The sequence below is a fragment of the Neisseria sp. RH3002v2f genome, assembly GCF_014596375.1.
In the GTDB taxonomy this organism is placed as follows: Bacteria; Pseudomonadota; Gammaproteobacteria; order Burkholderiales; family Neisseriaceae; genus Neisseria; species Neisseria cinerea.
The window spans coordinates 114,947-230,289 of record NZ_MAYZ01000020.1; the positions used below are offsets into that span (position 1 = coordinate 114,947).

104 protein-coding genes, 2 tRNA genes and 5 pseudogenes (2 of these 111 running past the window's edge) are annotated in these 115,343 nt (G+C 51.0%); 70 read left to right on the forward strand and 41 right to left on the reverse strand.

Annotated elements, in window-relative coordinates; translation table 11 throughout:
* Positions 1–677, forward strand: partial view of a lactoferrin/transferrin family TonB-dependent receptor gene (locus tag BBW69_RS04515; protein ID WP_188210549.1) — the end only. It extends 2,053 nt beyond the left edge of the window; only the last 677 of its 2,730 coding nucleotides appear in the window; the start codon falls outside the window, past its left edge; its stop codon occupies positions 675–677.
* Positions 678–784: 107 nt separating this feature from the next.
* Here the strand turns inward: BBW69_RS04515 and BBW69_RS04520 are convergent, their stop codons facing one another.
* Entirely contained in the window at positions 785–1,927 is a 1,143-nt protein-coding gene (locus BBW69_RS04520) for an extracellular solute-binding protein (protein ID WP_036492029.1), read from the reverse strand.
* Positions 1,928–2,225: 298 nt separating this feature from the next.
* Here BBW69_RS04520 and rpsT point away from each other — a divergent pair, with 298 nt between their 5' ends.
* The 5 genes from rpsT (at position 2,226) to BBW69_RS04545 (ending at position 6,947) form a co-directional block, all read left to right on the forward strand.
* Positions 2,226–2,489, forward strand: coding sequence for a 30S ribosomal protein S20 (rpsT, locus tag BBW69_RS04525; RefSeq protein ID WP_003676672.1), 264 nt, complete (start codon positions 2,226–2,228; stop codon positions 2,487–2,489).
* 171 nt (positions 2,490–2,660) lie between these two features.
* Positions 2,661–3,797, forward strand: a complete 1,137-nt coding sequence (locus BBW69_RS04530; RefSeq protein ID WP_188210550.1) for a phospholipase A — start codon at positions 2,661–2,663, stop codon at positions 3,795–3,797.
* Between the two features lie 145 nt (positions 3,798–3,942).
* Positions 3,943–4,644 (forward strand): DUF502 domain-containing protein, encoded by a 702-nt coding sequence (locus BBW69_RS04535; protein WP_111727309.1) that lies wholly within the window; start codon positions 3,943–3,945, stop codon positions 4,642–4,644.
* A 60-nt stretch (positions 4,645–4,704) separates the two neighbouring features.
* Complete coding sequence (gene aspS, locus BBW69_RS04540; protein ID WP_107960617.1) at positions 4,705–6,513, forward strand: aspartate--tRNA ligase; 1,809 nt, start codon at positions 4,705–4,707, stop codon at positions 6,511–6,513.
* Between the two features lie 149 nt (positions 6,514–6,662).
* Complete coding sequence (locus BBW69_RS04545) at positions 6,663–6,947, forward strand: PepSY domain-containing protein (protein WP_039854296.1); 285 nt, start codon at positions 6,663–6,665, stop codon at positions 6,945–6,947.
* A gap of 81 nt (positions 6,948–7,028) precedes the next feature.
* Here BBW69_RS04545 and BBW69_RS04550 read toward each other — a convergent pair whose 3' ends face one another.
* Complete coding sequence (locus BBW69_RS04550) at positions 7,029–8,045, reverse strand: L,D-transpeptidase (RefSeq protein ID WP_188210551.1); 1,017 nt, start codon at positions 8,043–8,045, stop codon at positions 7,029–7,031.
* A 63-nt stretch (positions 8,046–8,108) separates the two neighbouring features.
* Here BBW69_RS04550 and rlmD point away from each other — a divergent pair, with 63 nt between their 5' ends.
* From rlmD to BBW69_RS04590, 8 genes are all read left to right on the forward strand, one after another.
* Entirely contained in the window at positions 8,109–9,461 is a 1,353-nt protein-coding gene (gene rlmD, locus BBW69_RS04555; protein WP_188210552.1) for a 23S rRNA (uracil(1939)-C(5))-methyltransferase RlmD, read from the forward strand.
* Between the two features lie 237 nt (positions 9,462–9,698).
* Positions 9,699–11,120 (forward strand): 23S rRNA methyltransferase, encoded by a 1,422-nt coding sequence (locus tag BBW69_RS04560; protein ID WP_188210553.1) that lies wholly within the window; start codon positions 9,699–9,701, stop codon positions 11,118–11,120.
* Positions 11,121–11,143: 23 nt separating this feature from the next.
* Positions 11,144–12,241: a response regulator gene (locus BBW69_RS04565; protein ID WP_188210554.1), complete on the forward strand. Its 1,098-nt coding sequence runs from the start codon at positions 11,144–11,146 to the stop codon at positions 12,239–12,241.
* 10 nt (positions 12,242–12,251) lie between these two features.
* Entirely contained in the window at positions 12,252–12,788 is a 537-nt protein-coding gene (locus BBW69_RS04570) for an ATP/GTP-binding protein (protein ID WP_003676651.1), read from the forward strand.
* A 1-nt stretch (position 12,789) separates the two neighbouring features.
* Positions 12,790–13,434, forward strand: coding sequence for a peptidase M23 (locus tag BBW69_RS04575; RefSeq protein ID WP_107960621.1), 645 nt, complete (start codon positions 12,790–12,792; stop codon positions 13,432–13,434).
* 18 nt (positions 13,435–13,452) lie between these two features.
* Positions 13,453–13,812 (forward strand): roadblock/LC7 domain-containing protein, encoded by a 360-nt coding sequence (locus BBW69_RS04580; RefSeq protein WP_003676648.1) that lies wholly within the window; start codon positions 13,453–13,455, stop codon positions 13,810–13,812.
* 84 nt (positions 13,813–13,896) lie between these two features.
* Positions 13,897–13,972 (forward strand) — tRNA-Asn (locus tag BBW69_RS04585).
* A gap of 261 nt (positions 13,973–14,233) precedes the next feature.
* Complete coding sequence (locus BBW69_RS04590; RefSeq protein ID WP_159069844.1) at positions 14,234–14,389, forward strand: hypothetical protein; 156 nt, start codon at positions 14,234–14,236, stop codon at positions 14,387–14,389.
* Positions 14,390–14,445: 56 nt separating this feature from the next.
* Here the strand turns inward: BBW69_RS04590 and pntB are convergent, their stop codons facing one another.
* The 3 genes from pntB to BBW69_RS04605 all read right to left on the reverse strand — a co-directional run bounded on the left by pntB (position 14,446) and on the right by BBW69_RS04605 (position 17,824).
* Positions 14,446–15,831 carry a Re/Si-specific NAD(P)(+) transhydrogenase subunit beta gene (pntB, locus tag BBW69_RS04595; RefSeq protein ID WP_188210630.1) on the reverse strand — a complete coding sequence of 462 codons (1,386 nt, stop codon included), beginning with the start codon at positions 15,829–15,831 and terminating at the stop codon, positions 14,446–14,448.
* A 64-nt stretch (positions 15,832–15,895) separates the two neighbouring features.
* Positions 15,896–16,279 (reverse strand): MAPEG family protein, encoded by a 384-nt coding sequence (locus BBW69_RS04600; protein ID WP_188210555.1) that lies wholly within the window; start codon positions 16,277–16,279, stop codon positions 15,896–15,898.
* A 3-nt stretch (positions 16,280–16,282) separates the two neighbouring features.
* On the reverse strand, positions 16,283–17,824 hold the full coding sequence (locus BBW69_RS04605) for a Re/Si-specific NAD(P)(+) transhydrogenase subunit alpha (RefSeq protein WP_188210556.1): 1,542 nt from the start codon (positions 17,822–17,824) through the stop codon (positions 16,283–16,285).
* A 399-nt stretch (positions 17,825–18,223) separates the two neighbouring features.
* On the opposite strand from BBW69_RS04605, the pseudogene serB reads away from it, so the two are divergent.
* The 3 genes and pseudogenes from serB to purH form a co-directional block, all read left to right on the forward strand.
* A pseudogene (gene serB, locus BBW69_RS04610) lies at positions 18,224–18,886 on the forward strand (phosphoserine phosphatase SerB); the annotation flags it as partial.
* Between the two features lie 65 nt (positions 18,887–18,951).
* Complete coding sequence (locus tag BBW69_RS04615) at positions 18,952–20,175, forward strand: chloride channel protein (RefSeq protein WP_188210558.1); 1,224 nt, start codon at positions 18,952–18,954, stop codon at positions 20,173–20,175.
* A 163-nt stretch (positions 20,176–20,338) separates the two neighbouring features.
* On the forward strand, positions 20,339–21,919 hold the full coding sequence (gene purH, locus BBW69_RS04620) for a bifunctional phosphoribosylaminoimidazolecarboxamide formyltransferase/IMP cyclohydrolase (protein ID WP_188210559.1): 1,581 nt from the start codon (positions 20,339–20,341) through the stop codon (positions 21,917–21,919).
* A gap of 72 nt (positions 21,920–21,991) precedes the next feature.
* Here the strand turns inward: purH and BBW69_RS04625 are convergent, their stop codons facing one another.
* Complete coding sequence (locus tag BBW69_RS04625) at positions 21,992–23,788, reverse strand: aminopeptidase P family protein (RefSeq protein WP_188210560.1); 1,797 nt, start codon at positions 23,786–23,788, stop codon at positions 21,992–21,994.
* Between the two features lie 316 nt (positions 23,789–24,104).
* Here BBW69_RS04625 and BBW69_RS04630 point away from each other — a divergent pair, with 316 nt between their 5' ends.
* Complete coding sequence (locus tag BBW69_RS04630) at positions 24,105–25,358, forward strand: NRAMP family divalent metal transporter (RefSeq protein WP_188210561.1); 1,254 nt, start codon at positions 24,105–24,107, stop codon at positions 25,356–25,358.
* A 154-nt stretch (positions 25,359–25,512) separates the two neighbouring features.
* Positions 25,513–27,024, forward strand: coding sequence for a lysine--tRNA ligase (gene lysS / locus BBW69_RS04635; RefSeq protein ID WP_188210562.1), 1,512 nt, complete (start codon positions 25,513–25,515; stop codon positions 27,022–27,024).
* Between the two features lie 76 nt (positions 27,025–27,100).
* On the opposite strand, the pseudogene BBW69_RS09985 reads toward lysS, so the two are convergent.
* Positions 27,101–27,220, reverse strand: a pseudogene (locus BBW69_RS09985) (oxidoreductase); the annotation flags it as partial.
* On the opposite strand from BBW69_RS09985, the gene BBW69_RS04640 reads away from it, so the two are divergent.
* Positions 27,180–27,377, forward strand: a complete 198-nt coding sequence (locus BBW69_RS04640) for a hypothetical protein (RefSeq protein WP_188210563.1) — start codon at positions 27,180–27,182, stop codon at positions 27,375–27,377. The pseudogene BBW69_RS09985 and the gene BBW69_RS04640 sit on opposite strands and share 41 nt — an antisense overlap.
* A 153-nt stretch (positions 27,378–27,530) precedes the next feature.
* On the opposite strand, the gene BBW69_RS04645 is transcribed toward BBW69_RS04640, so the two are convergent.
* Positions 27,531–28,904 carry a DEAD/DEAH box helicase gene (locus BBW69_RS04645; protein WP_188210564.1) on the reverse strand — a complete coding sequence of 458 codons (1,374 nt, stop codon included), beginning with the start codon at positions 28,902–28,904 and terminating at the stop codon, positions 27,531–27,533.
* A 214-nt stretch (positions 28,905–29,118) separates the two neighbouring features.
* On the opposite strand from BBW69_RS04645, the gene dusB reads away from it, so the two are divergent.
* The 12 genes and pseudogenes from dusB to BBW69_RS04705 all read left to right on the forward strand — a co-directional run bounded on the left by dusB (position 29,119) and on the right by BBW69_RS04705 (position 38,483).
* A complete protein-coding gene (gene dusB, locus BBW69_RS04650; protein ID WP_188210565.1) occupies positions 29,119–30,129 on the forward strand; it encodes a tRNA dihydrouridine synthase DusB in 1,011 nt (336 codons plus the stop codon).
* Between the two features lie 29 nt (positions 30,130–30,158).
* Positions 30,159–30,398, forward strand: a complete 240-nt coding sequence (locus BBW69_RS04655) for a Fis family transcriptional regulator (protein WP_002213092.1) — start codon at positions 30,159–30,161, stop codon at positions 30,396–30,398.
* Positions 30,399–30,400: 2 nt separating this feature from the next.
* Positions 30,401–30,937: a crossover junction endodeoxyribonuclease RuvC gene (gene ruvC, locus BBW69_RS04660; protein ID WP_101144344.1), complete on the forward strand. Its 537-nt coding sequence runs from the start codon at positions 30,401–30,403 to the stop codon at positions 30,935–30,937.
* Between the two features lie 49 nt (positions 30,938–30,986).
* Positions 30,987–31,874, forward strand: a complete 888-nt coding sequence (locus tag BBW69_RS04665; RefSeq protein WP_188210566.1) for a lipid A biosynthesis lauroyl acyltransferase — start codon at positions 30,987–30,989, stop codon at positions 31,872–31,874.
* Between the two features lie 725 nt (positions 31,875–32,599).
* Positions 32,600–33,394 (forward strand): 3'-5' exonuclease, encoded by a 795-nt coding sequence (locus tag BBW69_RS04670; protein ID WP_004463709.1) that lies wholly within the window; start codon positions 32,600–32,602, stop codon positions 33,392–33,394.
* A gap of 138 nt (positions 33,395–33,532) precedes the next feature.
* Positions 33,533–36,136: an aminopeptidase N gene (gene pepN / locus BBW69_RS04675; protein ID WP_188210567.1), complete on the forward strand. Its 2,604-nt coding sequence runs from the start codon at positions 33,533–33,535 to the stop codon at positions 36,134–36,136.
* 21 nt (positions 36,137–36,157) lie between these two features.
* Positions 36,158–36,366: pseudogene (locus tag BBW69_RS10125) on the forward strand (HNH endonuclease).
* A gap of 2 nt (positions 36,367–36,368) precedes the next feature.
* Positions 36,369–36,758 carry a hypothetical protein gene (locus BBW69_RS04685; RefSeq protein ID WP_188210568.1) on the forward strand — a complete coding sequence of 130 codons (390 nt, stop codon included), beginning with the start codon at positions 36,369–36,371 and terminating at the stop codon, positions 36,756–36,758.
* Positions 36,759–36,915: 157 nt separating this feature from the next.
* Entirely contained in the window at positions 36,916–37,188 is a 273-nt protein-coding gene (locus BBW69_RS04690) for a hypothetical protein (RefSeq protein ID WP_188210569.1), read from the forward strand.
* Positions 37,170–37,322 (forward strand): hypothetical protein, encoded by a 153-nt coding sequence (locus BBW69_RS04695; RefSeq protein ID WP_188210570.1) that lies wholly within the window; start codon positions 37,170–37,172, stop codon positions 37,320–37,322. The genes BBW69_RS04690 and BBW69_RS04695 overlap by 19 nt, the downstream gene beginning before the upstream one ends.
* Positions 37,309–37,854, forward strand: a complete 546-nt coding sequence (locus tag BBW69_RS04700; RefSeq protein WP_188210571.1) for a suppressor of fused domain protein — start codon at positions 37,309–37,311, stop codon at positions 37,852–37,854. Before BBW69_RS04695 ends, BBW69_RS04700 begins: the two co-directional genes overlap by 14 nt.
* A gap of 80 nt (positions 37,855–37,934) precedes the next feature.
* Complete coding sequence (locus BBW69_RS04705) at positions 37,935–38,483, forward strand: suppressor of fused domain protein (RefSeq protein WP_188210631.1); 549 nt, start codon at positions 37,935–37,937, stop codon at positions 38,481–38,483.
* A gap of 61 nt (positions 38,484–38,544) precedes the next feature.
* Here BBW69_RS04705 and BBW69_RS04710 read toward each other — a convergent pair whose 3' ends face one another.
* Positions 38,545–40,758, reverse strand: coding sequence for a bifunctional (p)ppGpp synthetase/guanosine-3',5'-bis(diphosphate) 3'-pyrophosphohydrolase (locus tag BBW69_RS04710; RefSeq protein ID WP_188210572.1), 2,214 nt, complete (start codon positions 40,756–40,758; stop codon positions 38,545–38,547).
* On the opposite strand from BBW69_RS04710, the gene BBW69_RS04715 reads away from it, so the two are divergent.
* Both BBW69_RS04715 and BBW69_RS04720 read left to right on the forward strand, forming a co-directional pair.
* Positions 40,748–41,062, forward strand: a complete 315-nt coding sequence (locus tag BBW69_RS04715; protein ID WP_188210573.1) for a hypothetical protein — start codon at positions 40,748–40,750, stop codon at positions 41,060–41,062. The two genes, BBW69_RS04710 and BBW69_RS04715, sit on opposite strands and share 11 nt — an antisense overlap.
* On the forward strand, positions 41,059–41,700 hold the full coding sequence (locus BBW69_RS04720; RefSeq protein ID WP_188210574.1) for a GrxB family glutaredoxin: 642 nt from the start codon (positions 41,059–41,061) through the stop codon (positions 41,698–41,700). Before BBW69_RS04715 ends, BBW69_RS04720 begins: the two co-directional genes overlap by 4 nt.
* A gap of 85 nt (positions 41,701–41,785) precedes the next feature.
* Here the strand turns inward: BBW69_RS04720 and BBW69_RS04725 are convergent, their stop codons facing one another.
* Positions 41,786–42,436 carry a site-2 protease family protein gene (locus BBW69_RS04725; protein ID WP_188210575.1) on the reverse strand — a complete coding sequence of 217 codons (651 nt, stop codon included), beginning with the start codon at positions 42,434–42,436 and terminating at the stop codon, positions 41,786–41,788.
* Positions 42,437–42,683: 247 nt separating this feature from the next.
* Between BBW69_RS04725 and BBW69_RS04730 the strand changes: the two genes are divergently transcribed.
* The 3 genes from BBW69_RS04730 (at position 42,684) to BBW69_RS04740 (ending at position 44,697) form a co-directional block, all read left to right on the forward strand.
* Positions 42,684–43,532, forward strand: coding sequence for an energy transducer TonB (locus BBW69_RS04730; RefSeq protein ID WP_188210576.1), 849 nt, complete (start codon positions 42,684–42,686; stop codon positions 43,530–43,532).
* Between the two features lie 66 nt (positions 43,533–43,598).
* Positions 43,599–44,258 carry a MotA/TolQ/ExbB proton channel family protein gene (locus BBW69_RS04735; RefSeq protein WP_003677893.1) on the forward strand — a complete coding sequence of 220 codons (660 nt, stop codon included), beginning with the start codon at positions 43,599–43,601 and terminating at the stop codon, positions 44,256–44,258.
* Between the two features lie 4 nt (positions 44,259–44,262).
* A complete protein-coding gene (locus BBW69_RS04740) occupies positions 44,263–44,697 on the forward strand; it encodes a biopolymer transporter ExbD (protein ID WP_107960641.1) in 435 nt (144 codons plus the stop codon).
* Positions 44,698–44,761: 64 nt separating this feature from the next.
* Here BBW69_RS04740 and BBW69_RS04745 read toward each other — a convergent pair whose 3' ends face one another.
* Entirely contained in the window at positions 44,762–45,196 is a 435-nt protein-coding gene (locus BBW69_RS04745) for a TIGR01244 family sulfur transferase (protein ID WP_188210632.1), read from the reverse strand.
* Positions 45,197–45,260: 64 nt separating this feature from the next.
* The gene (locus BBW69_RS04750; protein WP_188210577.1) at positions 45,261–47,009 is read right to left on the reverse strand and encodes a M61 family metallopeptidase; all 1,749 of its coding nucleotides are present in this window, start codon (positions 47,007–47,009) and stop codon (positions 45,261–45,263) included.
* 327 nt (positions 47,010–47,336) lie between these two features.
* Between BBW69_RS04750 and ccoN the strand changes: the two genes are divergently transcribed.
* The 6 genes from ccoN to recC all read left to right on the forward strand — a co-directional run bounded on the left by ccoN (position 47,337) and on the right by recC (position 55,998).
* The gene (gene ccoN / locus BBW69_RS04755; protein ID WP_188210578.1) at positions 47,337–48,770 is read left to right on the forward strand and encodes a cytochrome-c oxidase, cbb3-type subunit I; all 1,434 of its coding nucleotides are present in this window, start codon (positions 47,337–47,339) and stop codon (positions 48,768–48,770) included.
* A gap of 26 nt (positions 48,771–48,796) precedes the next feature.
* Complete coding sequence (gene ccoO, locus BBW69_RS04760; RefSeq protein ID WP_003677881.1) at positions 48,797–49,408, forward strand: cytochrome-c oxidase, cbb3-type subunit II; 612 nt, start codon at positions 48,797–48,799, stop codon at positions 49,406–49,408.
* Positions 49,409–49,412: 4 nt separating this feature from the next.
* Positions 49,413–49,583, forward strand: a complete 171-nt coding sequence (locus BBW69_RS04765) for a cbb3-type cytochrome oxidase subunit 3 (protein WP_107860229.1) — start codon at positions 49,413–49,415, stop codon at positions 49,581–49,583.
* 23 nt (positions 49,584–49,606) lie between these two features.
* Positions 49,607–50,938, forward strand: coding sequence for a cytochrome-c oxidase, cbb3-type subunit III (gene ccoP, locus BBW69_RS04770; protein WP_188210579.1), 1,332 nt, complete (start codon positions 49,607–49,609; stop codon positions 50,936–50,938).
* A gap of 344 nt (positions 50,939–51,282) precedes the next feature.
* Positions 51,283–52,692 (forward strand): PepSY domain-containing protein, encoded by a 1,410-nt coding sequence (locus tag BBW69_RS04775; RefSeq protein ID WP_188210580.1) that lies wholly within the window; start codon positions 51,283–51,285, stop codon positions 52,690–52,692.
* A gap of 99 nt (positions 52,693–52,791) precedes the next feature.
* The gene (gene recC / locus BBW69_RS04780; RefSeq protein ID WP_188210633.1) at positions 52,792–55,998 is read left to right on the forward strand and encodes an exodeoxyribonuclease V subunit gamma; all 3,207 of its coding nucleotides are present in this window, start codon (positions 52,792–52,794) and stop codon (positions 55,996–55,998) included.
* Between the two features lie 71 nt (positions 55,999–56,069).
* Here recC and BBW69_RS04785 read toward each other — a convergent pair whose 3' ends face one another.
* Entirely contained in the window at positions 56,070–56,705 is a 636-nt protein-coding gene (locus BBW69_RS04785) for a TetR family transcriptional regulator (RefSeq protein WP_188210581.1), read from the reverse strand.
* A 250-nt stretch (positions 56,706–56,955) separates the two neighbouring features.
* Between BBW69_RS04785 and mtrC the strand changes: the two genes are divergently transcribed.
* Genes mtrC through mtrE form a run of 3 tightly spaced genes read left to right on the forward strand, consistent with a single transcriptional unit; the run spans position 56,956 to position 62,865 of the window.
* Positions 56,956–58,194: a multidrug efflux RND transporter periplasmic adaptor subunit MtrC gene (gene mtrC / locus BBW69_RS04790; protein ID WP_188210582.1), complete on the forward strand. Its 1,239-nt coding sequence runs from the start codon at positions 56,956–56,958 to the stop codon at positions 58,192–58,194.
* Positions 58,195–58,205: 11 nt separating this feature from the next.
* Positions 58,206–61,409, forward strand: coding sequence for an efflux RND transporter permease subunit (locus BBW69_RS04795; RefSeq protein ID WP_188210583.1), 3,204 nt, complete (start codon positions 58,206–58,208; stop codon positions 61,407–61,409).
* Positions 61,410–61,461: 52 nt separating this feature from the next.
* Positions 61,462–62,865: a multidrug efflux transporter outer membrane subunit MtrE gene (gene mtrE / locus BBW69_RS04800; RefSeq protein ID WP_188210584.1), complete on the forward strand. Its 1,404-nt coding sequence runs from the start codon at positions 61,462–61,464 to the stop codon at positions 62,863–62,865.
* 111 nt (positions 62,866–62,976) lie between these two features.
* On the opposite strand, the gene BBW69_RS04805 is transcribed toward mtrE, so the two are convergent.
* The 3 genes from BBW69_RS04805 to BBW69_RS04815 all read right to left on the reverse strand — a co-directional run bounded on the left by BBW69_RS04805 (position 62,977) and on the right by BBW69_RS04815 (position 69,342).
* Positions 62,977–65,133: a TonB-dependent siderophore receptor gene (locus BBW69_RS04805; protein ID WP_108044073.1), complete on the reverse strand. Its 2,157-nt coding sequence runs from the start codon at positions 65,131–65,133 to the stop codon at positions 62,977–62,979.
* A 252-nt stretch (positions 65,134–65,385) separates the two neighbouring features.
* Entirely contained in the window at positions 65,386–67,518 is a 2,133-nt protein-coding gene (locus BBW69_RS04810) for a TonB-dependent receptor domain-containing protein (protein WP_188210585.1), read from the reverse strand.
* Between the two features lie 180 nt (positions 67,519–67,698).
* Positions 67,699–69,342 carry a lactate permease LctP family transporter gene (locus tag BBW69_RS04815; RefSeq protein WP_188210586.1) on the reverse strand — a complete coding sequence of 548 codons (1,644 nt, stop codon included), beginning with the start codon at positions 69,340–69,342 and terminating at the stop codon, positions 67,699–67,701.
* A gap of 342 nt (positions 69,343–69,684) precedes the next feature.
* On the opposite strand from BBW69_RS04815, the gene BBW69_RS04820 reads away from it, so the two are divergent.
* Entirely contained in the window at positions 69,685–70,464 is a 780-nt protein-coding gene (locus BBW69_RS04820; protein ID WP_107860239.1) for a FadR/GntR family transcriptional regulator, read from the forward strand.
* A gap of 135 nt (positions 70,465–70,599) precedes the next feature.
* On the opposite strand, the gene gdhA is transcribed toward BBW69_RS04820, so the two are convergent.
* A complete protein-coding gene (gene gdhA / locus BBW69_RS04825) occupies positions 70,600–71,934 on the reverse strand; it encodes an NADP-specific glutamate dehydrogenase (RefSeq protein WP_188210587.1) in 1,335 nt (444 codons plus the stop codon).
* A 436-nt stretch (positions 71,935–72,370) separates the two neighbouring features.
* Here gdhA and BBW69_RS04830 point away from each other — a divergent pair, with 436 nt between their 5' ends.
* Positions 72,371–73,165, forward strand: coding sequence for a thymidylate synthase (locus BBW69_RS04830; RefSeq protein WP_188210588.1), 795 nt, complete (start codon positions 72,371–72,373; stop codon positions 73,163–73,165).
* 9 nt (positions 73,166–73,174) lie between these two features.
* Positions 73,175–74,200 (forward strand): FAD:protein FMN transferase, encoded by a 1,026-nt coding sequence (locus BBW69_RS04835; protein ID WP_188210589.1) that lies wholly within the window; start codon positions 73,175–73,177, stop codon positions 74,198–74,200.
* Between the two features lie 65 nt (positions 74,201–74,265).
* On the opposite strand, the gene BBW69_RS04840 is transcribed toward BBW69_RS04835, so the two are convergent.
* The 13 genes from BBW69_RS04840 to BBW69_RS04900 form a co-directional block, all read right to left on the reverse strand.
* Positions 74,266–75,603, reverse strand: coding sequence for a sodium-dependent transporter (locus tag BBW69_RS04840; protein ID WP_188210590.1), 1,338 nt, complete (start codon positions 75,601–75,603; stop codon positions 74,266–74,268).
* Between the two features lie 233 nt (positions 75,604–75,836).
* Complete coding sequence (locus tag BBW69_RS04845; protein WP_188210591.1) at positions 75,837–76,901, reverse strand: glycosyltransferase family 4 protein; 1,065 nt, start codon at positions 76,899–76,901, stop codon at positions 75,837–75,839.
* Positions 76,902–77,660 (reverse strand): glycosyltransferase family 2 protein, encoded by a 759-nt coding sequence (locus BBW69_RS04850; RefSeq protein ID WP_111727678.1) that lies wholly within the window; start codon positions 77,658–77,660, stop codon positions 76,902–76,904.
* Between the two features lie 74 nt (positions 77,661–77,734).
* Positions 77,735–77,810, reverse strand: a tRNA-Ile gene (locus tag BBW69_RS04855).
* Between the two features lie 53 nt (positions 77,811–77,863).
* Complete coding sequence (locus tag BBW69_RS04860) at positions 77,864–79,066, reverse strand: beta-ketoacyl-ACP synthase (protein ID WP_111727286.1); 1,203 nt, start codon at positions 79,064–79,066, stop codon at positions 77,864–77,866.
* Positions 79,063–79,587 carry a hypothetical protein gene (locus BBW69_RS04865; RefSeq protein ID WP_111727285.1) on the reverse strand — a complete coding sequence of 175 codons (525 nt, stop codon included), beginning with the start codon at positions 79,585–79,587 and terminating at the stop codon, positions 79,063–79,065. The genes BBW69_RS04860 and BBW69_RS04865 overlap by 4 nt, the downstream gene beginning before the upstream one ends.
* Before the next feature lie 42 nt (positions 79,588–79,629).
* A complete protein-coding gene (locus BBW69_RS04870) occupies positions 79,630–81,936 on the reverse strand; it encodes an MMPL family transporter (protein WP_188210635.1) in 2,307 nt (768 codons plus the stop codon).
* A gap of 16 nt (positions 81,937–81,952) precedes the next feature.
* Entirely contained in the window at positions 81,953–82,546 is a 594-nt protein-coding gene (locus tag BBW69_RS04875; protein ID WP_188210592.1) for an outer membrane lipoprotein carrier protein LolA, read from the reverse strand.
* A 58-nt stretch (positions 82,547–82,604) separates the two neighbouring features.
* The gene (locus BBW69_RS04880) at positions 82,605–83,045 is read right to left on the reverse strand and encodes a thioesterase family protein (RefSeq protein WP_188210593.1); all 441 of its coding nucleotides are present in this window, start codon (positions 83,043–83,045) and stop codon (positions 82,605–82,607) included.
* Positions 83,042–83,974: a glycosyl transferase family 2 gene (locus BBW69_RS04885; RefSeq protein ID WP_188210636.1), complete on the reverse strand. Its 933-nt coding sequence runs from the start codon at positions 83,972–83,974 to the stop codon at positions 83,042–83,044. The genes BBW69_RS04880 and BBW69_RS04885 overlap by 4 nt, the downstream gene beginning before the upstream one ends.
* A complete protein-coding gene (locus BBW69_RS04890) occupies positions 83,971–84,696 on the reverse strand; it encodes a glycosyltransferase family 2 protein (protein WP_188210594.1) in 726 nt (241 codons plus the stop codon). Before BBW69_RS04890 ends, BBW69_RS04885 begins: the two co-directional genes overlap by 4 nt.
* Before the next feature lie 2 nt (positions 84,697–84,698).
* Positions 84,699–85,784, reverse strand: a complete 1,086-nt coding sequence (locus tag BBW69_RS04895) for a class I SAM-dependent methyltransferase (protein ID WP_188210595.1) — start codon at positions 85,782–85,784, stop codon at positions 84,699–84,701.
* A complete protein-coding gene (locus BBW69_RS04900; RefSeq protein WP_188210596.1) occupies positions 85,781–87,496 on the reverse strand; it encodes an AMP-binding protein in 1,716 nt (571 codons plus the stop codon). The genes BBW69_RS04895 and BBW69_RS04900 overlap by 4 nt, the downstream gene beginning before the upstream one ends.
* Positions 87,497–87,525: 29 nt before the next feature.
* Here BBW69_RS04900 and BBW69_RS04905 point away from each other — a divergent pair, with 29 nt between their 5' ends.
* The gene (locus BBW69_RS04905; RefSeq protein ID WP_188210597.1) at positions 87,526–88,152 is read left to right on the forward strand and encodes a 4'-phosphopantetheinyl transferase superfamily protein; all 627 of its coding nucleotides are present in this window, start codon (positions 87,526–87,528) and stop codon (positions 88,150–88,152) included.
* Between the two features lie 59 nt (positions 88,153–88,211).
* Here the strand turns inward: BBW69_RS04905 and BBW69_RS04910 are convergent, their stop codons facing one another.
* From BBW69_RS04910 to BBW69_RS04920, 3 genes are read right to left on the reverse strand one after another with little or no spacing between them, the layout of a single operon-like run.
* Positions 88,212–89,450, reverse strand: coding sequence for a beta-ketoacyl-ACP synthase (locus BBW69_RS04910; protein WP_188210598.1), 1,239 nt, complete (start codon positions 89,448–89,450; stop codon positions 88,212–88,214).
* Positions 89,444–90,172, reverse strand: coding sequence for a 3-oxoacyl-ACP reductase FabG (gene fabG, locus BBW69_RS04915; RefSeq protein ID WP_003677799.1), 729 nt, complete (start codon positions 90,170–90,172; stop codon positions 89,444–89,446). The genes BBW69_RS04910 and fabG overlap by 7 nt, the downstream gene beginning before the upstream one ends.
* Before the next feature lie 37 nt (positions 90,173–90,209).
* Entirely contained in the window at positions 90,210–90,701 is a 492-nt protein-coding gene (locus BBW69_RS04920; RefSeq protein WP_188210599.1) for a thioester dehydrase, read from the reverse strand.
* A gap of 189 nt (positions 90,702–90,890) precedes the next feature.
* Here BBW69_RS04920 and BBW69_RS04925 point away from each other — a divergent pair, with 189 nt between their 5' ends.
* From BBW69_RS04925 to ubiD, 8 genes are all read left to right on the forward strand, one after another.
* On the forward strand, positions 90,891–91,646 hold the full coding sequence (locus tag BBW69_RS04925; protein ID WP_188210600.1) for a beta-ketoacyl synthase chain length factor: 756 nt from the start codon (positions 90,891–90,893) through the stop codon (positions 91,644–91,646).
* The gene (locus BBW69_RS04930; RefSeq protein WP_188210601.1) at positions 91,639–92,397 is read left to right on the forward strand and encodes a 1-acyl-sn-glycerol-3-phosphate acyltransferase; all 759 of its coding nucleotides are present in this window, start codon (positions 91,639–91,641) and stop codon (positions 92,395–92,397) included. The genes BBW69_RS04925 and BBW69_RS04930 overlap by 8 nt, the downstream gene beginning before the upstream one ends.
* Positions 92,394–92,654: a phosphopantetheine-binding protein gene (locus BBW69_RS04935; RefSeq protein WP_003677788.1), complete on the forward strand. Its 261-nt coding sequence runs from the start codon at positions 92,394–92,396 to the stop codon at positions 92,652–92,654. The genes BBW69_RS04930 and BBW69_RS04935 overlap by 4 nt, the downstream gene beginning before the upstream one ends.
* Before the next feature lie 11 nt (positions 92,655–92,665).
* Complete coding sequence (locus tag BBW69_RS04940) at positions 92,666–92,911, forward strand: acyl carrier protein (protein WP_002222119.1); 246 nt, start codon at positions 92,666–92,668, stop codon at positions 92,909–92,911.
* Between the two features lie 74 nt (positions 92,912–92,985).
* On the forward strand, positions 92,986–93,531 hold the full coding sequence (locus BBW69_RS04945) for a hypothetical protein (RefSeq protein WP_188210602.1): 546 nt from the start codon (positions 92,986–92,988) through the stop codon (positions 93,529–93,531).
* Between the two features lie 6 nt (positions 93,532–93,537).
* The gene (locus tag BBW69_RS04950) at positions 93,538–94,047 is read left to right on the forward strand and encodes a DUF2199 domain-containing protein (RefSeq protein WP_111727272.1); all 510 of its coding nucleotides are present in this window, start codon (positions 93,538–93,540) and stop codon (positions 94,045–94,047) included.
* 7 nt (positions 94,048–94,054) lie between these two features.
* The gene (locus BBW69_RS04955) at positions 94,055–94,339 is read left to right on the forward strand and encodes a hypothetical protein (RefSeq protein WP_111727271.1); all 285 of its coding nucleotides are present in this window, start codon (positions 94,055–94,057) and stop codon (positions 94,337–94,339) included.
* A 43-nt stretch (positions 94,340–94,382) separates the two neighbouring features.
* Positions 94,383–95,861 (forward strand): 4-hydroxy-3-polyprenylbenzoate decarboxylase, encoded by a 1,479-nt coding sequence (gene ubiD / locus BBW69_RS04960; RefSeq protein WP_188210603.1) that lies wholly within the window; start codon positions 94,383–94,385, stop codon positions 95,859–95,861.
* A 64-nt stretch (positions 95,862–95,925) separates the two neighbouring features.
* Here ubiD and BBW69_RS04965 read toward each other — a convergent pair whose 3' ends face one another.
* A complete protein-coding gene (locus tag BBW69_RS04965; RefSeq protein WP_188210604.1) occupies positions 95,926–98,046 on the reverse strand; it encodes an AsmA family protein in 2,121 nt (706 codons plus the stop codon).
* 274 nt (positions 98,047–98,320) lie between these two features.
* Here BBW69_RS04965 and folP point away from each other — a divergent pair, with 274 nt between their 5' ends.
* The 8 genes and pseudogenes from folP to BBW69_RS05005 all read left to right on the forward strand — a co-directional run.
* Positions 98,321–99,178: a dihydropteroate synthase gene (folP, locus tag BBW69_RS04970; protein ID WP_118783461.1), complete on the forward strand. Its 858-nt coding sequence runs from the start codon at positions 98,321–98,323 to the stop codon at positions 99,176–99,178.
* A 129-nt stretch (positions 99,179–99,307) separates the two neighbouring features.
* On the forward strand, positions 99,308–100,642 hold the full coding sequence (gene glmM / locus BBW69_RS04975; protein WP_188210605.1) for a phosphoglucosamine mutase: 1,335 nt from the start codon (positions 99,308–99,310) through the stop codon (positions 100,640–100,642).
* Positions 100,643–100,832: 190 nt separating this feature from the next.
* Positions 100,833–101,516, forward strand: coding sequence for a DedA family protein (locus BBW69_RS04980; RefSeq protein ID WP_107860264.1), 684 nt, complete (start codon positions 100,833–100,835; stop codon positions 101,514–101,516).
* Positions 101,517–101,797: 281 nt separating this feature from the next.
* The gene (locus BBW69_RS04985) at positions 101,798–102,790 is read left to right on the forward strand and encodes an asparaginase (RefSeq protein ID WP_188210606.1); all 993 of its coding nucleotides are present in this window, start codon (positions 101,798–101,800) and stop codon (positions 102,788–102,790) included.
* A 7-nt stretch (positions 102,791–102,797) separates the two neighbouring features.
* Positions 102,798–103,577, forward strand: coding sequence for a TatD family hydrolase (locus BBW69_RS04990; protein ID WP_188210607.1), 780 nt, complete (start codon positions 102,798–102,800; stop codon positions 103,575–103,577).
* 104 nt (positions 103,578–103,681) lie between these two features.
* Complete coding sequence (prfA, locus tag BBW69_RS04995) at positions 103,682–104,758, forward strand: peptide chain release factor 1 (protein WP_188210608.1); 1,077 nt, start codon at positions 103,682–103,684, stop codon at positions 104,756–104,758.
* A 682-nt stretch (positions 104,759–105,440) separates the two neighbouring features.
* The gene (locus BBW69_RS10070; protein WP_370628314.1) at positions 105,441–105,644 is read left to right on the forward strand and encodes a helix-turn-helix domain-containing protein; all 204 of its coding nucleotides are present in this window, start codon (positions 105,441–105,443) and stop codon (positions 105,642–105,644) included.
* A pseudogene (locus BBW69_RS05005) lies at positions 105,601–105,969 on the forward strand (aminotransferase class I/II-fold pyridoxal phosphate-dependent enzyme); the annotation flags it as partial. The gene BBW69_RS10070 and the pseudogene BBW69_RS05005, both read left to right, overlap by 44 nt.
* 50 nt (positions 105,970–106,019) lie before the next feature.
* Here the strand turns inward: BBW69_RS05005 and BBW69_RS05010 are convergent.
* From BBW69_RS05010 to BBW69_RS05025, 4 genes and pseudogenes are all read right to left on the reverse strand, one after another.
* Entirely contained in the window at positions 106,020–106,955 is a 936-nt protein-coding gene (locus tag BBW69_RS05010) for a phosphatidate cytidylyltransferase (protein ID WP_065243853.1), read from the reverse strand.
* A 6-nt stretch (positions 106,956–106,961) separates the two neighbouring features.
* The gene (locus tag BBW69_RS05015) at positions 106,962–107,594 is read right to left on the reverse strand and encodes a lysophospholipid acyltransferase family protein (protein WP_188210610.1); all 633 of its coding nucleotides are present in this window, start codon (positions 107,592–107,594) and stop codon (positions 106,962–106,964) included.
* 11 nt (positions 107,595–107,605) lie between these two features.
* Entirely contained in the window at positions 107,606–108,211 is a 606-nt protein-coding gene (locus BBW69_RS05020) for a CDP-alcohol phosphatidyltransferase family protein (RefSeq protein WP_188210611.1), read from the reverse strand.
* A gap of 77 nt (positions 108,212–108,288) precedes the next feature.
* Positions 108,289–108,402, reverse strand: a pseudogene (locus tag BBW69_RS05025) (GTPase Era); the annotation flags it as partial.
* Between BBW69_RS05025 and BBW69_RS05030 the strand changes: the two are divergent.
* Complete coding sequence (locus BBW69_RS05030; protein ID WP_188210639.1) at positions 108,398–108,598, forward strand: hypothetical protein; 201 nt, start codon at positions 108,398–108,400, stop codon at positions 108,596–108,598. The pseudogene BBW69_RS05025 and the gene BBW69_RS05030 overlap by 5 nt on opposite strands.
* Before the next feature lie 138 nt (positions 108,599–108,736).
* Here BBW69_RS05030 and serS read toward each other — a convergent pair whose 3' ends face one another.
* Positions 108,737–110,032 carry a serine--tRNA ligase gene (gene serS / locus BBW69_RS05035; RefSeq protein ID WP_188210612.1) on the reverse strand — a complete coding sequence of 432 codons (1,296 nt, stop codon included), beginning with the start codon at positions 110,030–110,032 and terminating at the stop codon, positions 108,737–108,739.
* An 81-nt stretch (positions 110,033–110,113) separates the two neighbouring features.
* On the opposite strand from serS, the gene BBW69_RS05040 reads away from it, so the two are divergent.
* Together BBW69_RS05040 and parE are read left to right on the forward strand one after the other, a co-directional pair.
* Positions 110,114–110,722, forward strand: a complete 609-nt coding sequence (locus tag BBW69_RS05040) for an RNA pyrophosphohydrolase (protein ID WP_370628313.1) — start codon at positions 110,114–110,116, stop codon at positions 110,720–110,722.
* A gap of 68 nt (positions 110,723–110,790) precedes the next feature.
* Positions 110,791–112,776: a DNA topoisomerase IV subunit B gene (gene parE / locus BBW69_RS05045; RefSeq protein ID WP_188210614.1), complete on the forward strand. Its 1,986-nt coding sequence runs from the start codon at positions 110,791–110,793 to the stop codon at positions 112,774–112,776.
* A 112-nt stretch (positions 112,777–112,888) separates the two neighbouring features.
* On the opposite strand, the gene BBW69_RS05050 is transcribed toward parE, so the two are convergent.
* Complete coding sequence (locus tag BBW69_RS05050) at positions 112,889–113,299, reverse strand: ProQ/FINO family protein (protein ID WP_107860273.1); 411 nt, start codon at positions 113,297–113,299, stop codon at positions 112,889–112,891.
* A 91-nt stretch (positions 113,300–113,390) separates the two neighbouring features.
* A complete protein-coding gene (aroC, locus tag BBW69_RS05055; protein WP_107860274.1) occupies positions 113,391–114,491 on the reverse strand; it encodes a chorismate synthase in 1,101 nt (366 codons plus the stop codon).
* Positions 114,492–114,633: 142 nt separating this feature from the next.
* Between aroC and trmA the strand changes: the two genes are divergently transcribed.
* Positions 114,634–115,343: the 5' portion of a tRNA (uridine(54)-C5)-methyltransferase TrmA gene (gene trmA, locus BBW69_RS05060; protein ID WP_111727263.1), read on the forward strand. The gene runs 394 nt beyond the window's last position; 710 of the gene's 1,104 nt are visible here — the first part of the coding sequence; it begins with the start codon at positions 114,634–114,636; its stop codon lies off the right edge, out of view.

Consider the following 115,343-nt stretch of genomic DNA (forward strand, 5'->3'; position numbering starts at 1 on the left):
TGGAAGCCAGCTATTTCAACAATGCCTATCGCGACCTGATTGCATTCGGTTATGAAACCCGAACTCAAAACGGGCAAACTTTGGCTTCTGGCGACCCCGGATACCGAAATGCTCAAAATGCACGGATAGCCGGTATCAATATTTTGGGTAAAATCGATTGGCACGGTGTATGGGGCGGGTTGCCGGACGGGTTGTATTCCACGCTTGCCTATAACCGTATCAAGGTCAAAGATGCCGATATACGCGCCGACAGGACGTTTGTAACTTCATATCTTTTTGATGCCGTCCAACCTTCACGATATGTATTGGGTTTGGGTTACGACCATCCTGACGGAATATGGGGCATCAATACGATGTTTACTTATTCCAAGGCAAAATCTGTTGACGAACTGCTCGGCAGCCAGGCGCTGTTGAACGGTAATGCCAATGCTAAAAAAGCAGCATCACGGCGGACGCGGCCTTGGCATGTTACGGATGTTTCCGGATATTACAATATCAAGAAACACCTGACCCTGCGCGCTGGCGTGTATAACCTCTTCAACTACCGGTATACCACTTGGGAGTCTGTAAGGCAGACTGCCGAAGGAGCGGTTAATAGGCACAATAATGTCGGCAGGTATAACCGCTACGCCGCACCGGGACGAAATTACACCCTGACTTTAGAGATGAAGTTTTAACCTAAGCAACCGTGCATCAAGGCAATAGATAAACGGCACGGATATTTCGGTAAAATTAGAAATGCCGTCTGAAATTCTGTTCAGACGGCATTTTTCAATATTCCGGATTAATTGGAACCGACTTTGATTTTTTGCCACAAGTTGACAGACAGTTTTTTCGCATCTGCGCTCATTTGAGGCATCACGAAACCGTCTTTCATGTCTTGCTCGTTCGGGAAAATAGAGCGAGTGTTCACAAGCTCGGCAGGCATTTTTTCGCGTGCAGGTTTGCTGGCCGGTGCGAAGGTTACGGCAATACCGTTTTTCGCAGCCACTTCGGGATCGAGCGTGTAGTTGATGTATTTGTGGGCATTGGCGATGTTTTTCGCATCGGCCGGAATCAACCAAGATTCAATCCAGAAGCCCATACCTTTCGGCGTCAACACTTCGATGCCGACATTGTTTTTCACTTCTTCGGAACGCGCTTTGGCCAAGTTCAAGTCGCCGCCGTTACCTGCCGCCAAGCAGATGTCGCCGCGCGCCAATTCGTCAATGATGGAAGGGCTGAAACGTTTCACGTCAGGACGGATAGACTTTAACACTTCCGCCGCCGCTTTCAAATCTTCAGGATTCGAGCCTTTAGGATCTTTACCCAAGTAGTTCAACAAGATTGGGAACATTTCGCTCGGAGTATCCCACAAAGCGATGCCGCAAGATTTCAGCTTGTTGGTGTATTCGGGTTTAAACAGCAAATCCCAGCCGTTTTCAGGCAATTTTCCACCCAAAAGCTCCTTGCCCTTCGCCGTAATCGCAATCGTATTCACGCCTGAGAAGTATGGAACGGCATACTGATTGCCCGGGTCGGCAGTTTCCAACATTTTCAGCAATTCAGGGTCGATGTTTTTGTAGTTCGGAATCAGATCCTTGTTGATTTTTTGGTATGCACCTGCCTCAATTTGGCGCGGCAGGAAGGCAATACCTGGCACAACCAAGTCATAGCCGGATTTACCGGTCAGCATTTTGGCTTCAAGGGTTTCGTTGTTTTCATACAAATCGTAAGTCAGCTTCAAATTGTTGGCTTTTTTGAAGTCTTCGACGGTACTTTCGTCAACGTAGTTTGACCAGTTGTATATATTCAAAGTATCGGTGGCGGCTGCCTCGGCATTGGCAGCAGGCGCGCTGCCTGCTTGAGGTTGCTCGGCTTTTTTCTCGCCACCGCCGCACGCGGCCAAAGACAATGCGGCCAATACGGCTAATACAGATTTTTTCATACGGGCAGATTCCTGATGAAAGAGGTTGGATAAAAAAAGAAACCAAGCGCCCCATTGATACCCCGGCGCAAGGCGCGGCTATTGTAAAGTAAATTTTTGCAAAACCAAAGCGCATTGAACTGATTTTTCTAAAAAATTGCCTTGTTTGCGAAAGGTTCGCCAAATGGGTTGCAGTTTTGACCGTTTTTACGGGCTGTGAAACCTTCCTGTGTAATAATAAGGAGAAAAGACTTGCATATAATGTAAACCCTCTTTAAAATTGCGCGTTTAGAGAATTTATTTTTCAGGAGATTCCAACATGGCAAACAGCGCACAAGCACGCAAACGTGCCCGCCAGTCCGTCAAACAACGCGCACACAATGCTAGCCTGCGTACCGCATTCCGTACTGCAGTGAAAAAAGTATTGAAAGCAGTCGAAGCAGGCGATAAGGCAGCTGCACAAGCGGTTTACAAAGAGTCTGTTAAAATTATCGACCGTATCGCCGATAAAGGCGTATTCCATAAAAACAAAGCGGCACGTCACAAAAGCCGTTTGTCTGCAAAAGTAAAAGCCCTGGCTTGATTTTTGCAGAACCGCCAAGGCGGTTTTTTATATGTAATAAGCAAAAAACCCTGAGGCCTGACGGTTTCGGGGTTTTTCGCATTGGGAAGGCCAAAGCTTAAAATATCGGAAAATGTACGGTTTTTTATTTGAACACGCTATAAAATACCGTCTTAAAACAATGTGTCGGCAATGGGGATGGAGATGAATAAACAGAAAATGCGTTATATTTTTTTGATAGGTTTGCTACCGGTTGCGTCTGCCTTCGCCGAGACTGCGGTGCAATGTCATAATTTGAAAGACGATGCTTTACGCTTGGCGTGTTATGACAGAATATTTGCGGTACGGTTGCCGGATATGCCGGGAAAATCCGGGCAGCATGAGGCAAAATCTGTACTTAATCTTACCGAAACCGTACGAAGCAGCTTAGATAAGAAAGAGGCTGTAATCGTGGTTGATGAAGATGTGCCGTCCGGCGATCAAGCGGGAGCTACAGAAGCTACATATACGCCGTTGAGCCTGATGTATGATTTAGATAGAAACGATACGCGAGGGCTTCTGAGTGTACGCGAGCATAATCCAATGTACCTTATGCCGTTTTGGTACAACAGTTCGCCCAACTATTCTCCGAGTTCACCGACGCGCGGCATAACCGAACAAGAGAGATTCGGGCAGCAAAAGCGTGCGGAAACCAAACTTCAGATTTCGTTTAAAAGCAAAATCGCTGAGGATTTGTTCAAAAGCCGTGCGGATTTGTGGTTCGGTTATACGCAGAAATCAGACTGGCAGATTTTCAATCAGGGCAGGAAATCCGCACCGTTCCGAAATACGGATTATAAGCCTGAAATCTTCCTGACCCAGCCTGTGAAGGCTGACTTGCCTTGGGGCGGTAGGCTGCGTATGCTCGGTGCTGGTTTTGTTCACCAGTCCAACGGGCAAAGCCGTCCGGAGTCGCGTTCGTGGAATAGGATTTATGCTGTGGCGGGGATGGAATGGGGAAAGTTGACCGTGGTGCCGCGTGTGTGGATGCGCGTATTTGATCAAGGAGGTGATCAAAACGACAACCCGGATATTGCCGACTATATGGGTTATGGCGATGTGAAAGTTCAGTACCGTTTGAATGACAGGAAGAATGTGTATTCAGTGCTGCGTTACAACCCTAAAACGGGTTATGGCGCAGTAGAGGCTGCCTATACTTTTCCCATTACAGGCAAGCTTAAGGGTGTAGTGCGCGGCTTTCACGGTTATGGAGAGAGCCTTATCGACTATAACCGCAAACAGAGCGGTATCGGTTTCGGTTTGATGTTTAATGATTGGGACGGTATCTGAACCGTGTTCGGGTAAGTAATATCAAGTCGGCGGTGCCGTCTGAAGTCATCGGGGGCTTTACGGTGTATGAGATAAAAAGCTCGTTTGAATTCTGGCAAGAGCGTATAATGCGCAGTTTGCACAAACTTTGTCGGAATCAAGCAAGATGACGGAACCTGCAGCCGAAGGCGGTAAAACTGCCAAGGCGTTAAAAAAATATCTGATTACAGGCATTTTGGTCTGGCTGCCGATTGCGGTAACGGTTTGGGTTATTTCCTATATCGTTTCCGCATCCGACCAACTCGTTAACCTGCTTCCGAGACAATGGCGTCCGCAATACGTTTTGGGGTTCAACATCCCCGGACTCGGCGTTATTGTTGCCATTGCAGTATTATTTGTAACCGGATTATTTGCCGCAAACGTATTGGGCCGGCAGATTCTTGCCGCGTGGGACAGCTTGTTGGGTAGGATTCCGGTTGTGAAATCCATCTACTCGAGTGTTAAAAAAGTATCCGAGTCCCTGCTTTCCGACAGCAGCCGTTCGTTTAAAACACCGGTACTTGTACCGTTTCCCCAGCCCGGTATTTGGACGATTGCTTTCGTGTCAGGGCAGGTGTCGAACGCACTTAAGGGTGCATTGCCACAGGATGACGATTATCTTTCCGTGTATGTTCCGACCACGCCAAATCCGACCGGCGGTTACTATATTATGGTTAAGAAAAGCGATGTGCGCGAACTCGATATGAGCGTGGACGAAGCATTGAAATATGTTATTTCTTTAGGTATGGTCATGCCTGATGACCTGCCCGTTAAAACATTGGCAGAACCTATGCCGTCTGAAAAGGCGGATTTGCCCGAACAACAATAACGCCGTCGTTCAGACGGCATTTCCTGTTTTCAGTTCAAATCAATAATAAAAGGTGATTTTATGCGTACCAACTATTGCGGTCTGATTAGCGAGCAATACTTAGACCAAACCGTTACCGTCAAAGGCTGGGTACACCGCCGACGTGACCACGGCGGTGTAATTTTTATCGACCTGCGCGACCGCGAAGGCATCGTCCAAGTCGTGATTGACCCTGACACTCCGGAAGCATTCGCCGCTGCCGATTCCGCCCGCAACGAATACGTTTTGAGCATTACCGGCCGCGTACGCAATCGTCCAGAAGGTACGACCAACGACAAAATGATTTCCGGCAAAATCGAAATCCTTGCCAAAGAAATCGAAGTCTTGAACGCTGCCGCTACGCCTCCGTTCCAAATTGACGATGAAAACATTAGCGAAAACGTTCGCCTGACCAACCGCGTTATCGACTTGCGCCGTCCTGCCATGCAACGCAACCTGCGCCTGCGTTACCAAGTCGCCATGGGCGTTCGCCGCTACTTGGACGCACAAGGCTTCATCGACATCGAAACCCCGATGCTGACCCGCTCCACGCCTGAAGGCGCGCGCGACTACCTCGTGCCGAGCCGCGTTCATCCGGGCGAATTCTTCGCTCTGCCGCAATCTCCGCAATTGTTCAAACAATTGCTGATGGTAGCCGGTTTCGACCGTTACTATCAAATCACCAAATGTTTCCGTGACGAAGACTTGCGTGCCGACCGTCAACCTGAATTCACTCAAATCGACTTGGAAACCTCGTTCTTGAACGAGGATGAAATCATGGACATCACTGAAGGCATGGCCAAACAAGTCTTCAAAGATGCCTTGAATGTAGATTTGGGCGACTTCCCACGCATGCCTTACTCTGAAGCCATGTTCTACTACGGCTCTGACAAACCGGACATGCGCATCAACTTGAAATTTACCGAATTGACCGATCTGATGAAAACGGAAGAATTCAAAGTCTTCCGTGGTGCAGCCGACATGAAAGGCGGCCGCGTAGTCGCTCTGCGCGTGCCTAACGGTGCGAAATTCAGCCGCAAAGAAATCGACGAATACACTAAATTTGTCGGCATCTACGGTGCGAAAGGTTTGGCATACATCAAAGTAAACGATGTGAGCAACCTTTCCAACGGCGAAGACAGCGGCCTGCAATCTCCAATCGTGAAATTCCTGTCTGAAAACGCCCTGAAAGAAATCATTGCGCGTACCGGCGCGCAAAACGGCGACATCATCTTCTTCGGCTCAGACAAAGCCAAAGTCGTGAACGAAGCCATCGGCGCTTTGCGTATCAAAGTCGGCTTGGAACACGGCAAAGATAACGGCTACTTCGTAGACGAATGGAAACCTTTGTGGGTTGTCGACTTCCCAATGTTCGAATACGACGAAGAAGCCGACCGCTACGTTGCCGTACACCATCCGTTTACCGCGCCTAAAGAAGGTCATGAAGACCTGATGGTTTCCGACCCTGCAAACTGCTTGGCTCGTGCCTACGACATGGTATTGAACGGCTGGGAAATCGGCGGCGGCTCTATCCGTATCCACCGCGCAGACGTACAAGAGAAAGTATTTGCCGCACTGAAAATCAGCCCTGAAGAGCAACAAGAGAAATTCGGCTTCCTCTTGGACAACCTGAAATTCGGTGCGCCTCCTCACGGCGGCCTTGCATTCGGCCTCGACCGTCTGGTTACACTGATGACTGGTGCCGAATCTATCCGTGACGTGATTGCCTTCCCGAAAACACAACGTGCACAATGTCTACTGACCAATGCACCTAACAGTGTGGATGACAAGCAGCTGCGCGAATTAAGTTTGCGTTTGCGCCAGAAGGCAACCGAAACTAAAGAAGTGTAAGAAAAACAGAGCCGTTTACGGCTCTGTTTTTTTAGACGGCATTTTACGCTTTTTAACTTTTTGCTAATTTGAACCTAATTTGGCTGTGTTTTAATAGCGGCATTGAAAAACACTTCTTGTTCAATAAGTCGATAAAGAAAGGACTGAAAATGAAAAAATTGTTATTGGCCGCTGTTATTTCCCTGAGTGCCGCTGCTGCATTTGCCGGTGACCATGCAGAGCGTCAGATTTACGGTGATCCCAATTTTGAACAGAACCGCGTAAAAGCTGTGAAAATGTTGGAACAGCGCGGTTATCAAGTTCACGATGTCGATGCCGACGACCATTGGGGTAAGCCTGTTCTGGAAGTAGAGGCCTATAAAAACGGTCGTGAATACGACATCGTGTTGTCTTATCCTGACTTGAAAATTATCAAAGAGCAGGTTGATTACTGATTTCTTTGATGGGAAGATGAATACGAAATGCCGTCTGAAAGACAGTTCAGACGGCATTTTGTTTTTGCTGGAAAGAATGGTCTAGAACAGCAGGTCGACCGTTTCAGAATCAGTATTTTCAAGGGTTTCTGTTTCTGCCTGAGGTACGGATTCGACAGTAGGCCTTCTATTGGACGGCAGGATGGGAACGGGGCGGATGCTTTGAGTCGGCTGTTTTTCTTCAGTCTGCGGGACAGACGGTTCGGCAGGATTGGATTGGATGACTTGGGCCGGTGTTTCGGGTTGGCTGTATGCGGAAGAACCCTGCATCCATGCCAGCGACCTGAGTGGCATCTTTAGCTTGCCGTTTTTGCCGCAGGTCAGGCAGACGGGCGCGCCGGTACGTGCTTTAAGTACGGCATCGATTTTTCCGGATGCGATGGTTTTACCCTGTGTTTTTGCCCATTGCGCAATACTTTTTTTCAGCGAGGCAATGTCAAGGTTGTTCTTACCGTAAGGGTCGTGGAAGGCTGCAAGCCAAAGGTTGTTTCCTGCATCTTCGTTGAGACTGGCCATTTGATAGATGACAGATGCAGGCGAGCCTGTGGCGATGGTTTTGGCAAATTCGAGCGCATCGGGCGATTTCATGCGGACGCAGCCGTGGCTCCGGACTCCGGGAACGCTGGCCGGTGCATTGGTTCCGTGTATGCCCAAACCTAGTTTCGGGTCGCCTAAGCGGACAAAAACCGGCCCTAGAGGGTTGTCCGGACCTGCGGCTATGGTTTTCACGCCGTCGCCGCGTTCTTTTTGTATGGATTTGGGGATGTGCCAAACGGGGTTGTAGGCTTTTGCACCGATTTTATGTTCACCTAAGTTGGTCTGAGTCATGGCTCGTCCTACTGCAACGGGATAGACCTTGGTCAGGTTGCCGTCAGTGTAGAGGAACAGGCGTTGCTGAGGGATGTTGATGAAGACATGTTGACCTTGTGCAATGGGGGAAACATCGGGAATAACTGTATGCGCGTATGAAAAACTGGTTATAGACAGTACGGCGGTGAGGCAGATTGTTTTATTCATATCAAAATATAGTGTGTGTTCGATGGTGTTTTGGCAAATCATACCTGAAACCGTGAGGTTTTGTGCGAAAATATGCGTTTCGGTACAGTACGGACGGATTTGGGAATGGAGATGGAAGTAAATGTTGCGGAAATTTCCGCCTTGGATTATGAAGGCAGGGGCGTGGCAAAGGTCGGCGGTAAAACGGTTTTTATTAAAGGGGCATTGCCGTCTGAAAGAGTCGGTTTTCAGATTACCAAACAGAAAAAGCAGTTTGACGAAGCGGAAACGGTAGCGATATTCAAAGTTTCGGATGAGCGTACCGTCCCGCAGTGCCGTTATTTTGAACGCTGTGGCGGTTGTTCCCTGCAACATATTTCTCCGACAGCACAGGTGGCGTTCAAACAAAGGATTATGGAAGAGCAGCTCGAGCGTATCGGCAAGGTCAAACCGAAGCAGATATTGCCGCCGATTTACGGACATGTATGGCATTATCGGGATAGGGCGCGGTTCAGTGTGTCATTAGACAAATCATGCCGTCTGAAACTGGGGTTTCAGGCAAAGAAAACGAATGATGTGGTGGGCATTTCGTCATGTATGCTGATTCCGAAGCCTGTTTCAGACAAGCTGCCGGCCATCAGGGAGCTTTTGCAGGATTTGGCGGAAGAGGGAAGTATTGCCCGTTTTGCCGAGTTTTATCGCGGCAGTGAAATCACCGTATTGAACATCGCGTTCAAAAGCAAACTTCGGCAGAATGATGAAAACCGGATTAGGCAGTGGTTTGATTCGGAATTGTCGGATGACTGGCAGATTTGGCTGCAAATCGAAGGAAAGGTATCGGAACCGTTTTATCCCCAAAAGGATACGACATTAAAATATACATTACCGGAATTCGGCATTGAAATGCCGTTCCGGCCGGGAGATTTTACGCAAATTAATACAGATACCAACCGGCTGATGGTTTCACGCGCCGTAAAAATGCTCGACATACGTCAGGGTGAGCGAGTTGCAGACCTGTTTTGCGGTTTGGGCAATTTCAGTCTGCCCATAGCTAAGAGCGGAGCGAGTGTGGTTGGTGTCGAAGGTGCGGAAAATCTGGTCGGACGTGCCCGGCAAAATGCACGGTTAAACGGTTGCGGCGGACAAACAGATTTTATTGCTGCCAACCTCTTTGATTGCACCGAGAATACGGTGGCCTCATGGGGAAAATTTGACAAAATGTTGATAGATCCTCCCAGAAGCGGTGCGTATGAAGTTGTTAGGTCATTGAAGCCGCCTTATCTCCCGAAAAAAATCGTTTATGTGTCCTGCAATCCTTCTACTTTAGCACGGGATGCGGGCGTATTGGTTGAAAAAGGCTATATCCTCGGCCAGGTGGGAATAATGAATATGTTTGCCCATACATCCCATGTTGAGTCTATCGCAGTATTTGAACTGACATCGGAAATCCGCAAGGCAGGATTTAAGGATAAAAAGTAAAGCTTAATGAAGGTGAAAAAGACAAGGTGGAATAAAATTAAATATATTTAAATATATAAAATATAAAGTGGAATGTAATAAAACTTGTATCTTAGGCATATTGCCCAAAGTTAAATTATGGTATGATTCTGCTCCTTTAAGTCTATTTCAGTTAATTGTTAATAATAAAAGCGGGCGGCTGCCGTCTCGGACGGTTTAACCATTCATGCTTGCTCATTACGGTATTGGGAGTATCCTTTGGAAAACTCATTAATTATCGGCTTGGCACTGGTAGCTGTGTTACTGGTGCTTTTGGTCATGCGTGCGAAACAAGGTAAACAAATACCGAAGCACAAGTCACAAAGCGGTGGCAATTCAAAAGGACAATCATCTGATCATAATGATACGGACTGGATTGGTCAGGTAGACCGTTCAGTATCAGACGGTGCTCAGTCGGACTGGTCGTGGAATGAAAGTGCTGAAACCGCATCTGCAGCCGTGTCTGCGCAAGAAGTCGATCCACTGACAGAATATCAGGTTTATAAACAATTCGGGTATCAGGGTAAGGCAGCCGAATCCCTGGCTGCTTATTTGAACAGTATTCCGGACGATGAAGACAAGCCTGAAAACCTTATCTGCGAATTGCTCGATACCAACCTTGAAGTGGGGGATGTAGATGTTTTGGCAGATAATTTGCAGAAGTACGGTAGTCTGATACCTCCCGGACTTCTGGCAAAATATGTTCAACAGGCATTACAGCTCGATCCCAACCATTTGCGTATACGAGTTTTGGCTGAAGAAGGTTTGGGTTGGAGCATCCAAGAGATTGAGAAATGTACAGAGGATGGTGCTGTAACGGCGGATTCTGCGTCTGTGCTGCCGGATGCGGCTGTTCAAGAGCGTGAAGCAGGAGAAGTCAAGCGTATTCCGATTGTTCGGGGTAAAAAAGACGTTTCCGAAATTAGCCAGGAGGAGGTTGGTGCAATTGCTGGTTTGGTACGTGCAGATCAAGGTGCAAAAATCCTTAAAGGCAAAGTTAGTTACGAAACGGCATCAAAACAATATGACCGTGCTATTCAGGCTTCTGAGAAACCTGCCAACCTGATTATTGATGCACTCAAACTTGATTACCAACATGCAGACATCGATCGTTTTGCCGGGCATCTGTGGAAGCTTTATCAAGCATTGGGAAACTATGGCAGACAGGTAAAAGAGAGAATGCTGGGGTGGGGATACAGCCTGGGCTACCATGAAGTCTTCGATGATTTGGAAAAAGGACCGGACGATCAGCAAATTAAAGACATCGGTATGGGGCATGGGTATCTGCCACAAAATATACAGAAATCAAAAGCACAATATCGGGACTTGGTACTTCAAGATTCTTCATTAATCAATGCCAATGTATCTCCGGCAGACGATGCGATTAAAGAAGTAGAATCGTTGCTGATGTATGGTCAACTGGATGCGGCAATGGATGTGTTGGAGCAGGCGGTATTGAAATATCCGGACGAATCCCAGCTGTATATTACGTTAATCGATATTTATGAACGTACCGAAGATTGGGATAGATTGGGGCAGTTTTTAAGGGTGCTGAGGGAGCGTGCCGACAGATTGCCGGAAGAAGTCGTCATGCTGATGAGCCGGCTGCTGCAGCGTATGAATCGAAATATAAAAAAATAAAACGGTACGGGGAATAATAAAAAATGGAAGTACAAATACCGAAAATTAAAACAGTACGCGTTATGTTGGCGGGGATGACGGCGCATCAGGAATCCATTTTTAAAATGGCATTCAAAATGCACAATACCACCCGTTATGAAACGGTACCTTCTTCAGACGGCAGTATCGTACCTGATTTGGTTTTAGTGGATACTGATGCAGAGGGCGGCCTGGATCTTTGGAAGGAGTTTGGTGAACGTTATAAGGATATACCTGTTACTGTATGTTCCGAGAAAGCCCCTGATGCTGAAGTTCCCTACCTGCCTAAACCAATCCGGTTTGAAACATTGTTTCCCATGCTCCGCAAATTATTGCAGGGAGAAAATGTTTATGGGAAATCGTTTACTGCGCCTGTAGGTCAGTCTCCAAAAGGCAGTGGCAATGAGCAACGTACGACAACAATACGCCGCTTCAATCCGAATAAAGGTTTATTGGGAGCGTTGCGATTCGCAGAAAAGAACGGGCAGGATATTGCCATTTTACACGGCGGAAAGCCGGTTCTTATCGTTTTTCCCTCAATACAACGGGTTCTTCTGACAGAAAGTGCGGAAAAACTTGAGCAGTTGTGTAAGGACGATAATTTGCAGGTGGGCTGTAAAGTCGTTCCTGATAATCCCCAGTGGCGTGAAAAAGCAAAAGTCAGCATCATGTCCTGTATGTGGCAGCTTTCTATTTGGACGGCACAGGGTAGGTTAATTTATCCGATCTCTCCGGATACCTTGTTTACGTTGAGGTCTTGGCCGAATTTGACTAGGTTGGCGCATGTGCCGGAATCGATACGGCTATCGGCGTTTTTAACTAAAACATCCGTTAACCTTAATGTGTTGTATAAAGTTATGCCTTTGAGTATTAATGACATTTTGAATTATATTGCGGCAACCTATGCAACAGGGTTCTTATCTGTAGATTTGAAGACGGTCTCCCAGCATTCATATCATGATACGGTAGATAAGATAGATATCGGAGTCAACTCTGCCTCAGACAGTGAAATGGCAAAAGAAGCGGTAAAAATGACCGCACCATCACAAACACAGCCGCGAGGTCTTCTTCAAAGGCTGATGAAAAAACTGTTGGGTAATTAGGAGCGGAGATATGAGAGAAAATAAAATTATTTTCACCGGTCCTGTCGGTGTGGGAAAAACCACGGCTATCGCAGCTATTTCAGACGACCCTCCCATTCAGACTGATGCTTCGGCATCTGATATGACTTTGGATAGAAAAAGGAACACGACCGTAGCAATGGATTATGGCGTAATCTATCTGGATGAAGATACCAAAGTTCACCTGTATGGTACCCCGGGTCAGGAACGATTTAACTTTATGTGGGAAATTCTGAGTCAAGGCAGTATGGGCTTGGTTTTGCTTTTAGATAATGCACGGACTAATCCGTTGAAAGATTTGGAATTTTTCTTGGATTCGTTTCAAGGATTGCTGAAAACGGCGCCGGTCGTTATAGGTATTACTAAAATGGATATACGCTCACAGCCCGGTATCGACGTATATCACAAATATCTTGCAAAACATAATCTTAATGTTCCGGTTTTCGAAATTGATGCCCGTAAGGAAAATGACGTAAAACAATTGGTTAGTGCAATGTTATTTTCTATTGATCCGGGACTGGAGGTTTAACATGGAATCAACACTTTCACTACAAACGAATTTATATCCCCGCCTGACACCGGCCGGCGCATTCTATGCAGTATCCAGCGATACTCCGAGTGCCGGCAAAACTTTGCTGCACGGTTTGCTGAAGGCAGACCCTGGTGAAGTGGTTAGTAGCGAGAAACTGCTTGCTTGGGCAGATACCTCCGACATTGATACCGCTTTAAATTTGCTGTACCGTCTGCAAAAACTTGAATTTCTCTATGGTGATGAAAATGGTGATTCTGACGGTATTAATTTTGCAGACGAACAATTGCCGTTGTTGATGGAACAGTTGTCCGGCAGTGGTAAGGCATTATTGGTCGATCGGAATGGTCTGTATCTTGCCAATGCCAATTTTCATCATGAGGCGGCTGAAGAATTAGGGTTGCTGGCGGCAGAAGTCGCACAGATGGAAAAGAAACACCGGCTATTGGTTAGGAATAATCTATATATTAACAATAATGCTTGGGGGGTTTGCGATCCTTCCGGTCAGAGCGAACTGACATTTTTCCCATTGTATATTGGGTCAACCAAGCTTATTTTGGTTGTCGGTGGCATTCCGGACTTGAGTAAGGAGGCATTTGTTACTCTAGTAAGGATTTTATACCGCCGTTACAGTAACCGTGTGTAAAGCAGGACAGGAGGGGTTATGCAGCAATTATTGATTTCAATCCTTGAAGATTTAAACAATACATCTACGGATATTATCGCGTCTGCCGTTATCTCAACCGATGGATTACCGATGGCGACTATGTTGCCTTCGCATTTGAATTCGGATAGGGTGGGTGCGATTTCTGCTACTTTGCTTGCTTTGGCCAGTCGTTCGGTAAATGAGCTTGCCTGCGGTGAGTTGGAGCAGATTATGATTAAGGGAAAATTGGGCTATATCCTTTTGAGCCAGGCGGGCAAAGATGCAGTGTTGGTGCTGATGGCAAAAGAGAGTGGCAAGCTTGGTTTGATTCTGTTGGACGCAAAACGTGCGGCAAGACATATTGCAGAAAGTATATAAGGGCTGTACATTCAAAGGCTGAGTACAATCAGTTGTAAATATATGTTGACATAGTCTGCATTTTGAATTAATATTCAAAGCTATTCCCCGATAGCTCAGTCGGTAGAGCGACGGACTGTTAATCCGCAGGTCCCTGGTTCGAGCCCAGGTCGGGGAGCCAAATTTTAAAACCCTCTAAGTATTACTTAGAGGGTTTTGCTTTACCGACGTCAGAAATGCCTTTCTGAGATGCTTGTATATATCAGGACTACCATCAAATCAACAAGCTGGCGAGTATTTATGGCAGGAATAATGCTGCAAAGGCATTCAAGGAATGGGCTGAAGAAGGATTATTGAGATATATCGCTGATACGAAAAACCGTCCGCTGCTTAAATCCTTCGGGCTACAATTTTGCCCACGGAAAAGTCAACGAACGGCTGGATGAGGAATGTATTCTTGCAGTATTCGCTTGTCAACACTTCAGACGACATACTGTTCAGCATTTATTCCGATATAGATAAAAGCGTGGTTTGGCACTTTGGCTGGTGGTGCGGATATGGTCACGCTACTTGGCAGCTGAGTGATTTAAAACTGTGATTTGTGTAAAAATGCCGTCTGAAGCATTGATTTTCAGACGGCATTTTGTTGTGTGTTTATTTTTTCAGTTCGGAGAGAATATCGTCTATGGTTTTTTTCGCATCTCCGAAACACATTACGCTGTTTTCGTTGAAGAACAGCGGGTTTTGTACGCCCGCGTAGCCAGTGTTCATCGAGCGTTTGAATACGACGACTTCTTTTGCCTTCCACACTTCCAACACGGGCATGCCGGCAATCGGACTGTTCGGGTCGGTTTGGGCGGCCGGGTTGACGGTGTCGTTCGCGCCGATAACCAAGACTACATCGGTTTCGGGGAAGTCGTCGTTGATTTCGTCCATTTCCAAAACGATGTCGTAGGGGACTTTGGCTTCGGCAAGCAGTACGTTCATGTGACCGGGCAGACGGCCGGCGACGGGGTGGATGCCGAAGCGCACTTCTGTGCCGTTTTTACGCAAAAGCTCGGTGATTTCGGCAACGGGGTATTGCGCTTGTGCGACTGCCATACCGTAGCCCGGGGTGATAATGACACTGTTTGCGCCTTTCAGCATTTCGGCAACATCGGCAGCTTTGACTTCTCGGTATTCTCCTATCTCTTGGCTGCCGGAAGATGATGTGCCGCTGTCGCTGCCGAAACCGCCGGCAATCACGGAAACAAACGACCGATTCATGGCTTTGCACATAATGTAGGATAGAATTGCGCCGCTTGAGCCGACCAGTGCGCCGGTGACGATGAGCAGGTCGTTGGAGAGCATAAAGCCTGCCGCTGCGGCTGCCCAGCCGGAGTAGGAGTTGAGCATGGATACGACCACGGGCATATCCGCGCCGCCGATGGAGGCGACCAAGTGCCAGCCGAATGCGAGAGCAATCAGGGTCATTATCAGTAGGATGAAGCCGCTGCCGTTAATACCGACAAATACGAGCAGCAACACAAACGATACGCCAAGTGCCAGTGCGTTGAGCTTGTGTTTGGCGGGCAGTTGCAGCGGGCTGCTGCTGATTTTGCCGTTGAGCTTGCCGAATGCGACCAGTGAGCCGGTAAAGGTTACTGCGCCGATGAAAATGCCCAAATAGACTTCGACCAGATGGATGGTGTGCATATCGTGCGAAACGTTGCCCGACTCAATGTAGCTGTTGAAGCCGACCAAAACCGCCGCCAAGCCGACGAAGCTGTGCAGCAGGGCAATCAGTTCGGGCATTTCGGTCATTTCTACTTTTTTTGCTTTGTAGATGCCGATTGCCGCGCCAATGAGCATGGCGATGATGATCCAGCCCAGTCCGTGGGTGTTTTCGGAAAACACGGTAACGAACAAGGCAACCGCCATCCCGGCGACGCCGGAATAGCAGCCCTGTTTGGCGGTTTCCTGCTTGGACAGCCCCGCCAGCGAGAAGATAAATAAAATTGCGGCAACGATATACGCCGCTGTCACTAATCCTGAAGACATGGAAATTCTCCGATTTTCGATGATTTGTTTTTGATGCCGTCTGAACTGTTCAGACGGCATCTGTTTAGGCGGCAGCCACAAACAGCCCGACGGTACAGATAAATCCGCCTGCCCACATCAGTGAGCGCATGGCTGCTTTGTCGGCGATATAGCAATAGATAAAGGCAAGGCGGAACAGGATGAATAGGCCGGCAAGCGTGTTGACGGTTGCTTGTTCGGCATTGCCGGTTGCGTGTGCCGTCAAAACGGCGGCTGCAAATGGCGCAAATGCTTCAAAACTATTTTGCTGCGCGGCATGGGCACGGGCAGCGGCACCTTGGGTACGCGCCAGAAAATCACGGGGATGATGATTGTCGCTGAAGCGGAATCCGCCTGTTTTTTTGGCATACGCTGCACAAAAAAGCGGCAATAAGCAGGCAATCAGGATGGACCAATAGGCAAAAGTCATGCTTTATCCTTTCCTAAACATATTCAACATGCGGCGCGTTACGAAGAAGCCGCCGAAGATATTGATGCTGGCAATCAGGATGGCGATGAAGGCAAGCAGGGTAACGAAACCGTTGCCTTGGCTGATTTGCAGCAGTGCGCCGACGACGATGATGCCGGAAATCGCGTTGGTCACGGACATCAGCGGGGTATGCAGCGAGTGGCTGACGTTCCAAACGACGTAGTACCCGATGACGCAGGCGAGGACGAACACGATAAAGTGGTTCAAGAATGCTGCGGGTGCAACCGCGCCGACCCACAGTACCAATACGGCGGCGATGACGGCGGGCGCGAGTTTTTTCCACAGGGGAACGGGTTTCGGCTCGGGCTTGGCGGCAGGCGCGGCTTTTTCAGACGACGTTTGCTGCGGCTGGGCGGAAACTTGAATCGGCGGAGGCGGGAAGGTGATTTCGCCGTCGCGGGTAACGGTCATGTTGCGGATAATCACGTCTTCGAAGTCCAACGTGATTTCGCCGTCTTTGTTCGGGCTTAACAGCTTGGTCAGGTTGACCAAGTTGGTGGCGTAAAGCTGGGAAGACTGTCCGGCAAGGCGGTTTGCCATGTCGGTGTAGCCGATGATTTTCACGCCGTTGTCGGTTACGAACAATTCGCCCGGTTTGGTGAGTTCGCAGTTGCCGCCTGTTGCTGCCGCCAAATCGACGATGACGGAGCCGGATTTCATGCTTTCGACCATTTCTTTGGTAATCAGCTTGGGCGCGGGTTTGCCCGGAATGGCGGCGGTGGTGATGATGATGTCCACTTCTTTCGCCTGCTCGGCAAAGAGTTTCATCTCGGCGGCGATAAATTCGTCGCTCATCACTTTGGCATAGCCGTCGCCGCTGCCGCCCGATTCTTGCGGGAAGTCGAGTTTCAGGAATTTACCGCCCATCGATTCGATTTGTTCCGCCACTTCCAAGCGGGTATCGAACGCGCGCACCACTGCGCCGAGCGAGTTTGCCGTACCGATTGCCGCCAAACCCGCCACACCGGCGCCAATTACCAAAACCTGCGCGGGCGGCACTTTGCCGGCGGCGGTGATTTGACCGGTGAAGAAACGGCCGAAGGCGTTGGCGGCTTCAATCACGGCGCGGTAGCCGCTGATGTTTGCCATTGAAGACAAAGCGTCTAAAGCCTGCGCACGGGAAATGCGGGGCACCATATCCATTGCCAGCGCGTTCACTTTCTTGGCACGCAAGGCTTCGACCAAAGCCTCGTTTTGGCGCGGCCACAGGAAGCTGACGATGGTTTGTCCTTCTTTGAGCAGCGGCAGCTCGCCTTCGGACGGAGCGTTGACCTTATAAATTAAAGGGCAGGCCCAAACCGCCACTTTGTCGGCAACGGTCGCGCCTGCTGCTTGGTAAGCCGCATCATCCAAACTTGCTGCCAAACCTGCGCCGCTTTCGACAACGGTTTCAAAGCCCAGTTTGCTCAACAGGGCAACGGTGGCAGGCGTACAGGCGACGCGGGTTTCGCCGGATAATGACTCGCGTGGGATACCGATTTTCATCTCTGAATCCTTTTGGTTGAGGCAGGCGGGAGTTTGAGGAAATTGTCGTCCGCACCTGATTGTTATATACGAAACAGCAGCCATCGGTTATAGCGAATTTTGTTCGATATGGCAATAGCGCACATGGTGCACTATCTGAGGCGGCAGGCTATTCCTGACGGGATGGTTTGTATTTATTGTCTGTGTTTTTTTGTTGCGACTATAATGTCCCTTTTGTCGGGAAGAAGGGGCGGTATGGATAAGGTCTTGGTGTTGCAGGGTAATGAGGAAGCCTTGTGTGTGGTGTCCCGTTGTCTGGCAAACAAACCGGAAAATCAGGGCGGGCGTATCAGGATGCCGGTTGGCGGCGATTTTTCCCCAACTGCCGAAATGCGTGAAAATATGAGACGGATGGAAACGGATTTCGCCGTTTTGCCGGATATGGATTTTGGCGAACTCGGTTTAATTGTCAGCGACATGGATTCGACGCTGATCACCATCGAATGCATCGATGAAATTGCGGCGTGTGCCGGCTTGAAGGAACGCGTGGCGGAAATTACCGAGCGTGCTATGCGCGGAGAGTTGGATTTCGAGCAGTCGTTGCGCAGCCGCGTCGCTCTGTTGGCCGGATTGGACGAACGGGTTTTGGCGGATGTTTATGAAAACGTTTTGAAGCTCTCGCCCGGTGCGGAATTTTTGTTGGACGAATGCAAAAGGCACAATGTGAAATTCCTGCTGGTGTCCGGCGGGTTCACATTTTTTACCGAAAGGCTGCAACAACGACTCGGTTTCGAATACCAACACGCCAATATTTTGGAAATTGAAAACGGCAGGTTGACCGGCCGTCTGAAAGGCAGAATCATCGACGCGCAGGCAAAGGCGGATTTATTGCGCGAATACCGCAGCCGCCTCGGATTGCAGCCGCATCAGGTGTTGGCAATGGGCGACGGTGCGAACGATATTCCGATGCTCAAAGAAGCGGGCATAGGCGTGGCTTACCGCGCCAAACCGAAAGCGCAGGCAGCCGCCGATGCCTGTATTAACTTCGGCGGTTTGGAGCGTGTACGCGGCCTGTTCGGATAGGCGGATAGGAAACGGATGCCGTCTGAAAAACGTGTTCAGACGGCATTTGAACGGCGGGAACGACAGTGGGACGCAGAAAACTTTGGTTTGCCTTGGCAGCAGCAGGCGTTATCGGCGGTTTGGTCGGCATTGTGCTGACGGAACTGATGCACTTCATACAGCATACGGCATACGGTTATGGCGCGGATGGGGCGGACATCTCGTTCCGCGAAGGTGTGGCCCGTGCTTCGGAAGGACGGCGTTTGGGCGTATTGATCCTGTGTGGTATGTTGGCAGGCGGCGGCTGGTGGTTGCTGAAAGCCTTGGGCAAACCGCTCATCGGAATCAAGGCGGCCTTGAAGCAGCCGTTGCAGGGGCTGCCGTTTCTGACGACGGTTTTCCATGTTCTGCTGCAAATCATAACGGTCGGACTCGGTTCGCCGCTCGGACGGGAAGTGGCTCCGCGCGAAATGACTGCCGCGTTTGCTTTTGCCGGCGGCAGGCGGTTGGGTTTGGATGAAGACGAAATGCGGCTGCTGATTGCTTGCGCTTCGGGTGCGGGTTTGGCGGCCGTGTATAATGTGCCGCTCGCCTCCACACTTTTCATCCTCGAAGCCATGCTGGGCGTGTGGACGCAGCAAGCTGTCGCCGCCGCATTGCTGACTTCCGTCATCGCCACTGCCGTCGCGCGCATCGGCTTAGGCGACGTGCAGCAGTATCATCCCGCCAACCTTGCCGTAAATACTTCATTGCTTTGGTTTTCCGCCGTCATCGGCCCGATACTGGGCGCAACCGCTGTTTTTTTCCAGCGTACAGCCCAAAAGTTCCCCTTCATCAAGCGCGACAACATCAAAATCATTCCCTTGGCTGTCTGTATGTTTGCACTCATCGGCGTGATTTCCGTTTGGTTTCCCGAAATTTTGGGCAACGGCAAAGCAGGCAACCAACTGACCTTTGGCGGATTGACCGACTGGCAACACAGCCTTGAGCTGACCGCCGTCAAATGGCTGGTCGTCTTGATGGCGTTGGCGGCAGGCGCATACGGCGGCCTGATTACCCCGTCCATGATGCTCGGTAGCACCATCGCCTTTGCCGCAGCAGCCGTGTGGAACAGCGTTTTCCCAGAAATGTCCTCCGAAAGCGCGGCCGTTGTCGGCGCTGCCGTTTTCCTTGGCGTCTCCCTCAAAATGCCCCTGACAGCCATAGCCTTTATTTTGGAGCTCACCTACGCCCCTGTTGCCTTACTCATGCCATTATGCACAGGCATGGCAGGCGCAGTATGGGTGGCTAAGAAAATGGGATTTAAATAGTTAAAAACAAAAGGTCGTCTGAAACCGAGTTTCAGACGGCCTTTTACAATAAAATTGTCAACAATATCTATAAAAACCTACTGCCAAAAAGGCGAAAATAGCGGATAATACCGCCCTGAAAATTTATCCCATACTGATTAAACCTTCAACAAAGGAAATCCAAATGTCTTCCATCAAACGCGCCCTGATCAGCCTGTCCGACAAGACAGGCGCAGTCGAATTTGCCCAAATCCTGACCAAGCTCGGTGTTGAAATCCTCTCTACCGGCGGTACAGCAAAGCTTTTAGCTGATGCAGGCGTTCCCGTGATTGAAGTCGCCGACTATACCGGTTTTCCCGAAATGCTCGACGGTCGTGTGAAAACCCTGCATCCGAAAATCCACGGCGGCATCCTCGGACGTCGCGATTTGGATGAACACGTCGCCAAGATGGAAGAACACGGCATCGGCAATATCGACCTCGTGTGCGTCAACCTTTACCCTTTCGCCGCTACCATCGCCAAACCAAACTGCACGCTGGAAGACGCGATTGAAAACATCGACATCGGCGGCCCGACCATGGTGCGCTCTGCCGCGAAAAACTGGAAACACGTCGCCATCGTTACCGACACAGCCGATTTCCCCGCCATCGCCGCCGAACTCGAAGCCAACAACGGAGCATTGAGCGACAAAACCCGTTTCAACCTCTCACGCAAAGCATTCAGCCACACCGCCCAATACGACGGCATGATTTCCAACTACCTGACCTCACTTTCAGACGACGTCTTGAGCGGCACGCCCGAAATCGGCGAATTCCCAAGCCAGTTCAACCAAAGTTGGATTAAAGTGCAAGACATGCGCTATGGCGAAAATCCGCACCAACGCGCCGCGTTCTACCGCGATATTTACCCCGCAGCAGGCAGCCTTTCCGCCTACAAACAACTGCAAGGCAAAGAATTGTCCTACAACAACATCGCCGATGCCGATGCCGCTTGGGAAGCCGTCAAATCCTTCGACGCGCCCGCCTGTGTGATTGTGAAACACGCCAATCCGTGCGGCGTCGCCGTTGCAGCCGATACATTGACCGCCTACAAACTCGCCTACGCCACCGACACCACCAGCGCATTCGGCGGCATCATCGCCTTCAACCGCGAAGTGGACGGCGAAACCGTCAAACAAATTACCGACAACCAGTTTATGGAAGTCCTCATGGCGCCGAAATTTACTGCCGAAGCCCTCGAAATCGCCGCCGCCAAGAAAAACGTGCGCGTATTGGAAGTGCCGCTTGAGGCAGGTGCCAACCGCTTTGAACTCAAACGTGTCGGCGGCGGACTGTTGGTGCAAACGCCCGACATCCACCGCATCAGCCGCGCCGATTTGAAAGTCGTCTCCAAACGCCAACCGACCGAGCAGGAATGGAATGATTTGCTGTTCGTCTGGAACGTCGCAAAATACGTCAAATCCAACGCCATCGTGTTCGGCAAAGGCGGTCAAACCTACGGCATCGGCGCAGGTCAAATGAGCCGCGTGGACAGCACCCGCATCGCCGCCCGCAAAGCGCAGGACGCAGGTTTGGACTTAAACGGTGCATGCGCTGCTTCCGATGCCTTCTTCCCGTTCCGCGACGGCGTGGACGTCATCGCCGAACAAGGCATCAAAGCCATCATCCATCCGGCAGGCTCCATGCGCGACCAAGAAGTCTTTGACGCAGCGGACGAACACGGCATCGCCATGGTCGTAACCGGCATCCGCCACTTCCGCCATTGATGTGAACCGGTAAAAAATGCCGTCTGAAACCTTTGTCTTGGGTTTCAGACGGCATTTTTTGTATCGGGCTGTTTAACGCGCCAGCGGTTCGGTGCGTTTGATCAGCCACGCTTTTGCCGCGCCTTCGGTCAGCGGCTCGAGTCGGCGGCGGACTTCGGCGTGGTAGCGGTTGACCCAGTCGATTTCGCCGTCGGTCATCAGGGCGGTGTCCATCAGGCGGGTATCGATGGGGCAGAGGGTCAGGGTTTCGAAGTACAAGAAGCTGCCGAACTCGGTTTCCTGCGGTTTGGCGACGGCTTGGTTGGCGGCGAGGTTTTCAATGCGGATGCCCCATTTTCCCGGGCGGTAAAGTCCGGGTTCGATGGAGGTAACCATGCCTTTTTTCATGGCGGTTTCGGGCGTGGCGGGGGCGGCGAAGGCGATGCGCTGCGGGCCTTCGTGGACGTTGAGAAAATAGCCTACGCCGTGGCCTGTGCCGTGACCGTAGTCGCATTGCGCCTGCCACAGGGGTTTGCGACAAATCGCGTCTATCAGCGGTGAGGGGATGTTTTCGGGGAACACAGCTTCGGCAAGCGCGATATGGGCTTTGAGAACGAGTGTGTTGTCGCGTTTTTGTTCTGCTGTGGGCGTGCCGACGGGGACGACGCGGGTGATGTCGGTCGTGCCGCCTTTGTATTGCGCGCCGGAGTCGATGAGTAGCAGACCGTTGCCGCTGATGGTGCTGTGGCTTTCGGGCGTTGCGCTGTAATGCGGCAGGGCGGCGTTGGCGTTGAAGCCCGCGATGGTGTCGAAACTCAATGAAATGAAGCCCGGACGTGCGCTGCGGTAGCGGTGGAGCATGGTGTCCACGTCGATTTCGGTCAGGCTGCCGCCGTTTTCGATGATGTCTTCAAACTCGGCGAAGAAGCCGCACAACGCCGCGCCGTCTTGTTCCATCGCTTCGCGGATGTGGGCGATGTCGGCTTCGGATTTGACGGATTTGAAGAAGGTGGACGGGTTGATGCCTTCGATCAGGCGCACGCTTTCGGGCAGGCGCACGAGCGTGCTGACGGCGGTTTTGTTCGGTTCGATGAGCAGCACGCTGCCGATTTGCGCGAGTTTGTCGGCAACTTGGGCATAAGGTTCGACCGTGATGCCGGCGGTTTGCAGCGCGGCGGCGGCTTCGGCGTTCAGACGACCTTGGTCGGTAAACAGGACGGCGTTGTCTTTGCCGATAAGCAGGAAGGACACGAAAACGGGGTTGAAAGGCACGTCGCTACCGCGCAGGTTGGTCAGCCAAGCGATGTCGTCAAGCGAGGAAACCAAGTGGTAATCCGCGCCTTTTTCCGCCATGACGGCACGCACGCGGGCGAGTTTTTCGGCGGCGGTTTCGGAGACGTAGGCGGGGTCGTGGATGAACACGGTTTCGGCGGGGATGGTAGGGCGGCTGCTCCATACGCGGTCAAGCAGGTCGTCGGGGTGTTCGATGCGGATGTTTTTGGCGGCTAGGGATTGCGCCAAAGTGCGTTTGCCGGTGAGCGACACCATATCGGATGGGATGCCGACGGCGGCGTTTTCGGGTAGGTTTGTCGCGAGCCATTCGTTGTACGGCGGCACTTGACCGCTTTTTTGCAGCTCGATGCCGCTGCCGGAAAGCTGTTTGGCGGCTTGTTCCCAATAGCGGCTGTCCACCCATACGCCCGCTTCATCGGCGGTCAGGACAAACGTGCCGACTGAGCCGGTAAAGCCTGACAATTCGCGCCGCGCCTGCCAATGCTCGGGCAGGTATTCGGACAGGTGGGGATCGGCGGAAGGGATGACGAGTGCGTCCAAGCCTTGCGCTTTCATGGCTTCGCGCAATGCGGACAGGTAATTCGATACGGTATTCATGAACGGATTCTCCAGAGAAAGTGTAAGGTTTCAGACGGCATGGCGGCGTACCGGCTGGGGAAACGTAACCATCTTATCAAATCGTTTGCTGGCTGCAAAACGCGTTCAGGAATTTGAAAGTATATTTTGTACGGTAAAAAGCGATGCAAGGCTATTTGTTGTAAACTTTCAGGCATAAAATGCCATATTGCATGTTTTTCTGAAAATAATTGGGAGAAATCAGGAATATTAGGGTGTAAAGTTTCAATAAGTCGGTTTGGCGTGTATTTAGATTACGTTAAAATACGCATTTTTATATTAGCAATACGGAAAAATCATGTCCGAACAACATATTTCGACTTGGAAAAGTAAAATCAACGCATTAGGTCCGGGTATTATGATGGCATCGGCGGCGGTCGGCGGTTCGCACCTGATTGCCTCCACGCAGGCAGGTGCGCTTTACGGCTGGCAGCTCGCATTGATTATCGTCCTGACCAACCTCTTCAAATACCCGTTTTTCCGCTTCAGCGCGCATTACACGCTGGATACGGGTAAAAGCCTGATTGAAGGTTATGCGGAGAAAAGCCGCATCTACCTGTGGGTTTTCTTGATTTTGTGTATTGCTGCCGCGACGATTAACGCGGGTGCGGTTGCCATCGTAACCGCCACCATCGTCAAAATGGCGATTCCCTCGCTGACACTGGGTATCGGCGCAATCTCCGCGCTGATTATGGCTTCCTGCCTGATTATCCTGGCGAGCGGACGCTACAAGGCTTTGGACAATGTTTCCAAAATTATCATCGTCAGCCTGACGGTTGCCACGGTTGCCGCCGCCGGTATCGCCATGTCGCGTGGTATGCAGATGAAACCTGATTTTATCGAGCCGACACCGTGGACGCTTGCCGGTTTGGGCTTCCTGATCGCGCTGATGGGCTGGATGCCTGCGCCGATTGAAATTTCCGCCATCAATTCTTTGTGGGTTACGGAGAAACAGCGCCTCCAACCTTCCTCTTATCATGACGGGATTTTTGATTTCAACGTCGGTTACATCACCAGTGCCGTGCTTGCCGTCGTCTTCCTTGCCCTGGGTGCGTATGTGCAATACGGTAACGGTGAAGAAGTGCAGATGGCCGGCGGCAAATATGTCGGACAACTGATCAATATGTATGCGGTAACCATCGGCGACTGGTCGCGTCCGCTGGTGGCGTTTATCGCTTTTGCCTGCATGTACGGTACGACGATTACCGTTGTTGACGGTTATGCGCGCGCCATTGCGGAACCTGTGCGCCTGCTGCGCGGCAGTGAGAAAACCGGCAACGCCGAACTCTTTGCCTGGAATATTTGGGTTGCAGGCAGCGGTTTGGCGGTGATTTTTTGGTTCAACAGCGCGATGGCCGAGCTGCTCAAATTTGCCATGATTACCGCTTTTGTGTCCGCCCCTGTGTTCGCATGGCTCAACTACCGCCTGGTCAAAGGAGACAAACGGCACAAGCTTACCGCCGGTATGAATTTCCTTGCCATTGTCGGCTTGCTCTACCTGACCGGATTTGCCGTTTTGTTCCTGTTGAACCTTAGCGGACTTTTGGCATAGGTTTCAAAATCTGAATGCCGTCTGTAATATTTTCAGACGGCATTGCCCTTTCCTAGAAAAAAACACCGACATCGCGTAAAATATGCGCAAATTTTGTGATTCAATCAGGTCGTCTGAAACAGATTGCGCCTGATTTATTTTTCCGGAAAATACCATGAGCGAACAAAACAATCCGCAAACCGAGCCGCAGTTGGACGAAAACCAAATCATCGCCCTGCGCCGCGAAAAACTGCACAACATCCGCCAACAGCGCAACGCCTATCCCAACGACTTCAAGCGCGACAGCTTTGCCGCCGATTTGCACGCCCAATACGGCGAAATCAGCAAAGAAGAACTCGACCCGCAAGGCATTCCCGTCAAAATTGCCGGCCGCATGATGCTCAAACGCCAAATGGGCAAGGCGAGTTTTGCTACCATTCAAGACGTGACCGGCCAAATCCAGCTTTATCTGAACAACAAAGGCGTGAGCCAAGAAGTTTTAGACGATTTCAACCATTGGGACTTGGGCGACATCGTCGGCGCGGAAGGTACTTTGTTTAAAACCAACCACGGCGAATTGACTGTGCGCGTTTCCGATATCCGCCTGCTGTCCAAGTCCCTGCGCCCGCTGCCCGACAAACACAAAGGCTTGAGCGATCAGGAAACCAAATACCGTCAACGCTACGTCGATTTGATTGCCAACGAAGAATCGCGCAATACGTTTATCAAACGCAGCCAAATCATCCAATCCGTGCGCAATTTTATGGTGAACGAGCATTATCTCGAAGTCGAAACCCCGATGATGCACCCGATTCCCGGCGGCGCGACGGCGAAACCGTTCGTGACCCACCACAATGCTTTGGACATCCCGCTCTACCTGCGCATCGCGCCCGAGCTGTATCTGAAACGCTTGGTGGTCGGCGGTTTGGAGCGCGTGTTTGAAATCAATCGCAGCTTCCGCAACGAAGGCATGTCGGTGCGCCACAATCCCGAATTCACCATGATCGAATTCTACGAAGCCTTCTCCGACTACGAACGTATGATGCAGATGGCAGAAGACATCATCAGAAACGCATCGCGCACAGTAAACGGCATGGCGAAAATCAGCTACAACGGCAAAGAAGTCGATTTGGAAAGCCCGTTTGAGCGCCTGACCATTCTCGGTGCCATCAAAAAATACAATCCGCACTACACCGACGAGCAGTTGAACGATGAAGAATGGCTGAAAAAAGAAATCGTCAAACACGGCGAAAGCCTGCCTCCGTCTCCGGGTATCGGCAGCCTGCAACTTGCCCTGTTTGAAGGTTGCGCCGAGGGCAAACTGTGGAACCCGACCTTCATCGTCGATTACCCGGTCGAAGTTTCCCCGTTGGCACGCGCTTCGGATACGAAACAAGGTCTGACCGAACGTTTCGAATTGTTCGTTGTCGGTCGCGAGCTGGCAAACGGCTATTCCGAGTTGAACGACCCCGAAGACCAAGCCGAACGCTTCAAAGCACAAGTGGCGCAAAAAGACGCGGGCGACGACGAAGCCATGCACTACGATGCCGACTACATCCGCGCGATGGAATTCGGCCTGCCGCCGACTGGCGGCTGCGGTATCGGTATTGATCGCCTAGTAATGTTGCTGACCGATTCGCAAACCATCCGCGACGTGATTCTGTTCCCGCAAATGCGTCCCGAATAATCATAAAAACAGTTGAAATAGAAATGCCGTCTGAACCCGTTTGGATTCAGACGGCATTTTGTATGGCGGTACGGATTTATTCGGTTTCTAACTGACCGATCCATTCTGACAAGACGGACAGGTGCTGTTCGGGTTTCGCTACGAACGGATTTTTGGTGTCCCATGCGTATCCTGCCAAAATGGAAGAAATCATGCGGTATCAGGCTTTCCCGATGAAAAGGCGCGGAAAATGCTGTTGCTCCAATACGCAGGCTTTACAACCTTTTTTGCAAAGCAGGGAGGATGCTGCCAATTCTGCCGAACCTGCACTGATTAAGGCGGCATCGAATGAGCGGGATATTGGGAAATCCTGATGGTTTGAGTAGGGGGGTGACAATGTTGTGCAGATAAGGAAGTCTCAGGAACAAATTTATTTTAGCCGGACGATTTTGCACAAATAAAGCAGTTTGCTTGAAAAATGCCGTCTGAAACGGAAATGTTCAGACGGCATTCGGTTTTCAGGCGGTTTATTTTACGCCGTAACGGGGTTGGAGCAGGGCGCACGGCTGGTGTTCCCGACGGCTGCGGCGGCTGCGACCGGCGATTTTTCCGCATGCGGCACCCGCATCGTTTGCCGTGGTTTCCGGTCGGGTATTTTTTTCGCGCTGAGCCTTGGCGGATTCGTAGCGGTTGCGTTGTCTCGGTTCGCTTGTTTCGGTTTTTTCCGGTTTTGAGCCTTCCTGTTCCCACCATCGGGGCTCGAAGCCTTCGATGCGTTCGATGAGCAGCTTGTTGCCGGTCAGTTCTTTAATGGCTTCAAACATTTTCTGTTCGGATTCGTCCATCAGGGAAATCGCCACGCCGTCCGCGCCCGCGCGCCCCGTGCGCCCGATGCGGTGGACGTAGTCTTCGGGCTGGGCGGGCATTTCGTAATTGATGACGAAGGGCAGTTCGGCAATGTCCAGCCCCCGCGCGGCGATGTCGGTGGCGACAAGTACGCGCAGGCTACCGTCTTTGAAGGCGTTGAGTGTTTCGAGCCGGCTCTGTTGGGAACGGTCTCCGTGTATCGCCTGTGCGGAGATGTTGCGGCGGATTAAATCACGCGTTACCTGGTCGACGCTCTGTTTGGTTTTGCAAAAGACGATAACCTGGGGCATGTGCAGATCGACAATCATGCGTTCGAGCAGGTTGCGCTTCTGAATGGTATCGACCGCGATGATGTGCTGCTCGACATTTGCGTTGGTGGTGTTTTGGGCGGCAACCTCGACGGTTTCGGGCGCATTCATGAAGTCTTGCGCCAGTTTGCGTATCGGTGCGGAGAAGGTGGCGGAAAAGAGCAGGGTTTGGCGTTGTTTGGGCAGCATCTGCATGATTTTGCGGATGTCGTCGATGAACCCCATATCCAACATGCGGTCTGCTTCGTCCAGAACGACGATTTCGACTTTGTTTAAACTGATGTTTTTCTGTTTCACATGGTCTAGGAGCCGTCCGACTGTGGCGACGACGATTTCGCAGCCGGCACGCAGGTCGGCGGTTTGTTTGTCCATGTTGACACCGCCGAAGAGGACGGTATGCCGCAGCGGCAGATTTTTAATATAGCCCTGCACGTTTTGGTCGATTTGGTCGGCGAGTTCGCGCGTCGGGGTCAACACGAGCATACGCACGGGGTGCATCGCGGGCGAGGTGCTGGCGGTGGCGTAGCGTTTGAGGCGTTCCAGACTGGGCAGCATAAAGGCAGCGGTTTTGCCTGTGCCGGTTTGGGCGGCGGCTAGTAAATCATGACCGGCGAGTGCTTTGGGAATGGCGGTGGCTTGGATGGGCGTCGGGTTTTCGTAACCTTGCGCGGTCAGCGCGGAAACGAGTTCCGTACCCAAACCTAAAGAGGAAAATGGATTACTCATGATTGTAGTCTTTCTTTCAGACGTTATGCCGTCTGAAACGGGAAACCGATAGGATGGGGAAAGTAAACTGCCCGCCTGTGAGCGGCGGGGCAGGAAATCTGTGTGCGGATTATGCCATAAAACGACACGTGCCCCAATCGCGGGCGCAGGCAGAGATTGGAAATTTTGCTTAAAAAATGTACAATGTCGCACTTTTTGGAAACGCGGACCCATTATGCACATCGGCGGCTATTTTATCGACAATCCCATCGCACTCGCCCCGATGGCGGGCATTACGGACAAACCGTTCCGCCGACTTTGCCGAGATTTTGGCGCAGGTTGGGCGGTGTGCGAAATGCTGACCAGCGACCCGACGCTTAGAAATACTAAAAAGACCCTGCACCGCAGTGATTTTACCGATGAAGGCGGTGTCGCCGCTGTGCAGATTGCCGGCAGCGATCCGCAGCAGATGGCGGATGCCGCGCGTTACAACGTCAGCCTCGGGGCGCAGGTTATCGACATCAACATGGGCTGTCCCGCTAAAAAAGTCTGCAATGTCCAAGCCGGTAGCGCGCTGATGCAGAACGAGCCGCTGGTTGCTGCCATTCTCGAAGCCGTCGTCCGCGCGGTGGACGTTCCCGTTACCCTCAAAACCCGTTTGGGCTGGCACGATGACCACAAAAACCTGCCTGCCGTCGCCCGCATCGCCGAAGATTGCGGCATTGCCGCCCTTGCCGTCCACGGACGCACTCGCACGCAAATGTACAAAGGCGAAGCGACTTACGACCTGATTGCCGAAACCAAATGCCGTCTGAACATCCCGGTTTGGGTCAACGGCGACATTACTTCGCCGCAAAAAGCCCAAGCCGTCCTCAAACAAACCGCCGCAGACGGCATCATGATAGGGCGAGGCGCACAAGGCAGACCGTGGTTCTTCCGCGATTTGAAACATTACGCCGAACACGGTGTTTTACCGCCTGCTTTGAGTTTGGCAGAATGCACTGCCACTATTTTGAACCACATCCGAGCCATGCACGCGTTTTATGGTGAGACCGCCGGTGTGCGCATCGCACGCAAACACATAGGTTGGTACATCGACGAAATGCCCGACGGCGAACAGACACGTCGTGAAATCAACTACTTGGACAGTGCGGCGGCGCAATACGACATGCTTGCAGGTTATCTTGAAAGACTTGCCGAAAAAACCGACAGTTGGGCGTGCGCCTACCGCCCAAATGCCTTCTGAACACTTGATTATCCTTTGAAAGTGCAATCATGCCCCATACCCTTCCCGATATTTCTCAATGCATCAGACAAAATTTAGAACAATATTTCAAAGACCTGAACGGTACCGAACCTTGCGGCGTGTACGATATGGTATTGCATCAGGTGGAAAAACCGCTGCTGGTGTGTGTGATGGAGCAATGTGGCGGTAATCAGTCCAAAGCCTCCGTCATGTTGGGACTGAACCGCAATACCTTGCGTAAAAAACTGATTCAACACGGTTTGCTGTGAATATGGCTGCAACCGTCCGTATCTTAGGCATCGACCCGGGCAGCCGCGTAACGGGTTTCGGTGTCATCGATGTCAGGGGGCGGGATCATTTTTATGTTGCCTCAGGCTGCATCAAAACGCCCGCCAATGCCGCACTGGCAGACAGGATTGCCGTGATTGTGCGGCATATCGGCGAAGTCGTTACCGTTTACAAACCTCAACAGGCGGCAGTGGAACAGGTTTTCGTCAACGTCAATCCGGCATCGACGCTGATGTTGGGGCAGGCTAGGGGTGCGGCATTGGCGGCTCTGGTCAGCCATGGTTTGCCCGTTTCGGAATACACTGCTTTGCAGGTCAAACAGGCGGTAGTCGGCAAGGGTAAGGCGGCAAAAGAACAGGTGCAGCATATGGTGGTGCAGATGCTCGGCTTATCGGGAACTCCTCAGTCGGATGCCGCCGACGGTTTGGCGGTGGCCTTGACCCATGCCTTGCGCAACCATGGGCTTGCGTCCAAACTCAGCCCTTCCGGGATGCAGGTCAAGCGCGGCAGATTCCAATAGTTTCAGACGGCATTTTCGTTATCTCCCTGAAAAGGAAATGTGTATCAAGATGAAGTTCATATTTTTTATTTTGTATGTCCTGCGGTTTTTGCCGTTTGCGCTGCTGCACAAACTTGCCGACCTGACGGGTTTGCTTGCCTACCGTCTGGTCAAACCCCGCCGAAGGGTTGGGGAAATCAATTTGGCAAAATGTTTTCCCGAATGGAGTGAGGAAAAGCGTAAAACCGTATTGAAGCAGCATTTCAAACACATGGCGAAGTTGATGCTGGAGTACGGTTTATACTGGTATGCGCCCGCAGGACGTTTGAAGTCGCTGGTGCGTTACCGCAACAAACATTATCTGGATGAGGCATTGTCGGCAGGGGAAAAAGTCATCATCCTGTATCCGCACTTTACCGCGTTCGAGATGGCAGTATACGCGCTTAATCAGGATGTTCCGCTGATCAGTATGTATTCCCATCAAAAAAATAAGATGTTGGACGAACAGATTTTGAAAGGCCGCAACCGCTATAACAATGTTTTTCTAATCGGCCGTACGGAAGGTTTACGCGCCATCATCAGGCAGTTCCGCAAAAGCAGTGCGCCGTTTTTGTATCTTCCCGATCAGGATTTCGGACGCAATGAGTCGGTTTTTGTAGATTTCTTCGGTATTCAGACGGCAACGATTACCGGTTTGAGCCGTATAGCCGCCATTGCAAATGCTAAAGTGATTCCCGCCATCCCCGTCAGGGAGGCGGACAATACGGTTACATTGCATTTCTACCCTGCTTGGGAGTCATTTCCGAGTGAAGATGCGCAAGCCGACGCGCAGCGCATGAACCGTTTTATCGAAGACAGGGTGCGCGAACATCCGGAACAATATTTTTGGCTGCACAAGCGTTTTAAAACCCGTCCGGAAGGTGTACAGGATTTTTACAAATTACATGAAACTACATAATGAACTGTTAAGGGAAAATTGAGTTTTGCGATTGTTTTTTTAAATGCGAAAAATTGAATTATATAAACAGAAGTATTTAATAATTGCTGTTATTTAAGTGCCTAAAAAATAATATTTTCTAATTTTAAAAATAGATTTCAAAGAAAATTTGGAGAATACATGATAAATCAATGAATATATTCTATCGATATAGTTAATATATTAAAATTAATTTCCTTTAAAAACAAAATGTTGCAAATCACTATTCAATAACCGTTATTTTGCTCGGTGCTAACTTAAGAAATATATTGTCAAATATATAGATATTATAAAATTAAGTATCAATTTAAATAAATTATTAGAATTTTAATCTAAAAAATCAAAAAATTCACTATTTTATAAGGTAAACGCTTCTATATCAATTTTGTAAAAAATGCTTGGCAAACTGTAAAAAATAGCGTACATTTCGCTACATGGAATTACAGACGCAGCCAAGAAATGCCGTCTGAAAGGATGTGCCGGTCAGTTTTATGACTGGTTGGCGTTTCATCGGAAATGGTGAAACGAAAGTTTACCGGCGTAGAGTTGAGCTGCGCAGGTAAAGCCGCAGGCGGAAGCCTGTATTGTTTGTGAAGCGTAAATCTCTGATTTGAGGTATTGGGGCAATCCTGTGGGGGGTTGCCTCTTTTTTTATCGTCCTTTTAATGACACAATAGGCGCATCCGTTTTAAATACAAGGTGCTGTCATGACCACGATTTTGGCTTTCGATATTGAAACCGTACCTGATGTCCAGGGTATCCGAACATTGTACGAGCTGCCGTCCTCGTTGCCCGACGATGAAGTGGTGCTGTTTGCCCAGCAAAAACGCCGTGCTCAGACAGGCGGAGATTTTATGCAGCATCATCTTCATCAGGTTGTGGCGATTTCGTGCTGCATGCGTTGGGGGCAGGATAAAGTCCATGTCGGTACAATCGGCGAGATGGATGACGGCGAGGAAGTGGTCATTGCCAAATTTTTCGAGTTGATTGAAAAACATACGCCGCAGCTGGTCAGTTGGAACGGGGGCGGGTTCGATTTGCCTGTCCTGCATTACCGTTCATTGCTGTACGGCATCAGTGCCGCACGTTATTGGGATATGGGCGAAGGTGAATTTGGAGACAGCCGCGATTTCAAGTGGAACAACTATATCAGCCGTTATCACCAACGCCACTGCGATTTGATGGATTTGCTCGCACTTTATCAGCCGAGGGCAAACGTGCCGCTGGACGATATGGCGAAACTGTGCGGTTTTCCGGGTAAATTGGGTATGGACGGCAGCAAGGTCTGGGAGGCATTCCATGCTGGTAAATTGAAGGAAATCCGCAATTATTGTGAAACCGATGCGGTAAATACCTATCTGATGTACCTGCGTTTCTGTTTGGTTAGCGGAAGGTTTGATGCGGATGAATACGAAATGGAAATCAAACGGATTAGGAATTACCTGTCCGCACAAGCCGGGGACAAGCAGCATTGGGAAGAGTTTGTCCAAGCGTGGAAATAAAGATTGAAATTAAAACCGGTTGTTTGACGGTGCGTCCGCACTGATGTTTCGGTTTCATACAGCATATCGGTGCAGAGTTTGCCCATGCCGTCTGAAACCGGTTTTCCTTATCAAACCAAATAATATTGAAAGAAAAAAATGAGCAAAACCGTCCGTTATCTGAAAGATTACCAAACGCCTGCCTACCGCATTCTCGAAACCGACCTGCATTTTGATATTGCCGAACCGCAAACCGTCGTGAAATCCCGTTTGACGGTTGAGCCGCAGAGGGTAGGAGAGCCGCTGGTGTTGGACGGTTCGGCGAAACTCTTGTCCGTCAAAATCAACGGCGTTGCGGCGGATTATATGTTGGAAGGCGAGACGCTGACGATTGCGGGCGTGCCGTCCGAACGTTTCACCGTCGAAGTGGAAACCGAAATCCTGCCGGCGGAAAACAAATCGCTGATGGGGCTGTATGCTTCCGGCGGCAATCTGTTTACCCAGTGCGAGCCGGAGGGCTTCCGCAAAATCACGTTCTACATCGACCGTCCGGATGTGATGTCCAAATTCACGACCACCATCGTTGCGGACAAAAAACGCTATCCCGTTTTGCTCTCCAACGGCAATAAAATCGACGGCGGCGAGTTTTCAGACGAACGCCATTGGGTGAAATGGGAAGACCCGTTTGCCAAACCGAGCTATCTGTTTGCCTTGGTCGCGGGCGATTTGGCGGTAACGGAAGACTGTTTCACCACCATGAGCGGCAGAAACGTCAAAATCGAGTTTTACACCACCGAAGCCGACAAGCCCAAGGTTGGCTTTGCCGTAGAATCATTGAAAAACGCGATGAAGTGGGACGAAACGCGTTTCGGTTTGGAATACGACTTGGATATTTTTATGGTCGTCGCCGTGGGCGATTTCAATATGGGCGCGATGGAAAACAAGGGTTTGAACATTTTTAACACCAAGTTCGTCCTCGCCGACAGCCGTACCGCCACCGATACCGATTTCGAAGGCATCGAATCCGTGGTCGGACACGAATATTTCCATAACTGGACGGGCAACCGCGTTACCTGCCGCGACTGGTTCCAGCTTTCGCTGAAGGAAGGGCTGACCGTGTTCCGCGACCAAGAGTTTTCCGGCGACCGCGCCAGCCGCGCCGTGCGCCGCATCGAAAACATCCGCCTGCTGCGCCAGCACCAGTTCCCCGAAGACGCAGGCCCGACCGCGCATCCGGTGCGCCCCGCCAGCTATGAGGAGATGAACAATTTCTACACCATGACCGTTTATGAAAAAGGCGCGGAAGTGGTGCGGATGTATCACACCCTGCTCGGCGAAGAGGGCTTCCAAAAAGGCATGAAGCTCTATTTCCAACGCCACGACGGGCAGGCCGTTACCTGCGACGATTTCCGCGCGGCGATGGTGGACGCGAACGGCATCAATCTCGACCAGTTCGCCTTGTGGTACAGCCAGGCGGGCACGCCCGTTTTGGAAGTGGAAGGTCGTCTGAAAAACAATGTTTTCGAGTTGACCATTAAACAAACCGTGCCGCCTACGCCCGATATGGCGGACAAGCAGCCGATGATGATTCCCGTCAAAATCGGGCTGCTGAACCGCAACGGCGAAGCGGTGGCATTCGATTATCAGGGCAAACGCGCAACCGAAGCCGTGTTGCTGCTGACCGAAGCCGAACAAACCTTCCCGCTCGAAGGTGTAACCGAAGCCGTCGTTCCCTCGCTGTTGCGCGGGTTCAGCGCGCCGGTGCATTTGAATTATCCGTACAGCGACGACGACCTGCTGCTCCTGCTTGCCCACGACAGCGATGCCTTCACGCGCTGGGAAGCCGCGCAAACGCTCTATCGCCGCGCCGTCGCTGCCAACCTCGCCGCGATTTCAGACGGCGTCGAGTTGCCGAAACATGGAAAACTGCTTGCCGCCGTCGAAAAAGTCATTTCAGACGACCTCTTGGACAACGCCTTCAAAGCCCTGCTTTTGGGCGTGCCGTCCGAAGCCGAATTGTGGGATGGCGCGGAAAACATCGACCCGCTGCGCTACCATCAGGCGCGCGAAGCCTTATTGGATACGCTTGCCGTCCGCTTCCTGCCGAAATGGCACGAATTGAACCGTCAGGCGGCGCAGCAGGAAAATCAAAGCTACGAGTACAGCCCCGAAGCCGCCGGCTGGCGCACGCTGCGCAACGTCTGCCGCGCCTTCGTCCTGCGCGCCGACCCCGCGCACATCGAAACCGTTGCCGAAAAATACGGCGAAATGGCGCAAAACATGACCCACGAATGGGGCATCCTGTCTGCCGTCAACGGCAACGAAAGCGATACGCGCAACCGCCTGCTGGCGCAGTTTGCCGACAAGTTTTCAGACGACGCGCTGGTGATGGACAAATATTTCGCCCTCGTCGGCTCAAGCCGCCGCAGCGACACCCTGCAACAGGTTCAAACCGCCTTGCAGCATCCGAAATTCAGTATCGAAAACCCCAACAAAGCCCGATCGCTTATCGGCAGCTTCAGCCGCAACGTCCCGCATTTCCACGCAGAAGACGGCAGCGGCTACCGCTTCATCGCCGACAAAGTCATCGAAATCGACCGCTTCAACCCGCAGGTCGCCGCCCGTTTGGTGCAGGCGTTCAACCTCTGCAACAAGCTCGAGCCGCACCGCAAAAACTGGGTGAAACAAGAATTGCAGCGCATTCGGGCGCAGGAAGGATTGTCGAAAGACGTGGGCGAAATCGTCGGCAAGATTTTGGATTGAGGCCGTCAAACAGAAAAAACAATGCCGTCTGAAAGCCCATTCCGCTTTTCAGACGGCATTATTGATACAAAGCAGGTAACTAAAAGAGCGTTTAACAGCAAAGGAACATCTGAAATACCGGCTACACTTGGCATCATCATCAAGATACTGGAAGGATGCAATTGATTAATGAAGACTTGCATCATGATACCGGACATATCGGTTGGAGAGCGATGAGTAAAGGAAAGTAACTATGTGGAAAATCATAAAAGAGGATAGTGATGATTTAGGATTTGCAATTAAATGCTTATTCTCTCAGTCTATTGATTTAAATGAATTCAAGTTATGGATTGAACAAGTAATACGCGATATGCCCATCGAGGACATCCCTTTTTATATTTTTGACTTGGCGGACTTCGATGTAGGAATTGGCGATATTGGCAATATTGTAGGTTTTGCTCCGAGTTCCAGCCTGCCGAAATCGAAAAAAAATGCCTTGACCGGCATTGCCTTCTTAAGGGGGATAGATGTCTATGATCCGCCTATTTCAAAAGAAAAAGCATTAAAAGCCTTAAAAAAACATCCTGAAATTTATCAGAAGTTTCAGCATTTCTTTCCGTTTGTAGAACTGCCTCCGCTTTAAACAGTCAAAATGCCGTCTGAAACGATATTCGGCTTTTAGACGGCATTTTTGATACAAAACAGGTAACTAAAGTAGCGTTTGACCGCAAAGGAAAATCTAAAAACCCAATGGACGTGTAATAGAAAATAGTGTAGTAACAATTATTCGGGATTGAAGAATGATGAGTGTAAAAGAATTATTCAAAGTCATCTTAGATGAAAATAAAGATTTTACTATTAGAACGATTCATCGCACTCCAATGGGGATACTTCCCAAACCTGTTGCTTTAAGTATTGTTCAATATGAAGATGACCAAGGATTTTATTTGTTTTATTTGGATGAGACTGGTCAGGAACAAACGGATACTTATCATGACACATTAGATTCGGCATTTGAACAGGCGGAGTTTGAATTTGGAATCAGCAAAGAGGAATGGATGCAAAGTCCTTAGGCGGCAAAATCAAGATGCTGCTTTATTTTTCAGACGGCATTTCCGTTAATAAAAAAGTCGGTATTGGAGCCCAAAACAGCCTACGTCTTGCCGGGATAGGGATGAAAGTTTTAAGAAAAAATGATTATAGTTGAACATTTAGAACATTATTTGGGTGAAATCGAAAGCGGTATAAAATGCTTGGATCGACGTTATCATCTCAGCGTTTCCGTCTTCCCATCACAACCATATAAAGGGGTAACTACTTTTTCTACTTTAGGCTTAAATCGATATGACTTGAACTATAAGAGTAGGTTTGAATTAATTTTTACCTGTTCTGAAGAATGGAATAAAGAAAATATTGCAGCTTTTCTATCAGGAGTGGCTGAATATTTGATTGACAATAGACAACCTATTTTAAGAGGTGAAATTATTCAATTACCCAGGGTAATTATCGAAGGTAGCAAAATGGATGCACTGTATGTTTCCGCCCCATTTTATTTCGACGATGATTTTCAGGTCTGTTATGGAGAACACTGCAATATCGTTTTCCCTTTGCTTGTCCCGTTGTATAAACAGGAAGCAGAATTGGTGGAAAAAAAGGGTTGGAATGCTTTTGAACGGTTCTTGCTGGATAATGAAGTTGACAACCTTTCGGATATGAATCGGAAACCGTTTGCTTGGTAAATACCTTCTTCAAACGGTCAATGCCGTCTGAAAAACCTTGTTTCAGGTTTCAGGCGACCTTTGAAAACAGGCTAAAAAGCATGGACTATAATCAAACTGTTTTATCTCATTTGCAAAATTTTTGGAAACATCATGAAATTAAAGGATTTACTTGGGCTTTAGGAAGGATTGTTGAAGAACTTCCCGATTTCCAAGTTTTCCAAGTGATTCCTAATCATGCAGATGAGCCTTGGGTTTATGTCAGCTCTGGGATAGGCTCATTTTTAGGACAGGAGTTTTTTATCGTCAGCCCGTTTGAAACGCCCGAACATATTGAGACCTTGGCAATGCTGGCATCGGCAAGTATGCATTATCCCGATCGATTTCAATTAGGAAAAACGGTCAATATCGGCAGACCGTGGGTCGATCAATCGTCCTTTCGGCATTTTCTGATTTCTCTGCCTTATCCTTATGGGCAAGAGTTGGAATATATGGATAATGTCCGATTTTTCTGGTTATTGCCGATTACTCATCAAGAGAGGCTTTTTCTAGATACTCATTCGGTAGAAGAATTGGAAACGAAATTCGATGAAGCGGGTATTGATTATTTAGATATAAATCGTGCGAGTACTGTCTGGCAGGCCGGATAAAAAACCGGTAATCAAAATGCCGTCTGAAGCGTTATCCGACCTTCAGACGGCATTTTTGTATTTAAAGCCGGGTAACGCTTAATACGCCTTTGACATCTCCGAGGCTGGTGAGGACGCGCGGGAGGTCGTTGACTTGCTTCACTTCGAGAGTGAACCTCATGCTGGCTTCCAAGTCGCGGGACTGGGTTTGCACGGCGGTAACGTTGAGTTTATGGCGGGCAAGTGCGTCGGATACGTCGCGCAAAAGTCCTGAGCGGTCTTGGGCGCGGATTTCGACATCGACGGCGAACACTTGCCCTTCCTGCAACGCCGCCCAGCTTGCGTCCAACACTTTTTCGGGTGCTTGTTCGGCGAGGTGTTGGAAAGAGGGGCAGGTTTTGCGGTGTACCGAAATGCCGCGTTCGCGGGTAACGAAGCCGACAATATCGTCGGGCGGCGCGGGTTTGCAGCATTTGGCAAGCGTGGTCATCAAGCCGTCTTCGCCGTCGATGAGAACGCCGTTTTTGCCGCCTTTTTTGATTTTGGACTGTTTGACGATGGTGGTTTCGCTGACGGGCACGGGCGGCGGTTCGTTTAACTTGCCGCAGGCTTTTTGGATGGCGCGGTTGGAAATTTCGCCTTGTCCGATGGCGGTATAGAGATCGTCGAGTTTTTTGAAGCCGAGGTTTTCGGCAAGCTCTTGCAGGTTGGGCTTGGGCGTGAGTTTGGCAAGCTGCTTGTCGAGTTGGACGCGGCCTTCTTCGCGCACGGTGTCGGCGTTTTGCTGACGGATGTAGGCGCGGATTTTGCTGATTGCCTTGCTGGATTTGACCCAGCCTTCATAGAGCCAGTTGACGGAAGGATGCCCTTCTTTGGCGGTAATGATTTCGACGCGTTGTCCGTTTTCAAGCTGGGTGGACAGCGGCACGATTTGCCCTTCGACTTTCGCGCCGCGGCAACGGTCGCCGATGCTGCTGTGCAGGGCGTAGGCGAAGTCGATGGGGGTGGCGCCGGTGGGCAGGGAGAGGACTTTGCCGTGCGGGGTCAGGACGTAAATCGTGTCGTTGAAAAGCTCGGTTTTGAAAGCGGCGGCGAGGTCTTCCTTGCCGCTTTCCGCCATGTTTTCGCGCCAGTCCAAGAGTTGGCGCAACCAGGCGATTTTCTGTTCGTAGGCGGAATCGCCCTTGCCGCCTTCTTTATAACGCCAGTGGGCGGCGACACCGAATTCGTTGAATTGGTGCATGTCGAAGGTGCGGATTTGCACTTCCACGCCTTTGTCTTCGGGGCCGACGATGACGGTGTGCAAACTTTTATAGCCGTTGCCTTTGGGGTTGGCGATGTAGTCGTCGAACTCGCCGGGGATGGGCTGCCAGAGGCTGTGGACGATGCCCAGCGTGGTGTAACACTCGGGGACGGTATCAACCAGAATCCGCACGGCACGGATGTCGAACAGCCCGTCGAAGCTGAGTTTTTTCTTCACCATTTTTTTGTAAATGGAGTAGATGTGCTTCGGGCGGCCGGCTACTTCGAAGTGAACGTTGTATTTCTTGAGTTCACCGCGCAGGATGTTGAGGAAGTTTTCGATGTATTCGAGGCGTTCGGTGCGTTTTTCGTCCAAAAGCAGCGCGATTTCGCGGTATTTTTCGGGTTCTTGATGGCGGAAGCTGAGGTCTTCGAGCTGCCATTTGAGCTGCCACACGCCCAAACGGTTGGCGAGCGGGGCGAAGATGTCGAGGGTTTCTTTGGCGACGGCACGTTTTTCGGGGCTGTCGGGAACCTCGCTGAGAAACTGCATGGTGCGGGTGCGCATGGCGAGCTTGATCAACACGACGCGGATGTCGGTAACCATCGCCAGCAGCATTTTACGCATGGTTTCGGCTTGTTGGGCGCGCTCTTCGGGCGTGGCGAGGCTGTCCACACGGGCGAAGTGGGTGAGCTTCTGCACTTCGTCCACACCTTTGACCAGCTCGGCGACGGTGCTGTTGCAGCGTTCGGAAACCAATAGATTCCAGTCGGGGACGTAGCGTCCGATATCGGCAAGCAGCGTTGCGGCAACGGCATCGGGGAGTAGGTCGAGTTCATGGACCATCTGCGCCGCGCCGAGGAAGTGGTCGAGCAGCGGCTCGCCATACGGTGTGACGGCATCGGCGGGATAGTGTTCCTGCGCCAGCGACCATGCGGTACCGATGAGGTTTTTATCGTTGTCCGGCAGCGCGGCGCAGTAGCTGTCGAACCATTCGCGCAATTCTTGCAGAGTCGCGCTTTGCGTGTCTTGAATCGGGCTGATGGTGGTCATGATGGTGTCTTTTCGTTTCGATAAAAACAGGTTTATTGTAACAGGTTGTAAAGGAGATTTGCTGGCTGTTTTGCGGGATGTTGTATGTATCGTGAATCGGCTTTCAAACAAAGAAACGGCAGACGGTATTGAGTGCGCAAAACCGATTTTCTTCATGATTCGGCGCATTGGAAAATCCCTCTTTGGGGTTTGGATGGAGCGATTTTGTATCGGACTCAAGCGAATCGGCTGTCGGCAGTTGTTTCAGGCGACCTTAAGTGATAAGGTTTGTCCGTTTGACGAACATGAAAGGAGTATCCGATGAAGCTGTATATTTACGACCATTGCCCGTTTTGCGTGCGTGCGCGGATGGCTGCCGGGCTGTTTGGTGCTGACGTTGAAGAAGTCGTGATGGCAAACGACGATGAGGCAACGCCTATCGGCATGATTGGCGCGAAACAAGTGCCCATCCTACAAAAAGAAGACGGTTCGTTTATGGGCGAGAGTTTGGACATTGTCCGTTATCTTGACCGAGAGGGTCGTCTGAAAAATGAAATCCGCCCCGAAATACAGACATGGCTGGACAAAGTCGGCAGTTACAACAACAAACTGGTTCAGCCGCGTACTGTTAAAATCGGTCTGCCCGAGTTCGCTACTGCCGAAGCGGTTAAATATTTTACAGATAAAAAAGAGAAAAACATCGGAAGCTTTTCTGCCAATCTGAATAAAACCGCCCAATATCTTGAACGCATCCATGAAGATCTGAACGATTTGGACGGTCTGATACATGAAGTTTCAGACGGCATAAACGGAGAAATCGGCATGGAGGATATTTTGGTTTTTCCTATTTTGCGCAACCTGACCGTAGTGCGGGGAATCGAATGGCCTCAAAAGGTGATGGGTTATCTGATGACGATGAGTGAAAAATCAGGCGTGCCGCTTTATTTTGACAGGGCATTGTAAAACAGGAAAACGCAGCAGGCAGGAAAGCCTTGCTGCGTTTTCCTGTAGTTGGCAAATACGGCCGTACCGCCCGAAAACCGTAAATTCAAATAAACCATCCGATGAGGGATTGAACCAGTATCATAACCAGCTGTACGACAGGGGCGATAAATGCCCCTAGAATCCCGGTCAGCATAAGCAGCAGGATAATCCACGTCCCATAGGGTTCGATTTTGCGGAACGCTTGCGAATATTTCGCCGGCAGGAAGGTGTCGATGAAAATGCCGCCGTCCCAAGGCAGGATGGGAATGATGTTGAGCGCAAACAGAATGGCGTTAATCAGGATGCCGTAATTTGCCATTTTTGCCAGCGGCATTTGGTATGCGTCGCCGATGAATGGGGCCAATACCCAAATTAGCCCCCACAAAAACGCCATTGCCAGATTTGCCAGCGGACCGGATGCTGCAACATAACGCCAGGCAAGACGCGGGTTGCGGAAGTTGCGCGAATCGATAGGGATAGGACGTGCCCAACCAAATAGAAACGGTGTGAACATCAACGTAATCAGCGGAAAGATTACCGTGCCGACCAAGTCGATATGAGGCAGGGGGTTCAGTGTCAGCCTGCCGTATTGTTCGGCAGTGTTGTCTCCCCAGTAGCGCGCCGTATAGCCGCGTACCACCTCCCTGATGGTAATGGCAAGCAGTACGGGCAGGACGGCAAGCAAGAATACGCCCAAGTCAAAATTCCGAAACATGATTTTCCTTTAAAACAGGTGGTATGCAGTTACTGGCGGCTGAAAACAGCAATATACCATCTAACCTGATTTTATTGGAATAAGAAATCAGACGGAATCATTTTTTCTGCCAACCTATTATCTGATGATTTGCTGTAATACCGCGTTTAAACACGGTTTGCCTATGAATGAAGCAGGCGTTCACATGACAACAAATTATAAAAAATAGGTTGCAAATAGGAATTGTTGCCATTATTATGGTCGAATTATGGATAAAGAACGAATTTTAACCCCTGCGGTCGTGGTTTCTGTTGCACTGCTGCATTTGGCAATGGTTGCATTGCTTTGGCAGGCGCACAAGCCTCCTGTGGTGGATGCCGGAAATATCGAGTTTGTTGATCTCGGTGATTTTGGGGGCGGGGATGGTGCGCCCGAAGGCGCAGGTGCGCCTGCTGCGCCTGAGCCACAACCCGAGCCTGAGCAGCCTAAACCTGTCGAGCCGCCCAAACCGGTTTTGAAGCCGGTGGTTACAAAAAAGGCGGATACAGATATTCAGCAGCCCAAGGAAAAGCCGAAACCCGAAGAAAAACCGAAACCAGAGCCTAAGCCGGAAGTGAAGCCGACTCCCAAACCGGTTGAGAAAACGGTAGAGAAGCCGTCTGAAAAACCTGCCGAACATCCCGGCAATACTTCCGCCAAAGCCGGCAGCGAGAACGGCGGGGGCGAAGGTAAGGGAACCGGTACCAAAGGTGACGGAACGGGGCGCGGAGAAGGCAGCGGTAAAGGCAGCGGCGGAGCCAAAGGCGAGCATGGGGAAGGAACCGGCGGCAGCGGCGGCGGAACAGGTGCCGGCAGCAGCAAAGGCAATCCCCTGCGTGCCAACGGCAGTATTCCGCGACCGCCTTATCCTACGCTTTCTATGGAAAACGATGAACAGGGTACGGTTGTCCTGAGTGTGATGGTGTCTCCGGGCGGTCATGTCGAGTCCGTCAAAGTGGTGAAAAGCAGCGGTTTTTCCCGTTTGGACAATGCGGCACGCAAGGCGGCGCAAAATGGGCATTTCCATGCGGATGCCTGGACGGAGTTTAAAGTCCCCGTTAAATTTGAATTGAATTAGGCTGTTGTCGCGGCAGTTTGCGGCAGCTTGGATTTTTGATTTGTTTTTATCAGTTTTGGAATCATTATGGATTTGAAATTAGTGTTTGAATCAGGCGATGTCGTCCTGATCGGTGTGTTTGTGTTGATGTTGCTGATGAGTATCGTAACATGGTGTCTGATTGTTTTACGCAGCATTAAGCTGTATCAGGCTCGCAAAGGCAATATGGTTGTTAAGCAGCATATGAGCAATACTTTGTCTTTGAACGATGCGCTTGAAAAAGTGCGTGCCGTTGACGCTCCCCTGTCCAAACTGGCGCAAGAGGCATTGCAGTCGTACCGCAACTACCGTCAAAATGAAGCTTCCAAATTGGCTCAGGCGCTGCCCTTGAACGAGTATTTGGTCATTCAAATCCGCAACAGTATGGCTCAGATTATGCGTCGCTTTGATTATGGCATGACCGCGCTTGCTTCCATTGGTGCAACCGCACCGTTTATCGGTCTGTTTGGTACGGTCTGGGGGATTTACCATGCTCTGATCAATATCGGACAAAGCGGACAGATGAGTATTGCGGCGGTTGCCGGCCCGATCGGCGAGGCATTGGTTTCTACTGCGGCGGGTCTGTTTGTGGCGATTCCTGCCGTGTTGGCGTACAACTTCCTTAACCGCGGTGCGAAGACGCTGACTCAGGATTTGGATGCGATGGCGCATGATTTGCATGTCCGCCTGTTGAACCAAAAGGATTAATGAAATGGCATTCGGTTCGATGAATTCCGGCGATGACTCGCCTATGTCCGACATCAACGTTACGCCGTTGGTGGACGTGATGCTGGTTTTGCTGATTGTATTTATGATTACCATGCCGGTGCTGACGCATTCCATTCCTTTGGAATTGCCAACCGCGTCCGAGCAGGCAAACAAGCAGGATAAACAGCCTAAAGATCCCTTGCGCCTGACGATTGATGCAAACGGTGGTTATTATGTCGGCGGAGATTCTGCAAGCAAAGTGGAAATCGAGGAAGTGGAAAGCCGTCTGAAAGCTGCCAAGGATCAGAATGAAAACGTGATTGTGGCAATTGCGGCAGATAAGGCTGTAGAATATGATTATGTGAACAAAGCGTTGGAGGCCGCCCGTCAGGCAGGGATTACCAAAATCGGTTTTGTAACGGAAACCAAGGCTCAATAAAGTTTGACGTTTGAACGAATGCCGTCTGAAATCTGTTCAGACGGCATTTTTGTATCGGTCGGTTTTATGGTTTGACCGCTGCGTCTTCCAAACGGGTTCTGAAGTTTTCCAGATTTACACCTGCCGCTTCTGCGCGGCGGATGATTTCGTCAACCGGCATACCTTCTGCCGCTCTGCGGAAGCCCCACAGGAGGGAGCAGCGCGTACCGGTTCGGCAATAGGCAAGGACGGGATATTCGGCTTGTCCGATGAGTTGTCGGAAGGCTTCGACATCATGGTTTTGGATGTCGCGGGCGATAACGGGTTGGTGATGGAATCCGGTAACGCCTGCTTTTTCCAGCCACGGGCGAGCCTGCGAAAAGTCTGGTTGTCCTTCTTCCTCATGATCCGGGCGGTTGCAGACGACGGTTTTGATACCCAGTAGCGAGATTTGTTCCGCATCGGCTTCAGTCAGTTGTGGGGAGATGTAGAGATGTTCGTCAAGTTTTAGAATCGCCATTTTATTTCCTTTGCTTTGCGGTTGGTTTTCAGACGGCATTTTGTGTGCAATGCCGTCTGAAAGTTTAACCGAACAACCAGTTTTCTAACAGGTTCCGGTCTGTGATATGTAAAAGTGCAGTATCCGCCCCCGTTGCCTGAACCGTCAAGACGGTTTGACGCAATATGCCGGAACGGAAGAAGTGGATATTGATTTTTGCCCCGACGGGGTATTGGGCCCATTGTGCGGCAAAGTCGGTGCAGGCATAACCGTCTAAAGCAATGATTTTGTCTTGCGGACACAGTGCCGCAGATTCCGCGCTGCCGCCGTTAAGGATATGTGTCAGGACGATGTGGTTGGTGTTTTGTTTGAAACGTGCGCCGAAATCGCCTACCGGGAGGACGGGGCAAATGTGTTCCGCATATCCGCCGCCGTGTTGACGGGGAAGAGGCAGGAAGGTCAGTCCCACGCCTGCGGTAGACAGGCATTCGGCAAGTGGCAAATTTTCGGTACTGTATAACGCTTTTTGGAAAAAATCTTCCAAATCCAAGCCGGTAATTTCCTGACAACGGATTTGCCAGTGTTTTTCCGGAATGCCCATGCGCGTATCCGCCCACTCTCGATAGAGTTCGTCCATTACCGTATCAAGAGAATGACTGCCGTTGCTCCGGTTCCGTATTATCAGGTCAAGGCACAATGCGACCAGTGCACCTTTCTGGTAATAGCTGACGATGGCGTTCGGACTGTTTTCATCCGGTTTATAAAATTTGTTCCACGCGGTAAAACTCGATTCCGCCAAGGTCTGCCTCAAACGGCCGCGGGTTTGTTGTACGCGCGTAATGCCTTGTGCCAGCAGGTTTAAATAAGATTCGGGCGAGATGGTGCGGCTGCGTGCCAAAAACAAATCGTCGTAATAGGATGTAATGCCTTCGAATGCCCATAGTTGTTCGGTATAGTTTTCTTTGTCGAGGTTATAAGGGACGAATGCGGTAGGTTTGATGGATTTGACGTTCCACGCGTGAAAATATTCGTGGGAGAAAAGCCCGAGCAGCTGGGTATAGTTTTCATTGGCATCGGCCATGCCTGCAGGTGGCAGCCAGTGCCGGTCAGAAAGCAGGGCGGTGCTGTCGGTATGTTCCAGACCGCCATATATTTGTTCACCGACATGGAGCAGGAACAAATATTTCTCAAATGGGGCAGGGGAGGAAAATATTGCCAATTCAGTTTCGCAGATTCTCTTGAGGTCTGAAATCAGCCTGTTGCGGTCGAAGTCGGGATAGATGCCGCTTAGGGCGAGTGTATGCGGAATTCCTGCCGCTTCAAAATCTAAAAATTCAATCAAGCCCATTTCCACAGGGCGGTCAATCAATTCGGCATAGGATGCCGTCTGAAAAATATATCGGTCTGTTTCGGTTAGGGTCGTGGCGATACGCCATCCTGTCGGAATATCAGACAAATCCAACCGGTGCTGCAGCATCTCAGCCCCTTTAACCCTTAAAAACAGGCATGCCCCGTCAAAAAAACCTCGTTCCGTCGACAGGAAAGAACCGCGAACAGACAAATCGAATGCATACACTGTGTAGCGGATTTGCCACTCTCCGCGTGAGGAGGCGGCATGCCAACAGTTTTTTGCAATTTGGTCGAGTCGGACGGGTACACCGTTGCAGGATGCATCGATAGATGTAATGTGGCGGGAAAAATCCCGAATCAGATAACTGCCGGGAGTCCAGTTCGGGAGGCTTATTTCTATTGGAAAATCATCATGTTTCGTGAATGTCAGTAGGATGTGCCATTCATGATCGAGAGGAGATGGAACAATTTTATAATTAATCATAGCTATTGCTTGTATTGTTAAATATTATTGACTAAATGACTTTAGAATGCAGCTTAATCTACATCAATAAAGTGCTATAAAAAAAAGGGGCTTGAAAAACAAGTAATGAAAAATAAAATGCAATTTATTATAAAAATTTGATTTTTATGGAATAAAAATATATTTAAGAGTGGGCACCCTTTATCTTTCAAATGTAATTCTGCTTGGCGTAATAAAGTAGATATGTTAAATTTAGAAAAAATTACGCTTGCCCGAATTGTACCTTGAATAGGCTGCAAGGGTCGGCAGGATAAAAAATTTTTATTCCCATAATTCATGGAGACTCTCATGGACACACAAACTTACAACTACAAAGTGGTGCGCCAGTTCGCCATCATGACTGTAGTTTGGGGTATCGTGGGCATGTTGGTCGGCGTTATCGTGGCTGCCCAATTGTTTGCTCCCGCCCTTGATTTATCGGACATCGGCCCTTGGTTTCACTTTGGTCGTCTGCGTCCGCTGCATACCAATGCAGTTATTTTCGCATTTGGCGGTTGCGGCTTGATCGGCACTTCATACTACGTTGTCCAACGTACCTGTAACACCCGTCTTTTCGGCGGTTGGCTGCCTGCATTTACCTTTTGGGGTTGGCAGGCAGTAATCGTTGCTGCGGCCATTAGCCTGCCTATGGGTTGGACTCAGGGTAAAGAATATGCCGAACTGGAATGGCCGATTGATATTCTGATTACATTGGTTTGGGTGGCTTACGCCATCGTATTTTTCGGTACGATTGCCAAACGTAAGATTAAACATATTTATGTTGCCAACTGGTTCTATGGCGGCTTTATTTTGGCAGTTGCGCTTTTGCACATTGTCAATAACATTAGTATTCCTGCCGGTTTGATGAAATCGTATCCTGTTTATTCAGGTGCAATCGATGCCATGGTTCAATGGTGGTATGGTCATAACGCCGTAGGCTTCTTCCTGACTGCCGGCTTCTTGGGTATGATGTACTACTTCGTCCCCAAACAAGCAGGTCGCCCCGTTTATTCCTACCGCTTGTCTGTCGTTCACTTCTGGGCGTTGATCTTCACCTATATGTGGGCGGGTCCGCACCATCTTCACTACACTGCGCTGCCTGACTGGACTCAATCTTTGGGTATGGTTCTGTCTTTGATTCTGTTTGCACCTTCTTGGGGCGGTATGATTAACGGCATCATGACCTTATCCGGCGCATGGGACAAACTGCGTACAGACCCAATTCTTAAATTCCTGATTGTATCCTTGTCCTTCTACGGTATGTCTACCTTTGAAGGTCCGATGATGTCGATTAAAACGGTCAATGCATTAAGCCACTATACGGACTGGACTGTCGCGCACGTTCATGCAGGTGCATTGGGTTGGGTAGGTTTTGTAACTATCGGTTCTGTTTATTACATGATTCCTCGCCTTTTCGGTAAAGAACAGATGCACAGCACCAAACTGGTAGAAGCACATTTCTGGATTGCCACCATCGGTGTGGTACTGTATATCGCTGCTATGTGGATTGCCGGTGTAATGCAGGGTTTGATGTGGGGTTCTTTGAACGATGATGGTACTTTGACTTATTCGTTTGTTGAATCCGTAAAACGTACCATGCCTTATTACATGATTCGTTTTGCAGGTGGTTTATTGTATCTGAGCGGTATGTGCATTATGGCGTACAACGTGTACCGCACAGCCATCAGCGGTAAAGCGGTTGATGCTGAAATCCCTGCGGTTTCCCAAACACAGCATCACTAAAATACTAAGAAAGATAGGCTACCAAAATGAAATTACAACAATTAGCTGAAGAAAAAATCGGTGTTCTGATTGTGTTCACGCTGCTTGTAGTCAGTGTCGGTCTGTTGATCGAGGTTGTCCCATTGGCCTTTACCAAGGCGACAACACAGCCGGTTCCGGGCGTGAAACCTTACAATGCTTTGCAAGTTGCAGGACGGGATATTTTTGTCCGTGAAGGTTGCTATAACTGCCATTCCCAGATGATTCGTCCGTTCCGTGCAGAAACTGAACGTTACGGTCATTATTCCGTTGCCGGAGAGTCAGTTTATGACCATCCGTTCCAATGGGGTTCCAAACGTACAGGTCCTGATTTGGCACGTGTCGGCGGTCGTTATTCTGACGAATGGCATCGTATCCACTTGCTGAATCCGCGTGATGTCGTGCCTGAATCCAATATGCCGGCATTCCCGTGGCTTGCACGCAATAAGGTAGATGTTGAAGCAACCGTTTCACATATGAAGGCTTTGCGTAAAGTGGGTACGCCTTACAGCGATGAGGAAATTGCAAAAGCACCGGAAGCTTTGACAAACAAATCAGAGCTGGACGCTGTAGTCGCCTATCTGCAAGGATTGGGTCTGGCTTTGAAGAACGTAAGGTAACATCATGGATATTAACGGTATTCGTTCTCTTTTTACGGTATGGATCTTCATCTGTTTCCTGTTGGTACTCTATATTGTCTTCAACAGACGGAACAAGAAAAACTACGATGATGCCGCAAACAGTATTTTCGATGAAAATCAAGATACACAAGATAAAAAAAGCGAACACCGTTGATATCGTGATAACGGAGCAAAACAATGAACACAACATCCCAATTTACCAGTAACTTTTGGAATTTATATATTGCAGTTATTGTCTTACTGAGCTTTATCGGCTTAGCCTGGCTGCTGTTGTCTCAAAATGTTGTCAAGCGCCCGAAGAAGGGCGAAGAAGTGCAAACCACGGGTCATGAGTGGGACGGTATTGCCGAATACGATAATCCGTTACCGCGGTGGTGGTTTTGGCTGTATGTTTTGACATGGTTGTTCGGTATCGGTTATCTGGTTATGTATCCGGGTGTCGGCGACTATAAAGGTCTATTGAAATGGACCAGCCATAACCAATATGAAAAAGAGGTTAAAAAAGCCGATGAACAATATGGCAAGCTGTACGCTAAATTTGCAGATATGCCGATTGAAAAAGTGGCAAAAGATCCTCAAGCCAAACAAATTGCCCAAAACCTGTTTAACACTTATTGTATCCAGTGTCACGGTTCTGATGCTAAAGGTTCTAAAGGTTTCCCTAACCTGACCGATGGCGATTGGTTGTGGGGCGGCGATCCCGATAAAATTCATGAGACTATTGAGAAAGGTCGCATTGCAACTATGCCTGCATGGGGTCCTGCTTTAGGTGAGGAAGGCGTAAAAGACGTTGCGCATTATGTGATGTCTCTTTCAAAACCCAAAGGTCAGTATGATGAGGAACGTGCCGCGCGCGGACAAGCCTTGTTCAGCGGTCCGCCTGCCAACTGTTTCACTTGTCACGGCGATAAGGGGCAAGGTATCCAAGGTTTGGGTCCGAACCTGACTGATGACGTGTGGTTGTGGGGCGGTACGCAAAAAGCCATTATCGAAACCATTACCAACGGACGCAGCAGCCAAATGCCTGCTTGGGGACATTTCTTAGATAAAGACAAACTGCATATCATGACTGCTTATGTATGGGGTCTTTCCAACAAAGACGGTAAAGCACCGGTGAAAAAAGCCGAACCTGCACCGACTCCCGCACCGGCGGCAGAACCCACAGCATCTGCTCCTGCAGAAGCAGCACAAGCCGCTTCTGAAGCCAAACCTGCCGCAGCAGAACCTAAAGCCGAGGAAAAAGCCGCACCTGCTGCCAAAGTGGACGGCAAACAGGTTTATGAAACCGTTTGTGCCGCCTGCCATGGCAATGCGATTCCGGGTATTCCCCACGTCGGCACGAAAGCCGACTGGGCCGATCGCATCAAAAAAGGTAAGGACACATTGCACAAACATGCAATCGAAGGCTTCAATGCGATGCCGGCAAAAGGCGGTCGCGGCGATTTGAGCGATGATGAGGTCAAAGCTGCGGTTGACTATATGGTCAACCAGTCAGGCGGTAAGTTCTAACCGTTGTTTTCCGACTTTGTAGGACGCAGAAATCCGGATTCATATCGAATCCGGATTTTTTATTTTGAACGGAAATCCTGTTTTTGATTTATGCCGTTTGAAAGTGGAGATTTTGATGCTTAAACGGTTAGACCGACTGATATTTTTGTATGGTTTAAAGAATGGTGCGGTTGGGTGTCGGACAGCATTGTTTGATGCTTTCAGACGGCATATAGGTTTGTTTCTTCAAAATTGAATCTTTTTTCATATGTTGCAAAAAAAATTGATTTTAATCATAAAGAATTAGTCTTTATTATTTATAATCGCGCATCATCACGATAACCCTAATTTCAAAAGGACGATTAATGGATACACAAATCAAAACTGAAGCCGGTCAGCAGAATAACCGGCGTTATCTGACCGTTTGGAGGTGGCATTTTTATGCCGGTTTGTTGGTTATGCCCTTCTTGACCCTGCTTGCCGTTACAGGTTTGGGTATGCTGTTGTTTGCCAATATTACCGGTAAAGAGGGAGAGCGTATTCATGTCGTTCCTCAGGCAGTGGTGCAACCCCTCTCTGTTCAGGCAGAAGCGGCACGCAGTGCCGTTAATCCGGAGACTTCATCTGTCGTCCAATATATTGCACCGCGTGCTGATGATATGGTTGCTGTGTTCCGTGTCAACAATGAGGGTAAGGCAACCATGGTTGCGGTCGATCCTTATACGGCAAAAGTGGTCAACACCATGACGCGCAATCAGGGTTGGTATCACACTATGGATGAAATTCACGGCGATATGATGCTCGGTGCGGCAGGCGATTATCTTTTGGAAACGGCAGCTTCACTGACCATTATTATGGTTGTCAGCGGCTTGTACCTTTGGTGGGCGAAACAGCGCGGCATTAAAGCGATGCTGCTGCCGCCAAAAGGCAGGGCGCGTTCTTGGTGGCGGAATCTGCACGGCGCGTTTGGAACTTGGGTATCGTTGATTTTGCTGTTGTTCTGTCTGTCCGGAATTGCTTGGGCGGGTATTTGGGGCGGCAAGTTCGTACAGGCTTGGAGTCAGTTCCCGGCCGGCAAATGGGGTGTTGAACCGAACCCTGTTTCAGTTGTACCGACCCACGGCGAGGTATTGAATGACGGCAAGGTTAAAGAAGTACCGTGGATTTTGGAGCTTACGCCTATGCCTGTCTCAGGGACGACTGTGGGTGAAGACGGCATTAACCCCGACGAGCCGATGACCTTGGAAACCGTCGACCGTTTCGCGCGGGAAATCGGTTTCAAAGGGCGTTATCAGTTGAATTTGCCCAAAGGTGAGGACGGGGTATGGACTTTGTCGCAGGATTCTATGAGTTATGACATGATCAGCCCGTTTGCCGACCGTACGGTACATATCGACCAATACAGCGGCAAGATTCTTGCCGATATCCGTTTTGCCGATTACAACCCGTTCGGTAAATTCATGGCGGCAAGCATTGCGCTGCATATGGGTACTCTGGGCTGGTGGAGCGTATTGGCAAACGTCTTGTTCTGCCTTGCCGTCATTTTTATCAGTGTCAGCGGCTGCGTGATGTGGTGGAAACGCCGTCCGACCGGAGCGGTGGGCATGGTTCCGCCGGCACAGAAAGTCAAGCTGCCGGTTTGGTGGATGATGGCATTGCCGCTATTGGCAATTGCATTGTTTTTCCCGACCGCACTGGTTGCCATTGCCGTTATTTGGCTGTTGGATACGTTGCTGCTGTCGCGGATTCCTGTTTTGAGGAAATGGTTTAAATGACCAAATGCCGTCTGAATGTTCAGACGGCATTTTGTTTGAAGGTTGATGGGGGAAAGGCTATATAATCCCGAATACTTGTCCGCAACTTTTGTTGAAATCATGTTTTATTTGTATCAATCCAATCGTCTTGAAACGCTGGCGGCACTGTTTGCCCACATTCAAAAATTCAAACCGCTGAAATCGGCTCTACAGCCCGAACAAATTATTGTGCAGAGTCAGGGGATGCGCCGCTACCTCAATACCTGCCTCGCCCGCGATTTGGGCGTGGCGGCGAATTTGGCGTTCAGCCTGCCCGCCGGCCTGACGTGGAAGTTGATGAAAAAACTGATTCCCGGTATTCCGGAACTCAGCCCGTTTGCCCCAGAAGTCATGCGCTGGCGGCTGCTGGATTTGTTCCGCAGCGAGGTATTCCGGAATACGGCAGAATTTGAAGATGTGAGGAATGTGCTGCAAGACTATCTGGGCAGCGGCGAATCGGCAGATTATCAGCTTGCTGGCCAGCTTGCAGACATATTCGACCAATACCTTGTGTATCGTCCTCAGTGGATAGACGTTTGGCAGCAGGGCAGGCTGCTCGGTTTGGGCGACGATGAAATCTGGCAGTCCAAACTGTGGCGTTACCTCGACGACGGCAGGCAAAGCGCGCTGCACCGTGTTGCTTTGTGGGAAAAGCTGTTGGAATCTTTGAGCAGTGATAAGCTGCCCGAGCGTTATTTCGTTTTCGGCATTTCCACTATGGCGCCGATGTATCTGCAGCTTTTGCACAAGCTGTCCGAACATTGCGATGTGTTCGTGTTCGCACTCAATCCAAGCGGGATGTATTGGGGCAATGTCATTGAAGCGGCGCAAATCCTCAAAGGCAGTGGCGATCCCGATTTAACTCAGGCGGGGCATCCGCTGCTCGCCTCATTGGGCAAGCAGGGGCGGGACTTTTTCGACTTTTTGAACGAAATGGAAATAGAAGAAGAAACGCCGGTGTTCGAAGAAGGCAGCCGCGATACGCTTTTGCACGCCCTGCAAACCGATATCCAAAACTTGGATATGCCGTCTGAAAAAGCGGGAAATATTAATACGGACGACGGATCGATACGCATCGTCTCCGCACACAGCCCTTTGCGCGAATTGCAGATACTCAAAGACAAACTGTTGAAAATTCTACATGAACATCCCGATTGGCAGCCGCATGATATAGCCGTATTAACCCCGAATATCGAATCCTATACGCCTTTTATCGAAGCCGTGTTCGGACAGGCGCAGCCCGGTGCGCAGGCATTGCCGTATTCCGTTTCGGATGTGAAAATCAGCCGCCGACAACCGCTGTTTCATGCTTTGTCATGCCTGTTCGACTTGTTGGAAAGCCGATTTGAAGTCGATAAAGTGCTTGTGCTTTTAGAAACCGCGCCCGTGTTGCGCCATTTCGGACTGACTGAGGATGATTTGCCGCTTTTGCACGACATGGTTGCCGATTTGAACGTCCGCTGGGGTTTGGACGGAGAAATGCGCGGCGGCACGGATCAGCTGTTCACCTGGAAGCAGGCGGTAGAACGCATGATCTTGGGCTGGATGCTGCCCGAAGGCGGCAATCCGATGTGGCAGGATGTCAGCGCGTGGTATGCCGACGTGAATCAAACCGCCATGTTCGGACGTTTTGCCGCCTTTATCGAGTCCCTGTCGGATATTGTACGGATATGGCGGCAACCTGCGACGGTTGATGAATGGGTAGGACGTTGCCGAGGTTTGCTTAAAACATTGTTCCAAGCCGAAGCCGATGACCAAAAGGCAGTCCAAAATCTTGAAAACGAATGGGTCAAATGGCAGGAAGAGAGCACGCTGGCCGGGTTCGTCGGGCAGTTGCCGCAACAAACCGTCATCCGCCACATCCGCCGTTTCCTCGACAGTGAAAGCGAGGCGGGCTTTTTACGCAGCGGCATCACCTTTTGCAGTATGGTACCGATGCGGAGCCTGCCCTTTAAAGTCATCTGCCTGTTGGGTTTGAACGACGGAGATTTTCCCCGCAATACCAAAGCCGCCGTATTCGACCTGATTGCCAAACATCCCGCCAAAGGCGACCGCGCCCGCCGCGATGACGACCGCTACCTGTTCCTCGAAGCCCTCATTAGTGCGCGTGAAATCCTGTACCTGTCCTACATCGGGCGTGACATCCGCAAAGACGAAGAACTAGCTCCATCTTCACTGTTGGGCGAACTCATCGATACTGTTGCTGCCATGACCGGAATCGGCAGCCGGCAACTTGCAGAAAACTGGATAGAACAGCATCCGTTGCAACCCTTCTCACATCGCTATTTCCAGACCGGTTCCCGTTCAGACGGCATATTCAGTACACGTACCGACTACGCCGAAGCACTCGGATGCCCCTCAGGGCAGCCCCAGCCCTTTTTCGACAATCCCGTCGAAAGCTGCGAATCCGTTGCCGAAATCGGACAGGAGGCATTTGTCCGGTTTTGGCGTAATCCCGTCAAAGCATGGCTTCAGCAGCAGCTTTCTTGGAGCGAACCCTATATCGACGAAGCATGGGAGCCGGCCGAGCCCTTTGAGCCACAACATGCCGAGCAAATCGCCGAAACCTATATCGAGGCGCGCCGCGAAGGACAAGATTTTTCCCAAACAGCCGCCCGTATCGTGGCGGAAAGCCTCCTGCCCTCAGGGGAATTGGGCAAGCTTTGGCAGCAGTCTTTCCAACTTGCCGCCAAACAAATCGACACGGCTATTTTAAACAGCCCCAAACTGCCCCCGCTTTCATACGCCATACCGTCGGACGGACAAATCCTAAAAGGAAGTCTGGGCAGGTTGTACCGGTGCGGGCAGGTGTTTTATGCCTACGGTAAACCCAATGCGCCGCAACGTATCGCTTTTTTGCTGGAACACCTGATATTTTGCGCCGTCATGCCGTCTGAAGCCGAAACGCGGCAAACCTTTATCGTCAGATCCGGAGAAACAGAAGTATTGGCGGAAATCGCGCAAGACAGGGCATTGCAGCTATTGTCGGAATGGATTGCATTTTTTAATATCGGACAAAACCGCCCGCTGCCGTTTTTTGCCAAGACCTCGCTTGCCGCCGCCGAAACATTGGCCGAAAAAACGGATTGGGATGCGGCACTGAAAAAAGCCCAAACCGCCTATTACGGCAGCAAAGTCAGCAAAGGGCAGAAAGACTATACCGAAGTTGCCCTCGTTTTCGGCGGAGGAGAAGAACCACTCGAACAGCCCCTGTTTGAAAACCTCGTCCGCCTGCTTGCCGACACGCTTGCCGCAGCGGAAAAAAAGGAAGAGGCCGGAACAGCATAACAGGATAGAAAGACAAATGCCGTCTGAAAACAGAAAAAAGGTTTTCAGACGGCATTGTTACAAAGGCTTGATTATTTCCGGCGCAGCTGGGGATGATTTTCCAAGTTGTCCATCATCATTTCGATGATGCGCGGTGCAGTTTTACCCAAATCGAAATTTTCAGCGGAAGAGAGCCAGCGCCATATCAGCCCGTCCAACATCGACTTGATGAAGATAACCGCCATTTCCTTGTCCAAATCACCCGACAAATCCTGATTTTCCACCGCTTCGGTCAGAAAAGCGGTGATTTTCTCGCGCCAGATTGCCTGATGCTTGCGTGCAATGGCGATAACGGCGGCATTTTGCTCCGTGTGTTCGCATTTTAAAAACAGGATGCTGTGGAATTTGTAGTGGATGTCGTTGCTTTGCAGCCGCTCGAAAAAATGAAGCAGCGTACGGCGGAATATTGCCCAAGATTGTCCTTCGGCATTATTTTCCGTATCTTTCGACATACAGTTTTCAATGTCGTCGCAGATACGTTGGAACAACGCGTCAAACAAGTCTTCCTTATTTTTGAAATGCCAATAGAGTGCGCCGCGCGTTACGCCGGCAGTCTGGGCGATTTCATTGAGCGAGGTGCGTGCAATCCCTTTTCGGTAAAAGGTTTCCAGTGCGGCAAGCATCAGATGCTCTTTGGTTTTCAATGCTTCGGTTTTGGTTTTTCTCATAATGGCAGTTTCGTTTCGGCACGGTTTGATGAGGGCGGATTATAAAAAATGCTTTGAAACCATGCAAGCGTGTATGTATAATGAAACCCATGAAATTGAGACTACATCTCAACTTTGAAAACAGGTATAATCTGCTTTGCAACCCGTTCGAACATTCGGGTATCAAAGCAGGCGGTTTTTATATCCTGAAATAAGAATGCCTGTTGATTGGCAAAACCCTTTATATCAAACCAGACAGATAGGATAAATAATGGCTTTTTATGCTTCTAAGGCGATGCGTGCGGCTGCGTTGGCAGCCTCTGTCGCGTTGGCACTGTCATCTTGCGGCAAAGCAGATGAGGCGGCACAGGGCGGGCAGCCTGTGGGTCGGGAAGCTCCGACCCCCGTCGTCGGTGTCGTAACCGTCCATCCGCAAACCGTCGCATTGACTGTCGAGTTGCCGGGACGTTTGGAATCGCTGCGTACCGCCGATGTCCGCGCGCAAGTCGGCGGCATCATCCAAAAACGCCTGTTCCAAGAAGGCAGTTATGTCCATGCCGGACAGCCGCTTTACCAAGTCGACAGCTCCACCTATGAAGCAAATCTGGAAAGCTCGCGCGCCCAATTAGCCAGCGCGCAGGCGACCCTCGCTAAAGCCAATGCCGACTTGGCGCGTTACAAACCTCTGGTTGCCGCCGATGCCATCAGTAAACAAGAGTACGATGCCGCGGTAACGGCGAAACGTTCTGCCGAGGCAGGCGTCAAAGCGGCACAGGCGGCAATCAAATCCGCCGGTATCAGCTTGAACCGTTCGCGTATTACCGCACCGATTTCGGGCTTTATCGGCCAGTCCAAAGTTTCCGAAGGTACGTTGCTGAACGCCGGCGATGCGACCGTACTGGCGACCATCCGCCAAACCAATCCGATGTATGTGAACGTTACCCAGTCTGCATCCGAAGTGATGAAACTGCGCCGGCAGATAGCCGAAGGCAAGCTGCTGGCGGCAGACGGTGCGGTAGCGGTCGGCATCAAATTTGATGATGGTACGGTTTATCCTGAAAAAGGCCGCCTGCTGTTTGCCGATCCGACCGTCAACGAATCGACCGGTCAGATTACCCTGCGCGCCGCCGTACCGAACGATCAGAATATCCTGATGCCCGGCCTGTATGTGCGCGTGCTGATGGATCAAGTGGCGGTGGATAATGCATTCATCGTTCCACAGCAGGCGGTAACGCGCGGTACGAAAGATACCGTGATGATTGTGAACGCCCAAGGCGGCATGGAACCACGCGAGGTAACGGTTGCACAACAGCAGGGTGCGAATTGGATTGTTACGTCAGGTCTGAAGGACGGGGACAAGGTAGTTGTGGAAGGAATCAGTATCGCCGGCATGACGGGTGCGAAAAAAGTAACGCCTAAAGAATGGATGCCGTCTGAAAACCAAGCTTCTGCCCCTCAAGCCGGCGTTCAGACGGCATCTGAAGCCAAACCTGCTTCTGAAGAGAAATAAGGAAGGCATCGATGGCTAAATTCTTTATCGACCGCCCCATTTTTGCGTGGGTTATTTCGATTTTCATTATTGCGGCGGGTATTTTCGGCATTAAAAGCCTGCCTGTTTCGCAATATCCGTCTGTTGCCGCACCGAATATTACCCTGAGGGCTACTTATCCGGGTGCATCCGCACAAGTGATGGAAGACAGCGTACTTTCCGTTATCGAGCGGAATATGAACGGCGTGGAAGGTTTGGATTATATGTCCACTTCTGCCGATTCGAGCGGCAGCGGCAGCGTGAGCCTGACCTTTACGCCTGAAACCGACGAAGATTTGGCTCAGGTGGAGGTGCAAAACAAGCTTTCCGAAGTACTGAGCATGTTGCCGGCAACCGTTCAACAGTACGGCGTTACCGTATCCAAAGCGCGTTCCAATTTCTTGATGATTGTGATGCTGTCGTCAGACGTACAGTCAACCGAGGAGATGAACGACTACGCGCAGCGCAATATTGTGCCCGAACTGCAACGTATCGACGGGGTGGGCAAGGTTCAGTTGTTTGGCGCGCAACGCGCCATGCGTATTTGGGTTGATCCTAAGAAACTGCAGAACTACAATTTGTCGTTTGCTGATGTCGGCAGTGCGCTGTCGGCACAGAATATCCAAATTTCCGCAGGTTCCATTGGTTCGCTTCCCGCTGTTCAGGGGCAGACTGTTACGGCTACCGTAACGGCGCAAGGGCAGTTGAGTACGGCCGAAGAATTCGGCAACGTCATCCTCCGCGCCAATACTGATGGTTCTAATGTTTACCTGAAGGATGTGGCGAAAGTCGGATTGGGTATGGAAGACTATTCTTCCTCAACCCGTCTGAACGGGGTAAATACCACCGGTATGGCGGTGATGCTGTCCAATAGCGGTAATGCGATGGCGACGGCAAAAGCGGTCAAAGAACGCATGGCGACGTTGGAAAAATACTTTCCTCAGGGTATGAGCTGGAAAACCCCTTACGATACTTCCAAATTCGTCGAAATTTCGATTGAAAAAGTCATCCATACCTTGTTAGAGGCGATGGTGCTGGTTTTTGTCGTGATGTACCTCTTCCTGCAAAACATCCGTTATACGCTGATTCCGACCATCGTCGTACCGATTTCCCTGTTGGGCGGTTTCGCCTTCATCTCTTATATGGGCATGTCGATAAACGTACTGACCATGTTTGCGATGGTTTTGGTCATCGGTATTGTGGTCGATGACGCGATTGTGGTGGTTGAAAACGTCGAGCGCATTATGGAGGGTGAAGGCCTGCCGCCTAAGGCTGCAACCAAAAAAGCAATGGGTCAGATTTCCGGTGCGGTAATCGGTATTACTGCTGTTTTGATGTCTGTATTCGTTCCTCTGGCTATGTTCAGCGGGGCGACGGGCAATATCTATAAACAGTTTGCACTGACTATGGCGGCATCGATAGCCTTCTCCGCCTTCCTTGCGCTGACACTCACCCCTGCTTTGTGTGCCACAATGTTGAAGACCATCCCGAAAGGGCATCACGAAGAGAAAAAAGGTTTCTTCGGTTGGTTTAACAAAAAATTCGATAACTGGACACACGGCTACGAAGGCTGGGTCGCCAAAGTCTTGCGCAAGACTTTGCGCATGATGGTTGTTTATGTTGGTTTGGCGGTTGTGGGCGTATTCCTGTTTATGCGCCTACCGACTTCTTTCTTGCCGACCGAAGACCAAGGCTTCGTCATGGTCAGCGTGCAACTGCCTGCGGGTGCGACCAAAGAGCGTACCGATGCGACGCTGGCGCAAGTAACGCAGTTGGCAAAAAGCATTCCTGAAATTGAAAACATCATTACCGTTTCCGGCTTCAGCTTCTCGGGTAACGGTCAGAACATGGCGATGGGTTTTGCCATGCTCAAAGACTGGAACGAACGTACCGCCCCCGGCAGCGATGCCGTTGCGATTGCCGGCAAGCTGACGGGTATGATGATGGGGACGCTTAAAGACGGTTTCGGCATCGCCATCGTTCCGCCTCCGATTATGGAGTTGGGCAACGGTTCCGGTTTGAGCATCAACCTGCAAGACCGCAACAATACCGGTCATGCCGCATTGCTGGCCAAACGCAACGAATTGATTCAGAAAATGCGTACCAGCGGTTTGTTTAACCCCAGCACTGTCCGTGCCGGCGGTTTGGAAGATGCGCCGCAGTTGAAAATCGACATTAACCGTTCGGCGGCTTCGGCACAAGGTATTTCTTTTGCCAGCATCCGTACCGCACTGGCAAATGCGCTGGGTTCGTCTTACGTCAACGACTTCCCGAACCAAGGCCGTCTGCAGCGCGTGATGGTTCAGGCGGATGCTTCGGCACGTATGCAGCCTGCCGACATCTTGAATCTGACTGTGCCGAACAGATCGGGCATTGCCGTTCCGCTTTCTTCGATTGCCACCGTTTCGTGGCAGATGGGTACGGAACAGAGCGTTCGTTTCAACGGTTATCCCGCTATGGAACTGTCCGGTTCGCCCGCAACAGGTGTTTCCACCGGTCAGGCCATGGAGGCAGTTCAAAAAATGGTTGACGAATTGGGCGGCGGTTACAGCTTGGAGTGGGGCGGACAGTCGCGCGAAGAGGCAAAAGGTGGTTCGCAAACCATTGCCCTTTACGCGCTTGCCGCCGTTGCAGTCTTCTTGGTGCTTGCCGCACTTTATGAAAGCTGGTCTATTCCGCTGGCCGTTCTGCTTGTGATGCCTTTAGGCTTGGCAGGGGCGGCGGCAGGTGTAACCGGGCGCAACCTGACCGAGCTGATGTTGGGCGGTATTCCTGCATTTGCCAACGACATCTACTTCCAAGTCGGTTTCGTTACCGTGATGGGTTTGAGTGCGAAAAACGCGATTTTGATTATCGAATTTGCCAAAGACCTTCAAGCGCAAGGGAAAAGCGCGGTCGAAGCCGCTTTGGAAGCAGCCCGCCTGCGTTTCCGTCCGATCATCATGACCTCGTTCGCCTTTATTTTGGGCGTGGTTCCCCTGTATATTGCCGGTGGTGCAAGTTCTGCCAGCCAGCGCGCCATCGGTACAACCGTATTCTGGGGGATGTTGGTCGGCACGCTTTTATCCGTATTCTTGGTTCCGCTTTTCTATGTAGTGGTGCGCAAATTCTTCAAAGAAACTGCACACGAGCATGCAATGGCGGTCAGACATGCATCAGAAGCGGGTGTAACCGGTTCGGACGATAAACAATATTAAGCAAAATACCGTCTGAAAACCGCCGGTTTTCAGACGGCATCGGGACTTTTTTATGAATACTACATTGAAAACCACCTTAACTTCTGTTGCAGCAGCCTTTGCATTGTCTGCCTGTACCATGATTCCCCAATACGAGCAGCCTAAAGTCGAAGTTGCGGAAACGTTTAAAAACGATACTGCCGACAGCGGCATCCGTGCGGTCGATTTAGGTTGGCATGACTATTTTGCCGACCCGCGCCTGCAAAAGCTGATCGACATCGCACTCGAACGCAATACCAGTTTGCGTACAGCCGTATTGAACAGCGAAATCTACCGCAAACAATACATGATCGAACGCAACAACCTTCTGCCCACACTGGCCGCCAATGCCGGCGGCTCACGCCAAGGCAGTTTGAGCGGCGGCAATGTCAGCAGCAGCTACAATGTCGGACTGGGTGCGGCATCTTATGAACTCGATCTGTTCGGGCGTGTACGCAGCAGCAGCGAAGCAGCACTGCAAGGCTATTTTGCCAGTGTCGCCAACCGCGATGCGGCACATTTGAGCCTGATTGCCACCGTTGCCAAAGCCTATTTCAACGAGCGTTATGCCGAAGAAGCGATGTCCTTAGCGCAGCGTGTCTTGAAAACGCGCGAAGCAACCTACAAGCTGTCCGAATTGCGTTACAAGGCAGGCGTGATTTCCGCCGTCGCCCTGCGCCAGCAGGAAGCCTTGATTGAATCTGCCAAAGCCGATTATGCCAATGCCGTCCGTAGCCGCGAACAGGCGCGCAATGCCTTGGCAACCCTGATTAACCAACCGATACCCAATGACCTGCCCGCCGGTTTGCCGTTGGACAAGCAGTTTTTTGTTGAAAAACTGCCGGCCGGTTTGAGTTCCGAAGTATTGCTCGACCGTCCCGACATACGCGCCGCCGAACACGCGCTCAAACAGGCAAACGCCAATATCGGTGCAGCACGCGCCGCCTTTTTCCCATCCATCCGCCTGACCGGAAGCGTTGGTACGGGTTCTACCGAATTGAGTGGGTTGTTCAAAAGCGGCACTGGTGTTTGGTCGTTTGCGCCGTCTATTACCCTGCCGATTTTTACCTGGGGTACGAACAAAGCTAACCTTGATGCAGCCAAGCTGCGCCAACAGGCACAAATCGTTGCCTATGAATCCGCCGTCCAATCCGCATTTCAAGACGTGGCAAACGCATTGACCGCGCGAGAGCAGCTGGATAAAGCCTATGCCGCTTTAAGCAAACAAAGCCGTGCCTATAAGGAAGCGTTGCGTCTGGTCGGTCTGCGTTACAAACACGGCGTATCCGGAGCGCTCGATTTGCTCGATGCGGAACGCAGCAGCTATTCGGCCGAGGGTGCCGTCTTGTCGGCCCAACTAACCCGCGCCGAAAACCTTGCCGATATGTACAAGGCACTCGGCGGAGGATTGAAACGGGATACCCAAACCGGTAAATAACCGGCCGGGTAATAAAATGCCGTCTGAAACGATAAGGTTTCAGACGGCATTTCTTTCTTTAAAACGGTTTCCAGTGCCTGCCTGCCTTTCAAGATGGCAGGCAGTATCCGTTTAGAAAGTATGTTTGACGGTTGCGGTCAGGCTGCGCGGTGTGCCGTAAACATGGATATCAGGCATGGTGCGGTAGCGTTTGTTGAACACGTTTTCAAAGTCCAAACCGATGCGTGTGGATTTTCCGATTTTGTAATGCGCGGTCAAGTCCAGCGTAGCGTATGGGCGTTGGGTCAATGCAGCGGCAGCAGCCGGGTTGATATCTGCGGGATATTCGTCCAGCGTATGGCTGCGGCTTTGCCAGTTGACGTTTGCGCCCAAGTTCAAACGGTCGGTTACGTCGTACGCCGTGAAGAGTTTGAACAAATGAACGGGATAAGACGGATGCAGTTGCTTGCCTTCGCTGTCTTTGATTTTAGAACGCGCATAGGAAGCATTAAGCAGCCATCTGTCGCTCAAGCGTCCGCCGACGGCGAGTTCCCAGCCCTTGGTCGTCGTTTTATCCGCAGAGCGGTAGTATTCTTCGCCGTTTGGCAATCTACCCGCATAAACGCCCAAATGGTCGCGTTTGTTCATAAAGACGGACGCAGAAGCATTCAGACGGCCTTCAAACCATGAGCCTTTCAAACCGGTCTCGTAGGTTTTGCCGCGTTGCGGTTCGAGCGCCGCGCCGTCTTTGGTCAGATAACGCACTTGCGGACGGAATATGGTGGTGTACGACGCGTAGGCAGTTAAGTTTTCACCAATATCGAGGGTTGCACCCAGATAAGGAATGAAAACGTTTTGTTTGTGGCTGCTGTAAGCGAATTTGTTGCGCTCAGTGCTGTAACGGTATCGCCAATTCACAAAACGGCTGCCGCCTATCAATGCCAGCTTGTCAGTCAGTTTGAAACGGGTCGAGCCGTAAACCGACAGGTTTTTCATATTGGTAAAACCGTCGCGCAAATACGGCATATCGGGTTTGGCGATGTTGCCGTCAAATTGGCGCAAATCGGGAATCATTGACTCGCCTTCTTTATAGAAAGACAGGTTTTCTTTGTTGTCCTGATAGCTGATGCCCGCATTAAATTCATGCGAGCGGCCCAGCGCCGGATAATCGCCGTCCAAAATCAGGGAAAAATTCTGGTCGCGGTATTTGCTGCGGTCGCGGTCTGCAGTGAAAAGCGCGGCGTACTTGGTATTGATTTCGTATGTACCGGCAATGCCTGAAACGATGTCGCTTTTACCCGCCAGATAGCTGTAATTGCCTGTCAGTTTCCAGCCGTTGTCAAACTCATGGCTGAGGGACGTAAATACTTCGGCGCTGGTGTCTTTGCCGTAAGCCCATTTTGCCGAGGAATTGCTGCGCGGCGAAGCCTCAAACGGTATGAATCCGTCTTCCTTATTGCCTGCTGCCGTCAGATAGCTGAAACGCGAGCTGCCCTTATTGCGGAAACGGTGTATTTCTGTACCGATATTCCATTGGGTCTGAGGGGCGAGGTCGTAGGACAGAATGCCGTAGAACGTGTGGTTGTGGCGCGAAGTGTTCGGTAGGTAATCGCCGCCGTGGTCGCTGACCAAAATAGTGCGGCCGCGCAAGGTATTGTCTGCATTTAAAGGCTGATTGGCATCAAGGACGAAGCGGTAGTGCTTCCACGAACCGACACCGGCTTCGACGCTGACGGCAGGTTTGGCAGTCGGTTTTTTGCGTTCCAAAGCAACCGTACCGCCCGGTTCGCCCATGCCGCCGTTGGATAAACCGCTTGCGCCGCGCACGACGACGACTTGGTCATACAATTCGCTGTCCAGATTGTTGGTGCCGCGGCGGATGGCTTTGCCGTCGTAAAGGAATTTGGGCGCGCCGTCCACGGAAATGCTGTCAATCGCCTGACTGCGCGAAATAAATTGGCTATGGCCGGATACGTTGTTGCCCATTTTGCTGTGGAACACGCCCGGTGTTTGTTTCAATACGTCCTGCAGGCTGTCCAAACCTTGGTCTTCGATTTGTTTTGCCGTTATGACAGACAGGGATTGCGGTGTTTCACGTTGGGTCAGCTTGATGCCTGTGGCTGCAGATGAAGCGGGGATGGTGTAGTTGGAAGCCGTTTGTTTGCCCAGTTCTTTGACGTGTATTTCCGGAAGGGCGGCAATGTCTGCGGCGGAGGCGTGCGCGGCGCATAACAGCATGAGTGCGGATGATACGGCAAGCGCAGTGCGTGAAGGGTGTGGGGTACGCATGATTTTTCCTTTTAGTGGTTTAGCGGCGGGATTTTAGCAAAATGTTGTAATTATACTAGTTAGTGTAAATATTATTTAGGATTATTTTGACTGTTGTCAAAATATATATAGTTATCTAGTTATAAAGATTTATATTGAATCATTATAGGAGGGGCAAAAGGAAATGCTAGCGTGCTGTCGGATGGTCGCACCTTACAAAAAATGCCGTCTGAAACGGACTCTGTTTCAGACGGCATTTTCAAATGCAAGCGTTTAGAACTTGGCTTGCAGCCTTAACCAAGCGGTGCGGCCGGGTTCGTTCACGCGAGTGGTTTTGATGCCTGCGGCAGGATCGACAAATCCTCCGCTTCTGCTGACGAATTCGGCATAGGTTTTGTTAAAGACGTTGTCCACTCCGCCTTGCAGGGTGGCGTATTTGTTGAATTTCCAACCTGCATTGACGGAAAGTACGCCAAAGCCCGCGGATGCGCCGATATCTTGGCCGACGATATTGCCTTGACCTTTGCTGAAGCGGTTTTGTTTGGCAACGACTTTCCATAATGCGCCCGCGCTGAATTTGCCGTTGTCGAAGGCAAGGGTGTTGTTCCATTCGAGCGGAGGTGTTTGTGCCAACGGTTTGCCGTCGGTACGGTTTTTACCGTAGGTATAGGCTAAGTTGCTGGATACGCTCCAATTAGGAGCGAATTCCCATTTCACTTCAATTTCGCCGCCTAGACGGATGGCATCAATATTGCGCGCGCTTAAGTCTGCACCATGATGATGGCCGGAGTGTCCGCCTGCTGCCGGAGCGTTGCCACCGGCTGCCGCATGGTCGTGTGCCGCATGGTCGTGTGCCGCGTGGTCGTGTGCCGCATGATCGTGTGCCGCCGCGTGGTTATGTGCTGCCGCATGGTCATGTGCCGCCGCGCTGTTGGATGCATGATGCATCATCATCGGTTTTGTTTCGACAATGATAAAGTCGTCAACTTTGCCTGCAAACACAGAGGCGGAGACGTGCCAATTTCCGCTGTTCCAAATCAGCCCTGCATCAAGTTGACGGTTGGTTTCTTTTCGGAGGTTTTCCGATTTTTTGCGCTCCCAGTAGTCGGGAGAACGTTGGGCCACGCCTAAACCTGCGTAGTATTTGGTATCGCCCAGTTTTTGTTCAAATCGGAAAAAGCCTGAATTCAAGGGGTATTTGGTTTTTTTGAGGGGATCGGAGTCGGCCTTGTTTTCGTATGTGCCTGTTACCTGATCGTGACGGAAGCCGGCAATCAGTTTTTGTGCATCGTTACGTTGCCATGCTGCTTCGGCAAAGCCACCCAGTTGGTCAAAGCTTTGTGTCGGAGCATATGCTTTTTCGGTGAATTTTTCATCGCCTGATCGTTCGGTATGGCGGTCGCGCATGTAGTCGATGCCGGTTTGAAGGTTAACGTTGTCCCAATCGAAAGTGGCTTTCAGATTGCCGGTATCGGTACGGCGTTTGGGGTTAATGGCTGCCTTGCCCATTTTTCCGACGGGACGCAGGCTGTAGGTGTCCATAACGTGGTCGATTTCGCTGGAGCCGTAGCGTGCTTCGATTTCGCTCAACCAGGGTGTGATATTGCGTTGGCTGATGCGGACATTCCACGCGTCGCGGTCGAATTTGCTGCCGTCCATCATACGGTCGGCGTAGGCTGCCTTACCGCGGCTGCGTTCGTATGTGCCGGCGATGGTGGTGTTTTCGGTCGGAGTAACGCCCAACTGAACCATTTGGCTGTCGCGTTTGAAGTTGGAATGTACGCGGTTGCCTGCTCCGTCTTTATAGTCGTCGGATTCGTTGTGTGAGACATTGAGGCGGGCATAACCGTATTTGCCGCCTGCACCGGCTTCAAAGGAGGCATCGCGTCTGCCGCTGTTGCCTAATGTGGTGCTGCCGTTGAAGGAGTAGGGTTGTTCGTGGAAGGTAGGATCTTTACGGACGAAATGAACGGAACCGCTGATCAAACCCATCCCTTGGGTAACGGTTTGCGGACCTTTGGTTACAACAACTTCGTCAAAGGTGCTGGGGTGGATGTAGGAAGTGGGTGGGTCCATGCGGTTGGAACAGCCGCCGTAAACGAACTGGTCGTCTGCGTTGATAGCAAGGCGCGAGCCGCCCAAACCGCGGAACAATGGATCGCCCGAGCTGCCGCCTTTGCGGATGATGCTCATGTTGGGGACGGATTGTAAAAGGTCTGCGCCATCCCCTGCCGGTAGGGGCTGGAGGGTAGCTTTAGGATTGAATTTGACTGTATTGGCTTTTTGCTGCTGTGTCCCGGTAACGGTAACGGGGGAGAGCTCGGCGGTTTCTTCCGCAATAGGGGCTGCCCATGCTTGGCTTAGCGCGGCTGCGAGGGGAAGGAGTAGGAAGTGGGTAGTTTTCATATCAGTTTCTCTATATAGAAGGTTTTATGTTAATACTACTTAGGTAGTATATAGTACTAGTTTACATGTTAAAAGGGGAGTTATATTTTTTTAACATATATCAATAAGAAAGATATGGGTTGCGCAAAAGAAATGCCGTCTGAAACATGACCTGTTTCAGACGGCATTTTTACGGATATTTTATTTGTTAAAGAAAATCAGTGTCCACGGTAAAACATATGCCTGCAGGAGGGTGAGGAGACCGACAAAACTACAGAAAATCAGGCTGTGTTTCACGGTGAAGCGGAACAGGTTGGATTCCTTGCCCTCTAAGCCTACTGCCGCACAGGCGATGGCGATGGATTGAGGGGAAATCATTTTGCCTGTTACGCCGCCGGTCGTATTGGCGGCAACGGTCAGCTCGGGGGTAACACCGATTTGATGCGCGGTGCTGGCTTGCAGCGAGCTGAATAAGGCATTTGCAGAAGTATCCGAGCCTGTCAGGAATACGCCCAACCAGCCGAGGAACGGTGAGAAGAACGGGAATACGGTTCCTGTCGCTGCGAGGATTAGCGCCAGTATGGATGACAATCCCGAATAGTTTGCTACAAAGGCAAAACCGAGTACCAAACCGATAGACAGGATGGACAGGCGCAGTTCTTTAAGCGTTTCAAAGAAAGTGCCGACGGCTTCGGAAGGTTTCATTTTCAGCAGGATTGCGGAAACGATGGAAGCAAACAGGATTGCCGTACCGACTGCGCCGAGGAAGTCAATTTTGAATACGGCGGCGTATGGTGTTGGTTCGCTGACGATGGGAGCGGCTTTTTGTACCAAGTTGTGCAGCATCGGCCAGTCGAATTTGATGGTGGCAACGCCCAAAGCCTCTTTAACGCCCTTAATCGTCCACACACTGACGAAAACGGTCAGGATGGCAAAAGGCGACCAAGCTTTAATGATTTGTCCGGCAGTGTATTCGCCCGCTTTGCGTTCGGACGGTTTTTTCATGCCGTTGAATGTAAAGATTTCTTTAGGCTGCCATTTTCTCAAGAAGGCAGACAGGCAGATCAGGCTGACCAGAGCGGAGGTAACGTCAGGCAACTCGGGGCCGATGAAGTTGGCAGTAATGAATTGGGTTGTGGCAAAGGATGCGCCGGCAACCAGAACGGCAGGCCAAGTTTGGCGTATGCCGCGCATACCGTCCATCATGGCAACCAGCCAGAAGGGTACGATAACTGACAGGATAGGAAGTTGGCGGCCTGCTACCTGACCGATATGGTAAGGGTCGAGATTGGACACTTGACCGGCAACCAAGATTGGAATACCCATAGCGCCGAAAGCTACGGGCGCGGTATTGGCAATCAAACACAAACCGGCGGCGTAGAGGGGATTAAAGCCCAAGCCTACCAGCAGTGCGGAGGTAATTGCCACCGGTGCGCCGAAACCTGCCGCACCTTCCAAGAAGGCTCCGAAAGAGAAACCTACCAAGAGCATTTGCAGGCGTTGGTCTTCTGTAATTGAAATAACGGAGGCGCGGATAATATCGAACTGCCCTGTTTTTACGGTAATTTTATATAGGAATACGGCGGTAACGATAATCCATGCAATCGGCCATAACCCGTAGGCAAAACCAAACAGTGCGGAAGAAACAGCCATGCTTGCCGGCATGCCGAAGCCGAGGATGGCGACACCCAGTGCAATCAGCAGCGTGTAAAGGCCTGCCTGATAGCCTTTGAGTTTCAGGACTGTCAGGGCAGTGAAGAAAAAAATGATGGGCAAGAGGGCTGCGGCTGCTGTCAGATACAGGCTGCCTCCTATTGCCGTGTAGTTTTGAACCCAAGTTTCCATAATTGAGCATCTCCGAAAATATTTTTATGATTAATAAAATTGGTCAAACCAATTAAGATAATACGACGCTACTTTACGAAACTTTAATATACCAGTCAATATATTTTTCAATACAAATGATGATTTTTAAAAGAATATTAATTTTATTCCTTAATAATCAAGATAGTATTTTATTTAAAAATGTAATTGAATGTAGTTCTGAAGGGGATTGCAATGTTGGGCGGGTAATGCGGTTGACGGTGGGAGTGTTGTATTATTAGAATTTATGTTTGTTGGTCAGTCCAATTTTATTTATATTTCGGAGAAAGTTTGGCAGAAAACCGATAGAAGGAGAATGCGATTATGAAATTGATAAGGCCGCAGAAAATCAGCGATCAGGTGTTGTCGGTGTTGGAGGAACGCATTGCGGAAGGTGTTTATGAGGAGGGGGGCAAGATTCCTCCGGAGCGTGTTTTGGCGGAAGAGTTCGGCGTTTCGCGTCCGTCGGTACGGACGGCATTGAATATTTTGGTTGCCCGTCAAGTCTTGGAAGCAAGGCAGGGAGACGGTTATTATGTTTCTGTCAAACCGCAACAGGATTTCCTGAAAAGTTGGCAGGAACTTTTGGGCAAGCATTCCAATTGGGAACAGGATGTCTTCGATTTCAGCTGCCATATAGAAGGCTGTATGGCGGGTTTGGCGGCAGAACGCCGCACGGATGCGGATTTGAAGCGGATTGGGTTTTGGCTTGAAAAGTTTGAGGAGGCATGCGAAAGCGGCAATTTGGAACATCAGAGCGAAGCCGATGTAAGCTTTCATCAGACGATTGCCGATGCGGCGCACAACCTGTTGTTCAGCCATTTGTCGGGCAGTTTGTTGAAAATGCTTTACCGGCAGACGCGCAGCAGTATCATCTATTTGAATCAGGAAGAGGATCCGCGTCCGAAACTGATGGCGCAGCACCGTGTATTGTATGAGGCGATATTAAACCGTCGGCCGGGCGAAGCTTCAGAAGCGGCAAAGGTTCATTTGAATTATGTGGCAAGCAGCATCATGAAAGACAGAGAGTATCAAAGCCGTAACCGCCATGCGGATACTTTGGCGCAAAATGATTTGAAACGTGTGCAGGACTGGGAGGTATGAATACCGTTTAGACGGTCTGGCATATTCGGATGTATCGGTAGTATCTACCCGATTCGAACGGGCGGATAAGGAAATGCCGTCTGAACAGCATTTGCGGTTCAGACGGCATTTTGTTTGCAGGTTGGTCGCGTTTGCTTAGAAACCTTGCGCCAACATGGCATCGGCAACTTTGACGAAGCCGGCAATGTTCGCACCATTGACGTAGTTTACTTTGTCGCCGACTTTGCCGTATTTCAGGCAGGATTCGTGGATGCTTTGCATGATGCCGAACAGGCGTTGGTCAACTTCTTCACGAGTCCAAGACAGGCGGATGGCGTTTTGGCTCATTTCCAAGCCCGAAGTTGCCACGCCGCCGGCGTTGGAGGCTTTGCCCGGGGCGTAGAGGATGCCGGCTTTGATAAATTGCTCGACCGCGCCTAAAGTCGACGGCATATTCGCGCCTTCGGCAACGACGTAGCAGCCGTTTGCCAACAGGGTTTTGGCGGCTTCTTCGTCCAATTCGTTCTGGGTGGCGCAGGGCAGGGCGATTTCGGCAGCAATGCCCCACGGTTTTTGGTTTTCAAAGTATTGCAAACCTTGTTCTTTGGCGTAGGTGGCAACCCGTTCGCGGCGGATTTCCTTCAGCTCGATCAAGGCGGCGAGTTGTGCTTCGGTCATACCGCTGTCGGGGAAGAGGACGAAGCCGTTGGAGTCGGAAACGGTCAGTACTTTCGCGCCCAGTTGGATGGCTTTTTCGGCAGCGTATTGCGCCACGTTGCCGGAGCCTGAAATCAGTACGCGTTTGCCTTCAAAGCCGTCATTGCGGGTTTGCAGCATGGCTTGTGCGAAATAGACGCAGCCGTAGCCGGTCGCTTCAGGGCGAATCAGGCTGCCGCCCCATTCCAAACCTTTTCCGGTAAGGACGGAAGTGAATTCATTGCGGATTTTTTTGTATTGTCCGAACAGATAGCCGATTTCGCGGCCGCCTACGCCGATGTCGCCGGCCGGAACATCGGTGTCTGCGCCGATGTGGCGGTAGAGTTCGGTCATAAAGGCTTGGCAGAAGCGCATTACTTCGGCATCGGATTTGCCTTTGGGATCAAAGTCGGAACCGCCTTTGCCACCGCCCATAGGCAGGGTAGTCAGCGCGTTTTTGAAGACTTGTTCAAAAGCGAGGAATTTCAATACGCCCAAATCGACGGTCGGGTGGAAGCGCAAGCCGCCTTTGTAAGGACCGATGGCGGAGCTCATTTGAATGCGGTAGCCGCGGTTGACTTGAACTTGGCCTTTATCGTCTTGCCAGGTTACGCGGAACATGACGACGCGTTCGGGTTCGACGATGCGTTCCAGCAGGCTTTGCTGGGTGTATTTCGGATTTTTTGCCAGAAACGGGTCAAGGCTCATGAAGACTTCTTCAACGGCCTGATGGAACGGTTCTTGATTGGGGTTGCGTTGTTTGAGGTTGGCAAACAAGGTGTTCAAGTCAGTCATTTTGATGCTCCTTTAGGTTTATATTGTACTAATGGGAAAACAAATTTGTAGATGGCAATATAAACCTATTTTTTTTTGATGCCAAGCTGAATTTTGCGGAAATTGTTGACATTATTTTTTTGAATTTTTATAAATTTAAAATTTAATATCGTTAATTAATAATAATATAAAATATAATTTTATATATCTATACTAAATTAGTATTTATATCTAAGTAATTAAACTAGATTTTTGATTTTTGTCAAATTATTTCTTGTTATTCTATGTATATTACCTGTGAAATCATTATAGATTGTCAACAATATTGCCTGTTTCTGTGAACATTTCGGATGTTTGGAAGAAGAAGGACATGAAAGTATGGCAATAAGGGTTTTGGGACTTGGATGCCATCTGAAAATGTTACAATATGCGCCGTTCAACTTGATGAAAGAATATTATGAAGGCCTATCTAGACTTGATGCGCCATGTCCTTGACAGCGGTACCGACAAATCAGACCGCACCGGTACGGGTACGCGCTCCGTATTCGGTTATCAGATGCGTTTTGACTTGGGCAAAGGCTTTCCGCTGCTGACGACCAAAAAGCTGCATTTGCGCTCGATTATTCACGAGCTGCTTTGGTTTCTCAAAGGCGATACCAATATCAAATACCTGAAGGACAATAATGTTTCCATTTGGGATGAGTGGGCGGACGAAAACGGCGATTTAGGCCCGGTGTACGGCTACCAATGGCGCAGTTGGCCCGCACCCGACGGCCGCCATATCGACCAAATTGCCAATGTGGTGGAACAAATCAAGAAGAATCCGGACTCGCGCCGTCTGATTGTATCGGCATGGAATCCGGCTTTGGTCGATGAGATGGCCTTGCCGCCTTGCCACGCGCTGTTTCAGTTTTACGTTGCCGACGGCAAACTGTCCTGCCAGCTTTACCAGCGTAGTGCAGATATTTTCCTTGGCGTGCCGTTTAACATCGCCAGCTACGCATTGTTGACCATGATGATGGCGCAAGTATGCGGACTGGAAGCAGGTGAGTTTATCCATACGTTTGGCGATGCGCATTTGTACAGCAACCATTTCGAACAAGCAGAGTTGCAATTGGGCCGCGAATGTCGGGCACTGCCTGTCATGAAGATTAATCCAGAGGTTAAGGATTTGTTCTCCTTCAAATTTGAAGACTTTGAATTGGAAGGTTACGACCCTCATCCGCATATCAAGGCGGCAGTATCAGTCTGAGGAGGGTATATGGACAGGCATTTCGGGCGCAGGCGTTTTTTGACGGTTACCGCTGTTGCGGCGGCGGGCGCGGCGGTTTCTTTCCTGCCGAATCCTTTTGCCGCCGATGATGAAAAACGCAATAAAGATGAAAAACGCAATGAAAATGTGTTTTTCTGGAAAGGTGTCGCGCTAGGTTCCGGTGCGGAGCTCCGTCTGTTCGGTGTGGACGACAGGCGTGCGGCGGATTTGGTCAACAAGGTTTTGGCGGAAGTGGCGCGTTTGGAAAAAATGTTCAGCCTTTACCGTGAAGACAGTCTGATCAGCCGTCTGAACAGGGACGGTTATCTGACTTCGCCTCCGGCGGATTTCTTGGAACTGTTGAGCATTTGTCGGGATATGCATACTTTGACCGGCGGGGCATTTGATCCGACGGTTCAGGTTTTGTGGAAACTGTATGCCGATTATTTTGCCGCTCATCCCGATGCGGAAACACCGCCGTCGGAAAATAGCGTGAAGGAAGCCTTGAAGCGGGTCGGATTTGACAAATTGGTGTTTGACGACCGTGGAATCCGTTTTACCGAAAAGGGTATGGGTTTGTCGTTGAACGGCATCGCGCAAGGCTATATTACGGATAAGGTCGTCGCGTTGCTGAAGGCAAACGGCGTGCCTGCTGCTTTGGCCGATATGGGTGAAATCCGCGGGTTTGATACAAACGGTAAACGGACTTGGAATGTCGGTATCCGCAACCCGGATGACGAAGAAGGCGTATTGGCGACGGTTGTCATGAAAGACAAGGCGTTTGCCACTTCGGGCGGCTATGGGACGGTGATGGACAAAGCGGGCAGGTTTACCCATTTGTTCGATCCGCGAACCGGCGTGAGTACGCCGCGTTATAAAAGCATGAGCGTAATGGCGGATGATGCGGCGGTTGCCGATGCCTTGTCGACGGCGTTTTCCATTATGGATTTGCCGCTGATACGGTCGGTTGCCGAAAGCAGGCAGCTTAAAGTTTGGCTGGTCATGCCGGACAATACTTTGAACGAAATAGGTTGAACCAAAAGTAAAATGCCGTCTGAAACAGTTTCAGACGGCATTTTGATACCACTTGAAGGACTTTTTTAGAGAATACCTAAAGAATTGACAAAAACAATAATAATGGCAATCGGAGCAAGGTAGCGCAAGGTATTCAGCCACAGCAGCAGTACTGTTCTCGGTACGGTGCTGCCCGATCCGGCATCTTTTAATACAGACTGCTTGTCCTGAATCCAGGCAGTAAATACGGCAACGCTCAATGCGCCGATAGGCATGATGACTGCAGAAATAAGATAGTCCCACAAATCAAAAATGGTTTTGCCGAAAATCTTAAACTCACCCCAGATGCCGAAAGACAGTGCGGACGGGATGCCGATAATGAAAATGGCCGTGCCGATAAGCCAAGTATGTTTTTTGCGTTTGCGCTCGTCTTGGCGGATGGTTGAGGCAATGACCGTTTCCAACATGGAAAATGCGGAAGTCAGCGTGGCGAAAACGACCAGAAGCATGAATACCGCAAACAAAACGGTACCGAACGGCATTTTCATGAACACTGCGGGCAATACGATAAAAATTAATCCCGGCCCCTGGCTCGGTTCAAAACCGAAGGCGAATACCGCCGGGAAAATCACCAGGCCGGCAAGCAGGGAAACCAAGAGGTTCATCCACATAATCGTATGGCCGGAACGGAACATATCCTGATCTTTTCCCAAATATGAAGCGTAGGTAATCATGGCGGAAACGCCGATGCTCAGGGCAAAAAACGCCTGTCCCAAAGCCGTAATCATCGTATCGGCTTTAAAGTACGACCAATTTGGTTTGAGCAGGAAAGACACGCCCTCCATTGCACCCGGCAGTGTCAGCGAACGGATTGCCAGCGCAATAAAGAGGATAAACAGCCCCGGCATCAGATAACGGTTTGCCTTTTCAATGCCGTCTGAAATCCCGCCTTTGACCACCCAAACCGTAATCAGCATAAACAGTGCCTGATAGGACAGCGAACCTGCCGGATTGGAAATCGTTGTGCCGAACAGGGCTTCAAAGTCCGCTCCCGCATGGATTGCCCCCGTAAAACTGTGGACGACATAATTCAATACCCATCCGCCGACCACGCTGTAAAACGACAGCAAAATAAAGCAGGCGGCAACGCCCATACGCCCGACCCAAAGCCATTGTGTGCCCGGACGCAGAACCCTGAAGGAATCGACGGCATTTTTACCGCCCGTGCGCCCGATATAAAATTCGGCAAGCTGAACGGGTAGGGCGACCAAGATAGTAAATATCAAAAACAGCAGGAAAAACACCGCGCCGCCGTTGGTGCCTGCCGTATAAGGAAATTTCCAAATCGCGCCCAAACCGATAGCCGAACCTGCCGCAGCAAGGACGAAACCGATTTTGGACGACCAAGAAGCATGGGTAGTCATAGGGTTTATTAAGATATGTGAAGACAGTGCATTGTAACAAAGCACTTGATACGGCGGCATAAGCCGGAGAGGACGCTGCAAAACTTTGCCAATAGGCTGCGCGATATCGGAGGATATTGAGATTTTCTTATTTTGAAGGATATATTTCAGGTTTTTTTTTTCAATGAATGAATATAATTTGGCGGTTTGTTGCATGATGGGCTTTCAGACGGCATATGCCGTCTGAAAGCAGTTTATATTGCATCCAATAATTTGTCGGCGGTATGGTTGATGGTAAAACGGTTGACGACGCATTGATGAGCTGCCGTTGCCAGTGCGTTTTTCGCTTCGGGGTTCAAGACGAGGCATTCGATTTCATCCGCTAAAGACTCAGGTGTCAGCCTATCCAGCAGAATCCCCGATTGATGATGTTCGACAATTTCCTTTTGCGCGCCTAAAGTATTGGAAATCACTGCCGTTTGGCAATACATGGCTTCGCAGAGCGACAGACCGAATGCTTCGGGGACCAGGCTGGGCAAAACCACGACATCGCTTTGGCGGTAGAACGAAGCAAGTTTTTCGGTAAACCCTTCAAAAGAAACAAATGGTTCTGCTCCTGAAGCAGATACGTTCCGCTTCAGGCGGCACATATAATCCGGATGTCCGTGCCCTGCCAATTTGAGTCTGATTTGAGGATATTTCCGATGCAATATCACACAGGCTTCAATCAGGTTTTCCAATCCTTTTTCCGGACTGATCCTGCCGGCGTAGGCGACGGTAAAAAAACGGCTGTCGGGTTTTTCTTGAGAGGGAGGGAACCGGTCGGTATCGATACCGTTATGAACAATCCGGTATTTTTCTTTAAAGGGATTGTCGGCGGTTTGCACATCGTAAACCAGACGGGAAACGCAAATAAAGCGGTCGGTGTTTTTCTGTATCAGGCGGTGATAAAAATCGGTTTTGTTGGCGACGACATTATGTTTGACAAATATCAGGCGTACCCCGGTCAGTTTTTTCAAAAGTATGGATAAGGCGGCAATTTTGCCGGTGTGTATCATTAGGTGGGAAATGCGGTTTTTCCGGATAAAGCGGGTAAGTGCGTAGAGCGAAAACAGCCCGTTGAGCGTGTGAAGGCGCGTTGTGAAAACGGAAGAAACTTCGGAAAAGCGTCTGTGCATCAACTCATTATTTTTATTGACGGCGGTAAACATCGTGCAGCCCCGAAGCCCCAATGCTTTTGAAACATCATAGACATACTGTTCGCCCCCACCCCAAATCTTGGCCGATACGATATTTAATATCCTGAATTCTTTTTCCATTTAAAATTTTCCGCCGGATTTGTACAGATAATATAGTTTGACATATTTAATCATCGTGTAATAGCTGTGGTTGACGGACATAATCCAACCCATTTTCCCATCAAGAAACCCTTTGTTCAGGATATAAATTTTGAAAAAACCCCAAATCGGGCGGAGGATAATGTCCCTAACGAAACGCACGGGCTTTCCCTGCTCCCGGTATTTCTCGGCTGAGATGGAAGTGTATTTGTTGAACTTGTTGAAATATTGTTCCCAGTTGTCGTACGTATAATGGTACATAAAATGTTTCAGACGGCGTTTGGGGTAGGGGGTCTGTACGGTTTCGTGTACTTTGCCTTGCACTGAACTGTCTTTCTTCGGCATCAAACGGCATACGCTGTCGGGACGCATCGCGCCGTGTGTGGCCGGATGGTTAGGAAAAAGGTTGCGGCGCTCGACAAAATAGGCGGCATAATCGCTGGTTTGGACAATTTTTGAGATTTCATCAGATAGTTCCGGCGTGCAGCGTTCGTCTGCATCAATCAGGAAAACCCATTCTCCGCCTGCCTGTTCTATGGCAAATGTTTTTTGCGCTCCGAAATCCCCGTTCAAATGCCGTTGGAAGACTTTTGCACCCAAACTCTCGGCAATTTCGGCAGTATTGTCGGTGCTGTGGTCGTCGATAACGATAACTTCTTTATCGAAACGGCAACTTTCAATACATTCCCGAATGTGGTTTGCTTCATTTCTAGCAACAATCAATACGCTGACTTTTTTCATCATCAAGGTTTCTCAAAGCATTTTGGTTTCACAGGGCGGCAAAAAAGCCCAAACATACGTCTGGGCTTCGGAATTGGTGGGTCCGGTGGGGTTCGAACCCACGACCAAGGGATTATGAGTCCCCTGCTCTAACCCCTGAGCTACAGACCCGTCAAGAGTAGGCGCGTATTGTATAGCATAGCGGTGGGATTGACAAACTTATTTCATCCGATGAGTAAAACGCAGTTGCTTCCTCCGAAGGCAAATGACGAGCTGGCGGCAATGTGTTTTTCCGTTGTCCAGAAGCTGTTGCCGCCGGTAAGGTTGATGGCGGGAAGGTCCGGATCGTTTTGCCCGTCCCAAAGCTGGGGAGGAAGCCGATTTTCCGGATTGAGGCGCCGGTCGGCAATGCCCCACGCGAATGCGGCTTCGATTGCACCCGCCGCGCCTAAAGTATGCCCGGTTTGCGGCTTAGTGGAAGTGCAGGGCGTATTGTTGCCGAAGACCGCTGCAACGGCACGGCTTTCCATACTGTCGTTGTGGTGCGTCCCGGTGCCGTGCAGATTAATCCAGCCGATGTCTTCGGGTTTGAGTCCGGCGTGTTGCAATGCCGTCTGAAAGGCGAGGATTGCGCCTTGCGCGTCGGGGCGTGGCGAAGACATATGGTAGGCATCGCTGCTTGCGCCATAACCCAGAAGCTGCATGCCGCCGGAAAAATCCGCATCGCGCGTCATGATGAATACGCCTGCGCCTTCGCCGATATTGATGCCGTCGCGGTTGGCGGAAAAGGGATTGGCAATGTTTGGGGACAAGACTTCCAGTGAGGCGAATCCGTTGACGGTCAGCGGCGAGAGTGTGTCCGCGCCGCCGCAGATGACGGCATCGCACATACCGGCTCGAAGCAGGCGGGCGGCACTGATTAATGCGCGCGCGCCGGAAGTGCAGGCGGTGGAAACGACGTAACGCAGGCCGTTTAGCCCGTAAGCGTCGGCAATGAAATCGGCAGGTGCGTTCATGAGGTGTTGGCATTGATTGAACGTGAGGTCTTGCCAGGCTTTTCCCTGCATTGCCTGTCGGAACATCGGGATGTTTTCATCTGCACCGCCGGTGGATGTGCCGATAACGACGGCAATCCTGTTTGCGCCGTATCGTCGTATGGCGGCGTAAATTTGAGGTTCGATTTGTTCGAGCGTGTGCCAAAGCAGCCGGTTAGTGCGGCTGCGGCAGTGTGCGGGCGTGCCGTCTGAAAAGGGACGCAGGGTTTCTTTTACCATACCGAAAGCAAGGTTTTTGCCGTCAACCCAGTCGGATGAAAATGTCAGTGCCGGTTTGGAAGAAGGGGACAGCAGGGCGTCGATGTGGGTGTGCAGGCCGCTGCCCAATGCGCTGGTGAGTGCAGGACTTCCGAGGTAAACAGGTATGTTCATAATGGTTCAATCGGTGCAACCGACCAGCTGGTTTGGTCGGGTAGGGTAATCAAAAATTGCCCGCCGGTGTGGTTGACGCACCATATGTCTCGATTGCGGTAACGGAACAATGCCCCCTTGCTGCAGAAGGATGTGTCGGCGTCTGTCCGTTTGGATTCGGGATAGAGGGGTGCGGCATTCTCGGCGGTTATCAGCGGGAGCAGTGCGGCAAACAGTAGTCGAGACGATATGTTCGGCATGATAAATCCGTCATTTTGCCAGCCTCTGCTGTTGATAGTCTGGCGTGAAACCGGTGCGCCTAATATGTCGGTTTGTACAAATCGGATTCCGTCTTCCAGCTGTTCGGCTGCCAATATGCCGGTTTGTACCGATTCTTGCCCCTTATTGTAGCGTTCCCATTTGAACCATTGTACGTCTTCGACAAGACGTGGTTGGGTTTGGGGGACGGGTAGGGTGTATGAGGAGCAGGCGGCGAGCAGTTTTGCGGTCAATATGGCAAGCAGGGTTGTGGTCAGGCGCATAAGTTCCTTTCAAAAATGCCGTCTGAAGCGGCAGCAGGGTGGTTAACGGCGCGGATGTTGTGTATCCGGGACCGAGTACATCAGCCGTGCCGCCAGCCACAGATTTAATATTACTCCGATGCTGACGGTCATGCCGAATGCGGCGACGGCCGGTGTGCCGCTGAAGGCAAGCAGGATAAACGAGATACCGGTCGTGAGCGCGGCAAGCAGCATGCCGCCCAGCCGTGCATCGGTACTGTGTCCAGCATTGAGTACGTAAACGGCATAGTCAATGCCAATGGCGGAAACCAGCAACAATCCGAACATGGCAAACAGGCTGACGGGTATGCCCAGCCAACCTAATACGGCAACAGTACCTATGGCGGCAGCAATGGGGACGGCAAGGATTTTTCCGCCCAGCCGTGCGCCAAACAGCCGCCACAGCAGCAGCCATGCCAGCAGGTAAGACGACAATTTCAGCCAAGCCGCCTGATTGCGCGTATGGCGGAACAGGTCGTTGAGCCTGCCACGCTTGTCCGCCCATTTGATTCCCGGAACGGTTTCCGCCGTTTTGCGGACGGTTTCCGGTTCGGTCATGCCGTTCAGGCGGATAACCGAGGCATAACGATGCGGTTCGACTTGGCCGAGATACAGGGGTTTCCAAGCCTGTGCCAGAGGCAGGGCGATGCCGTCTGAAAGGGTGAGGGCAGGCGTGTCGGCTGCTTGCAGCAGGGCGGATTTCAGCGTGTCTTCCGGAATACCCAGTTCGTACATGGCGCGGTAGTTTCCGGGTTTGTCTGCAATGGTGCGCAAATGTTGTTTCAGGCGGTTTTGTTCGGCTGCCGGCAGAATGAATTGATCCAGCGATTGGATATCTTTCAGTTTGCCTTGTTTGATCAGGGGGGTGAGGGTACGGTGCAGTTCGGCATTTTTTAACAGCAGCGTGTCTTCGCTTGCGGCTTCGGCAACCAAATATTGACCGCTGAAATCGGTTCCGCTCAATGTGCCGATTTTTTGTATTTGCGACAACAGTTCAGACGGCATATCGACCCATTGGCGGATATCGTCGTGCCAGTTGCTGCGCCATAGCCCGACGGCAGTGAAAACAATTAGAAAACCTGTTGCGGGATATTGGAAGGACGGCGGGAGCTGTTTCTTGATATATCTGCCCAGTATGGTACTTAAGGTGGTAAAAGGTACGGGTTTTGTTTGATAACGGGCAAACAGGGGCGGTAGCCAGCAGATGGTCGCGCCGAATGCGCCAAGTAGCGAGAATCCGGAGAAAACGGCAGTTTGTTGTAAAACCGGTAAAGGTGTGAACCAGAGCAGCGCGTATCCCGAAACGGTAATCAGCAGACTGACTGCAAAGGTGGGCAATACCTGTTTCATCGCCGGTTTCGCCTGCCATGATGAGAATACCGACGGGGTCAGCCAGTGCAGCGGGAAATCGACCAGCATCCCGATCAGGCTCGTACCGATAACCAGCGTCAGGGCGTGAATATGTCCGAATACCGCCAGAGCCGCCGCCAAGCCCGCCAGCATGCCTGCGGCAGACGGCAGTAGCAGCCAGAAAGTGCGCGCGCTGCGGAAAACCCACAATATGAGGGTTACGGTCAGGGTTATGCCGGCAAAACCCATTATCCGGCTTTCTTTTTCGGCATCGGCTTTGGCGGCTGCTGCAAAAAGTGCGCCGCCCCCGGTCAGGATTTCGGCGTGCCTGTCGGATGCCAATGTCTGTGTTTTTTGGAATAAATGACCCAAGGCATCTTGAGGCAGGGCGTTGCCGGGCAGCTTGGCGCGTATCCAAACCCAGGTTTTCCCGTTGTCTTCGTTGAACAGCATACCGTTTTCGGGATGCCATTGCAGACGGGTTTGGGGATTGATTTTGCCGGCAACGAAACGCCCGAAACCCAGCCAGTCCTCGTCTAAGGGCAGGGGGGATACGGCAAACGGGTTGGCGGCATCTTCGGCGCGTTGGCGGAAATAGTTGGCGGGTTTTTCGGTCAGCAAACGCCGTTGGGCTTCGGGTAAGACGGCTAAACTGATTCTGCCGATGTCTTGGCGGATTTGTGCAAGGTCGGGGCTGATTTGGCTGTTTACTTCGGAAAATATCCCGCTTTGCCGCCATAAGGAGGCGATTTCCGATGCCGTCTGAAATGCGGTTTCGGGCTGGGGGCTGCCGGCAAGCAGGATGATTTGACTGTTGATTTGTGCGTCGCCGGCGCGTTCGGCCGCCTGCAAAACGGTATCTTGGCTGCTTTGGGGCAGCAGTTCGGTCAGGTCGGTCTGCAGCCAGGCGCGCGTTGTCATGCTGTAACAGACAAAGACGGCAAGTGCCGACATCAACAGGGTGTAAATCAGGCGGATCATGGCGGTTCGGACGGTGTCAGAGTGATTGTTTGGCAAATTCGTCCAGAGGGTTGCCGACGGTTATGCCGTTAAACTGCATATCGGTTTTGTCCCCTTGTTTTTCATGCAGTTCGATACGGCGCACGACGTTGTCCCCGCTGATGTCGATATGGCTGAAGATTTGTTTCATCACCAGTGTTTTCGGTGTGAGTTGCAGCGTCCATTTTTGCGCCGACCCTTCGAGTTTCAGGTCAAACTGTTTTTCCAGCCCTTGCGTATCGCCGCCGATAAGGTCGAGAAAGAGTTTGATTTGCCTGTTTTGTCCGGGCATTTTTCCGGTATCGGGCATAATCCAGCCTTTACTGTTCCATTGGCTGATGCCGTCTGAACGGACGCGGAGGACGGCGGCAAACGGTTTTTGCATCTGCCAGAGCAGACCGCGTTTGGGCATCAGTACGAATTTTCCGGTTGTAGCCATCGGTTTGGATAGGGATTTCAGATGGCGGTATTGGATAAAGCTGCCTTGGATGTTGTCGGGTTTTTGCAGTATCCGGGTCAGTTCGGCAGTGGAAAATGCCGAGGCGGAAAGGGAGGTTGCGGCAAGGAGTGCGGCAAGCAGGTATTTTTTCATGGTTGTCTGTCGGTGTGGCAATAATGGGTAAAAATGCCGTCTGAAAACGGACGGTGGCTTATGCGGCTTGAAAAGTCGGATGACTCCGTATGGCTTCGAGCCAGCTTTCCGGCGTTTGGAACTGTATTTCTCCGGTTTCCAGGGATACTGCCGCCTGCGTGGTCGATGCGCGGGTCAGTTTTTCGCCGGTTTTTTCATCGGACAAAGTGTAGTCGATACGCAGGCAGCTGTCGATTTCGCTGATTGCCATGTCGATGCGTATGGTTTGTCCGAACCGTGCGGGGCGTATGTATTTCAAGTCCATTTTTACGATGGGCCAACTGAAGCCGCGCCGCCCCATTTCATCGTAGCCGTAGCCTATACTGTCAAGGAAGGCGCAGCGTGCGACTTCGAGGTATTTGACGTAGTTGCCGTGCCAAACGATCCGCATCGGATCGACATCGAAAAACGGGACTTGGATGATGTGGCTGTGGTGGCAGAAAATGTGTTTTTTGTTCATCGGGGATGGTGCTCCGTGTGCCAAAAGTCGTAAAAATTGAACCATTGCAGCGGATTCAGACGGCATTCTTCTTCCAAGATGCGGGCGAAATGTTGTGCGGATTCTTTGATTTTTTGCGTGCGTTCCGCCCGTGTCCAATCCGATGTGTCGGTCATAGGGCAAAGCTTCAGGCGGTAGCGTCCGTCCTGTTTGATGCAAAACAACGCATTGACCTTTGTTTTCAGCAGGGAGGCCAGAATCCACGCCCCTTGAGGTATTTCGGCACGGTGTTGTAAAAAATCGACGGTTACGGTTTTTTCTCCCCGGACGGGAATGCGGTCGGCGGCGACGGCCAGCCACTCTCCTGCTTCAATGCGCCGGCTGAGCGTCATCATCAACGATGCGTCCAAGTCGCTTACCTGTATCAGTTGGATTTTGTCCGCGCCCGCCTGTTGCAGGGCTTCGTTGAACATTTGTGCGTGGCGGCTGTGTACGAGGACGTTGAGTTTGAAATTCCGGTGGTGGGAAACCAGTGCGCGGCAGATTTCCGTATTGCCCAGGTGCGAACAGGCAAAAACCTGCCCGCGCCCGTTTTGATACATGGCGGCGGTCAGGTTGTCGGGATCTTCGATAATCAAGTCTTCGTAACGTATTTTGTGCTGCCATACGGCAAACCGGTCGCAAACGGCTTCGCCGAATGCCAAAAACTGCGCGAATATGCGGTTTTCAGACGGCATAGCGTCGGGAAAAGTATATCGCAGGCGGTTTTGGTAGGTATGGAGGTTTTTCCGCGCCCGGGGCGAGGTCAGGTAGAAATATAGGACGACAAACCAAATACACGGTCTCATCAGCAGGGGAGGGAAGTAACGAACAATTACCGCCGTCAGCTTGAGGAACAGGCGGTTGCCGCGTTCGTTTTGTTCCGCCCAGTGTCGGGAAGTGCCGTTCATCGGAATGTGTCTTTCAATATGCGCCAACGCCATTTGAGCATACCGAAAAACAGCCGTGTGTGCATTTGGCTGATACGGATGTTGTCGGCAAGGGTGCGGAAGTGGGAAATGCCGTCTGCGGCGTAACGGACGGGCGTGGGAATCCACACGGTTTTGATGCCGCGCCAATATAGCCGGATTAGGATTTCGATATCGAAGTCCATACGGTTGCCGACGTGTTCTTCGCGTATTACCGCCAAGGCGGACGGCAACGGATAAAGGCGGAAGCCGCACATACCGTCTTTAATATCGGATGACCAGGTGTGAACCATATTCCAAAAGTCGGTAATTTTGCGCCCGTACAATCGTGATTTGGGTGCGTCGCCGCCGTATTGCGGCTGACCGCAGATGAGGGCTTCGGGATTGAGTTGCGCGGCACGGACGAACTTTGGCACGTCGTCCAAACAGTGTTGGCCGTCGGCGTCGATTTGCAGGACGTGGCTGTATCCCAGCTCCGCCGCCGCCTCGAAACCCGTGCGTACTGCCGCGCCTTTGCCACCGTTGCTTGTGCGGCGGATGACGCGGATGCCGTCTGAAGCCAGATTTTCTAAAACGGGTATGCAGTTGGGGTGGGAGTAGTCGTCCACGACCAACACGTCCAAACCGTGGGCGCGCAGGCTGCGTGCAACCGTGCCGACGGTTGTCGGGTGGTTGTAATGGGGGATGAGGGCGAGGATGTTCATGTTTATACCAGGGTGCAACGGAGGATGCTGTGTCCCCGTCCGATGCCGTCTGTAATGCCGGCGACCTTCAGTCCGGCTGCTTCGATGCAGCGTATCATATCGTCGGAGTGGTAGATTTTGCTGTTGCCGTTTGCCATGGCGGAAAAGTAGATGCTGGTTTGGGTGAGGCAGTAGGCGGCGGTCTCATACTGCTGCCTGTCCCAAAACGGTTCCATGATATAAAGGACGGTATGTTTGTCCATGGAGTTTGCCGCGCGGCTCAAAATGGAAACGGCTTCCTTTTCGGAAAAACAGTCAAGGAATTGGCTCATCCAGATTGCATCAAACCCGCGCGGGAAAGGTACCTCGGGATTGAGCAGATCGGCGGGATGTCCGTGGATGCGATCCTGTCCGGCAACGGTTTTGACGGCTTGGCGCATCAGGCCGATTTGCTGAGGCAAGTCCATGATGGTTACATGGACATCCGGATTGCGGGTAACGCATTGTACTGCCCAGCGTCCGGTGTTGCCGCCTACGTCGAGCAGGGTTTTGACATCGTGTGAAAACACGATGTCCAGTGCTTTGTCAAATGAATGGTCGGAATAATAGTGGTCGAATCCGAACCATGATTTCTGCACCTGTTGCGGCAGGGAAGACAAGCCTTCATAGAGGGTCGGCCACGTACCGAAGGTTTTGAGGCCTTCCGGCTTGCCGGTTTGCAGGGTTTTTTCCAATTCAAACAGCCCTTGGTAGCAGACATCGTGGATAAAGTCCATATTGACACGCGCCATGCTGTCGTTCAGCAGGAACCAGCCTGCCTTGCTGATGAGGTAGCGCTCGTTTTGAAATAGGACCGTGCCTGCGGATAAAGAGGATTCCAGTAGAACTTGGACTGCATAGGTATCGATTTCCACCTGTTTGACGATTTCTGCTTGTGTCAGGCCGTCCGGGTTTTGGTTGAGCAGTTGCAGGATGCCGAATTTCACCATCAGCCGTGAAACTTGGAAAACGACCGGGGCAAACGCAATTTCTTGGGCAAGGCGTTGTGCCTCGCCGGCAGAAAGCCTTTCGTAGCTGTAACGTTGCTTGAGGTTATGGAAAAGGTTCATGGTTCCTCCCTTGTGGTTTGGTTGGAATTGTCCGGTAATGTGTCGAATACCATCTTCCCCGAGGAGCAGACGGCATCCTGTTTTTGGATTTTAAACGACAGTTTGTTTTTATCGGCATCGTATCCGAGTTCTACGGAAATGTCGTCATATGGACGGATAAATTGCTGGTATTTCAGGTTTTCGATACGGATAATGTTTTGCCTGCCGAAGGGGTGCTGTGCGGCGAGCCGGCGTATCCATTCCAATTCGATTGCGCCGGGGACGAGGGGAAAGGTGGAAAAATGCCCCCCGAAATAGGGTAAATCCAGCGGTACGCGGGTTTGATAGCGTAATCGGTTTCCTTCGGGCGGCAAGATATGCCATCGGGGGGCTGCGGGTTCTGTCAATGCCGTCTGAAAGTCCGCTGCGGTAATTTTTCCTTGTCCGTTGCGCGGCAGACGGTCTGTAAAACGCCAGTAGCGCGGAAGGGCAGCCGTATCTTGCGTTTTCGCAAGGTGTTGCCTGAGTGCGGCGATAACGGCGGCACGTCCCCGGGCGCACCATGCGGCAATGCCTTCCTCGCCCAATGCCGCCCAAACGGCAATGCGCCCGTGTTCCGGATGCAGGGCGCAATGTGCGTCGGCAATCCAGGGGTGTTTCAGTAATTCGTGTTCGATTTGGTTGAGCGAGATGCGTTTGTCTGCCAGTTTGATTATCCTGTCCTGCCTGCCCAGCAGGACAAAACCGCCTTCGTGTGTTTCGATGCAGTCGGCAATGTATTGCAAGCCATTTGTCCACGGCGAGGATATTTCCACCGATTTGCCGGTATTGCGGACGGAGACGTTGGGGAACGGTTGCCATAAGGTTTGTTTCCGGCGTGATGCAATGATGCCGGTTTCCGTACTGCCGTAAACCTCGTAAGGGCGGACTGCATATTGTTCCAACAGGGTGGCAGTTTCCGGGGGGAGTTCCCCACCTGCGGAAACGATGCCGTCTATCCTTCCGTTTAACGCCGCCCAATCCCGATTTTCGCCGAAACGGTTGAGCAGTGCCGGGCTGGCAATCCAGACATTTTGATAATCGGACGGCACGTTCAGGCTTGCCGACAGCAGCAGTTCGGGATAGGCGTTTTGCCTGCGGATCATGGTCCACCCCATTAGCAGCGGAAGCGCGAAGCGGAAGGTGAACCCATACATGTGTTGGGGGGATACGCTGCCGAGGACGGCGGTTTTGCCGCGTCCGAACGGGATTGCCGAAGCCAGCGCACGGGCTTCCGATTCTATTTGTGCAGCGGTTTTAACGATCGTCTTGGCTTCTCCGCCGGAACCTGACGTGCGCAAATGCACTTCTGATTCGGGCGGGATGTCCAATGTTTTCGGTATGCGGTTTTCAGACGGCATGCCGTCGGAAGGGGTTGGTATTTGCCAAACGCTGATGCCGTCTGAAACAATATCGGTGTCGGTCAACAGGATTTGTGCGGATTTCGCCCAAGTCAGGTTTCCGGGTGCGGTATTCGGCAGCAGGAGGGCTTTGCCGCCGCTGCGCCAAACGGCAAGCAATGCACATGCGAACAGTGCGGCATCGTCAAACCACAATGCCGCCGAACGGATGTTGTTTTGCGTTAATTTTAACGACAGGGTATGTACCGTGCGTATAAAATCGGCGCGGGTCCACAATGGGTCTAGGGCAATCGGTGTGCCGTCGGAGGGATGGATGTCAAACATTCGGGTCATATATTCCAAATGGCAGAACGGAGGGTGTCGTGCCGGATAAAAAAGCAGTATTGCAGTGCCGCCTTGCCGATGAGTCGGCCGCCACCGCTTATCGGGAATCCTGTCTGGATGATGAGGACAGGGCGCGTTTGCTGCATGCGCCGAAATTGGCAGGACGGACGGATTGGCAGGTCAGCCGGTTTTTAAAGCAACAAGGAGGCAAGGTACGGTCGCTTTCGCACAGCAACGGGTACGCGGCAGTTTTGGTGTGTGATGGCGACATGGTTTGCGGTGTCGATATCGAGGCTGTCCGCCCGCGTGATTTCTGCGCGCTCTCCGAGTGGGTTTGTTCACCTGAGGAGCAAATCCTGTTGGGACGTTCCGGCTGGGACGGGGAAACATTTTACCGTTTGTGGTGTATCAAGGAGGCTCTGCTTAAAGCCTGCGGTTTGGATTTTCCGCAAGATATGGCAAAAGTCGGTTATCGGACAGACGGTTCCTCGGTTTACGGCTTGCGTGCGGGCAGTGAAGCCGGCTGGCACGCGGTCAGCGCCGTCTGGTGCGGCAGTATGGTTATCGCCTGCGTGTGGCGCGGAGCTGCCGAATTGGAGTGGCAATATTGCGGAATGGAGTCTTATCGGGAGCTTGTACGGATCGAGCGCATAGGCGGCAAATAAACCCGTAAAGCGTCATTTTACCGTTGCCATACGGCAGCTTGCCGTCAATGCCGCCTGTTTTATCCGTTCTTCCAACGTTTGAACACCAGCGAGGTATTCACGCCGCCGAAGGCAAAATTGTTGCTCATCACGTAATCGGTTTGGATTTCACGTCCGCCGCTTAAAATATAGTCCACCTTGCCGCAGCGCGGATCAATGTCGTTCAAGTTCAGTGTCGGTGCAAACCAGCCGCCGTTCATCATTTCAATCGAGAACCACGCCTCCAGAGCGCCGCACGCTCCGAGCGTGTGTCCCAAATAGCTTTTTTGCGAACTGATGGGCACAAACCCGAATACAGCTTCAGTCGCCAGCGTTTCGGCGATATCGCCTTTTTCGGTTGCTGTGCCGTGCCCGTTTACATAGCCGATTTTATCGGGCGTAATACCTGCATCTTGCAGTGCAAGTTCCATACATTTCTGCATGGTTTCTTTTTGCGGCTGGGTAACGTGGCTGCCGTCGCTGTTGGCGCCGTAGCCGACGAGTTCGGCGTAAATTTTCGCACCGCGCCGTTTGGCGTGTTCCAACTCTTCCAGCACAAAAATCCCTGCACCTTCGCCGATGACCAGGCCGTCGCGGTTCGCGTCGTATGGGCGCGGGGTTTCTTCCGGTTCTCCGTTGCGGCGGCTGGCGGCATAAAGCGAGTCGAAAACATAAACTTCGGACGGACAAAATTCTTCGCCTCCGCCCGCCAACATCATATCGGTCAGACTGTATTTGATGGCTTCGTAGGCATAACCTATGCCTTGGCTGCCGGACGAACACGCACTTGATGTCGGGATGATGCGTCCTTTCAATCCGAAAAAGATGCCAATATTGGCGGCGGTCGTATGCGGCATCATGCGTACATAGGTGTTGGCACTGAAGTTGTGCGACGTGCCGGTCAGCAATAATTCGCCCACATCTCCGATGTCTTTGGTGCTGCCGCTGGAAGAGCCGCAGGCAACGCCCATCCGTCCGTCGGTAATGCTTTCGTCCCCGAGCAAACCGGCATCCGTCAAAGCCTGCTCCGCCGCATCGACGCACAGGTACGACACGCGCCCCATACTTCTGAGCTGTTTGCGCGTCCAATGTTTCGGCGGCGCGTAATTTTCAATCGGCGCACCCAGTTGCGCTTCCAATTCGGGGAAACGTTCGTGCCAATCCATATATTTGACGGCGTTTTTTTCGGCTTTGAATGCCGTCTGAATGCTGTGCCAGTCACGACCGAAGGCGGTAATGCCGCCTATGCCTGTTACTACGACTCTTCTGGTATTCAACACAAACCTCCGTTCACCGCAATCACTTGGCGCGTAATATACGCTGCTTTTTCATCCATCAGGAAGCGCACCGCATGCGCTACTTCTTCCGGTAGTCCCATACGCGCTGCGGGGACGGCTTTCAAAATTTCTTCGACGGGTACATTTTCATCGACAATGTCTGTATCGATCAAACCCGGCGCTACGCAGTTGACGGTGATTTTGCGTTTCGCCAGTTCGACCGCCAAGGCTTTCGCCGCGCCGATCAAGCCCGCTTTGGACGCGCTGTAATTGACCTGACCGCGGTTGCCCGTCAAACCGGACACCGACGCCATGCACACAATCCGCCCGGCTTTGCGGCGGCGTATCATCGGCATGGTCAACGGGTGCAATACATTATAAAAACCGTCCAAATTAGTTCGCAGCACCAAATCCCAATCGTCGTCTGAAAACGCGGGGAAGGCATTGTCGCGCGTCAGTCCGGCGTTTAACACTACGCCGTAATACGCGCCGTTTGCTTCGATGTCGGCAGTCAAAATATCGCGGCAGGCTGCGCGGTCAGACACGTCAAACTGCAACACCCTTGCCTGTCTGCCCAAAGCGCGGATTTCTTCCGCTACGGCTTCGGCTTCATCGCGGCGGCTGCGGCAATGGACGACGATATCAAAGCCGTCTTCTGCCAAACCGAGTGCGACAGCTTTGCCTATGCCTCTGTTTGAGCCGGTAATCAGGACGGTTTCGGTCATGGTTGTTCTCCGTATGTGTGTGCCTGTTCAGACGGCATTAAGTTGTTTCGGCAGGGTGTTCGGGACTGTACACGTTCAATGAGGCGCGTGCCAAAATGCCGTCTGAAGGGAGTGTTTCGGACAAAGTTTCCGGTGCGTCCGTCCAACGCAGTTCGCAGTCGAACACACCCATACCCCCGACGTCTTGAATAGACATATGCGCTGTTGCCAGCAAATGTGTTCCGACAGGGACGGATTGGGTAAAAATTTCAAGTTTGCGCGTGCCGAGCAGGAATCCGAGCCGGACCGGTTGTACGTTTTTTCGGGCTTGGATGCCGGCATATGCACCGACAGCCTGTGCCATCAGTTCGATAAATGCCGTGTAGGGCAGCATGCCGTCGACCAAAAGGATGTGGTCGGACCTTATCTGCGTCACTGCTTCGACAAAATAATCGCCGTATCGGTTAATACGGTCTATCAGAACCATGCGTCCGCTGTGCGGCAGCAGGGAGGCTGTGTCGGTAATCGGGCATTCTGGCAGTGTATTCATCTGTTGCGGTAGGGCGGCACACAAATATCGGCATTATAGTGATAAATGTAAATTCAGGCTAATGTGGCTGTCTGCTACGGAGATGGCGCCTGTCAGGAAAAAGGGGCGGCAATGTGTTTGGCTTTCGGCATTGTCAGGCAGATAGGCTTTGGTTAGAATGTGGCATAGTGTAAATTTTTGAAAGAAACCATGCCGTCTATCATTTGCCGGTTTCGCTTCGACATCTCCGCATGGCGAGTTTCAGGTAGCAAAATGTGCAATATGGCCCAGTGGAGGCAGTGGGCGGAATGTCCGGGTTTCGTCGACGGTTTGCCAGATGTCAAGCCGGAATTGCCGTTCCTGCCCGCTATGCAGCGCCGCCGTTTGAGTAAGGCGGCGCGTTTGGTATGTGATGCGGCTTGGGACATTGCCTCCGCTTATCCCGGTAGTCCGGTAGTTTATGCCTCGCACGATGGGGAAATGGCGCGTAGTTTCGATTTGTGGTTGGAACTGTTGAAATCGCAAACCGTTTCACCGACTTCGTTCGGTTTGTCGGTGCACAATGCGACGGCGGGGCAATGGTCGATATTGAGGCAGGATATGAGTGAGCAGACGGCATTGGCCGTGTGTGCCGATGGTGTGGAGACGGCTTTGGCAGAAGCGGTGTCCCTGTTGGAAGAGGGATTCGGGTCGGTTTTGGTTTTGGTGGCGGACGATCCGCTGCCAGAAGGATATGCCGTATCGGCAACGCGCGCGCCGTTTGCTTATGCTTTGGCGATGGTTCTGACCAAAGGGACGCGTTACAGCCTGACTTTGTCTGCTTCGGACGATATGCCGTCTGAAACCGGTATGCTGTCCGAGGCATATTGGAGCGGTTTGGAATGGGTGCGTTTTTTACTGAATGGCAATCAGGAATGTCGCCGGGTATATCGCAATCGTGAATGGTTGTGGCAGCGGAATGGATAAATTGGATTATTGCCGCCGTTTTTTGGCGACTTTGTTCGGGTTTGTGATTTTTGGTGTCGGCGGTGTAATGCTGAAATTGGTTTTGCTGCCTTATACTTTGAATGGCACTTCGAGGTCTGTCGCCCGCCAATTGGCGGCGCGCCGGATTATCGGAACATCTTGGCGTTTGTTTGTCGCTTATCTGAAATGGTCGGGTGTGTTGGATGTAGAGTTCAAGGGTATTGAAAAACTCAACCGACCGGGACAGTTGATTTTGGCAAACCATCCGTCTCTGTTGGATGTGGTGCTGCTTGTCAGTCATGTGCCCGAAATGAATTGCATTGTGAAGAAAGATTTGCAGCACAATCCGGCAATGAGCAGCCAGATTAAAGGTGCGGGCTATATTCCGAACGAAGAGTCGGAAGCAATGCTGGAAACAGTAAAGGCGGTTTTTGATAGCGGGCAGAGCCTGCTGGTGTTCCCTGAAGGAACGAGAACGGGGTGGGACGGACGGGTCAAGATGAACCGGGGCGCGGTTTCTTTGGGACTGCGGTATGCCGAAGTGATTACGCCTGTATGTATCAAAATGAATCCGCCTAATTTTAAAAAAGGACAGCCGTGGTACCGAATTCCTTCGAAACGGATACGGTATGAAATTACGGTCGGAGACGACATCCTCCCTCAAGATTGGCTCGCCGAAAAACCGTTGCCGATTGCGGCTCGGCGGCTGAATGAATATCTGCAAGATTATTTTACAAGGAAAACCATATGAACGACTTGGAAGCCCAAATCAAGCAACTGATTATCGACAGTTTGGCTTTGGAGGATATAACCGCCGCCGACATCGGCAGCGAAGATGCGCTGTTCGGCGACGGAGGGTTGGGCTTGGATTCCGTCGATGCGCTGGAATTAGGCTTGGCGGTACAAAAACATTTTGGTTTCCGCCTGGACGGTGAGCAGGACAACTTGCGCGAACATTTTGCCAATGTCAAAACACTCGCCGCCTTTGTCAAAAACCGTCAAGCATAAGGATGAAACATATGACCGAACAAGAAATCTACCGGTTGTTGCGGGACACCCTGACCGAGTTGTTTGAAATCGAACCGGAACGGATTACGCCCGATACCAATCTTTACGAAGATTTGGAAATCGATAGCATCGATGCCATCGACCTGATTGACCGTATCAAGCGTGAAACCGGCCGCAAGCTGCAGGCTGAAGATTTCCGCAATGTCCGCACCGTCAACGACGTGGTACAGGCGGTATTGAAGATTCAGGCTGGCTAATCGGGTATTTCTAATTATTTTTCAGACGGCATGTTTTATCGGATGCCGTCTGAAAACGTTCGTGCGGATTCAAAATGAGACCCGGTTTTTTCGGACATATTTTTCTGACCGTATCGAGTATTGCCTATCCCGCTTTGTGGTATTACGGCAGGGAGGCAGGGTGGTTTGTCTGGCTGGCGGCGTCGATGTGCGGGTTGTGGCTTCTGCGCGCTCTGACTGTCAAATTTCCCCAACAGCGTTATACGGCTTTGTTTATTACACTGTTTTTTGCCTCAGTATTGGTGTTCGGGCGGCGTGATTCAATGTATTGGTATCCTGTCCTCGTTAATTTGATGATGTTGGCGGTGTTCGGGGGAAGCCTGTTTGCCAAACAGACGGTCATAGAAAGGCTCGCGCGTTTGCAACAGCCGGAACTCCCCGGGCAAGCCGTGCGCTATACCCGCTGGGTAACGCAGGTTTGGTGCGTATTTTTTATAATCAACGGGACGCTTGCCGCTTTGTTGGCCTGGTTGGGGCGATACGATTGGTGGGCGGTTTATACCGGCGTGATTGCTTATGTATTGATGGGGATATTGTTTGCCGGCGAATGGCTTTACCGCAAACTTGTTTTGAAAGTCTGAAACCTTATGCACACTTGCACTTCCTGCGGTGAAAAACATGAAGATATGCCGGCAATCGGTTTTGCCATTCCCGATCCCTATAATCAACTCAGTGAAGAAGAACGCATTGCTTATCAAGCAGAATGCGATTCTGATTTCTGCATCATCTGCTATCCCGACCAAACCGACCGTTTTATCCGCGCGGTGCTGCTTATTCCGATTATCGGGCATGAGGAAACGCTGGAATACGGGGTGTGGGTATCTGTCAGCGAAAAGAGTTTTAACGACTATCAAAGCCACTTTCACGACAATCCGGAAAACGTCGTTTATTTCGGCATGATATGCAACTGGCTGCCCCCTTATGAAACCGACACCTTCGGTCTGCACTGCAATGTCGTTACCCAGTCCGACAACCGACGTCCCCTGCTGCAACTTCATCAAAGCGGCGAACATCCGCTGGTACACGACTTTTATAACGGCATAGAATATGCCGAAGCGCAGGCAAGGATAGAGGCGGCATCCGGGGCAGACTATTAAGGACCAAATGACAAACCGCCCTCTATTGAACGAAACCATGCACAACGGCTCCCGCCTGTTCCTGCAACTGCCGCAAACCTGCCCGCCGTCGAGCCTGCTGCGGAAAATTGTCCATTTCGGCGGAATGCTTACCGACTTCGTATCGGATTGGGTTACGGGCGAAACGTGGATAGATTTCGGTTACAAGGGCTGGAAGTTCGGTATCCACAACCCATATGATGAATATTGTTTTTTTGCCGAAAACAACGAATGCCCTGAAGCTATATTGCAATCTATGATTCAGGCCGTCTGAAGTCCAAAATTCGGTTTTCAGACGGCCTCAAATGAGGATCAACATGAAATACAAAGACCTACGTGACTTCATCGCCATGCTCGAGCAGCAGGGCAAACTCAAGCGCGTCGCGCATCCCGTTTCCCCGCATTTGGAAATGACCGAAATCGCCGACCGCGTGCTGCGTGCCGAAGGGCCAGCGTTGTTGTTTGAACACCCGATTAAGCCCGATGGTACGCGTTACGATTATCCCGTGTTGGCAAACCTGTTCGGTACGCCCGAACGTGTGGCGATGGGCATGGGTGCAAACAGCGTGTCCAAGCTGCGCGAAATCGGGCAGACGCTGGCGTATCTGAAAGAACCCGAACCGCCCAAAGGCATTAAAGACGCGTTTTCCAAACTGCCATTACTGAAAGATATTTGGAGCATGGCGCCGAACGTGGTGAAAAACGCTCCGTGTCAGGAAATCGTGTGGGAAGGTGAAGACGTTGATTTGTATAAACTCCCGATTCAGCATTGCTGGCCGGAAGACATTGCGCCGCTGGTAACGTGGGGCTTGACCGTAACGCGCGGTCCGCACAAAAAACGCCAAAATCTCGGCATTTACCGCCAGCAACTCATCGGCAAAAACAAGCTGATTATGCGCTGGCTGTCGCATCGCGGCGGCGCGCTGGATTATCAGGAATTTCGTAAACTCAATCCCGATACGCCCTATCCTGTCGCCGTCGTGCTCGGCTGCGACCCTGCCACCATTTTGGGCGCGGTAACACCCATTCCCGATACCTTGAGCGAATACCAGTTTGCCGGACTGCTGCGCGGTTCACGGACGGAGCTGGTGAAATGTATCGGCAACGATTTGCAAGTGCCTGCCCGTGCAGAAATCGTGTTGGAAGGCGTCATCCATCCAAACGAGACCGCGTTGGAAGGTCCATACGGTGACCACACGGGCTATTACAACGAGCAGGACCATTTCCCTGTATTTACGGTCGAACGCATTACCATGCGTGAAAATCCGATTTACCATTCCACCTACACGGGCAAACCGCCTGATGAGCCTGCCGTTTTGGGCGTGGCGTTGAACGAAGTGTTCGTACCGCTCTTGCAAAAGCAGTTCCCCGAAATCACCGATTTCTACTTGCCGCCCGAAGGCTGTTCCTACCGCATGGCGGTGGTTAGCATGAAAAAACAATACGCCGGCCATGCCAAGCGCGTGATGATGGGCTGCTGGTCGTTCCTGCGACAGTTTATGTACACCAAATTCATCATCGTGGTTGATGATGATGTGAACGTACGCGACTGGAAAGAAGTCATCTGGGCGGTAACCACGCGCATGGACCCCGTACGCGACACTGTTTTGGTAGAAAACACGCCCATCGATTATCTCGACTTCGCCAGCCCCGTCAGCGGACTCGGCGGCAAAATGGGTTTGGATGCGACCAACAAATGGCCGGGTGAAACCGACCGCGAATGGGGACGAGTAATCAAAAAAGACCCTGCGGTTACGGCTAAGATTGATGAGATTTGGGGGGAATTGGGGTTGTAGGTTTTACGGTAATGCCGTCTGAAGCGCGGGGGTGTTTCAGACGGCATTTTTGTACGCAGGGTATTTACGGTTCTTTAGGTTTGAGCCACTGCCATTGTTCCAGCAGGGTATCTTCGAGGATTTTCTGTTTCTCTTTGCGCGAATTGATGCCGCCGGTCAGCCTGCCGTAATCGACGGTAATGGACGGCTTGTCCACCGTACCGGTGATTTTCAGGGGAATCGGTTTGTTTTTCGGATGGACGGCGTTGCGGATAAGGACATCTTCAGACAATTCCTGCGTATCCAGATTGGTATAGCCGTTGCTGGTAACATAGAGGCTATCGGAGAAGAGTTCGGTATCGATGTGGCGGCTGATGCCGTCTGAAATTTCGCTGTTGAGCGTGAATCGGTGGAAGGGTGTGCTGGGTACGGCATTGTCGGCAGTTTTGCCCGAAATGCCGTTTTTCAGGATATTGTCCATGTCGATACCGTGCCATGCGCCGTTGGAAATATTCAGCGACAGGCTGCCTTGAAGCGAGCGGATAAGCTCTTTTCGGGTTTCGCCGCTCGCGGTCAGGTCGATGACCGCATCGCCGTTGCCGCTGAAGCTGTGGAAGCCGAACAGGTCTTGCAGCAGCGGTTGGATTTGGATGTTGCTTGCATTCTGTTGCAGGCGGTAAGTGGCGGGACGGGTGTTGGCGATGCTGATGCCGCCTTCGGTATGGCCGCCGTAAAGCCCTGACTTGAAACGGCTGAGCGCAATATGGCCTTTGTCGGCGTGGAGGTAGGTTTCCATATCGTCCAGTTGCAGGCCGGGAAGTTGGACATTGCCGATTTTAAGGTGGGCTTCGATATCTCCGGACAGCCTGCCGAGGGTGTCGGGAAATATTTTGCCGTTTTGTTGTCGCACGTCGTCAAGATAGGGGGTCAGGTTCAATTTTTGCAGTGCGACGGCGGCTTCCAGGTGCGGTGCGTCTTCATGCGTGTATCTGAATTTCGCGGCAACGGTTTGGCGGTCGAACGAACCGTTGAATTCGGCATGCCACTGATGAAGGTTTTTTATGGACATCGAACCGTCGAGCCGGCTGATGAAACGGGGTTGCGGCAGGCGGTTGACGGTATCCTGAAGGGTTGATACATGCAGGCGCGGTGCCTCCAGACCGTTATTCCGGCTCCAAACCAATGGTGAACCGAGGGAAAAGTTGGTTTGAAGGCGGGGTGTTTTGACGTTGCCGGAGATTTCGGCGTTACCGATGTTGCCGATACTGGGGTGAAGTTTGGCCTTATCGAGTTTGAACGATCCGCCCCATTGGGAATTCCCGTCGTTGGTGGTAGCGGTAAATGTCCCGTTGACGGTTTCAATTTTGATGTTGTTGTTCCTGAGTGCCAGCGTAGGGATTTGGGCGGTCAGGTGGAGGTTGTGGAAGGCGGTGTCGGCACGCAGGCTGAGGTTGGCCGCATCCGGTCCGCCGGCGTTAAAACGGATAGTGGGGTTGCCGGTGGTGGAAACGGTAATGCCGTGCCCGTTTAGTGCGGTCTCGGCTTCGAAATGGAACGGTGAGATTTCGGGCGGATTGATGCCGTCTGAAATGAAAAGCCCTTTGCTTTTCCATGAGGCAGACAGGTTTTCGCTTGTCAGTATGCCCGAACTTTCAAACTGTTGTCCCGATGAAACGGGGGATTGCAGGTTGAGGCGGACTTCCTTCAGGGTAAACCGCTCTTGCAGGAAGTCGAGACGGACGGTGCTGTTTTCGATAATGATGCGGTTTACCGAGGCTTTGCGTTTTGGGTTGTCGATCAGGTCTTGGATGTTCCAAACGCCTTTCCCATCGCGCGTCAGGGTAAGTTCCGCACCCGAAACCACCCATTTTTCAACCTGTATCTGATCCGACCACAGATTTTTCCAGCTCAATCCGATTTTGGTTTCTTTGACGGAGACAGCGGTTCGGTCGCTGTCGGGTTCGGTAATGGTCAGGTTTTTCAGGATGACGGTCGGCCGGGGCAGAAGCCTGCGCTGTATATCCGCATCAAACGAGATTTTCCGGTGCGTATGGGCAATGCTTTGTTGGAGGTGGCTTCGGATGTTTTCAGGTGTGAAGATGCGATATACGGAAGCGTGCAGCCCGATTGCTGCCAAAAGCAGTATCGTCAGCACGGCTACCGCATATTTCAGACGGTATTTGTGGAAGACCGATAATAAATCCATAGCCTGAAAAGTCTGTAAAACACGCCACAGTATAACACGGCTTGTAGAAATCCTATTTTGTGCGGGCGGATTATCTTGTATAAAGGGGTAATGTCCATAAGCAGGCATACCGCCGGATCAGGTATCGCGGGTGTTGCCGCGTTTGCAGGGGCAGTGTATGTTTCATACGGCGGCGGATTCTGTAAGATACTTTTTTGAAATACCGATGCCGTCTGAAACGGACAAGTTTTGTTCAGATGGCATATAATTTGCTTTTTATTCAGGAGGCACGGATATGGTCGGATGCGTTTGGCAGGCAGGACGGTTTGAAATCGGTTTGGACAAACCGAAAATCATGGGTATCGTGAATCTCACGCCCGATTCTTTTTCCGACGGCGGCGCGTATTCGCAAAACGCCCAAACAGCTTTGGCGCATGCCGAACGGCTTTTGAAAGAGGGTGCGGACATTCTCGACATCGGCGGCGAATCGACGCGGCTGGGTGCGGATTATGTTTCGCCTGAAGAAGAATGGGCGCGGGTTGAGCCTGTATTGGCAGAAGTGGCGGGGTGGGGCGTTCCCGTTAGTTTGGACACGCGCCGCACGGTGGTTATGGAAAAAGCGTTGGCACTCGGCGGCATCGATATTATTAACGATGTGGCGGCGTTGACCGATGAAGGCGCGGTCGAATTGCTGGCGCGTCAGGCGGACACGGGCATTTGCCTGATGCACATGCAGGGTTTGCCCAAAACCATGCAGATTAATCCGAAATATCAAGATGTTGTCGGTGAAGTAGCGCGGTATTTGAAAGCGCGCTCAGCGGAATGTATCGCGGCAGGCATCGCACCGCAACGCATCATACTCGACCCCGGCTTCGGCTCCGGCTTCGGCAAAACCTTGCAACACAATATCGCGCTGATGCGGCATTTGCCCGAATTGATGGCGGAAACAGGTTTTCCGCTGCTCATCGGCGTATCGCGCAAAAGCACGATAGGCGAGCTGACCGGCGAGGCAAATGCGGCGGAACGCGTACACGGCAGCGTGGCGGCAGCGTTGGCTTCCGTAGCGCGCGGCGCGCAAATCGTGCGGGTGCATGATGTGAAGGCGACAGCGGATGCGTTGAAGGTGTGGGAAGCGTTGGGCATCAATCTGTAAACAGCGGTTCACATACTTCATGCCGTCTGAAAAGGACGGGGCGGCTTCAGACGGCATCAACGGTGCAGACAGCAAGGCATAAACTGACTGTATAATCTCGGACAACGGTTCATATTCTCGGAGCAACACATGGCAAAAAAATATTTCGGCACGGACGGCGTGCGCGGCGAAGTCGGGCAGTTTCCGATTACGCCCGATTTTGTATTGAAACTTGGCTATGCGGCGGGGCAGGTTTTGGTTCAGCACGACACCGACCAGAAACCGACCGTTTTAATTGGCAAGGATACGCGTATTTCCGGTTATATGCTGGAAGCCGCTTTGGTGGCAGGTTTTACCGCCGCAGGTGTCAACGTTATCCAAACCGGTCCGCTGCCTACGCCCGGCGTGGCTTATCTGACCCGCGCGTTGCGCCTGTCCGCCGGCGTGATGATTTCCGCGTCGCACAACGCCTATTCCGACAACGGCATCAAATTCTTCGCCGAAGGCGGCGTGAAACTTTCCGATGAAGTCGAGTTGGAAATCGAAGCCAAAATCGACGGCGAAATGAAAACCCAACCGTCCGCCCGTCTCGGACGCGCCCGCCGCATCAGCGGTGCGGACGACCGCTATATCGAGTTTTGCAAATCCACCTTTCCCAGCCATTCCGACCTTCGGGGTTTGAAGTTGGTTATCGATACCGCCAACGGCGCGGGGTACGGTGTCGCACCCAAGGTGTTTCACGAACTGGGCGCACAGGTCGTCAGCATCGGCGACGAACCCAACGGCTACAACATCAACGAAAAATGCGGTGCGACTTATACCAAGACACTCCAGGCCGCCGTTTTACAGCATGAAGCCGACTACGGCATCGCCTTAGACGGCGACGGCGACCGCCTGATGATGGTCGATAAAAACGGTAAGGTTTACGACGGTGACAGCCTGATTTACGTCATCGCCAAAGCCCGCGCCCGAGAAGGTATCAACATCGGCGGCGTGGTCGGCACGGTCATGACCAATATGGCGATGGAAATCGCCCTGAAAGAGCAGGGCGTCGATTTCTGCCGCGCCAAAGTCGGCGACCGCTATGTGTTGGAACAGCTGAACCAACGCGGCTGGCTCATCGGTGGCGAAGCCAGCGGCCATATTTTGTGCATGGACAAACACAACACCGGCGACGGCATTATTTCCGCGCTGCAAGTTTTGGCGGCGCTGCAAATCCTGAACCAAGATCTCGCCACCGTTTGCGCCGACTGGCAGCCGTATCCGCAAACTATGATTAACGTGCGCATCCAAAAAGGTCAGAAATGGCAGGAGGCTTCGAAAGACGTGTTGGCCGAAGTGGAAAAAGAACTCGAAGGCAAAGGAAGGGTTGTGTTGCGCGCTTCGGGAACTGAACCCGTCGTGCGTGTGATGGTTGAGGCACGACAGGCCGATTGGGCGCGCGAAGGGGCGGAACGTATTGCTTCCGCCATCGGCAGCATTTAGGCAAAATCAGGAAAAACCGTTTTCAGAACCGGCCGGTTTTCTGTTTAAATGCCGTCTGAACATGCGGAGGATGCGCGAATCTGCCTTTTTTCCGCTTTCAGACGGCATAATCTTTGATAGAATGCCTGCTTCATGTAGAAAATGTTTCGGTTTGTTCTGACTTTTTATCTCCGACAATGGAATATCCGCCATGTTTGCTTTTTTAGAAGCCTTTTTTGTCGAATACGGTTATGCGGCTGTTTTTTTTGTATTGGTCATTTGCGGTTTCGGCGTGCCGATTCCCGAGGATTTGACCTTGGTAACAGGCGGCGTGATTTCGGGTATGGGTTATACCAATCCGCATATTATGTTTGCAGTCGGTATGCTCGGCGTATTGGTTGGGGACGGCATCATGTTCGCCGCCGGACGAATTTGGGGGCAGAAAATCCTAAGGTTCAAACCTATTGCGCGTATCATGACGCCGAAACGTTATGAGCAAGTTCAGGAAAAATTCGACAAATACGGTAACTGGGTCTTATTTGTCGCCCGTTTCCTGCCCGGTTTGAGAACGGCCGTATTTGTTACAGCCGGTATCAGCCGCAAGGTTTCATACTTGCGTTTTATCATTATGGATGGACTGGCCGCGCTGATTTCCGTCCCTATTTGGATTTATCTGGGCGAATACGGTGCGCACAACATCGATTGGCTGATGGCGAAAATGCACAGCCTGCAATCGGGTATTTTCGTTATCTTGGGTATAGGTGCGGCCGTCGTTGCTTGGATTTGGTGGAAAAAACGCCAACGTATCCAGTTTTACCGCAGCAAATTGAAAGAAAAGCGGGCGCAACGCAAAGCCGCCAAGGCAGCCAAAAAAGCCGCGCAAAGCGAACAATAAAATCAAGCATCTAAATAGGTTGCCGATATTCAATAGTTTCCGTGTTTTTTAATCCACAAAGCGGTATCTTCCGTGTTGGGAACCTCACAAGGGATTCAAGCTTGTTGCGGCTCTCCTATTTTGTGAATAAAAATCCACCTGGAAAATCAAATATCGACAGCCCTTGGGTGCTTTTTCATTTGAAGGCCGTCTGAAAACCGTCCGTGCCGCCAAATTGCCAGCCAGCCTGAAATATAGTTAAATAAGCCGCATCATTATTTTCAGACGACCCGATGATGTCCATGAAACAAAAAATCTTCGTCCTCTACACAGGCGGCACCATAGGCATGACCCAAAGCAGCGAAGGCCTGCGCCCCGATACTGCACTGGTCAGCCAAGCCCTTTCCCCTTTTTCAGACGTCCTCGACTTCGAGTGGCACGTCTGCAATCCCTTGATTGATTCCTCCTCCGTCACCCTGCAACACTGGCGCGACTGGCTGGACATCATTGCCGCCAAACTCCCTTCATGCGACGGTATCCTGATACTGCACGGCACGGACAGCATGGCGTACACCGCCAATCTCCTTGCGCTCGCCCTGCAAGGCTTGGGCAAGCCGATTGTCCTGACCGGTTCCCAATGGCCTTACGCCGCCGAAAACAGCGATGCCCCGCGCAACCTCTCCACCGCCATTGCCGCCTTCAGCCTCAAGCTCAAACAAACCGTTATCGCGTTTGACGGTAAACTGTATCCCGCCGTCGGCAGCAGCAAAGTCAGCACCGAAACCGCCGCAGGCTTCGACAATCCGCATTTCGGCGCCATCGCCGAATGGGATGAAACACAAGGCTGGCACAATGTCCGCATCCCGTCCCAAGACGCGGTGGATGTTTCAGACGACCTCAAAATCCGCTATCCCGACCCACAGGCAAAAATCGCCGTCCGCACGCTTATCCCCGGCTTTGCGGTCAAAGAACTTGCAGACGGACTCGGACAGCTTCCCGCCCACGCCCTTATCCTGCAAAGCTACGGACACGGCAACACCCCCGCAGATGAAGGTTTCATCCGCGCCGTGCAAGACTTTACGCAGCAAGGCAAATTGTTGCTCAACATCAGCCAAGTCCGACAAGGCAGAACTGCCGCCGTTTACGCGCAAGGCAATGCGTTCCGCAACTCAGGCATCATCAACGGCGGCAAATGCAACCTCGAAACCGCCACCGCGCTCATGACCCTCGCCGTATCGCAAGGCTGGGGTGCGGAAGATGTAAAAAAAGAGTTGGTAAGACTGCAATTATTGTGAAATCGAAATGAACTTCACCGACACCCACTGCCATCTCGCCGATCCCGCCTTACGCGAAAACCTGCCGCACATTTTGACCGCAGCGCGGGAGGCTGGAGTAGGGCAGTTTATCGTTCCCGCGACTCGGCCGCAGGATTGGCAGGACGTGGAGGATTTGGCACAAAGGGCGTCCGAAAATCCGCTTTGGGGCAACATCCATATCGCGCTCGGCATCCATCCTTGGTTTTCAGACGACGTTTCCGAACCGGATTTCCGGCATTTGGAACAAGCATTGAAAGCACGTTCGACGGCATGGGTCGGCGAAATCGGCTTGGATTTTTACGACAAAACCCAAACGCCGCGGCAGCGCGAACGGCAAATCCAAGTCTTCAGCCGCCAGCTTGCCATCGCACAAACCCTGCGCCGCCGCGTGATTATCCATAATCTCAAAGCCACCGCCGACATCACCGCCGCCGTTAAACAGACAGGCTTTGCCCAAGGCGGCATCGTTCACGCCTTCTCAGGCAGCGCGGAAGAAGCGCGCGTGTTGACGAAACTGGATTTCAAAATCGGCATCGGTTCGTTGTTGCTCAACCCGAACGCCCGCAAAATACGCGAAACCCTCAAAACCTTGAATGACACCGATTTCGTCTTGGAAACCGACAGCCCGTTTATGCTGAAAAAGGAGATTAATACGCCTGCCAATATTCCGGGTATTGCAAAGATTGCTGCGGAAATCCGCGGAACCTGTGTAGAAGAGATTGCCAAGGTAACGGAGCGCAATGCCGATGCCCTGTTGGGACGGTAGGTTATCCATCTAAGATTATCTTTTTGAATATCCGGAAAACCTATTATAATAATCCAGTGTTGATGCCGTCTGAACATTCAGGCGGCGTTTGTTATGGAAGAATTATGAAGACGTCTATCTTAGAAAAACTACAACAACTCAGCGACCGACTGGAAGAAGTCACGCATTTGCTCGGTCAGCCCGAAGCTACGTCCGACATGGACAATTACCGCAAACTCACCCGCGAACACGCCGAATTGACGCCCGTCGTCGAAGTCTTCCAAAACTATCAGCTGGCGCAAAGCGACTTGGCGGATGCCGAAGAAATGCTGTCCGACCCAGAAATGAAAGACTTTGCCACCGAAGAAATCGAAGCGGCAAAAGCCAAAATCAACACGCTCGATACCGAACTGCAAAAACTGCTGCTGCCCAAAGATGCCGACGACGACAAAAACATCTTTATCGAAGTACGCGCCGGTACCGGTGGCGACGAAGCCGCGCTGTTTGCAGGTGATTTGCTGCGTATGTACAGCCGCTACGCCGAGCGTAACCGCTGGCAGGTTGAAATCGTTTCCGCCAACGAAAGCGAATTGGGCGGCTATAAAGAAGTCATCGCCCGTATTGTCGGACTCGGTGCGTACAGCCGTCTGAAATTCGAATCGGGCGGCCACCGTGTGCAGCGCGTCCCCGCCACCGAAAGCCAAGGCCGTATCCACACCTCCGCCTGCACCGTCGCCGTCATGCCCGAAGCGGACGAACTGGAAGACATCGAGTTGAACCCCGCTGACCTGCGCATCGACACCTTCCGCGCATCCGGCGCGGGTGGTCAGCACATCAACAAAACCGACTCCGCCGTCCGCATCACCCACCTGCCCACAGGCATGGTGGTCGAATGCCAAGACGGCCGCAGCCAACACGCCAACAAGGCGCAGGCGATGAAAGTCCTAGCCGCCCGCCTGAACGACGCGCAAAAACGTGAAGCCCAAGCCAAAGAAGCCGCCGAGCGCAAATCCCTCATCGGCAGCGGCGATCGCAGCGAACGCATCCGCACCTACAACTACCCACAAGGCCGCGTAACCGACCACCGCATCAACCTTACCCTGCACAAGCTGGATTTTGTGATGGACGGCGACTTGGAAGAAATCACTAACGCTCTGATTGCCGAACATCAGGCCGAGCTTCTGGCGGCAATGGGCGATTGAGTTTTGTGTTTGGGTAAAAAATGCCGTCTGAACTAAGTTTCAGACGGCATTTTTAAGATAAATCAACCAAATCGTATTTGAGAAATTTGTTTTTGCATATTGGCAGCAGATAGGAGAATGTTTTACGAACGCATATCTTTTTCCTGTTTGGAATGGTAGAAGTACAGATATGCCAAACCGACCGGTGCAATAAAGGGTGCGAAGAACCAACATAACAACATGGTAAACAGTTTGGTCAATAATAGAAGTATAGCATTGACGAAGAAAGTATTTTCACCAAGTATATAGTTGATTACGCTCTCATAAACAAATCGTGAATAGGGGTAAATAGGTTGGCAGAGAATGATTAGGAAAATAGTGTTTTTTGGAATACCTTGTCCTGCAGAGACGGTGGGTAGGAGCAATAGTCCACAAATCAGCAGACCAAAGATAAAATGACGTGTGTAATATGCAATAGATAGACCGCCAAAAGTTTTTTGTATGAAGTTCATAGTAATTTCTCCAAGATAGTTAGACAGATAGTGTTAAAATTGTGTCATTGTTCTGACAGGTTTACTAGCAACAGTCGGAGCAAAAAAAATGCCCGGCTGTGGGTAGGACTAACCGTATAGGGAAACAATTCATGGATGTGAATTGGAAAATCCGGATTATGCGTGAAATAAAGAATTGGACGCAGGAAGAAATGGCGGAAAAATTAGGCATGTCCCACAATGGTTATGCCAAAATTGAGAGGGGCGAAACCAAACTTTATTTGGAAAAGCTTAATCAGATTGCCCAAATATTTAATATAGATTTGTCAGATTTGATAAGCGATCAGGAGCATAATGTTTTTTTCTTATTAGCAGCACGCCATTCAAACGGCATTAGGTGGCTATCAAAGCATTAATGAATTTATTCAACCTGGTGGTCGTTTACTTGAACAACGTAATAAAGCCTACGAGTTGCTCACTCAAATCCCTGGTGTTAGCTGCGTAAAACCAATGGGGGCAATGTATATGTTCCCGAAACTCGACATCAAAAAATTCAACATCCATAGTGATGAAAAATTTGTGCTCGATTTATTACGTAAAGAGAAAGTACTTTTAGTACATGGTAAAGGCTTTAACTGGCACTCACCAGATCACTTCCGTGTGGTGACACTCCCTTATACAGGCCAATTAGAAGAAGCAATTGGCAAACTGGCACGATTCTTGGAAACTTATCAGCAATAATAAAAAAGAGCGGTTAATTAACCGCTCTTTTTTTATTTCATGATTTATGACTAAGCCCAGAAATAACGCACAACATGGAAGAAAATTGGCGCAGAGAAACAAAGCGAATCCATACGATCTAAAATGCCACCATGACCACTGATCATATTCCCCCAGTCTTTCACTCCCATACTGCGTTTCATTGCTGACATCACGAGTCCACCTAAGAATCCCATTAGGCAAATTAACATACTCATTAAAAACGCCTGCCATGCATTAAATGGTGTCATCCAATGAAGTAGCATACCTAATAAACTTGCGCTTAATACACCACCGACAAAGCCTTCTACCGTTTTGGATGGGGACAAGGTTGGCGCAATTTTATGTTTACCGAAGAGTTTACCCCAAACGTATTGCAACACATCGCTAGACTGTACTACCAAGATTAAAAAAATCATTAATAGAAGATTTTTTCCTTCATAACCTGAAATATCAAGTGTCAGTAAAGCCGGAATATGTGAAATACAGAATACACTAATCATCAATGCCCACTGAATTTTCGTAGAACGATCTAAGAAATTCGCAGGATCACCCAGTAATGCTGAAAGAATAGGTAAAAATAAGAAGCCATATACTGGAATGAAGATAGTAAACATACTAAACCAATCAATGGCGACTAAAAAATATTGCAATGGCAAGATCACATAAAAACAGGCTGCGAGTGCAAGATGATCGCCTCGACGAATATTCAATAGAGAAAGAAACTCACGCAATCCCATAAATGAAATAATCAAAAAGAGCACAATCACGCCATAAAAACCCAATAAGCTAGCAATAAAGATAATCCCAATCATCACCCACCAAGCATTGATGCGTGCATTCAGATTATCAATGACACTATTAGGGGTATCCACGCCCGATCTGCGTTTTAAAATATATCCCACGGTGGAAGCAAAAATTAAGGCGATAAATAAACCACCGAAGAGTTGCCATATTTCTGTCATCATTTACTCCTAAGATTTGCCTTTTTCACTGATGTTTAAACTTAATAATGCCGATTGAGCGCGTGTTAAAAATTCACCTTTAGTCTCATCTATCCCTATCTTTAATGGTTCACCGACATAAAGATCACATAACAACGGGATCGGTAAAATAAAGCCTTTTGGTAAAACATTATTCATATTACTAATCCAAACTGGGACAAATTCACAATCAAGATTTTCTTTTGCTAGATAATACAAACCACTTTTAAAGGGTTGAAGAGGCAAATCATCATCCGTTTTACGAGTTCCTTCAGGGAAAAGAATAAGCGAATCATTCTCCAATGCTTCCGTCATTTGTTGTATTGCCGCTTGTGGATCTTGGCTATTACGCTCAATCAGTAACATATTAAACACTTTATTGGCTAGAAAACGACGAATTGTACCTTTCGTCCAATAATCTTTGCCTGCAACAGGACGCGTTTGTTTTCTCACTTCATAAGGTAATGAAATCCAAAGTAAGATGAAATCACCATGGCTGTTATGATTAGCAAAATAGACACGATGCCCTTCTGAAGATTGTTCAGCTATCGCTGCTTGAGGTCGAACACCTGTAATAAAAGAGGCAAAACGACACAATAAAAAATCGATTAATCTCGCGATCATATTTACTCCTATTACTCCGCCACTTCCGCTAATCCATTTTTTACTCGCTTAATACAAGTCACGATGAGCAAGATAATCAGGATATTCGCTACCCACCAGAAAAGTGAATGCAAACTACCACTCACCGCATAGAGCAAACCGAGTACTCCAAACACAAACGCACGATCGCTTTTACCCATTGGGCCATCATAACGACGAGTTTTGCCTTGAACTTGCCCCAAAATGCCACATAACTCACTTAACGCGGCAAGCCAAATAATACTCGAGATTTGAATACCATCAAAAGGTGCAACAAAAGCAAAAGGAAGATAAAGTGCAGCATCAGAGACGACATCAGTAATTTCATTAAGATACCCCCCTAATCGACTTTTTTGATTAAATTCACGTGCTAGCATGCCATCAACAGCATTTAACGCCATACGCAAAAACAACCAAATAGGAATAAGGAAGAAAAGAGTGGAAGATGTCGGGAATAGTGCGAGAACCACACCTAATAAAATTGAAAGTAGGCAAGCAATTAGCGTAACTTGATTTGCTGTTACGCCTTTTGCTGCTAATTGCCTAACTAAAGGCCGAAGTAAATTCTGAAATTTTGGTTTTAAGGTATAGATACTCATCTACCATCTCCTTGTTTTTATTAGCAAACATAAAAATTTTGCTAATAATAGAATAGTATAGAGTATTATTCAAGTTTTTATTCGTCCATATACCCCAAACTTCTTAAGGCGCGTTCATTGTCCGCCCAACCAGACTTCACTTTGACCCAAAGTTCTAGGTGTACTTTATTATCAAATAAGCGTTCCATGTCAGCAAATGAAACGCATGACCATACCAGCGCCAATTATTACAGTAACGATAATACTGTAGGGTTCGAGCTTGAAAAGCTGAAAATGACTGTTCGCCACTTAGAGGAAATTATTATCCAAAAGGATAGGGAAATTGCTGCGCAAGGAGAAATTATTGCGTTGCTGAAGGGACAGAAAGAGGAGGTTGTCGGATTGTGAAATATGATATCGAAAGATTGTCTGAAGCCTTATTTATTGCTCGGTAATTTTCCCCAATTGGCATGAAGTGCAGGAAGATATTTAAAGGAATGCCGTCTGAACCAAGTTTCAGACGGCATTTATGTTCAGGGTTAAGGCTTATTTCACTTCCAACTTGGCAACTCCACCCATATAAGGCTGCAAAGCGGCTGGGATATTGATACTGCCGTCAGCGTTTTGATGGTTTTCCAAAACCGCGACCAGCGTTCTACCGACCGCCAAACCAGAGCCGTTCAAAGTATGTACCAAGCGGTTTTTGCCGTTTTCGTCTTTGAAACGCGCCTTCATGCGGCGGGCTTGGAAATCTTCGCAGTTGGAACAGCTTGAGATTTCGCGGTAGGTATTTTGCGCCGGTACCCAAACTTCCAAGTCATACGTTTTTGCCGCGCCGAAACCCATATCTCCGGTACACAGGGTAATCACGCGGTAGGGCAGTTCCAAGGCTTTCAGGATGTTTTCGGCATGACCGACCATTTCTTCCAGTGCGTCGTATGATTTTTCGGGATGAACGATTTGTACCATTTCTACTTTGTCGAACTGGTGCTGGCGGATCAGACCGCGCGTGTCTTTGCCGTACGAACCCGCCTCGCTGCGGAAACAGGGCGAATGCGCGGTCAGCTTCAGCGGCAGTCCGCCTTCGTCTAAAATGCTGCCTGCAACGGTATTGGTCAGCGTTACTTCTGCGGTCGGAATCAGATATTGCGTGGTTTTGGTTTCGTCGCCGCCACGGGTAACATGGAATAAATCTTCTGCAAATTTGGGCAGCTGACCTGTGCCTTGCAAGGTGGTGTCGTCTACGATATAGGGTGTGTAATGCTCGGTGTAGCCGTGTTTCAGCGTGTGCGTATCGAGCATGAATTGCGCCAGCGCGCGGTGCAGACGGGCGATTTGTCCGCGCATCACGGTAAATCGTGCGCCGGAGAGTTTTGCGCCGCCTTCGAAATCCAAACCCAAAGGTTCGCCCAAATCGACATGGTCTTTGATTTCAAAGTCAAATTTGCGTGGCGTGCCGACTTTGCGGACTTCGACGTTTTCGGTTTCGTCTTTACCGGCGGGTACGCTTTCGTGCGGCAGGTTGGGTATGCTCAACAACCATGCGTCCAATTCTTTTTGAACGGCATCCAAATCGGCGGCAGCCTGTTCCAAATCGGTTTTGATTTGAGCGACTTGATCCATGGCCGCCTGCGCCTCTTCGTGTCTGCCCTGACCTTTCAGTGCGCCGATTTGTTTGGAAATGCTGTTGCGCGAGGCTTGTAGTTCTTCGGTTTTCACCTGAACGGACTTGCGTCGTTCTTCCAGTGCGTCAAAACGTGCGGTATCAAAGTCATAACCGCGCCGCGCAAGCCGTTCGGCAACGGCGGCGGTGTTGCTGCGGAGCAATTGGATATCTAACATGGTCTGATTCCCGAATTAATTTGAAACGTATTATTGTAAACCAAATTTAAGATATTTTCCCGAATCCGTCTGTGTTTCGACATGTTTGAACCCTATCGTCCGATTTGTCAAAACCGTCCGATTTGTGGGAAAATCCCAAGATTGAATTTAACGGAGGGCGACACCGTGTTGGACAGAGAAGGCTATCGCCCCAATGTCGGTATCATCTTAATCAACAACCGCAACGAGGTCTTTTGGGGCAAGCGCGTACGCGAACATTCATGGCAGTTTCCGCAAGGCGGCATCAAGCCGGGCGAAAGCCCTGAAACCGCCATGTACCGCGAGTTGTACGAAGAAGTCGGGCTGCTGCCACAACACGTCAAAATCGTCGGGCGGACGCGCGACTGGCTGCGTTACGACGTGCCGAACAACTGGGTGCGCCGCGAATGGCGCGGATCCTATCGCGGACAAAAACAGATTTGGTATCTTTTGCGTTTGGTCGGCCGTGACAGCGATGTCAACCTCCGCGCCTGCCACCATCCCGAATTTGACGGTTGGCGTTGGCACCAATATTGGGCTCCCGTTGACGAAGTAATTGATTTCAAACGAGACGTTTACTTGGGGGCATTGGAAGAACTCTCTTCCCGCTTCCTGCGCGGCATGGAAAGCTACGAAGACTTTATCCGTCGCAATCCAATAGAAAACCTATAATCCAAACGCTTTCAGGCCGTCTGAAAGCGTTGTTTTTCATCCTTTCAGACGGCCTTTACATTATTCCTATGACTAAAAACACCCAATACAGCGAATCCAGCATTACCGTCCTCAAAGGCTTGGAACCGGTCAAAGAACGTCCCGGTATGTACACCCGCACCGACAGCCCGACACACATCTGCCAAGAAGTCATCGACAACGCGGCGGACGAGGCATTGGGCGGTTTCGCCACTGAAATCGACGTGCGCATCCACGACGATGGTTCGCTTTCCGTATACGACAACGGACGCGGCATTCCCGTCGGGCTGCACCCTGTCGAAGGCGTGCCCGTGGTCGAACTCGTGTTTACCCGTCTGCACGCGGGCGGCAAGTTCAACAAAAAAGACGGCGGCAGCGCGTATGCCTTTTCAGGCGGCCTGCACGGCGTGGGCGTATCCGTCACCAACGCCCTTTCCACCCGCCTTGAAGTCACCGTCAAACGCGAAGGCAAAATCCACCGCATCGTGTTTGCCGGCGGCGACGTGGTCGAACCGTTGGCGGAAGTGGGCAAATGCGCCGTCAAAGACAGCGGCACCGAAGTGCGCGTCTGGCCGGACGGCAAATATTTTGAAAGCCCGAATTACAGCATTCCCGAACTCGAACGCCTGCTGCGCGCCAAAGCCGTGCTGCTGCCGGGCGTGCGCGTTTCCCTGACCCGTCCGGTCAAAGGCGAAGATGAAGCGCACACCCAAACCTGGCACTACCCCGACGGTCTGAAAAGCTATCTGACCGACCTCATTGCCGACGCGCAGGAAGCCGTACCGCTGTTCTCCTGTGAAAACTACATTTCAGACGACCACAACGGCGATTTCAGCATCGGCGAAGGCGCCGCGTTTGCCCTGACCTGGCTAGAAGAAGGTTCGTGCACCAATGAAAGCTACGTCAACCTCATTCCCACCCCGCTGGGCGGCACGCACGAAGCAGGCTTGAAACAAGTCGTGTTCAACGCCGTCAACAATTTCATCAACCTGCACAACCTCCTACCGCGCGGAGTAAAAGTGCAGAGCGACGACGTGTTCAACAAAACCGCCTTCGTCCTCTCCGCCCGCGTCCTCGACCCGCAGTTCCAAGGTCAGACCAAAGACAAACTGACCAACCGCGACGCGTTGAAACTCGTTGCCGCCGTATCGGGCGACCCTTTGGAATTGTGGCTGAACCAAAACGTGGACTTCGGCAAAAAAATTGCCGAACTCGCCATCCGCCAAGCACAGGCGCGGATGCGTTCGGTTAAAAAAATCGAAAAGAAAAAAGGCAGCGGCGTCGCCGTCCTGCCCGGTAAACTGACCGACTGCGAAAGCGAAGACATCCGCGAAAACGAACTTTTCCTCGTCGAAGGCGATTCCGCCGGCGGCTCCGCCAAACTCGCCCGCGACAAAGCCACCCAAGCCATCCTGCCCCTGCGCGGCAAAGTGCTCAACAGCTTTGAAGTCCACCCCGACCAACTCTTCGGCAACGCCGAAATCCACGACATTTCCGTTGCCATCGGCGTCGATCCGCACGGCATTAACGACAATCCCGATTTAAGCGGTCTGCGCTACGGCAAAATCGCTATCCTGTCCGATGCCGACGTGGACGGCTCGCATATTCAAGTTTTGCTACTGACCCTGTTCTACCGCCACTTTCCGAAACTGGTCGCCGACGGACACATCTACGTCGCCCAGCCGCCGCTGTTCCGCGTCGATGTCAACGCACAAGGTAAAAGCAAACCCGTCCGCAAATTCTACGCCCTCGACCAAAACGAACTCGACAGCATTTTAGAGCGACTGCAAAAAGAAGGTGTCAAAGAAACCGCCTATTCCATCAGCCGTTTCAAAGGCTTGGGCGAGATGAACCCTGACCAGCTCAAAGACACCACCATGCACCCCGACACCCGCCGCCTGTTGCAGGTACAAATCCCCGAGGGCGCGGATGACGAAACACGCGATATCTTCGTCAAACTGATGGGCAAAGGAGAAGCCGCCGCCCGCCGCGCATGGATGGAACGGGAAGGCGATACGGCTCAATTGGATATTTAACTGGTTGGCAGAAAATAAGGATAAAACACTGTATAAACAAGCTATTTGAGTCAATGTGAAAAATGCCGTCTGAAAACCAATCAGGTTTCAGACGGCATTTTATTCGGATAGCTTATTCTGCTGCGGAAGGTTCTGCCGCTTCTGCTGCCGGTGTAGCGGTTTCAGCCTGTTTTTGTAAAGCTTGTTGTACGAAAGGATGATTTTGCGCGATGTTTTGCTCTTCAGGAGTAACCTCGCCTTTAAAGCGGTTGTTCAGGTCGAAGCGTTTACCTCCGCGCGCCAATGCTTTCAGATAGCGCGGACGGCGGCAGTGGTTGGCGAGGACGCGTGCAATAAGTGTAGGATCGTATTGGGGCAGCGCGGTAATCAAGTCTTGGTCGATACCGAGTGCCAACGGTTTAAATCGTTTGAATACATCGTATTTGCCGTAGATATGGTCGGCAATCATTTCTGTCTGTTTCTTTTTGCTCATGGTTTGGACTGCAGATTTCAGTGCTGCGCCCAAAGCGGTTTCTTGTGTCATTTCAGTTGCATTCCTCTAAACAAACCCGTGCGTCAAGGCTGCACGGCAATGCTCGATATTCTATTATAAAGTCTGTGTTTTGGCTAAATTTTTATTTGTTTGAAAGGGTAATGTCGGGCGTATTAACCTGAACGTCGGCATTTTGCGCGCGATGGCGCAGGGCGTGGTCGATGAGGACTAACGCGAGCATGGCTTCGGCGATGGGGGTGGCACGCAGTCCGACGCAGGGGTCGTGTCTGCCGTGGGTGGCAAGTTCGACGGGGTCGCCGTTGATGTCGATGCTGCGGCGCGGTGTGGCGATGGAGCTGGTGGGTTTGATGGCGATATTGACGTGGATGTCTTGTCCGGTGCTGATGCCGCCGAGGATGCCGCCTGAGTGGTTGGACAGGAAGCCTTGCGGGGTGAGTTCGTCGCCGTGTTCGCTGCCGCGTTGGACAACGCTGCCGAAGCCCGCGCCGATTTCCACGCCTTTGACGGCGTTGATGCCCATCATGGCGTAGGCGATTTCGGCATCGAGGCGGTCAAAAACGGGTTCGCCCAAGCCGACGGGGACATTGGCGGCTTCGATATGCAGCTTCGCGCCGACGGAATCCAAGGATTTGCGCACGCTGTCCATATAGTTTTCCAGCTCGGCAATTTGGCTTTGGTTGGCGGCGAAGAAGGGATTTTGGGAAATGTGTTTGCAGCCTTCAAACTGAATTTCTTTTTCGCCGACTTGGGTAACGTAGGCGGTGATTTCCGTGCCGAATTTTTCTTTCAACCATTTTTTGGCAACGGCTCCGGCGGCAACGCGGGCGGCGGTTTCACGGGCGGAGCTTCTGCCGCCGCCGCGATAATCGCGCGTGCCGTATTTGTGCCAGTAGGTATAGTCGGCATGGCCGGGACGGAAGCCGGTGGCGATGTTGCCGTAGTCTTTGCTGCGTTGGTCGGTATTGCGGATTAAGAGGGCGATGGGTGTGCCGGTGGTTTTGCCTTCGAAGACACCGGAGAGGATTTCTACTTGGTCGGCTTCGCGGCGTTGGGTAACGTGGCGGCTAGTGCCGGGTTTGCGCCGGTCGAGGTCGGCTTGGATGTCTGACTCGGTTAAGGCCAGTCCGGGCGGGCAGCCGTCGATGATGCAGCCCAAACCTGCGCCGTGGCTTTCGCCGAAGGTGGTAACGGTGAAGAGTTGTCCGAAAGTGTTGCCTGCCATGTTTTCCCTCTGTGGACGGTATGTTGGAGACAGCGGATTTTAGCATAAAAGCCGGAGGAAAACGGGTTATATGCCGGTAAAGGAGTTGCGTGTTTTGCAGTGAATCGGCTTATAATCCGGTCTGATTTTTCGGGATAGCGATATGAATGACTACACGCAGCAGCTTCAAGGTAAAAAAGACCACCTTAAAACCCTTTTTGCAGGTTTGGATGTTCCTGAGTGGGAAGTGTATGAATCTCCGGACAAACATTACCGTATGCGTGCCGAGTTCCGTATTTGGCACGAAGGCGGGGAAATGTTTTATGCCATGTTTGAAAAAGGACAAAAGGCTAGCGGGGCAAGCCTGATCCGTTGCGACCGCTTCGATGCTGCTTCAGAGGCAGTCAACTGCCTGATGCCCGAATTAATTGCCGTTGCCGCCCAATCTGCCGAACTGAGAAACCGTTGGTATGCCGTCGAATTTCTGTCCACGCTCAGCGGGGAAATGCTGGTTACTATGATTTACCACAAAAGGCTTGATGATGAGTGGATACGGGCGGCGCAAGCGTTACAGCAACAGTTGGATATTTCCGTTATTGGGCGGAGCAGGGGGCAGAAAATAGTCTTAAAACAGGACTATGTGACGGAAACTTTGAAGGTCGGTAATCGGGATTTCCGTTATCGGCAAATTGAAGGCGGTTTTACCCAACCCAATGCTGCCGTGTGTCAAAAAATGCTTGAATGGGCATGCGGTGCGGCAGAAGGGCTGGGTGGGGATTTGCTCGAACTATATTGCGGAAACGGCAATTTTACGCTGCCTTTATCTGAAAAGTTTGAACGTGTTTTGGCAACCGAGATTTCCAAAACTTCAGT

Bases quoted from the DNA above. Each gene is read 5' to 3' on its own strand.
- lysS (WP_188210562.1), top strand. From the start codon at position 25,513: ATGAGCGAACAAAACAATCCGCAAACCGAGCCGCAGTTGGACGAAAAC.
- glmM (WP_188210605.1), top strand. From the start codon at position 99,308: ATGGCAAAAAAATATTTCGGCACGGACGGCGTGCGCGGCGAAGTCGGG.
- BBW69_RS04880 (WP_188210593.1), bottom strand. From the start codon at position 83,045: ATGAACAAAAAACACATTTTCTGCCACCACAGCCACATCATCCAAGTC.
- BBW69_RS04725 (WP_188210575.1), bottom strand. From the start codon at position 42,436: ATGTTTCGGAATTTTGACTTGGGCGTATTCTTGCTTGCCGTCCTGCCC.
- recC (WP_188210633.1), top strand. From the start codon at position 52,792: ATGTTTTATTTGTATCAATCCAATCGTCTTGAAACGCTGGCGGCACTG.
- BBW69_RS10070 (WP_370628314.1), top strand. From the start codon at position 105,441: ATGGCGGAAAAATTAGGCATGTCCCACAATGGTTATGCCAAAATTGAG.
- BBW69_RS04945 (WP_188210602.1), top strand. From the start codon at position 92,986: ATGAGACCCGGTTTTTTCGGACATATTTTTCTGACCGTATCGAGTATT.
- mtrC (WP_188210582.1), top strand. From the start codon at position 56,956: ATGGCTTTTTATGCTTCTAAGGCGATGCGTGCGGCTGCGTTGGCAGCC.
- BBW69_RS05020 (WP_188210611.1), bottom strand. From the start codon at position 108,211: ATGAGTATCTATACCTTAAAACCAAAATTTCAGAATTTACTTCGGCCT.
- parE (WP_188210614.1), top strand. From the start codon at position 110,791: ATGACTAAAAACACCCAATACAGCGAATCCAGCATTACCGTCCTCAAA.
- BBW69_RS05040 (WP_370628313.1), top strand. From the start codon at position 110,114: ATGTTTGAACCCTATCGTCCGATTTGTCAAAACCGTCCGATTTGTGGG.
- prfA (WP_188210608.1), top strand. From the start codon at position 103,682: ATGAAGACGTCTATCTTAGAAAAACTACAACAACTCAGCGACCGACTG.
- BBW69_RS04710 (WP_188210572.1), bottom strand. From the start codon at position 40,758: ATGACCACCATCAGCCCGATTCAAGACACGCAAAGCGCGACTCTGCAA.
- pepN (WP_188210567.1), top strand. From the start codon at position 33,533: ATGAGCAAAACCGTCCGTTATCTGAAAGATTACCAAACGCCTGCCTAC.
- BBW69_RS04735 (WP_003677893.1), top strand. From the start codon at position 43,599: ATGGATTTGAAATTAGTGTTTGAATCAGGCGATGTCGTCCTGATCGGT.
- BBW69_RS04895 (WP_188210595.1), bottom strand. From the start codon at position 85,784: ATGAACCTTTTCCATAACCTCAAGCAACGTTACAGCTACGAAAGGCTT.
- aspS (WP_107960617.1), top strand. From the start codon at position 4,705: ATGCGTACCAACTATTGCGGTCTGATTAGCGAGCAATACTTAGACCAA.
- BBW69_RS04530 (WP_188210550.1), top strand. From the start codon at position 2,661: ATGGGGATGGAGATGAATAAACAGAAAATGCGTTATATTTTTTTGATA.
- ccoO (WP_003677881.1), top strand. From the start codon at position 48,797: ATGAAATTACAACAATTAGCTGAAGAAAAAATCGGTGTTCTGATTGTG.
- BBW69_RS05010 (WP_065243853.1), bottom strand. From the start codon at position 106,955: ATGATGACAGAAATATGGCAACTCTTCGGTGGTTTATTTATCGCCTTA.
- BBW69_RS04590 (WP_159069844.1), top strand. From the start codon at position 14,234: ATGAGGAATGTATTCTTGCAGTATTCGCTTGTCAACACTTCAGACGAC.
- BBW69_RS05030 (WP_188210639.1), top strand. From the start codon at position 108,398: ATGTCAGCAAATGAAACGCATGACCATACCAGCGCCAATTATTACAGT.
- BBW69_RS04665 (WP_188210566.1), top strand. From the start codon at position 30,987: ATGAAGTTCATATTTTTTATTTTGTATGTCCTGCGGTTTTTGCCGTTT.
- BBW69_RS04720 (WP_188210574.1), top strand. From the start codon at position 41,059: ATGAAGCTGTATATTTACGACCATTGCCCGTTTTGCGTGCGTGCGCGG.
- BBW69_RS04600 (WP_188210555.1), bottom strand. From the start codon at position 16,279: ATGACTTTTGCCTATTGGTCCATCCTGATTGCCTGCTTATTGCCGCTT.
- BBW69_RS04955 (WP_111727271.1), top strand. From the start codon at position 94,055: ATGACAAACCGCCCTCTATTGAACGAAACCATGCACAACGGCTCCCGC.
- BBW69_RS04845 (WP_188210591.1), bottom strand. From the start codon at position 76,901: ATGGAAAAAGAATTCAGGATATTAAATATCGTATCGGCCAAGATTTGG.
- mtrE (WP_188210584.1), top strand. From the start codon at position 61,462: ATGAATACTACATTGAAAACCACCTTAACTTCTGTTGCAGCAGCCTTT.
- BBW69_RS04765 (WP_107860229.1), top strand. From the start codon at position 49,413: ATGGATATTAACGGTATTCGTTCTCTTTTTACGGTATGGATCTTCATC.
- BBW69_RS04775 (WP_188210580.1), top strand. From the start codon at position 51,283: ATGGATACACAAATCAAAACTGAAGCCGGTCAGCAGAATAACCGGCGT.
- aroC (WP_107860274.1), bottom strand. From the start codon at position 114,491: ATGGCAGGCAACACTTTCGGACAACTCTTCACCGTTACCACCTTCGGC.
- BBW69_RS04815 (WP_188210586.1), bottom strand. From the start codon at position 69,342: ATGGAAACTTGGGTTCAAAACTACACGGCAATAGGAGGCAGCCTGTAT.
- BBW69_RS04865 (WP_111727285.1), bottom strand. From the start codon at position 79,587: ATGCGCCTGACCACAACCCTGCTTGCCATATTGACCGCAAAACTGCTC.
- BBW69_RS04565 (WP_188210554.1), top strand. From the start codon at position 11,144: ATGGAAGTACAAATACCGAAAATTAAAACAGTACGCGTTATGTTGGCG.
- BBW69_RS04840 (WP_188210590.1), bottom strand. From the start codon at position 75,603: ATGACTACCCATGCTTCTTGGTCGTCCAAAATCGGTTTCGTCCTTGCT.
- BBW69_RS04705 (WP_188210631.1), top strand. From the start codon at position 37,935: ATGGACTATAATCAAACTGTTTTATCTCATTTGCAAAATTTTTGGAAA.
- BBW69_RS04575 (WP_107960621.1), top strand. From the start codon at position 12,790: ATGGAATCAACACTTTCACTACAAACGAATTTATATCCCCGCCTGACA.
- folP (WP_118783461.1), top strand. From the start codon at position 98,321: ATGGTCGGATGCGTTTGGCAGGCAGGACGGTTTGAAATCGGTTTGGAC.
- BBW69_RS04860 (WP_111727286.1), bottom strand. From the start codon at position 79,066: ATGAACATACCTGTTTACCTCGGAAGTCCTGCACTCACCAGCGCATTG.
- rpsT (WP_003676672.1), top strand. From the start codon at position 2,226: ATGGCAAACAGCGCACAAGCACGCAAACGTGCCCGCCAGTCCGTCAAA.
- BBW69_RS04630 (WP_188210561.1), top strand. From the start codon at position 24,105: ATGTCCGAACAACATATTTCGACTTGGAAAAGTAAAATCAACGCATTA.
- BBW69_RS04730 (WP_188210576.1), top strand. From the start codon at position 42,684: ATGGATAAAGAACGAATTTTAACCCCTGCGGTCGTGGTTTCTGTTGCA.
- BBW69_RS04850 (WP_111727678.1), bottom strand. From the start codon at position 77,660: ATGAAAAAAGTCAGCGTATTGATTGTTGCTAGAAATGAAGCAAACCAC.
- BBW69_RS04885 (WP_188210636.1), bottom strand. From the start codon at position 83,974: ATGAACGGCACTTCCCGACACTGGGCGGAACAAAACGAACGCGGCAAC.
- BBW69_RS05015 (WP_188210610.1), bottom strand. From the start codon at position 107,594: ATGATCGCGAGATTAATCGATTTTTTATTGTGTCGTTTTGCCTCTTTT.
- BBW69_RS04980 (WP_107860264.1), top strand. From the start codon at position 100,833: ATGTTTGCTTTTTTAGAAGCCTTTTTTGTCGAATACGGTTATGCGGCT.
- BBW69_RS04900 (WP_188210596.1), bottom strand. From the start codon at position 87,496: ATGACCCGAATGTTTGACATCCATCCCTCCGACGGCACACCGATTGCC.
- BBW69_RS04625 (WP_188210560.1), bottom strand. From the start codon at position 23,788: ATGAATACCGTATCGAATTACCTGTCCGCATTGCGCGAAGCCATGAAA.
- BBW69_RS04550 (WP_188210551.1), bottom strand. From the start codon at position 8,045: ATGATTTGCCAAAACACCATCGAACACACACTATATTTTGATATGAAT.
- BBW69_RS04545 (WP_039854296.1), top strand. From the start codon at position 6,663: ATGAAAAAATTGTTATTGGCCGCTGTTATTTCCCTGAGTGCCGCTGCT.
- BBW69_RS04925 (WP_188210600.1), top strand. From the start codon at position 90,891: ATGCCGTCTATCATTTGCCGGTTTCGCTTCGACATCTCCGCATGGCGA.
- BBW69_RS04830 (WP_188210588.1), top strand. From the start codon at position 72,371: ATGAAGGCCTATCTAGACTTGATGCGCCATGTCCTTGACAGCGGTACC.
- BBW69_RS04795 (WP_188210583.1), top strand. From the start codon at position 58,206: ATGGCTAAATTCTTTATCGACCGCCCCATTTTTGCGTGGGTTATTTCG.
- ccoP (WP_188210579.1), top strand. From the start codon at position 49,607: ATGAACACAACATCCCAATTTACCAGTAACTTTTGGAATTTATATATT.
- BBW69_RS04835 (WP_188210589.1), top strand. From the start codon at position 73,175: ATGGACAGGCATTTCGGGCGCAGGCGTTTTTTGACGGTTACCGCTGTT.
- BBW69_RS04870 (WP_188210635.1), bottom strand. From the start codon at position 81,936: ATGATCCGCCTGATTTACACCCTGTTGATGTCGGCACTTGCCGTCTTT.
- BBW69_RS04580 (WP_003676648.1), top strand. From the start codon at position 13,453: ATGCAGCAATTATTGATTTCAATCCTTGAAGATTTAAACAATACATCT.
- BBW69_RS04935 (WP_003677788.1), top strand. From the start codon at position 92,394: ATGAACGACTTGGAAGCCCAAATCAAGCAACTGATTATCGACAGTTTG.
- fabG (WP_003677799.1), bottom strand. From the start codon at position 90,172: ATGACCGAAACCGTCCTGATTACCGGCTCAAACAGAGGCATAGGCAAA.
- BBW69_RS04570 (WP_003676651.1), top strand. From the start codon at position 12,252: ATGAGAGAAAATAAAATTATTTTCACCGGTCCTGTCGGTGTGGGAAAA.
- BBW69_RS04990 (WP_188210607.1), top strand. From the start codon at position 102,798: ATGAACTTCACCGACACCCACTGCCATCTCGCCGATCCCGCCTTACGC.
- ruvC (WP_101144344.1), top strand. From the start codon at position 30,401: ATGGCTGCAACCGTCCGTATCTTAGGCATCGACCCGGGCAGCCGCGTA.
- purH (WP_188210559.1), top strand. From the start codon at position 20,339: ATGTCTTCCATCAAACGCGCCCTGATCAGCCTGTCCGACAAGACAGGC.
- BBW69_RS04535 (WP_111727309.1), top strand. From the start codon at position 3,943: ATGACGGAACCTGCAGCCGAAGGCGGTAAAACTGCCAAGGCGTTAAAA.
- BBW69_RS04670 (WP_004463709.1), top strand. From the start codon at position 32,600: ATGACCACGATTTTGGCTTTCGATATTGAAACCGTACCTGATGTCCAG.
- BBW69_RS04785 (WP_188210581.1), bottom strand. From the start codon at position 56,705: ATGAGAAAAACCAAAACCGAAGCATTGAAAACCAAAGAGCATCTGATG.
- BBW69_RS04700 (WP_188210571.1), top strand. From the start codon at position 37,309: ATGATTATAGTTGAACATTTAGAACATTATTTGGGTGAAATCGAAAGC.
- BBW69_RS04930 (WP_188210601.1), top strand. From the start codon at position 91,639: ATGGATAAATTGGATTATTGCCGCCGTTTTTTGGCGACTTTGTTCGGG.
- BBW69_RS04690 (WP_188210569.1), top strand. From the start codon at position 36,916: ATGATGAGTGTAAAAGAATTATTCAAAGTCATCTTAGATGAAAATAAA.
- BBW69_RS04645 (WP_188210564.1), bottom strand. From the start codon at position 28,904: ATGAGTAATCCATTTTCCTCTTTAGGTTTGGGTACGGAACTCGTTTCC.
- BBW69_RS04655 (WP_002213092.1), top strand. From the start codon at position 30,159: ATGCCCCATACCCTTCCCGATATTTCTCAATGCATCAGACAAAATTTA.
- dusB (WP_188210565.1), top strand. From the start codon at position 29,119: ATGCACATCGGCGGCTATTTTATCGACAATCCCATCGCACTCGCCCCG.
- BBW69_RS04695 (WP_188210570.1), top strand. From the start codon at position 37,170: ATGGATGCAAAGTCCTTAGGCGGCAAAATCAAGATGCTGCTTTATTTT.
- BBW69_RS04750 (WP_188210577.1), bottom strand. From the start codon at position 47,009: ATGATTAATTATAAAATTGTTCCATCTCCTCTCGATCATGAATGGCAC.
- ubiD (WP_188210603.1), top strand. From the start codon at position 94,383: ATGAAATACAAAGACCTACGTGACTTCATCGCCATGCTCGAGCAGCAG.
- BBW69_RS04740 (WP_107960641.1), top strand. From the start codon at position 44,263: ATGGCATTCGGTTCGATGAATTCCGGCGATGACTCGCCTATGTCCGAC.
- BBW69_RS04805 (WP_108044073.1), bottom strand. From the start codon at position 65,133: ATGCGTACCCCACACCCTTCACGCACTGCGCTTGCCGTATCATCCGCA.
- BBW69_RS04520 (WP_036492029.1), bottom strand. From the start codon at position 1,927: ATGAAAAAATCTGTATTAGCCGTATTGGCCGCATTGTCTTTGGCCGCG.
- BBW69_RS04890 (WP_188210594.1), bottom strand. From the start codon at position 84,696: ATGAACATCCTCGCCCTCATCCCCCATTACAACCACCCGACAACCGTC.
- BBW69_RS04810 (WP_188210585.1), bottom strand. From the start codon at position 67,518: ATGAAAACTACCCACTTCCTACTCCTTCCCCTCGCAGCCGCGCTAAGC.
- BBW69_RS04605 (WP_188210556.1), bottom strand. From the start codon at position 17,824: ATGAAAATCGGTATCCCACGCGAGTCATTATCCGGCGAAACCCGCGTC.
- rlmD (WP_188210552.1), top strand. From the start codon at position 8,109: ATGGAGATGGAAGTAAATGTTGCGGAAATTTCCGCCTTGGATTATGAA.
- BBW69_RS04820 (WP_107860239.1), top strand. From the start codon at position 69,685: ATGAAATTGATAAGGCCGCAGAAAATCAGCGATCAGGTGTTGTCGGTG.
- BBW69_RS04965 (WP_188210604.1), bottom strand. From the start codon at position 98,046: ATGGATTTATTATCGGTCTTCCACAAATACCGTCTGAAATATGCGGTA.
- BBW69_RS04985 (WP_188210606.1), top strand. From the start codon at position 101,798: ATGAAACAAAAAATCTTCGTCCTCTACACAGGCGGCACCATAGGCATG.
- BBW69_RS04875 (WP_188210592.1), bottom strand. From the start codon at position 82,546: ATGAAAAAATACCTGCTTGCCGCACTCCTTGCCGCAACCTCCCTTTCC.
- BBW69_RS04920 (WP_188210599.1), bottom strand. From the start codon at position 90,701: ATGAATACACTGCCAGAATGCCCGATTACCGACACAGCCTCCCTGCTG.
- BBW69_RS04940 (WP_002222119.1), top strand. From the start codon at position 92,666: ATGACCGAACAAGAAATCTACCGGTTGTTGCGGGACACCCTGACCGAG.
- BBW69_RS05050 (WP_107860273.1), bottom strand. From the start codon at position 113,299: ATGACACAAGAAACCGCTTTGGGCGCAGCACTGAAATCTGCAGTCCAA.
- BBW69_RS04745 (WP_188210632.1), bottom strand. From the start codon at position 45,196: ATGGCGATTCTAAAACTTGACGAACATCTCTACATCTCCCCACAACTG.
- pntB (WP_188210630.1), bottom strand. From the start codon at position 15,831: ATGTCTTCAGGATTAGTGACAGCGGCGTATATCGTTGCCGCAATTTTA.
- ccoN (WP_188210578.1), top strand. From the start codon at position 47,337: ATGGACACACAAACTTACAACTACAAAGTGGTGCGCCAGTTCGCCATC.
- gdhA (WP_188210587.1), bottom strand. From the start codon at position 71,934: ATGACTGACTTGAACACCTTGTTTGCCAACCTCAAACAACGCAACCCC.
- BBW69_RS04685 (WP_188210568.1), top strand. From the start codon at position 36,369: ATGTGGAAAATCATAAAAGAGGATAGTGATGATTTAGGATTTGCAATT.
- serS (WP_188210612.1), bottom strand. From the start codon at position 110,032: ATGTTAGATATCCAATTGCTCCGCAGCAACACCGCCGCCGTTGCCGAA.
- BBW69_RS04715 (WP_188210573.1), top strand. From the start codon at position 40,748: ATGGTGGTCATGATGGTGTCTTTTCGTTTCGATAAAAACAGGTTTATT.
- BBW69_RS04950 (WP_111727272.1), top strand. From the start codon at position 93,538: ATGCACACTTGCACTTCCTGCGGTGAAAAACATGAAGATATGCCGGCA.